Origin of the sequence: Novosphingobium sp. (genome assembly GCF_041915465.1) — a bacterium.
Lineage (GTDB): Bacteria > Pseudomonadota > Alphaproteobacteria > Sphingomonadales > Sphingomonadaceae > Novosphingobium.
Genome location: NZ_JAYSBK010000001.1, coordinates 1 through 111,631 on the forward strand (window position 1 = coordinate 1; position 111,631 = coordinate 111,631).

103 protein-coding genes, 1 tRNA gene and 3 pseudogenes (1 of these 107 cut by a window edge) are annotated in these 111,631 nt (G+C 64.1%); 48 read left to right on the forward strand and 59 right to left on the reverse strand.

What is annotated here, in order from left to right; all coding sequences use genetic code 11:
* A partial coding sequence (locus ACE3SN_RS00005; protein ID WP_374526788.1) for an aldehyde dehydrogenase family protein occupies positions 1-176 on the reverse strand: 176 nt, incomplete at its 3' end.
* Positions 177-300: 124 nt separating this feature from the next.
* On the opposite strand from ACE3SN_RS00005, the pseudogene ACE3SN_RS00010 reads away from it, so the two are divergent.
* Positions 301-1,730: pseudogene (locus ACE3SN_RS00010) on the forward strand (NAD-dependent succinate-semialdehyde dehydrogenase).
* Positions 1,731-1,740: 10 nt separating this feature from the next.
* Here ACE3SN_RS00010 and acnA read toward each other — a convergent pair.
* Together acnA and ACE3SN_RS00020 are read right to left on the reverse strand one after the other, a co-directional pair.
* Complete coding sequence (gene acnA / locus ACE3SN_RS00015; protein ID WP_374526678.1) at positions 1,741-4,299, reverse strand: aconitate hydratase AcnA; 2,559 nt, start codon at positions 4,297-4,299, stop codon at positions 1,741-1,743.
* A gap of 12 nt (positions 4,300-4,311) precedes the next feature.
* Positions 4,312-5,274: a hydroxymethylglutaryl-CoA lyase gene (locus ACE3SN_RS00020; protein ID WP_374526679.1), complete on the reverse strand. Its 963-nt coding sequence runs from the start codon at positions 5,272-5,274 to the stop codon at positions 4,312-4,314.
* A 113-nt stretch (positions 5,275-5,387) separates the two neighbouring features.
* On the opposite strand from ACE3SN_RS00020, the gene ACE3SN_RS00025 reads away from it, so the two are divergent.
* Positions 5,388-6,104, forward strand: coding sequence for an IclR family transcriptional regulator (locus tag ACE3SN_RS00025; RefSeq protein ID WP_374526680.1), 717 nt, complete (start codon positions 5,388-5,390; stop codon positions 6,102-6,104).
* Between the two features lie 50 nt (positions 6,105-6,154).
* On the opposite strand, the gene ACE3SN_RS00030 is transcribed toward ACE3SN_RS00025, so the two are convergent.
* The 5 genes from ACE3SN_RS00030 to ACE3SN_RS00050 all read right to left on the reverse strand — a co-directional run bounded on the left by ACE3SN_RS00030 (position 6,155) and on the right by ACE3SN_RS00050 (position 13,009).
* Positions 6,155-7,387, reverse strand: a complete 1,233-nt coding sequence (locus ACE3SN_RS00030; RefSeq protein ID WP_374526681.1) for a CaiB/BaiF CoA transferase family protein — start codon at positions 7,385-7,387, stop codon at positions 6,155-6,157.
* A 2-nt stretch (positions 7,388-7,389) separates the two neighbouring features.
* Positions 7,390-8,586: an FAD-dependent monooxygenase gene (locus ACE3SN_RS00035; protein ID WP_374526682.1), complete on the reverse strand. Its 1,197-nt coding sequence runs from the start codon at positions 8,584-8,586 to the stop codon at positions 7,390-7,392.
* A gap of 47 nt (positions 8,587-8,633) precedes the next feature.
* The gene (locus ACE3SN_RS00040; protein WP_374526683.1) at positions 8,634-9,575 is read right to left on the reverse strand and encodes a cupin domain-containing protein; all 942 of its coding nucleotides are present in this window, start codon (positions 9,573-9,575) and stop codon (positions 8,634-8,636) included.
* A 7-nt stretch (positions 9,576-9,582) separates the two neighbouring features.
* Complete coding sequence (locus ACE3SN_RS00045) at positions 9,583-10,473, reverse strand: fumarylacetoacetate hydrolase family protein (RefSeq protein WP_374526684.1); 891 nt, start codon at positions 10,471-10,473, stop codon at positions 9,583-9,585.
* Positions 10,474-10,687: 214 nt separating this feature from the next.
* On the reverse strand, positions 10,688-13,009 hold the full coding sequence (locus ACE3SN_RS00050) for a TonB-dependent receptor (protein ID WP_374526685.1): 2,322 nt from the start codon (positions 13,007-13,009) through the stop codon (positions 10,688-10,690).
* A 370-nt stretch (positions 13,010-13,379) separates the two neighbouring features.
* On the opposite strand from ACE3SN_RS00050, the gene ACE3SN_RS00055 reads away from it, so the two are divergent.
* Positions 13,380-14,855 (forward strand): carotenoid oxygenase family protein, encoded by a 1,476-nt coding sequence (locus tag ACE3SN_RS00055; protein WP_374526686.1) that lies wholly within the window; start codon positions 13,380-13,382, stop codon positions 14,853-14,855.
* 115 nt (positions 14,856-14,970) lie between these two features.
* On the opposite strand, the gene ACE3SN_RS00060 is transcribed toward ACE3SN_RS00055, so the two are convergent.
* The 3 genes from ACE3SN_RS00060 to ACE3SN_RS00070 all read right to left on the reverse strand — a co-directional run bounded on the left by ACE3SN_RS00060 (position 14,971) and on the right by ACE3SN_RS00070 (position 17,665).
* A complete protein-coding gene (locus ACE3SN_RS00060) occupies positions 14,971-15,603 on the reverse strand; it encodes a TetR/AcrR family transcriptional regulator (RefSeq protein WP_374526687.1) in 633 nt (210 codons plus the stop codon).
* A 12-nt stretch (positions 15,604-15,615) separates the two neighbouring features.
* A complete protein-coding gene (locus ACE3SN_RS00065; RefSeq protein WP_374526688.1) occupies positions 15,616-16,071 on the reverse strand; it encodes a flavin reductase family protein in 456 nt (151 codons plus the stop codon).
* A gap of 145 nt (positions 16,072-16,216) precedes the next feature.
* On the reverse strand, positions 16,217-17,665 hold the full coding sequence (locus tag ACE3SN_RS00070) for a 4-hydroxyphenylacetate 3-hydroxylase N-terminal domain-containing protein (RefSeq protein ID WP_374526689.1): 1,449 nt from the start codon (positions 17,663-17,665) through the stop codon (positions 16,217-16,219).
* A gap of 178 nt (positions 17,666-17,843) precedes the next feature.
* Here ACE3SN_RS00070 and ACE3SN_RS00075 point away from each other — a divergent pair, with 178 nt between their 5' ends.
* The 8 genes from ACE3SN_RS00075 (at position 17,844) to ACE3SN_RS00110 (ending at position 27,203) form a co-directional block, all read left to right on the forward strand.
* Positions 17,844-19,406, forward strand: coding sequence for an FAD-binding oxidoreductase (locus ACE3SN_RS00075; RefSeq protein WP_374526690.1), 1,563 nt, complete (start codon positions 17,844-17,846; stop codon positions 19,404-19,406).
* 132 nt (positions 19,407-19,538) lie between these two features.
* Positions 19,539-20,816: a nitrate/nitrite transporter gene (locus ACE3SN_RS00080; protein WP_374526691.1), complete on the forward strand. Its 1,278-nt coding sequence runs from the start codon at positions 19,539-19,541 to the stop codon at positions 20,814-20,816.
* Positions 20,817-21,551: a TSUP family transporter gene (locus ACE3SN_RS00085; RefSeq protein ID WP_374526692.1), complete on the forward strand. Its 735-nt coding sequence runs from the start codon at positions 20,817-20,819 to the stop codon at positions 21,549-21,551.
* A 40-nt stretch (positions 21,552-21,591) separates the two neighbouring features.
* Entirely contained in the window at positions 21,592-23,160 is a 1,569-nt protein-coding gene (locus ACE3SN_RS00090; protein ID WP_374526693.1) for an FAD-binding oxidoreductase, read from the forward strand.
* Positions 23,157-23,561, forward strand: a complete 405-nt coding sequence (locus tag ACE3SN_RS00095; protein ID WP_374526694.1) for a cytochrome c — start codon at positions 23,157-23,159, stop codon at positions 23,559-23,561. Before ACE3SN_RS00090 ends, ACE3SN_RS00095 begins: the two co-directional genes overlap by 4 nt.
* Positions 23,561-24,040: a hypothetical protein gene (locus ACE3SN_RS00100; RefSeq protein WP_374526695.1), complete on the forward strand. Its 480-nt coding sequence runs from the start codon at positions 23,561-23,563 to the stop codon at positions 24,038-24,040. The genes ACE3SN_RS00095 and ACE3SN_RS00100 overlap by 1 nt, the downstream gene beginning before the upstream one ends.
* 41 nt (positions 24,041-24,081) lie before the next feature.
* Positions 24,082-25,704, forward strand: a complete 1,623-nt coding sequence (locus ACE3SN_RS00105) for a GMC family oxidoreductase (RefSeq protein WP_374526696.1) — start codon at positions 24,082-24,084, stop codon at positions 25,702-25,704.
* Positions 25,704-27,203 carry an aldehyde dehydrogenase gene (locus tag ACE3SN_RS00110; protein ID WP_374526697.1) on the forward strand — a complete coding sequence of 500 codons (1,500 nt, stop codon included), beginning with the start codon at positions 25,704-25,706 and terminating at the stop codon, positions 27,201-27,203. Before ACE3SN_RS00105 ends, ACE3SN_RS00110 begins: the two co-directional genes overlap by 1 nt.
* Positions 27,204-27,249: 46 nt before the next feature.
* On the opposite strand, the gene ACE3SN_RS00115 is transcribed toward ACE3SN_RS00110, so the two are convergent.
* Positions 27,250-28,329 (reverse strand): YeiH family protein, encoded by a 1,080-nt coding sequence (locus ACE3SN_RS00115; RefSeq protein WP_374526698.1) that lies wholly within the window; start codon positions 28,327-28,329, stop codon positions 27,250-27,252.
* Positions 28,330-28,445: 116 nt separating this feature from the next.
* On the opposite strand from ACE3SN_RS00115, the gene ACE3SN_RS00120 reads away from it, so the two are divergent.
* Positions 28,446-29,672, forward strand: coding sequence for an MFS transporter (locus ACE3SN_RS00120; protein WP_374526699.1), 1,227 nt, complete (start codon positions 28,446-28,448; stop codon positions 29,670-29,672).
* Positions 29,673-29,902: 230 nt separating this feature from the next.
* On the opposite strand, the gene ACE3SN_RS00125 is transcribed toward ACE3SN_RS00120, so the two are convergent.
* Positions 29,903-32,245, reverse strand: a complete 2,343-nt coding sequence (locus tag ACE3SN_RS00125; protein ID WP_374526700.1) for a TonB-dependent receptor — start codon at positions 32,243-32,245, stop codon at positions 29,903-29,905.
* A 223-nt stretch (positions 32,246-32,468) separates the two neighbouring features.
* Between ACE3SN_RS00125 and ACE3SN_RS00130 the strand changes: the two genes are divergently transcribed.
* The 8 genes from ACE3SN_RS00130 (at position 32,469) to ACE3SN_RS00165 (ending at position 41,726) form a co-directional block, all read left to right on the forward strand.
* On the forward strand, positions 32,469-34,436 hold the full coding sequence (locus tag ACE3SN_RS00130; protein WP_374526701.1) for an alpha-glucosidase: 1,968 nt from the start codon (positions 32,469-32,471) through the stop codon (positions 34,434-34,436).
* Positions 34,433-35,446, forward strand: coding sequence for a LacI family DNA-binding transcriptional regulator (locus ACE3SN_RS00135; protein WP_374526702.1), 1,014 nt, complete (start codon positions 34,433-34,435; stop codon positions 35,444-35,446). Before ACE3SN_RS00130 ends, ACE3SN_RS00135 begins: the two co-directional genes overlap by 4 nt.
* Positions 35,443-36,357 carry an aldo/keto reductase family oxidoreductase gene (locus ACE3SN_RS00140; protein ID WP_374526703.1) on the forward strand — a complete coding sequence of 305 codons (915 nt, stop codon included), beginning with the start codon at positions 35,443-35,445 and terminating at the stop codon, positions 36,355-36,357. Before ACE3SN_RS00135 ends, ACE3SN_RS00140 begins: the two co-directional genes overlap by 4 nt.
* A gap of 123 nt (positions 36,358-36,480) precedes the next feature.
* Entirely contained in the window at positions 36,481-37,569 is a 1,089-nt protein-coding gene (locus ACE3SN_RS00145; RefSeq protein WP_374526704.1) for an LLM class flavin-dependent oxidoreductase, read from the forward strand.
* Positions 37,569-39,074 carry a glycerol-3-phosphate dehydrogenase gene (gene glpD / locus ACE3SN_RS00150; protein WP_374526705.1) on the forward strand — a complete coding sequence of 502 codons (1,506 nt, stop codon included), beginning with the start codon at positions 37,569-37,571 and terminating at the stop codon, positions 39,072-39,074. Before ACE3SN_RS00145 ends, glpD begins: the two co-directional genes overlap by 1 nt.
* Positions 39,071-39,649, forward strand: a complete 579-nt coding sequence (locus ACE3SN_RS00155; RefSeq protein WP_374526706.1) for an NADPH-dependent FMN reductase — start codon at positions 39,071-39,073, stop codon at positions 39,647-39,649. The genes glpD and ACE3SN_RS00155 overlap by 4 nt, the downstream gene beginning before the upstream one ends.
* Entirely contained in the window at positions 39,646-40,236 is a 591-nt protein-coding gene (locus ACE3SN_RS00160) for a 3,4-dihydroxy-2-butanone-4-phosphate synthase (RefSeq protein WP_374526707.1), read from the forward strand. Before ACE3SN_RS00155 ends, ACE3SN_RS00160 begins: the two co-directional genes overlap by 4 nt.
* Positions 40,237-40,256: 20 nt before the next feature.
* Positions 40,257-41,726 (forward strand): glycerol kinase, encoded by a 1,470-nt coding sequence (locus ACE3SN_RS00165; RefSeq protein WP_374526708.1) that lies wholly within the window; start codon positions 40,257-40,259, stop codon positions 41,724-41,726.
* A 316-nt stretch (positions 41,727-42,042) separates the two neighbouring features.
* Here ACE3SN_RS00165 and ACE3SN_RS00170 read toward each other — a convergent pair whose 3' ends face one another.
* From ACE3SN_RS00170 to ACE3SN_RS00180, 3 genes are all read right to left on the reverse strand, one after another.
* Positions 42,043-42,867, reverse strand: a complete 825-nt coding sequence (locus ACE3SN_RS00170; RefSeq protein WP_374526709.1) for a 2-keto-4-pentenoate hydratase — start codon at positions 42,865-42,867, stop codon at positions 42,043-42,045.
* Complete coding sequence (locus tag ACE3SN_RS00175) at positions 42,827-43,606, reverse strand: HpcH/HpaI aldolase/citrate lyase family protein (protein ID WP_374526710.1); 780 nt, start codon at positions 43,604-43,606, stop codon at positions 42,827-42,829. Before ACE3SN_RS00175 ends, ACE3SN_RS00170 begins: the two co-directional genes overlap by 41 nt.
* 83 nt (positions 43,607-43,689) lie before the next feature.
* Complete coding sequence (locus ACE3SN_RS00180) at positions 43,690-44,331, reverse strand: TetR/AcrR family transcriptional regulator (RefSeq protein ID WP_374526711.1); 642 nt, start codon at positions 44,329-44,331, stop codon at positions 43,690-43,692.
* 190 nt (positions 44,332-44,521) lie between these two features.
* On the opposite strand from ACE3SN_RS00180, the gene ACE3SN_RS00185 reads away from it, so the two are divergent.
* Genes ACE3SN_RS00185 through ACE3SN_RS00200 form a run of 4 tightly spaced genes read left to right on the forward strand, consistent with a single transcriptional unit; the run spans position 44,522 to position 48,277 of the window.
* Positions 44,522-45,994, forward strand: coding sequence for an aldehyde dehydrogenase (locus tag ACE3SN_RS00185; RefSeq protein ID WP_374526712.1), 1,473 nt, complete (start codon positions 44,522-44,524; stop codon positions 45,992-45,994).
* A 1-nt stretch (position 45,995) separates the two neighbouring features.
* On the forward strand, positions 45,996-46,898 hold the full coding sequence (locus ACE3SN_RS00190) for a VOC family protein (RefSeq protein ID WP_374526713.1): 903 nt from the start codon (positions 45,996-45,998) through the stop codon (positions 46,896-46,898).
* Positions 46,899-46,923: 25 nt separating this feature from the next.
* A complete protein-coding gene (locus tag ACE3SN_RS00195) occupies positions 46,924-47,412 on the forward strand; it encodes a flavin reductase family protein (protein ID WP_374526714.1) in 489 nt (162 codons plus the stop codon).
* A 22-nt stretch (positions 47,413-47,434) separates the two neighbouring features.
* Positions 47,435-48,277: a fumarylacetoacetate hydrolase family protein gene (locus tag ACE3SN_RS00200; protein WP_374526715.1), complete on the forward strand. Its 843-nt coding sequence runs from the start codon at positions 47,435-47,437 to the stop codon at positions 48,275-48,277.
* 85 nt (positions 48,278-48,362) lie between these two features.
* On the opposite strand, the gene ACE3SN_RS00205 is transcribed toward ACE3SN_RS00200, so the two are convergent.
* Together ACE3SN_RS00205 and ACE3SN_RS00210 are read right to left on the reverse strand one after the other, a co-directional pair.
* Complete coding sequence (locus tag ACE3SN_RS00205; RefSeq protein ID WP_374526716.1) at positions 48,363-49,817, reverse strand: 4-hydroxyphenylacetate 3-hydroxylase N-terminal domain-containing protein; 1,455 nt, start codon at positions 49,815-49,817, stop codon at positions 48,363-48,365.
* A gap of 528 nt (positions 49,818-50,345) precedes the next feature.
* Positions 50,346-51,554 carry an NnrS family protein gene (locus ACE3SN_RS00210; protein ID WP_374526717.1) on the reverse strand — a complete coding sequence of 403 codons (1,209 nt, stop codon included), beginning with the start codon at positions 51,552-51,554 and terminating at the stop codon, positions 50,346-50,348.
* Between the two features lie 82 nt (positions 51,555-51,636).
* On the opposite strand from ACE3SN_RS00210, the gene ACE3SN_RS00215 reads away from it, so the two are divergent.
* Positions 51,637-52,842, forward strand: a complete 1,206-nt coding sequence (locus tag ACE3SN_RS00215) for an alginate export family protein (RefSeq protein ID WP_374526718.1) — start codon at positions 51,637-51,639, stop codon at positions 52,840-52,842.
* On the opposite strand, the gene ACE3SN_RS00220 is transcribed toward ACE3SN_RS00215, so the two are convergent.
* Complete coding sequence (locus ACE3SN_RS00220; RefSeq protein ID WP_374526719.1) at positions 52,843-53,538, reverse strand: helix-turn-helix domain-containing protein; 696 nt, start codon at positions 53,536-53,538, stop codon at positions 52,843-52,845. It lies immediately after the preceding gene.
* A gap of 214 nt (positions 53,539-53,752) precedes the next feature.
* Between ACE3SN_RS00220 and ACE3SN_RS00225 the strand changes: the two genes are divergently transcribed.
* The 9 genes from ACE3SN_RS00225 to ACE3SN_RS00265 are packed head-to-tail and all read left to right on the forward strand — an operon-like array spanning position 53,753 to position 66,625.
* The gene (locus ACE3SN_RS00225) at positions 53,753-56,491 is read left to right on the forward strand and encodes a nitrate/nitrite transporter (protein WP_374526720.1); all 2,739 of its coding nucleotides are present in this window, start codon (positions 53,753-53,755) and stop codon (positions 56,489-56,491) included.
* Positions 56,488-60,225, forward strand: coding sequence for a nitrate reductase subunit alpha (locus tag ACE3SN_RS00230; protein WP_374526721.1), 3,738 nt, complete (start codon positions 56,488-56,490; stop codon positions 60,223-60,225). Before ACE3SN_RS00225 ends, ACE3SN_RS00230 begins: the two co-directional genes overlap by 4 nt.
* Positions 60,222-61,748 carry a nitrate reductase subunit beta gene (gene narH / locus ACE3SN_RS00235; protein WP_374526722.1) on the forward strand — a complete coding sequence of 509 codons (1,527 nt, stop codon included), beginning with the start codon at positions 60,222-60,224 and terminating at the stop codon, positions 61,746-61,748. Before ACE3SN_RS00230 ends, narH begins: the two co-directional genes overlap by 4 nt.
* Positions 61,748-62,443, forward strand: coding sequence for a nitrate reductase molybdenum cofactor assembly chaperone (narJ, locus tag ACE3SN_RS00240; RefSeq protein ID WP_374526723.1), 696 nt, complete (start codon positions 61,748-61,750; stop codon positions 62,441-62,443). Before narH ends, narJ begins: the two co-directional genes overlap by 1 nt.
* Positions 62,436-63,131 carry a respiratory nitrate reductase subunit gamma gene (gene narI / locus ACE3SN_RS00245; RefSeq protein ID WP_374526724.1) on the forward strand — a complete coding sequence of 232 codons (696 nt, stop codon included), beginning with the start codon at positions 62,436-62,438 and terminating at the stop codon, positions 63,129-63,131. Before narJ ends, narI begins: the two co-directional genes overlap by 8 nt.
* Positions 63,128-63,928: a peptidylprolyl isomerase gene (locus tag ACE3SN_RS00250; protein ID WP_374526725.1), complete on the forward strand. Its 801-nt coding sequence runs from the start codon at positions 63,128-63,130 to the stop codon at positions 63,926-63,928. Before narI ends, ACE3SN_RS00250 begins: the two co-directional genes overlap by 4 nt.
* Position 63,929: 1 nt before the next feature.
* Complete coding sequence (moaA, locus tag ACE3SN_RS00255) at positions 63,930-64,916, forward strand: GTP 3',8-cyclase MoaA (protein ID WP_374526726.1); 987 nt, start codon at positions 63,930-63,932, stop codon at positions 64,914-64,916.
* Positions 64,917-64,961: 45 nt separating this feature from the next.
* A complete protein-coding gene (locus ACE3SN_RS00260) occupies positions 64,962-65,456 on the forward strand; it encodes a molybdenum cofactor synthesis domain-containing protein (protein WP_374526789.1) in 495 nt (164 codons plus the stop codon).
* Positions 65,453-66,625: a molybdopterin molybdotransferase MoeA gene (locus tag ACE3SN_RS00265; RefSeq protein ID WP_374526727.1), complete on the forward strand. Its 1,173-nt coding sequence runs from the start codon at positions 65,453-65,455 to the stop codon at positions 66,623-66,625. Before ACE3SN_RS00260 ends, ACE3SN_RS00265 begins: the two co-directional genes overlap by 4 nt.
* Positions 66,626-67,177: 552 nt before the next feature.
* Here the strand turns inward: ACE3SN_RS00265 and ACE3SN_RS00270 are convergent.
* The 4 genes from ACE3SN_RS00270 to ACE3SN_RS00285 form a co-directional block, all read right to left on the reverse strand.
* Complete coding sequence (locus ACE3SN_RS00270) at positions 67,178-67,840, reverse strand: hypothetical protein (RefSeq protein WP_374526728.1); 663 nt, start codon at positions 67,838-67,840, stop codon at positions 67,178-67,180.
* A complete protein-coding gene (locus ACE3SN_RS00275; RefSeq protein ID WP_374526729.1) occupies positions 67,785-68,714 on the reverse strand; it encodes a DNA-processing protein DprA in 930 nt (309 codons plus the stop codon). The genes ACE3SN_RS00270 and ACE3SN_RS00275 overlap by 56 nt, the downstream gene beginning before the upstream one ends.
* 229 nt (positions 68,715-68,943) lie before the next feature.
* Entirely contained in the window at positions 68,944-70,734 is a 1,791-nt protein-coding gene (locus ACE3SN_RS00280; protein WP_374526730.1) for a DUF262 domain-containing protein, read from the reverse strand.
* Positions 70,735-70,896: 162 nt separating this feature from the next.
* Positions 70,897-71,520, reverse strand: coding sequence for a hypothetical protein (locus ACE3SN_RS00285; protein ID WP_374526731.1), 624 nt, complete (start codon positions 71,518-71,520; stop codon positions 70,897-70,899).
* A gap of 162 nt (positions 71,521-71,682) precedes the next feature.
* Here ACE3SN_RS00285 and ACE3SN_RS00290 point away from each other — a divergent pair.
* Positions 71,683-72,129, forward strand: a pseudogene (locus ACE3SN_RS00290) (recombinase family protein); the annotation flags it as partial.
* 59 nt (positions 72,130-72,188) lie between these two features.
* Here the strand turns inward: ACE3SN_RS00290 and ACE3SN_RS00295 are convergent.
* The 8 genes from ACE3SN_RS00295 to ACE3SN_RS00330 form a co-directional block, all read right to left on the reverse strand.
* Positions 72,189-75,131 carry a phage tail length tape measure family protein gene (locus ACE3SN_RS00295; RefSeq protein ID WP_374526732.1) on the reverse strand — a complete coding sequence of 981 codons (2,943 nt, stop codon included), beginning with the start codon at positions 75,129-75,131 and terminating at the stop codon, positions 72,189-72,191.
* On the reverse strand, positions 75,128-75,478 hold the full coding sequence (locus tag ACE3SN_RS00300; protein ID WP_374526733.1) for a hypothetical protein: 351 nt from the start codon (positions 75,476-75,478) through the stop codon (positions 75,128-75,130). The genes ACE3SN_RS00295 and ACE3SN_RS00300 overlap by 4 nt, the downstream gene beginning before the upstream one ends.
* Positions 75,479-75,585: 107 nt before the next feature.
* Positions 75,586-76,002 (reverse strand): hypothetical protein, encoded by a 417-nt coding sequence (locus ACE3SN_RS00305; RefSeq protein ID WP_374526734.1) that lies wholly within the window; start codon positions 76,000-76,002, stop codon positions 75,586-75,588.
* Positions 76,003-76,372: 370 nt separating this feature from the next.
* On the reverse strand, positions 76,373-77,056 hold the full coding sequence (locus ACE3SN_RS00310; protein WP_374526735.1) for an RES family NAD+ phosphorylase: 684 nt from the start codon (positions 77,054-77,056) through the stop codon (positions 76,373-76,375).
* Positions 77,053-77,439 carry an antitoxin Xre-like helix-turn-helix domain-containing protein gene (locus ACE3SN_RS00315; RefSeq protein ID WP_374526736.1) on the reverse strand — a complete coding sequence of 129 codons (387 nt, stop codon included), beginning with the start codon at positions 77,437-77,439 and terminating at the stop codon, positions 77,053-77,055. The genes ACE3SN_RS00310 and ACE3SN_RS00315 overlap by 4 nt, the downstream gene beginning before the upstream one ends.
* A 78-nt stretch (positions 77,440-77,517) precedes the next feature.
* Positions 77,518-77,979, reverse strand: coding sequence for a hypothetical protein (locus tag ACE3SN_RS00320; protein ID WP_374526737.1), 462 nt, complete (start codon positions 77,977-77,979; stop codon positions 77,518-77,520).
* A 12-nt stretch (positions 77,980-77,991) separates the two neighbouring features.
* Positions 77,992-78,411 (reverse strand): DUF3168 domain-containing protein, encoded by a 420-nt coding sequence (locus tag ACE3SN_RS00325; protein WP_374526738.1) that lies wholly within the window; start codon positions 78,409-78,411, stop codon positions 77,992-77,994.
* Complete coding sequence (locus tag ACE3SN_RS00330; RefSeq protein WP_374526739.1) at positions 78,408-78,959, reverse strand: hypothetical protein; 552 nt, start codon at positions 78,957-78,959, stop codon at positions 78,408-78,410. Before ACE3SN_RS00330 ends, ACE3SN_RS00325 begins: the two co-directional genes overlap by 4 nt.
* Positions 78,960-79,172: 213 nt before the next feature.
* On the opposite strand from ACE3SN_RS00330, the gene ACE3SN_RS00335 reads away from it, so the two are divergent.
* Entirely contained in the window at positions 79,173-79,595 is a 423-nt protein-coding gene (locus ACE3SN_RS00335) for a thermonuclease family protein (RefSeq protein WP_374526790.1), read from the forward strand.
* On the opposite strand, the gene ACE3SN_RS00340 is transcribed toward ACE3SN_RS00335, so the two are convergent.
* The 14 genes and pseudogenes from ACE3SN_RS00340 to ACE3SN_RS00405 all read right to left on the reverse strand — a co-directional run bounded on the left by ACE3SN_RS00340 (position 79,524) and on the right by ACE3SN_RS00405 (position 88,951).
* Entirely contained in the window at positions 79,524-79,937 is a 414-nt protein-coding gene (locus ACE3SN_RS00340) for a hypothetical protein (protein WP_374526793.1), read from the reverse strand. The two genes, ACE3SN_RS00335 and ACE3SN_RS00340, sit on opposite strands and share 72 nt — an antisense overlap.
* Positions 79,938-79,971: 34 nt before the next feature.
* A pseudogene (locus tag ACE3SN_RS00345) lies at positions 79,972-80,556 on the reverse strand (DNA cytosine methyltransferase); the annotation flags it as partial.
* On the reverse strand, positions 80,516-81,757 hold the full coding sequence (locus ACE3SN_RS00350) for a site-specific DNA-methyltransferase (protein WP_374526740.1): 1,242 nt from the start codon (positions 81,755-81,757) through the stop codon (positions 80,516-80,518). The gene ACE3SN_RS00350 and the pseudogene ACE3SN_RS00345, both read right to left, overlap by 41 nt.
* A gap of 35 nt (positions 81,758-81,792) precedes the next feature.
* Positions 81,793-82,158, reverse strand: a complete 366-nt coding sequence (locus ACE3SN_RS00355) for a hypothetical protein (protein WP_374526741.1) — start codon at positions 82,156-82,158, stop codon at positions 81,793-81,795.
* Positions 82,159-82,344: 186 nt separating this feature from the next.
* Positions 82,345-82,740 carry an HNH endonuclease gene (locus ACE3SN_RS00360; RefSeq protein ID WP_374526742.1) on the reverse strand — a complete coding sequence of 132 codons (396 nt, stop codon included), beginning with the start codon at positions 82,738-82,740 and terminating at the stop codon, positions 82,345-82,347.
* On the reverse strand, positions 82,737-83,333 hold the full coding sequence (locus ACE3SN_RS00365) for a hypothetical protein (protein WP_374526743.1): 597 nt from the start codon (positions 83,331-83,333) through the stop codon (positions 82,737-82,739). Before ACE3SN_RS00365 ends, ACE3SN_RS00360 begins: the two co-directional genes overlap by 4 nt.
* A complete protein-coding gene (locus ACE3SN_RS00370; RefSeq protein ID WP_374526744.1) occupies positions 83,317-83,505 on the reverse strand; it encodes a hypothetical protein in 189 nt (62 codons plus the stop codon). Before ACE3SN_RS00370 ends, ACE3SN_RS00365 begins: the two co-directional genes overlap by 17 nt.
* The gene (locus ACE3SN_RS00375; RefSeq protein ID WP_374526745.1) at positions 83,505-83,759 is read right to left on the reverse strand and encodes a DUF6378 domain-containing protein; all 255 of its coding nucleotides are present in this window, start codon (positions 83,757-83,759) and stop codon (positions 83,505-83,507) included. Before ACE3SN_RS00375 ends, ACE3SN_RS00370 begins: the two co-directional genes overlap by 1 nt.
* Entirely contained in the window at positions 83,756-84,295 is a 540-nt protein-coding gene (locus ACE3SN_RS00380; protein WP_374526746.1) for a crossover junction endodeoxyribonuclease RuvC, read from the reverse strand. The genes ACE3SN_RS00375 and ACE3SN_RS00380 overlap by 4 nt, the downstream gene beginning before the upstream one ends.
* Positions 84,296-84,410: 115 nt before the next feature.
* Positions 84,411-84,953 (reverse strand): hypothetical protein, encoded by a 543-nt coding sequence (locus ACE3SN_RS00385; RefSeq protein ID WP_374526747.1) that lies wholly within the window; start codon positions 84,951-84,953, stop codon positions 84,411-84,413.
* A gap of 193 nt (positions 84,954-85,146) precedes the next feature.
* Complete coding sequence (locus ACE3SN_RS00390) at positions 85,147-87,171, reverse strand: AAA family ATPase (RefSeq protein ID WP_374526748.1); 2,025 nt, start codon at positions 87,169-87,171, stop codon at positions 85,147-85,149.
* Between the two features lie 99 nt (positions 87,172-87,270).
* Positions 87,271-87,918: a hypothetical protein gene (locus ACE3SN_RS00395; protein ID WP_374526749.1), complete on the reverse strand. Its 648-nt coding sequence runs from the start codon at positions 87,916-87,918 to the stop codon at positions 87,271-87,273.
* Positions 87,919-87,959: 41 nt separating this feature from the next.
* Positions 87,960-88,742, reverse strand: coding sequence for a PD-(D/E)XK nuclease family protein (locus ACE3SN_RS00400; protein ID WP_374526750.1), 783 nt, complete (start codon positions 88,740-88,742; stop codon positions 87,960-87,962).
* Positions 88,739-88,951 carry a hypothetical protein gene (locus ACE3SN_RS00405; RefSeq protein ID WP_374526751.1) on the reverse strand — a complete coding sequence of 71 codons (213 nt, stop codon included), beginning with the start codon at positions 88,949-88,951 and terminating at the stop codon, positions 88,739-88,741. Before ACE3SN_RS00405 ends, ACE3SN_RS00400 begins: the two co-directional genes overlap by 4 nt.
* 97 nt (positions 88,952-89,048) lie before the next feature.
* Here ACE3SN_RS00405 and ACE3SN_RS00410 point away from each other — a divergent pair, with 97 nt between their 5' ends.
* From ACE3SN_RS00410 to ACE3SN_RS00425, 4 genes are all read left to right on the forward strand, one after another.
* Positions 89,049-89,774 carry a S24 family peptidase gene (locus ACE3SN_RS00410; protein ID WP_374526752.1) on the forward strand — a complete coding sequence of 242 codons (726 nt, stop codon included), beginning with the start codon at positions 89,049-89,051 and terminating at the stop codon, positions 89,772-89,774.
* Positions 89,775-90,138: 364 nt separating this feature from the next.
* Positions 90,139-90,600: a DUF2924 domain-containing protein gene (locus ACE3SN_RS00415; protein WP_374526753.1), complete on the forward strand. Its 462-nt coding sequence runs from the start codon at positions 90,139-90,141 to the stop codon at positions 90,598-90,600.
* Positions 90,597-91,922, forward strand: a complete 1,326-nt coding sequence (locus tag ACE3SN_RS00420; RefSeq protein WP_374526754.1) for a recombinase family protein — start codon at positions 90,597-90,599, stop codon at positions 91,920-91,922. The genes ACE3SN_RS00415 and ACE3SN_RS00420 overlap by 4 nt, the downstream gene beginning before the upstream one ends.
* Positions 91,919-92,305, forward strand: coding sequence for a hypothetical protein (locus tag ACE3SN_RS00425; RefSeq protein ID WP_374526755.1), 387 nt, complete (start codon positions 91,919-91,921; stop codon positions 92,303-92,305). Before ACE3SN_RS00420 ends, ACE3SN_RS00425 begins: the two co-directional genes overlap by 4 nt.
* A gap of 48 nt (positions 92,306-92,353) precedes the next feature.
* On the opposite strand, the gene ACE3SN_RS00430 is transcribed toward ACE3SN_RS00425, so the two are convergent.
* The 3 genes from ACE3SN_RS00430 to ACE3SN_RS00440 all read right to left on the reverse strand — a co-directional run bounded on the left by ACE3SN_RS00430 (position 92,354) and on the right by ACE3SN_RS00440 (position 96,485).
* The gene (locus ACE3SN_RS00430; protein ID WP_374526756.1) at positions 92,354-94,663 is read right to left on the reverse strand and encodes a hypothetical protein; all 2,310 of its coding nucleotides are present in this window, start codon (positions 94,661-94,663) and stop codon (positions 92,354-92,356) included.
* Positions 94,653-95,660: a hypothetical protein gene (locus ACE3SN_RS00435; RefSeq protein ID WP_374526757.1), complete on the reverse strand. Its 1,008-nt coding sequence runs from the start codon at positions 95,658-95,660 to the stop codon at positions 94,653-94,655. Before ACE3SN_RS00435 ends, ACE3SN_RS00430 begins: the two co-directional genes overlap by 11 nt.
* Before the next feature lie 734 nt (positions 95,661-96,394).
* Positions 96,395-96,485: transfer RNA gene (locus tag ACE3SN_RS00440), tRNA-Ser, on the reverse strand.
* A gap of 76 nt (positions 96,486-96,561) precedes the next feature.
* On the opposite strand from ACE3SN_RS00440, the gene ACE3SN_RS00445 reads away from it, so the two are divergent.
* The 3 genes from ACE3SN_RS00445 (at position 96,562) to ACE3SN_RS00455 (ending at position 98,405) form a co-directional block, all read left to right on the forward strand.
* The gene (locus tag ACE3SN_RS00445) at positions 96,562-96,966 is read left to right on the forward strand and encodes a metallopeptidase family protein (protein WP_374526791.1); all 405 of its coding nucleotides are present in this window, start codon (positions 96,562-96,564) and stop codon (positions 96,964-96,966) included.
* Between the two features lie 123 nt (positions 96,967-97,089).
* Positions 97,090-98,097, forward strand: a complete 1,008-nt coding sequence (locus ACE3SN_RS00450) for a peptidylprolyl isomerase (protein ID WP_374526792.1) — start codon at positions 97,090-97,092, stop codon at positions 98,095-98,097.
* Positions 98,094-98,405 carry a DUF1905 domain-containing protein gene (locus ACE3SN_RS00455; RefSeq protein WP_374526758.1) on the forward strand — a complete coding sequence of 104 codons (312 nt, stop codon included), beginning with the start codon at positions 98,094-98,096 and terminating at the stop codon, positions 98,403-98,405. The genes ACE3SN_RS00450 and ACE3SN_RS00455 overlap by 4 nt, the downstream gene beginning before the upstream one ends.
* Here ACE3SN_RS00455 and ACE3SN_RS00460 read toward each other — a convergent pair.
* From ACE3SN_RS00460 to ACE3SN_RS00470, 3 genes are all read right to left on the reverse strand, one after another.
* On the reverse strand, positions 98,402-98,764 hold the full coding sequence (locus ACE3SN_RS00460) for a VOC family protein (RefSeq protein ID WP_374526759.1): 363 nt from the start codon (positions 98,762-98,764) through the stop codon (positions 98,402-98,404). The genes ACE3SN_RS00455 and ACE3SN_RS00460 overlap by 4 nt on opposite strands.
* Complete coding sequence (locus ACE3SN_RS00465) at positions 98,764-100,854, reverse strand: bifunctional (p)ppGpp synthetase/guanosine-3',5'-bis(diphosphate) 3'-pyrophosphohydrolase (protein ID WP_374526760.1); 2,091 nt, start codon at positions 100,852-100,854, stop codon at positions 98,764-98,766. Before ACE3SN_RS00465 ends, ACE3SN_RS00460 begins: the two co-directional genes overlap by 1 nt.
* A gap of 108 nt (positions 100,855-100,962) precedes the next feature.
* Positions 100,963-101,469 (reverse strand): hypothetical protein, encoded by a 507-nt coding sequence (locus tag ACE3SN_RS00470; protein WP_374526761.1) that lies wholly within the window; start codon positions 101,467-101,469, stop codon positions 100,963-100,965.
* A gap of 241 nt (positions 101,470-101,710) precedes the next feature.
* On the opposite strand from ACE3SN_RS00470, the gene ACE3SN_RS00475 reads away from it, so the two are divergent.
* Complete coding sequence (locus ACE3SN_RS00475; protein WP_374526762.1) at positions 101,711-102,694, forward strand: VacJ family lipoprotein; 984 nt, start codon at positions 101,711-101,713, stop codon at positions 102,692-102,694.
* 4 nt (positions 102,695-102,698) lie between these two features.
* Here the strand turns inward: ACE3SN_RS00475 and hemF are convergent, their stop codons facing one another.
* Positions 102,699-103,556 carry an oxygen-dependent coproporphyrinogen oxidase gene (gene hemF, locus ACE3SN_RS00480; protein WP_374526763.1) on the reverse strand — a complete coding sequence of 286 codons (858 nt, stop codon included), beginning with the start codon at positions 103,554-103,556 and terminating at the stop codon, positions 102,699-102,701.
* 44 nt (positions 103,557-103,600) lie between these two features.
* Between hemF and pdeM the strand changes: the two genes are divergently transcribed.
* From pdeM to ACE3SN_RS00495, 3 genes are all read left to right on the forward strand, one after another.
* On the forward strand, positions 103,601-104,272 hold the full coding sequence (gene pdeM, locus ACE3SN_RS00485) for a ligase-associated DNA damage response endonuclease PdeM (protein WP_374526764.1): 672 nt from the start codon (positions 103,601-103,603) through the stop codon (positions 104,270-104,272).
* Positions 104,273-104,362: 90 nt separating this feature from the next.
* The gene (infC, locus tag ACE3SN_RS00490) at positions 104,363-104,884 is read left to right on the forward strand and encodes a translation initiation factor IF-3 (RefSeq protein ID WP_374526765.1); all 522 of its coding nucleotides are present in this window, start codon (positions 104,363-104,365) and stop codon (positions 104,882-104,884) included.
* Between the two features lie 27 nt (positions 104,885-104,911).
* On the forward strand, positions 104,912-106,318 hold the full coding sequence (locus ACE3SN_RS00495; RefSeq protein ID WP_374526766.1) for an SLC13 family permease: 1,407 nt from the start codon (positions 104,912-104,914) through the stop codon (positions 106,316-106,318).
* 21 nt (positions 106,319-106,339) lie between these two features.
* Here the strand turns inward: ACE3SN_RS00495 and ACE3SN_RS00500 are convergent, their stop codons facing one another.
* On the reverse strand, positions 106,340-106,873 hold the full coding sequence (locus ACE3SN_RS00500; protein ID WP_374526767.1) for a J domain-containing protein: 534 nt from the start codon (positions 106,871-106,873) through the stop codon (positions 106,340-106,342).
* A gap of 139 nt (positions 106,874-107,012) precedes the next feature.
* Here ACE3SN_RS00500 and ACE3SN_RS00505 point away from each other — a divergent pair, with 139 nt between their 5' ends.
* Positions 107,013-107,192: a hypothetical protein gene (locus ACE3SN_RS00505; protein WP_374526768.1), complete on the forward strand. Its 180-nt coding sequence runs from the start codon at positions 107,013-107,015 to the stop codon at positions 107,190-107,192.
* A gap of 25 nt (positions 107,193-107,217) precedes the next feature.
* On the opposite strand, the gene pal is transcribed toward ACE3SN_RS00505, so the two are convergent.
* From pal to ACE3SN_RS00535, 6 genes are all read right to left on the reverse strand, one after another.
* A complete protein-coding gene (gene pal, locus ACE3SN_RS00510) occupies positions 107,218-107,742 on the reverse strand; it encodes a peptidoglycan-associated lipoprotein Pal (protein ID WP_374526769.1) in 525 nt (174 codons plus the stop codon).
* Between the two features lie 73 nt (positions 107,743-107,815).
* Entirely contained in the window at positions 107,816-109,183 is a 1,368-nt protein-coding gene (tolB, locus tag ACE3SN_RS00515) for a Tol-Pal system beta propeller repeat protein TolB (protein ID WP_374526770.1), read from the reverse strand.
* A complete protein-coding gene (locus ACE3SN_RS00520) occupies positions 109,180-110,022 on the reverse strand; it encodes a hypothetical protein (RefSeq protein ID WP_374526771.1) in 843 nt (280 codons plus the stop codon). Before ACE3SN_RS00520 ends, tolB begins: the two co-directional genes overlap by 4 nt.
* A 9-nt stretch (positions 110,023-110,031) precedes the next feature.
* A complete protein-coding gene (locus ACE3SN_RS00525; protein WP_374526772.1) occupies positions 110,032-110,472 on the reverse strand; it encodes an ExbD/TolR family protein in 441 nt (146 codons plus the stop codon).
* 2 nt (positions 110,473-110,474) lie between these two features.
* Entirely contained in the window at positions 110,475-111,179 is a 705-nt protein-coding gene (tolQ, locus tag ACE3SN_RS00530; protein WP_374526773.1) for a protein TolQ, read from the reverse strand.
* On the reverse strand, positions 111,176-111,631 hold the 3' portion of the coding sequence (locus ACE3SN_RS00535) for a YbgC/FadM family acyl-CoA thioesterase (protein ID WP_374526774.1). It continues 6 nt past the right edge of the window; only the last 456 of its 462 coding nucleotides appear in the window; the start codon falls outside the window, past its right edge — the gene reads right to left on this strand; the stop codon is at positions 111,176-111,178. Before ACE3SN_RS00535 ends, tolQ begins: the two co-directional genes overlap by 4 nt.

A 111,631-nucleotide genomic window follows, 5' to 3' on the forward strand; every position in this document is an offset into this window, starting at 1 on the left:
AGCACGGCGCGGCGCGCGTTCGGGCCCTGCGCAGCCCACTCCGGAAAAGCGGCGGCGGCGCGGGCGGCGATCGCCGGAATGTCGCCAGCCTTCATCGCGGCGGCGCTCGAGGCAGGCTCACCGGTGATTGGGTTGGTGCGGGTAAATGTTTGCCCGTCCTGCGGCTGGCTGCCCATGTCCACTCGATCTCTCCCTTGTAAAATCCGGTGCGGCGCAACGCCGCGTTCGTTATCGGTCGTTTTGCAAATAATAGAATAGTGTGCTATCTGCCAGAACAAATTTGCATGACAAGAGGATCGAATGGCCAGTTATCCCGAACTTTGCATGATGATCGACGGCGAGGCGGTGGCCGGAGGCGGGCGGCGCACCTTTCCGGTGACGAATCCGGCCACCGGCGCTGTGATCGGGGCGCTTCCGCTTGCCGAAATCGGCGATCTGGACCGGGCTTTGGCGGCGGCGGAGCGCGGTTTCGCACACTGGCGCAAGGCGAGCGCGCAGACCCGTGCGGCGGTGCTCGAAGGGGCGGCTCGATTGCTCGAGGAACGCCGGGAAGAGATCGCGCGGATTGCAACGCTCGAACAGGGCAAGACGCTGGCCGAAACCCGCATCGAAGTGATGATGAACGTGAACCTGTTCCGCTTCTATGCCGGAGAGGTTCAGCGGCTCTATGGCCGGGTGCTGGTGCGCCCCGAAGGCCAGCGCGCCACCGTGGTGCACGAACCGGTCGGCCCGGTTGCCGCCTTTGCGCCGTGGAACTTTCCGCTTGGCAATCCGGGCCGCAAGCTGGCCGCGCCGATCGCGGCGGGTTGCTCGGTCATCCTCAAGGCGGCCGAGGAAACCCCGGCGTCGGCGCTGGCCGTGCTGCAATGCTTTTACGATGCCGGCCTGCCCGGCGACGTGGCGCAGGCCGTGTTCGGCGATCCCGCACAGGTTTCAAGCTACCTCCTGGCTTCACCAATCATCCGCAAGCTCAGCTTCACCGGCTCGACCGAGGTCGGCAAGGCGCTGATGAAGCTGGCCGCCGACGACCTCAAGCGCACGACGATGGAACTGGGCGGCCACGGCCCGTGCTGGTGTTCGACGATGTCGATGTGGATCGCGTGCTCGATGCGGTCGTGCCGCACAAGTTCCGCAATGCCGGGCAGGTCTGCGTCGCGCCAACCCGCTTCATCGTGCAGGCGGGCGTCTATGAGCAGCTCGCTGCCGGCTTCGCCCAGCGTGCCGCGGCCTTGCGGGTCGGCGACGGGCTGGCAGCGGAAACCCAGATGGGGCCGATGGCCAATGCCCGCCGCCCCGAAGCGATGGAGCGCCTGATCGGCGATGCCGTGCAGGCGGGCGCGACCCTGCGCTGCGGGGGCAAGCGGATCGGCAACCAGGGCTTCTTCTTTGCCCCGACCGTGTTGACCGACACGCCGCTTTCCGCCGCGATCATGAACGAGGAACCGTTCGGCCCGGTGGCCCTGATCAACAGCTATGCGAGCGACGACGACATGGTACGCGAAGCTAACCGCCTGCCATACGGCCTGGCCGCCTATTGCTGGACCAACGATGCCCGGCGTCAGAAGCTGATTCCGCCGCGCATCGAGGCCGGGATGCTGGCGCTCAACACCACGACGATCGGCGGTGCCGACGCACCCTTCGGCGGGGTCAAATGGTCAGGTCATGGGCACGAAGACGGTCCCGAAGGGCTGGCCGCATGCTTTGTCACCAAGACAATCCACGAAGGCTGAGCAAAGCCGCTCACCCCGGGCGTGCAAACCGCTGGCGCAGCGCGGCAAACAGACCGCCGCTGCGCAGCAGGGCCAGCTGCCCGGCGGTGTGCACGTCGGCACGGGCGTCATAGCGATCGACACGGCCATGGGCGGCGCGGTGGATTTCGATCGTCAGGCTCCGGTCTTGCGGCGAAAGCCCGCCCACCCCGCGTACCGTGATCCGATCTTCGGCGACGGGCGGCACGCAAGTGCCATCGACCAGGATTGGCAGAACACCGAGAGCGACCAGGTTGGCGCGGTGGATCCGCTCGAAGCTACGGGCAATCACCGCGCGCACGCCCAGCAGCGCCGTGCCCTTGGCGGCCCAGTCGCGCGCCGAGCCTGTGCCATAGTTCTCGCCCGCGAAGATCACGACCGGCACGTCCTTGGCGGCAAATTCCGCTGCGGCGTCGAATACCGAAGTCACCTTGCCCTGCGGGTCCACCGCCAGGTTGCCGGGGCGGCCAACCAGCCGGTTTTCGAGCCGGGCATTGTCGAAGGTTCCACGCAGCATGACATCGTGGTTTGCCCGGCGGTCGCCATAGCCGCCAAGCCGGTCCTCCGCCTCGCCCGCGGTGCACAGATGGATTGCGGCCGGCGAACCCGGGCGGATCGCACCGATCGGGGAGATGTGATCGGTGGTGAAGTTGTCGCCCAGCACGAGGAGCGCCCGCGCCTCCGCGATGTCGCTGTCATGCGCGCAGGCGGGCCGCGCGAAGAACTGTGGCTGGCGAATGAAGGTCGAGGCGGGATCCCAGGCAAAGCGGGACTGTGCCTGCGCAGGCAGCTTGCGCCAGGCGGCGGTATGATCCGCAGCCTCCACGCCTTGGGCTGAGGCGGACGATGCCGCCTGCGCCATGGCCTCGGCAATTTCGGCTTCGCTCGGCCAGAGCTGGCTCAGGGTAACCGGGTCGCCAGCGGGCGTGAAGCCGATCGGTTCGCTGTCGAGATTTGTCTGCAGGTTGCCCGCCAGTGCCGCCGCAACCACCAGCGGCGGCGAGGCCAGGTAATTGGCCTGGACTGCCGCATGGATGCGGTTCTCGAAGTTGCGGTTGCCCGAAAGCACGGCGACGAGGAGCTTGGCGGGATTGCCGCCCGCCTCCACCAGTTCCGGTTTCAGCGCGCCCGAATTGCCGACGCAAGTGGTGCAGCCAAAGCCGACCACGTTGAAGCCGAGTTGGTCGAGAAAGGGTTGCAAGCCTGCTTGCTGAAGCAGCGCGGCGATCCGGCGCGAACCGGGGGCCAGCGATGTCTTGACCCAGGCCGGAACTTGCAGGCCCAGTTGCACGGCCTTGCGCGCAAGCAGGCCGGCGGCGATCATCAGTTCGGGGTTGGCGGTATTGGTGCAACTGGTGATCGCGGCAATCGCGATCGCGCCGTCGCCCGGTTCCCCTGGCGCGGGCCGAGCCATCGCCGGGAAAGCCGCGCGCAGGCTTTCGGGCACAGCCGACAGCGGGTGAAGCTGCTGGGGGCGGGCCGGGCCGGCCATCACCGCCTCGACGCCATCGAGCGCGAATTCGAGCGAGCGCGAATAGACCCGCGGCTCTGTATCGCCACGCCACAGTCCCGTGGCCTTGGCATAGCCGCGATAGGCCGCGATATCTTCCGCAGAGCGCCCCATTGCGGCAAGGTAGTCCAGCGTCGTCTCGTCGACCGGGAAGAGCCCGGCGGTCGCGCCGTATTCCGGGCACATATTGGCGATTGCGGCGCGGTCGGGCAGGGTCAGTTCGTCAAGCCCCGGACCGGTGAATTCGGCGATCACATCGACCAAGCCGGCCTTGCGCAAGGCGGCGGTCATGGCCAGGGCAATGTCGGTGGCGGTTACCCCCGGGCGCCGCCTTCCGGTGATCCGGACTTCGGCGACGCGGGGCAGCATGATCGGCACCGCCGAGCCGAGCGCGGCCAGCTCGGCCTCGATCCCGCCGACCCCCCATCCCAGTACGCCCAGCGCATTGACCATAGTGGTGTGGCTGTCGGTGCCGATCACGGTCTCGGCCATGACGGTGCCCGAACCTTCCGGCGCGGCAATCGTCCCGCGCGTCAGCCGCTCAAGGTTGACCTGGTGGCAAATGCCTTCGCCGGGCGGGACTATGCGCAGCCGCGCGAAGGCGTGCTCGGCCCATTTGAAGAACCGGTAGCGCTCGTCGTTGCGGTCATATTCCAACGCCAGGTTGCGCGTAGCGGCATCGGCGGTTCCGCTGAAGTCGACACGCAGCGAGTGGTCGATCACCAGATCGATCGGGATCGCCGCATCGACCGCTTCGGGGTGGTGACCCTGGTCGGCGGCGAAATCCCGCAGCGCCGCCAGATCAGCCAGCGCCGCGACGCCGGCGGTATCCTGCATCAGAATCCGGCCCGGACGAAAGGGCAGCTCGGCATCGGCATGGCCGTGTTCCAGCCATGCCTCGAACCGCGCGATCAGCGCATCGGGCTCCGGCTCGTGCGCCAGGATGTTTTCGAGCAGGATCACGAGCGAGCGCGGCAAGCGCTTCAGTGCTTTGTGCCGCCGACTGCCGAGCCGGGCAAGCGGGGTCCGGGTTGCGTCCATGGGCATTGCCGGTCAGCTGGCGGACAGCGTGCGGCGCATTGCCTTGAGGCTCCCGCCGGTCTTGACCTTGCCGGGCAGCGGGTGCCCGACGATGCGTTCGGCCAGGCGGGCGCATTCGGCCAGGGCTTCGAGGTCGACCCCGGTTTCGATCCCCATCTCCTCGCACATCAGCACGAAATCTTCGGTGCAGATATTGCCTGCCGCTCCGGCATGGGCCGCGAAGGGGCAGCCGCCGAGCCCGGCGACCGCGGCATCGAAGTGCGTGACGCCCATCTGCAGCCCGGCATAGGCATTGGCCAGCCCCAGCCCGCGCGTATCGTGAAGGTGCAGCGACAGTTCGACATCGGGGTTCGCATCGCGGACCATCCCCACCACCCGCCGGATGCTTTCGGGATTGGCCCAGGCCATCGTATCGCCCAGCCCGATCAGCGAGAGGTCCTCACCGGCCTCGCGGGCGATCTGGCGCATTTCGGCGACAAGTTCGACCACCCGGCTGGGGGCAATGTCGCCTTCGAAGTTGCAACCGAAAGCGGCTGTGACGAAGCCGGTCCGCACCGCGATGCCGTGCGACTGGTACATGCGCAGCAGTTCCGGCTGGGCGGCCAGCTGCTGCTCGCGCGTGCGGTTCTGGTTGCGCTTGAGGAATGCGTCCGAGGCGTAAAGCGTTAGCTTGCCTTCAAGATATAGCCGCCCGGTCGCGATCGCGCGCAGCAGGCCCTGCTGGTTTAGCCACAGCCCGGCATAGCGCACCCCGGGGCGCAGGGTCATGCCCGCAACCACGGCTTCGGCGTCGGCCATCCCGGGAACCTTCTGCGGGTTCACGAAGGAGGTGACCTGAATATAGTCGAGCCCGGTATCGGACAGCGCATCGACCAGCGCGATCTTGTCCGCGGTCGGGATCGCGCCGCGCTCGATCTGGAAGCCTTCACGCGGGCCTTCTTCCTTGATCGTTACTCGGGCGGGCAGGTCGCTCATTTCGGCTCTTCCTTGTTGGACATTTGCTGCACTTGATAAATTGAATTGACAACCTGAAGCGGCGTTCTGCTAAATAGAACGAAGTTTGGGCGATTGCAGGGGCCGATATAAGTATGAATTCCAAAGCTGGCGTTGCCGCCGTCGACCGCGCGTTCGATATCCTGCACGCCTTCACAAGCGCCCGTCCGGTCCTGTCGCTGGCCGAAATTTCGCGCATTACCGGGCTCTACAAGAGCACGATCCTGCGGCTCATGGGCTCGCTCGAAAAGTACGGCTTCGTCTGGCAGCGCAGCGATGGCAACTACCAGCTTGGCGCGGGGCTGCTCAGCCTCAGCGGGGTATTCCAGGATTCCTTCGACCTGCGCCAGTTCGTCATGCCGGTGCTGGAAGAACTGGTCGTTCAGACCAGCGAGGGCGCATCGTTCTTTATCCGCGATGGCCAGGATCAGGTCTGCCTGTTCCGCGTCGAGGGGCGTCACGTGGTGCGCGATCACAGCATCCAGCAGGGTGACCGGCGGCCGCTCAACGCGAGCGCGGCCTCGACCATCCTGCATTCCTACGGTGAAGTGCTGCCGGGGCCGCTGCGGCCCGAGGATGCCTGCATCGTTTCGATCGGCACGGTCAATCCGGAGATGGCGGCGATCGGGGTTCCGGTCTTCGGCGCGGGTCACAAGGTCGTTGGCGCGATCACGCTGTCCGGTCCGTCGGCGCGGTTCGTGCCCGACTATGTCGAGCGCCTGCGTGAAGTGGCGGTGGCAGGCTGCGTCAAGCTTTCGATCAGCCTTGGCGATGCGCCCGACAATTTCCGCCTGGTGCGCCAGTCCACCTGACGGCGGCACGCATGTGGGCGTGAGCGCGGGCCCGGCGCGGGCCGGGGCGATCAAATCGCCCCCTTGGCCTTGAGCGCCTCGAGGCTCGCGGCATCCTTCCCAAGCGCGCCGAAGATTTCGGCATTGTCGGCCCCCAGCAGTGGCGGCGCGGTGCGGGCATCGGGCTGACTGTCGCCAAAGCTGAAGCCGGCGCGCACGACCTTGACCGTTTCGAGCCCCGGCTGGCCGACGGGCAGTTCCTGGATCAGGCCCCGCGCACTGATCTGCGGATGGGCCAGTACTTCGGGCACCGAGAGGATGCGCCCGGCCGGAACGCCGTGGGCATTGAGCAGTTCTTCCCATTCGATCGCCGGGCGGGCGAGCAGGGCGGCATTGATTTCCGCATTGATCGCAGCGCGGTTGGCCTTGCGGGCCTCGCGCTCGGCAAAGCGCGGGTCGGACATCAGTTCGGGGCGGCCGAGCAGTTCGCAGAGCTTTTCGAACTGCTCCTGCTTGTTCGCCGCGATGTTGATCTGCCCATCGGCGCAAGTGAACGCGCCGGACGGCGCCGCCGTGGTGTTCTGGTTGCCGATCGGCTTTGCCTCGACCCCGGCGATGAGATAGTTCGACACGGCCCAGCCCATCGCCGAAATCGTCGCGTCGAGCATCGAGAGGTCGATAAAGGCCCCCTCGCCGGTCTTGGCCCGCCCCAGCAGGGCGCTGACAATCGCAAAGGCCGCGCCCATCCCGCCAAGCGTATCGCATAGCGGATAGCCGACCCTGAGCGGCGCCGACTGGGCATCGCCAGTGATGCTCATCACCCCTGACATGCCCTGCACAATTTGATCGTAGGCGGGGTTGGCACTGAGCGGTCCGGCCTGCCCGAAGCCCGAGATCGCGCAGTAGACAATCGCCGGATTGATCGCGCGCACCGCTTCGTAACCGAAGCCCAGACGGTCCATCACGCCGGGCCGGAAATTCTCGATCAGCACGTCGGCGGTCGCCACCAGTTCGGCAAACAGTGCTTTGCCATCGGGGTGCTTGAGGTCGATCGTCACCGACTTCTTGCCCGCGTTCTGCGCCAGGAACGAGGTTCCCATCATCGCCTTGTTGAGTTCGCTCGAAGCGCCGAGCTTGCGCGCGAGATCGCCTTCGCGCGGATTCTCGACCTTGATCACCTCGGCCCCGAGCAGGGCCATCTGGTAAGCGGCATAGGGGCCGGACAGCACATTGGTCAGGTCCAGCACGCGGATGCCGGCCAGCTGCTGCGCGGGCTTCGGCCCGGTCCCCTGATTGCCGCCCATGATCAGATCTCGGTCGTCAGCACATCGTAGCGATAGAGCCAGTCATAGCGATCGTGGATCGGATCGCGGCTCCATTCGCTTTCCATGTACTTTACCGCGCCTTCCTCGGTCGCCAGCGCGGATTCGTGAAAGCGGGCGGTGTTTTCCTTGGCTCCGCGGACCATCTTGCTGGTCCGTTCGACGCGCGCATCTTCGTACTTCTTGAGCGCTTCGACCGGATCGGAATACTTGTCGAGGCAGCGGCCAAGGATGACCCCGTCCTCGATCGACATGACCGCGCCCTGGGCCAGGAAGGGCAGAGTGGCATGGGCCGCATCGCCAAGCAGCGAGGCTTGGCCGAGCGACCACTGCTGGCGCGGCGGGCGTTCCATGAAAGCCCACTTGAGCACCTTGGGCGCGGCGCGGATCAAGGTCTGCACGTCTTCGTGCCAGCCTGCGAAATCGCGCGCGCATTCCTCGATGTCGCCTTCGACGTTCCAGGATTCGACCTTCCAGTCATCGCGTTCGATCGTGCCGATCATGTTCATCAGCTTGCCGCCGCGCAGCGGGTAATTGACGAGATGACCGCCCGGACCGATCCAGGTCCAGCCGACCATGCCGTGCATGCGTTCGGGCAGACGCTCCATGGGGATGACGGCGCGCCAGGCAATCATCCCGGTAAAGTTGGTTTCATCGTCACCGAACAGCGACTTGCGCACCACCGACTTGACCCCGTCCGCGCCGATCAGGATGTCGCCTTCAACGCTGGTGCCATTATCGAAATGCAGCACTGCGCCGCCATCGGTCACCGCGGCATCGCTGACCTTCGCGCCGAGCTTGATCGCGTCGGGATTGATCGCCTTGACCGCATCGACCAGCGTCTGCAGCAGGTCCGGGCGATAGACCGTGAGATAGGGATAGCCGTATTTCTCGATCGCGATGTTGCCGAGGTCGAACATCGGCCAGGCGCGCCCGGTGTTCCAAAGGCGAAACTCCTTGCGGCGCGGTGCGCAGGATGCGGCCTTGAGCGTTTCGAACACGCCGAGCGCGTCGAGCGCGCGCGATCCGTTCGGGCTGATCTGGACGCCCGCGCCGACTTCGCCAAGTTCGATGGCCTGTTCATAGACCGAGACGTCGTAGCCGCGGCGCAGGAGCGACAAGGTCGCGGCCATCCCGCCAATGCCGCCCCCGGCGATGATGATCTTAGGCGATTTGCTCATGTTACGCTCCAAACCAGAATTTCATGCGACCGCGCGGCACTGCGCGATCAGGACTTTTGCTGTCTCAACCAGCCGAAGGCTTCGAGAACGGGGGCATCGGAAACCTCGAGGATTACCGCGCTCTCGTCGGCAAGGTGGCGGAAGGGACGCCAGGCTGGCACGGCAATCGTGTCGCCAAAGCCCCACGTATGGCTTTCGCCATCGATCTCGCTGCACCCGCTGCCGCGCACGACCGCGAAGATGCTGTTGGCTGTGGTGCGCTGCAGTTCCGTCGCCGCGCCGGCCGGAATCCGGTGCATGCTGAGGGCGATCGAGGATAGCTGCGCCGGTCCGAGCTTGACTGATACCGCCTGGTTGGCGCCTGTTCGGGCCTGCTGAGCATCAAGCTGCGCGCAGGTGTCTTCCCAGCGGAAGGCGATCGGCGCGGTCTCGACGCTGGACGGGTTGGCCTCGATCCCGTCGGGATGCGGTTCGTAGAACATCGGCTCGAGCAGGTGGACCAGCGGCACGTCGAGGAAGTCCATCCAGTAACAGTCTTCCGTGCCGCCATTGGCGTGCGAGTGCCAGGCCATGCTGGGGGTCAGCAGGACGTCGCCCGGCCGCATTTCGACCTGGGTTCCATCGACGACGGTATAGGTCCCGCGGCCTTCAAGGATCAGGCGCAGCGCATTCGGCGTATGGCGGTGCGAGCGCGCCACTTCGCCGGGGCGGATCATCTGGTAGGCGGCAACGATCGTGCGCACCGTGGAATAGATGTTGCCTTCCACCGGGTTGAACATCGTCAGGTTGCGACGTTCGGCCTGGGTCGTGTCGACCAGCTGCCCGGCCCGGTCGAGGATCGGCTTGACCTGCGCATAGTGCCACACATGCGGCAGGAAATTGCGGCGCGGTTCGGGCCACAGCGCGGGGAAGCGGCGATGCCAGCCACCTTCCATGTTGAGGTTCGCGAAATCCGCGTAGAGCTGTTCAAGGCTGTCCTGATCGGCCATCGCGCCCTCAGTTTTGCTTGATGATCGGGGGGACATAGGGCTGGGCGAAAACCTCGGTCGCGCCCTGGTTGCCCTGGACGACCGGCACGCGCATTTCCCCGATGCCGTCGATGGTGATCCGGATCGTGTCGCCGGCAACGACCGGGCCAACGCCTTCGGGCGTGCCGGTGGCGATGATATCGCCCGGATAGAGCGTCATCACCGCCGAGGCGGTTTCGATCATTCCGGGAATATCGAGCACCAGGTCGCGCGTGTTGGCGGACTGGCGCAGTTCGTCGTTGACCCACAGCTTCATGTCGAGCGCGGTGGGATCGGTCAGTTCGTCGGCAGTCACGATCCAGGGGCCGGTCGGGCAGAACGTGTCGTAGGCCTTGCGGAACACCCGTTCCTCGCGGCCGCGCACCACCATGTCGAGCAGGCAGACGTAGCCGAACACCGCCTCGCGCCAGTTCTCGCGCGAGAGGCCGCGCACCTGCTTGCCGATGACGATGCCCAGCTCGCTTTCGTGGTGCACTTCGCGGCCCGGCACCTGCGGCAGTTCGACCGCGTCGCCGGGACCCGATACCGACGAGCTGGGCTTGAGGAAGAAGCCCTGGTTGGTCGCGCGGTAGTTGGCCTGCATTTCGCGGCCATGGGCGTGGTAGTTCACCGGGTAGGCGATGACCTTGTTGGGCCAGGGCACCGGCGCTTCAAGTCTGGCCTGGGCCAGCGCGATCTTCGGGGCGCTCGCCAGTCCGGCTTCGATCCGCGGACGCAGCGCCGCAAAGTCGCGGATCAGGCGCAGCGGGCCAACAGCCGGCCACTCTTCGGGGTCGACGCCGCAAATCGCGGTGACGTCGGCAATTTCATCGCCAAGACAGACGCCAATCCTGCCACCATTGAAGCGTGCGAGCCGCATAACCTTGCCTTTGTTCTGTTGATCGGAACAGTGTTCTCTTTTTAACAGAGAGGTTCACCGCGATCAATGTGATTCGAATGGAATTTTCTGGATCGTCGGGTTGCCGGGGCATGGGGCGCACGGCGGTTGCGGCGCGCGGTGTCCAGCTTGCTTGAAGTAGACCGAAACCGGCGGAGGAGGGCGGGATCGCGCGGACCCCGCCCCTTTCCCTCGCTTAGAAGCCGACCCGGACGCGCAGGCCGTAGGTGCGCGGCGCGCCGATGTCGCGACCGACGTAGTTGGCGATGAAGGGATACTGCTGGCCACCGGTGTAGACCGCAGTATCGCCGATGTTGCGAATGAACGCCTGAATGGTCAGGCCGTCATCAGCCGACTTGTAGGTGATGCTTGCATTGTAGACCTGATAGGCGCCGGTGCGGTCGTTGGGCACGAAGGCCGCTTCGATCCAGCGCGAGGACGAGAAGGTCATGTCCCCGCCAACGTCGATGCTGGCGCCGTTCGCCAGTTCAAAGCTGTGGGTATAGCTTACCGAACCGGACCAGGTCGGCGTGCGCGCCATCTGGAAGCCGTTGCAGTTCACCAGCCACAACCCGGTCGCCGCCGTGCCGCCGGGGATCGCCGAGACCGGGCAGCCCGTGGTGGTTGCCGGGCTCGCCGCCTTGTAGGTCTTGTACTGGAATTCCTGGTACTTGGCGTCGGTATATTCGCCCGAAACAGTCAGCGTGTCGCTGCGGGTCGGACGCAGCGTCACGTCGACCGAGACGCCCTTGCTGCGGGCCGAACCGGCGTTGAGCAGTGCCTGGACCTGCGCGCCGCTGCGGTCGAGGGTCGAGAAGTTCTCCTGGTGGTTCTTGTAATCGATCCAGAAGAATTCCGCGTTGAGCTGCAACACGTTGCCGAAGAAGCGGTTCTTCGAACCGATCGTGTAGGCGGTCAGGTCTTCGGGCAGGTAGGGCGGCAGGTTGGCGTTGACCTGGCCACCCGACTTGAAGCCGCTCGCGACGTTGGCGAACAGGAGGTTCTGCGGGCCGAGGTCGAATTCGAAGCCGACCTTGTAGTTGACCTTGTTGGCCGTGTAATCGCCGCTGACGTGGGGCAGGATGCAGCTGCCCAAGGGGCCAGTGCCGGTGCCCGAAGTGCAGCCCAGCGATCCCTTGATCGCATAGCGATCGGCTTCGACCGACTTCGTTTCATGGGTGTAGCGCAGCCCGCCCGTGAGGCGCAGCGCATCGGTGACCGAGTAGGTCAGCTGACCGAACGCCGCCACGCCCTTGTTGTTGAGCTTGGCGAGGAAGTTCGTGTCGGACACGAAGCCGAGACGAACCGAGTTGTTGCTGTTCTGGTCTTCATTGAAGAAGTAACCGCCCAGCACCCAGGTCAGCTTGTCGCTCTGATTGGCCAGGCGCAGTTCGAGAGACTGGGTGTCCGAGGTCGAAGGTGCGCCGGTGAAGTAGTCGACGGTTTCAAAGTTGAGCGTGGGGATCGACTTGGTCGAATTGACCACGCGCTGGTAAGCCGGGATGAAAGTCAGCGTGGCCGGGCCAAGATCCCAGTCGACATGCGCATAGACGCCCCAGACGTCCAGGTCCTGGCGCACGGTCTGGGTGTCGATGTGATAGACCCCCGGAGGCGCGACCAGTGCCGAGATGTAGGTGTTGAGGCTGTCGTTGATCGAGGTCCAGGGATCTGACGGCACGATCGGGGTCGCGCCCTTCAGGACGGCGGCGGTCGGCTGGTAGACCACCTGCCCGTGGCCGCGGCCACCCAGGTGCTGGTAATTGCCGGCAAGGCGGACAGTCAGGTTGTCGGTCGGTTCCGCCTTGAATTGGACGCGGACCGAGATGTGCTTGTCATCGTCGGTGCCGTCCGAGATGTAGCCCGAACGGCTGACACCCTGGAACGAAACGCGCAGGGCGGAGTGCTCGCCGGTCGCCAGGTTGATCGCGCCTTCGGCCGAGTAGCCGTCGTAGTTCTGGACCGTCCCCATCAGGTAGCCGGACGTTTCGCCCAGCTTGGGCTGCACCGGAATAATGTTCAGCGCGCCGCCGGTGGCGTTGCGGCCATAGAGCGTCCCCTGCGGGCCCTTGAGCACTTCGATGCGCTCAAGGTCGAAGAAGGTGTTGGCGACGTACTGGGTGCGCGAGGCGAAGACGCCGTCATAGTTCTGCGCAACCGCGGCGTTGCTGTAGGACGTGGTCGAAAAGTCGCCCGCGCCGCGGATGTAGATCTGCAGCGCGCTGCCGCCCTGGGTGATCTGCACGCCCGGCGATACCCGCGCGATGTCGGTGGCCTGGGTCACGCCGGAGGAAACCAGCTTGTCGGCTGACAGGACTTCCAGCGAGACGGCCGCCTTCTGCGAGCTTTCCTGGCGGAACTGCGCGGTAACGACGATTTCGTCGCCTTCTTCGGCAGCGCCATCCGTGCTGGCGGCAGCTTCGGCGCCGTCAACGCCGGTTGCGGCGTGCGCGACGCCGGGCAGCAGGGCGCAAGCCGCCGTGCCAATCATGAACGAAGTGAAGCAATTGCGAAGACGCATCTAACCCTCCCCATAAAATCCGATTCGGCCCGCTGTCCACGCCGGAAAACTTGGCAGAACAGCGACCGTTCTTTCTAATAGAACATCGTTCTTATATTTGAACGAGTGTTTTGTGTCAACCGCCGTCGCGAATGCGTCGCAAGTGCCTCGCGGAGATCGCGAATTTTGCCCTGATTTACGTGAGTTCGAAGCCGCGAGGACCCGGCGGGGCCGTGATTACCGGGCGCGGCGTGAAGCCAGTTCCGATTGCTCCCGACGTCCGGGGGCTGGACTCTCTGCGTTTCTTCAGATAGAACGATATTCTGTTTTACTGCCAGGCCTCGCCATCCAGAGCAATTGGGGGCAGTGCTGGCGCAAGGGAGACAAGAGGATGACGACATTTCCTGAAGTGCCCGCCTTCACCGGCTTCAACACCCCTTCACGGGTCGAAGCCGACGTGCAGGACCTTAACGTGGTTGGCACGATTCCGCCGGAAATGGACGGCACCTTCTTCCGCGTGCAGCCCGAGCATCAGTTCCCCCCCAAGCTGGGCGATGACATCGCTTTCAACGGCGACGGGATGATTTCGATGTTCCGGTTCAAGAACGGCAAGGTCGACTACAAGCAGCGCTGGGCACACACCGACAAGTGGAAGCTTGAAAACGCTGCGGGCCGCGCATTGTTCGGTGCCTATCGCAACCCGCTGACCGATGACGAGGAAGTGAAGGGCAAGATTCGCGGTACGGCCAATACCAATGCCTTCGTCCACGGCGGCAAGCTTTATGCGTTGAAGGAAGATTCGCCGGCGCTGGTGATGGATCCGATCACGCTCGAGACTCAGGGCTACACCGATTTCGACGGCAAGATGACCGGCGAGACCTTTTCGGCCCATCCCAAGACCGACCCGGTGACCGGCAACCTGTGCAGCTTCGGCTATGCCTCGAAGGGCATCCTAACCCGCGACATGACTTATTACGAGATCAGCCCGGAAGGCGAGCTGCTCTACGATGTGTGGTTCGAAGTGCCCTATTACGCGATGATGCACGACTTCGCGATCACGGCCGACTATGCGCTGTTCTCGGTCATGCCGATGACGAGCAGCTGGGAACGGCTTGAAGCCGGCAAGCCGCATTTCGGGTTCGACACCTCGCTGCCCAGCTATCTTGCCGTGATGCCGCGCAAGCCCGGGACGACCGCGGCCGACATCCGCTGGTACAAGGGCGACACCTGCTTTGCCGGCCATGTGATGAACGCCTGGCAGGAAGGCACCAAGATCTTCCTCGATATGCCGGTGGCCAAGAACAACATGATGCCGTTCTTCCCCGACATCAACGATGCGCCCTTCGATCCGGTAGCCGGCAGCACGTTCCTGACCCGCTGGACGGTCGACCTCAGCCAGAACGAGGAAACCTACCAGACCCAGCGCCTGTCGGACATGATCGGCGAGTTCCCGCGCCTTGACGACCGCATGACCGGCAAGAAGTACCGCTATGGCTGGATGGTCGTGATCGACCCGAGCCAGCCGGTCGAACTCAAGGGCGGCAGTGCCGGCGGCTGGGTGATGAACACGCTCGGCATGGTCGATCTGGAAACCGGTACCGAGCAGAAGTGGTGGTGCGGCCCGACCTCGAGCATCCAGGAGCCGTGCTTCGTCCCGCGTTCGCCCGATGCGGCGGAAGGCGATGGCTGGATCGTGATGGTCTGCAATCGGCTCGAAACGCGCAGCAGCGATCTGCTGGTTTTCGATGCGACGCAGATCGCCAAGGGCCCGATCGCCACGATCAACATTCCGGTTCGCCTGCGCTTCGGCCTGCATGGCAACTGGGCGGACGCTGCGAGCCTTCGCTCGCTCGAACTGGCCGCCTGAGGCCGGGCGGCATTGCCCGCGGTTTCCGATTGGGGCGGCGGCCGGATCTTCCGGTTGCCGCCCGTTTCGTATGATTGCCGCGCACGGCGCGCGGCGTCTGAGCAGGATTAGCGATTCACGCTTCGGTCGCGATGCCCCGGGCGACCTGCCGCGCGAGGATACGGGCGGCCTCGGCCCAATCGAGCCTGGCAATGTCAAAGCCCATCACGCCGGCCAGTCGGGCGGCATGGGCCTGGGGATAGATGTAGACACCCAGCACCACGTTCATCGCGAGAAAGAAGCGCGTCTCGTCAAGGCGCGGCAGGGCGCGCCGCATCAGTGCGATCAGGCGCTGGCGAACCGGTTCGACCATTTCGCGCGTAATGCCCCGCGCCTCGTCGGACGGATCGAGCAGTGCCAGGCAATAGACCCGATGGCTCTTTTCGTGGGTCTGGCGGCCGATCGCCGAGCCGAAGAACGCCTCGGTGACCGCCTCGACGGTGATCTCCCCGCTCGCCTCGATGGCATCGAAGCCTTCGTGCTGGGCCAAATGGATCGATTTGAAATGGCGGTCAAACACCTCTTCGAAGAGGTGCTGCTTGCTGTCCCAATTGCGGCTCAGCGAAGCGATGCTGGTACCGGCCTGGGCGGCAATCGCGCGGATGGTACAGCCGTCATAGCCCTTGGCGATGAACTGGTCCTCGGCCGCGGCGATGAAGCGCTCGCGGCTTGACCGGTCAGGTTCCTCGGCCTTCTTCGGACGACCCAAGGGGAGAACTCCTCAACAGTGCAGCGCGGTTCCGCCGTATCGCCCGTCAAGGTAGATCAGCGGGTCGATTTCGTCACCCAGGTTAACCTCTTCCACCAGCCCCTGGACCACCATGTGGCTACCGAACTGGTCCGCATGGCCGACCGTGCAGACCACCGTGGCAAGGGCGCCGTTCAGCCTGGGAATCCCGTCCTTTGCCATGTCCCACGAGAGCACGGAGAAGCGCTCGGTCACCGGCGCCGCAACGAAGGCCTGGCACTGCTCGCTTTGCTGCCGATCGAGAATATTGACTGCAAACCGGCCTTGTTTGAGCAAGGGTTCGCACAGCGAGGCATTGCGATTGATCGCCAGCAGCATCGACGGCGGATCCATGCTCAGCGACATGAAGGCCGTCATCGCGATGCCAAAGGGCATGCCATCGGCACCCTTGGTCGTGACCAGCGCGACACCGCTCGCCAGGCGCCGCATTGCTCCACGGAACCGCTGTTCAATTGCGCTGTCATCCATGACGATGCCCTTTCACTATCGGGCCGATCCAGCCGGGGAAGGGAGAGGACTTCCCCGGCTGGAGGTTAGCCGACGCGGCGCGCCGGCTGGCTTGGCCCGGTAATGCTCAACCCGGAATGATGCCGGACTTCTGCATGAATTCCTGCACCTGGTTCCATTCGCCATCGCGCTGCGCGATCATGTGATCGCCGATGCGGGCACGGCCCTGACTGGTGAGGTAGAACATTTCGTAGAGCTCGACGCGGCTGCCCAGCGCCGAACCGGCGAAGTCCCACGCCATGCGCATGATCCGCGCGCGCTCCTCGGCCGCCATGCCGTTCGAACCGGGCAGGTACTTGCGCAGCAGGTCGCCGATTTCCGGATTTTCGAACAACGCCAGCGAAGGCGTGCACAGCAGGTTGTGCGAACCGATCGTCCGGATGATCTCGTTCACGCGCGACATCCAGCCGGGCATCACGCAGCGCAGGATCGACAGGTCGCGGTGCGGGAAGAACGCCCCCGCGCCCCAATCGTGCGCATTGGCCTCGGCCGCCGCGATGATCGAGCGCGTCATCGACAGGTAGCTGTAGATTTCGCCCAGCTGCACCGCCACGTCCGGCGCGTGCAGGCTGTTGGTGACCTTGGCGATGTTGCTGCACAGGTCATAGGCGAATTCGAGCTTCACCATCGCGCGGATCGCGGTCTGCTGCAGCGTGTTGCCAGGCGAAACGCCGGCGTTCAGGTTGTTGTAGACCTTGAGGTCGCCTTCGCAGAACAGGCGTTCATAGGGCACTTCGACATCGTCGAAGATCACGAACGAATCCTGCTCGTCGAAGCGCGAGGAGAACGGCGCGTCGGCGACGCTGGCATTGACGCCATAATGATCGCGGCAGATCTGGATCACACCCTTGGTCTTGACCGGGATCGAAAAGATCAGCGCGTATTCCTCGGCACCCGAGGGGATCGGCGCGGACGAATAGACATAGAGTTCGTCGGCGATCGGGCCGAGCGTCGCGAGCACCTTGCCGCCGCGGACGATCACGCCGTTTTCGTTGCGGCCGACCACGCGCAGGGTGAGGTCCGAATTCATCCCGGCCAGCGGCGGCGCGCCCTTGTCGATGTTGGCGTGCACAATCGTATGGGTCATCGCGAGGTCGCCGTCGATCACCTCGCGGTGAAACTTCTTGAGCCGTTCATAGCCTTCCGGCTTGCCCTGGGCCCAGATGTCGGCGCGGGCGGTGTGGCCCGACAGCACGACGTTCACATAGTCGGGCGTGCGGCCCAGCATGCCGTTCGAATAGCGGGCGAGCCGTTCAAGCCCGCGATGGCGAATCGCCAGGTCTTCGGCGTTCTTCGGCAGCATCAGGCTGACGTTCATCTTCTCGCCGCTGCGTTCGGGATCGTCGATCAGGCACTCGTCGGCATATTCGTGCTGCCAGTCAAAATAGCCTGCCATGCCGTCGACCGAACCGGCCAGAACCGGACTTTCCGTAACGGAAACCTTGCCTTCGCCAAGCCAGATCTGGCGTTCGTCCTTCAGGCCCTCTTTGTACTGCGCTCCGGTCCGTGCGGTCATGGTGATTTCTCCCAAATGAAAACGCGTGTATTCACGATGAGTCGCCAATGCCAAATTGAAGACCATTCTGTCAATCGGAACTTTGTTCCATTATATGCCGGTCCGAATCGAAGGCCAGTCATGGCCAGTCAGAAGGGCGGCGCCCGTCAAACGGCGTCCGGATAAGAGGGAGCCTGATATGCAAGTGGAGACCGCACGGATCGCGCCGGTCCAACCCGACCCGGATAAGCTTGAGCGGGCGCGGCTGCGCCTTGCCGCCGAGCTTGGTCCCGAAGCCTTCAGGCAGAACCAGACTGGCCTGGCCGAATTCCGGGACCCGTTCGAAGGCCCCGGCGCCACGCGGCATCAGCCCTCGTTTGTGGTCCAGCCAGGCAGCGTGTCGGAAGTGCAGGCCGCCGTGCGAATCGCGGCAGAGGCCGGGGTGCATATCTGGACCAGTTCGATGGGGCGCAATTTCGGCTATGGCGGATCGGCCCCCGCGGTGAACGGTGGGGTGGTGCTCAATCTGCGCCGCATGAACCGCGTGCTCGATATCGATGTGCCGAACGCCTGCGTGCGAATCGAACCCGGGGTGACCTTCCAGCAGCTTTATGACGAACTGCAGGCTCAGGATGCACCGCTGATGATGTCGGTTCCCGATCTTGGCTGGGGCAGCATGACCGGCAACGCGCTTGAGCACGGGTATGGCTACAATGTCATGGGCGATCACGGCTCGGCCGTGTGCGGGCTCGAAGTTGTCCTGGCCGATGGCCAGCTGGTCCGCACCGGACAAGGCGCCATCACCGGCAGTCCGCTGTGGAGCTGTCATCGCCGGGGCTTCGGCCCATCGATCGACGAACTGTTCAAGCAGTCGAACCTCGGGATCGTCACCCAGCTCGGGGTCTGGCTGATGCCGCGTCCCGAAATGTTCGCGACCGGGACGATCCAGTGCGAAGGCGATGAAGACATCGTGCCGCTGCTCGAAATGCTGCGCGGCCTGCTGCTGGATGGCGTGCTCCAGGGCATCCCGATGATTGTCAGCAATCCCGCCTCGCATGGCGGCGGCGATGAAGGACGCGGCGGCTTTACCGCCGACAAGCTGCGCCAGGTCCTGCGCCCCGGGCGCTGGAACGTGCGGATCGGGCTGTATGGCCATGCGGCGATGGTTGCCGCGCGCCGCAAGATCCTGGAACAGCGCGTCGGCGCGATCCCCGGCGCGGTGCTGGAACTGCGCGAATATCCGGGCGACGCCACGCGCGAAATGGTCGAGCCGCGCGACCTGATCGCCGCCGGCATCCCCAACATGGTCTTGCAGGACCGGCTCAAGGGCGTGTTCGGCGATACGCTGGGACATATGGATTTCTCGCCCGTGCTGCCCGCCACCGGCGAGGCCGCGCTGCGCGCCGAAGCCGCCGTTCGCGACAAGCTGCAGCAGTATGGGCTGATCGGCCCGTTCGGCCTCCTGCTGACCGGGCGCAGCATGGTCAGCGCCAGCATGGTGCTGTTCGACGCGTCCGACGCGGCACATGTCGGTGCGGCCAAGCAAGCCGTGAGCGAGCTTTATGACACGGCGGCAAGCTGGGGCTGCACGGCCTATCGGGCGCATGTGTCACTGGTCGATCAGGTTGCAGCCAAGCAGGACTTCAACGATCACGCTCTTGCCTCTGTCTATGCCCGGCTCAAGGATGCGCTGGATCCGGCAGGCCTGCTCTCGCCGGGTAACCACGGCATCTGGCCGGGAGGCGGCATGGCCCGAAACTGAAGGCAGGATTTGACTTGCGAACGGGTTTCATTAAAATAAGAATGCTGTTCTGTTAAACAGAACAAAACAACATGAAGAAGCGTCGCCCCCGCCAGGCTCATCTGCAGCGGGGGCCGGGAGAAAGTGAAAATCATGGCTACCGGAAGTCGAATCGGGATCGAGCAGGTCCGCCGTTATGCGCGGATGAACCTTGTCGTTGGCTTCCTGGTCTGGGGCATCGCGCTGGCGGGAATCTCCATGATGATGCCGGTGATGTACAATTCCGTGGCCAAGGACATGAACTGGACCGTTGCGGAAACGACCAGCTTCATGGCGATCAAGTCGGGCGTTTCGGCGGTCGGCGGGCTGTTTGCCGGCGCGCTGATCGTGCGCTTCGGCATGCGCCGGGTGTTTCTGCCCTCGATGGTGACGATCGGCCTGTCCACGGCGCTGCTCTATTTCGTGCGCTCGCTGCCGACCTATTACCTGCTTGCCGCAACTTCGGGCTTCGCTTCGATCCTCGCGCTGGTGGCAATTCAGGTGACGATGGCGCGCTGGTATGCCGCCAGCCTTGGCCGAATGACCGGCATTGCAATGCTTGGCGGTGCAGTTGCCGGCTTTATCGTGCCGATGGCGACCACGGTTGGGGTCGCCCGGTTCGGCTGGCACGTCACCGCCGGCATCGCCGGCCTGTTCGTGCTGTTCGTGGTAACCGTCGCGATTTCATTCCTGATCCATGAATCGCCCGAAACCTATGGCTACACCGCGCTGGAGCTTGATCCTCCGGCCGCTGCCACCGGGGCCCAGGCGGAGCGTCCGGCCATCGGTCCGGGGCCGGAATTCAAGGACATTCTGCGCAGTTCAGGCTTCTGGCTGCTGATCATGGCCGCCGCGATGTCGGGCGTGATCAGCAACAGCATCAACGAATACATCCCGCTGTTCATCGAACGGCACACCGACCTGGGCGCCTATGTCGCCGCGCTTGGCTTTACGATCGTGATTGTCATTTCGGGGGTCGGCAAGATCCTGTTCGGCTGGGTGTTCGACCGCTTGTCGACCCGTGGGGTGGCGCTGTGCTGGGCGCTGTGCGGCGTCGCCGCGCTGCTGACCTTCCCCCTGTCGGGGCCGATCACGTTCGTCCTGTTCACCGTCACGCGCGGGCTTTCGCATGGCGGCGTGGTGGTTCAGGCACCGATCCTCGCGCGCCACATTTATGGCACTCGCACGCTACCCCAGGTGATTTCATTGCTGGGTGCCGCGTTCCACCTTGGTGCATCGGCGGGCATCGCGGCGATCGGGTTCGGCGTCGACGCGACGGGCGGCTTTGCCATTCCCTTCACTGTCGTCACCGTCATCGCCTTTGTTGCGGCCGCGCTCGCGCTCAAGTTCGTGCCGACCTATTGGCCGGGCCACACCCCGCGGGCCAGCTAAGTGCATGATACGGCCCATCTCCTCATCCTGGCCGGCGCGAGCTTCGTCGAGGCGTTCATCAGTGCGTGCTTTTCGGTAGGGGGCGGCTATGTGCTGTTTGGCGCCACCACCTGGATTTTGCCGCTGCCCAGCGCGATCGCGCTTCAATCGGTCTTCTCCATGGGGTCGCTGCTCTCGCGCACCCATGCCTTCTGGGCGGAGATCGAATGGCCGATAGTGCGCACCTTCACCGCCGGATCGCTGATCGGCGTGACGATCGGGATGTGGGCGTTCAGCCACATTTCGACCGGAGCCCTGGCCGTGCTGCTGGCCGCCTTGCTATGGCTGCTGGCCTGGGCTCCGCCGCTGCGCGCTCCGCTTTCGGTCGGCAAATCATTCTTTGCGGTCGGCATTCTCCATGCGGGTCTGGGGGCCTTGTTCGGGCTCGGCGCGATCCTCCAGCCGGCGCTCCTGCGCACTGCGCTGGCACGCACCGCAATCGTCGGCACTTTCGCGGCCTGCATCATCGTGCTCGAAGTGCTGCGGACCGGCGGCTATGCCGCGAATGGGTTTTCCTATCTGCGCTATTGGCCGGAAATCGCCGTCGCGACGGTCACCGGCCTCGCTGGGACCTATTCCGGCAAGCGCGTCCCTCCCCCGATTTCCGAGCCCGCCTTCCGCTTGGCGATGCGGATCTTCGTGACGCTGCTGGGCGCCGACATTCTTTATCGCGGAGTGGCGCCGTGGCTCGTCTGATATTCGTCCGTCCCATTTTCCCCCAGAAACAGGAGCAAGCATGACTGCCCTGCTGCCACATGGCCTGAGCGATGCCGCCTTCAACCAGGCGCTGACCGCGCTGCGGGCTGCCGTTGGATCGCAATGGGTCCTCAATGCCGACGCCGATCGCCAAGCCTACCTCGATCCCTATGCGCTGGGCGACGGGCTTGACCACGATTGCGCCGCCATCGTCGCCCCGGCCAGCGTCGAAGAGGTCCAGGCGGTGGTGCGCATCGCCAACCAGTTCAAGGTGCCGCTCTGGCCGGTCGGCCGCGGCAAGAACCTGGGCTACGGCGCCGCATCGCCGGCCGAGAAGGGCGACGTGATCCTCGATCTCAGCCGCATGAACCGGATTCTAGACGTCGATGTGAAGCAGGCCAATAGCCTGCTCGAGCCGGGCGTGGGCTATTTCGACCTGTTCCGCCACCTCCAGGAAAAGAAGCTGCCGCTGTGGATGTCGGTCCCCGGCAACAGCTGGGGCAGCGTGGTTGGCAACGCGCTCGATCGCGGGATCGGCTACACCCCGTACGGCGACCATTGCGAGCAGATCTGCGGGATGGAAGTGGTGCTGCCCGATGGCTCGCTGGTGCGCACCGGCATGGGCGCGATGGACGGCTCGGCAACCTGGCAGAACTACAAGTACGGCTATGGGCCGAGCTGGGACCAGATGTTCATGCAGTCGAACCTTGGCATCGTTACCAAGGCTGGCGTGTGGCTGCAGCCCGAACCCGAAATGACCGCGAAGGTTGAATTGGCGCTGCCCAATTTCGACGATGCGGGCTGGGCGCTGGACATTCTGTGCGATCTGCGTCGGCGCGACGTGATCCAGCATAACATCGTGTTCGGATCCCCGGTGCGCGCCGCCTCTGTCATGTCGCAGCGGGCTGACTGGTATCAGGGGAAAGGCGCCCTGCCGGATTCGGTCAGCGAAGCAATGATGAAGAAGCTCAAGCTCGGCTGGTGGAACGCCAAGATCAACCTGTTCGGGCATGAAGGAACGGTCAACGCGCAGGTCGAGCTGATCCGCAAGCTGTTTGAACCCAGGCTGGGCAAGCCGCTCGAATTCGAACTGTGGAAGCAGGGCGACCCTCCCGAAAAGTCGGCCCAGGGGGTGCCTTCCACGCTCGGCCTGCAATGCGTCAACTGGTACGGCGGACGCGGCGGGCACCTTTCGTTTGCGCCGGTGCTGCCGCAGGATGGCAAGCTCGCGCTTGAATACGCGCGGAAGATCAAGGCCTACTACGAGCAGGTCGGGCAGGACTATTACGCCAGCTTCACGATCGGGCGCCGCCACATCAACAACGTCAGCCTGATCCTCTATAGCCGCGACGATCCCGAAGGCGTCGCCCGGGCCGACAAGCTCTATCGCCACCTGCTGGGCGAAGCGGCCAGCCAGGGCTTCGCCGAATATCGCGGACATATTTCCTACATGGACGCGGTTGCGGCGACGTTCGATTACGGCGGCGGCGCGCTGCGGCGGCTGAACGACACGGTCAAGACCGCGCTCGATCCCAACAACATCATTGCCCCCGGCCGCAACGGCATCGGCTCGCGCGCCGCGGCTCCGCACAGCGAGGCTCAGCCATGATTGCGCTCCGTTCCCCGGCGCTTGCCGCCGTCCTTGGCCTGGCCGCCATGCTGGCTGGTTGCGACAAGGCCCCGCCGCCCGCCCCGGGCGAGGCCGCGCCCAAGCCGATTCCGGCCATGGAAACCGCGATGTTCGGCGTCGGTTCGGCCAATGAAGGCAAGGCCTTGTTCGGCCGCGAATGCGCCTTCTGCCATGTCGGCAAGACCACCGGCGCATTCATGCTGGGCCGCCGCCTCGGAAAGGAAAACGCCGATCTGACCAAGCGCAGCGACCTTCAGGCCGATTACGTGAAGGCCGTCGTCCGCAACGGACTGGTCAACATGCCGGCCTTCTCCAAGGTCGAGGTTTCCGATCCCGAGCTCGACAAGATCGCCGCCTACCTCGCCGGGAAGAAGGACTGATGGCTGACCGCCGCACCTTTCTGAAGGCGGCTTCGGCAGCGGGAAGCGCCGCGCTGCTGCCCGCCGCCGCTGCGGCCAGCGCCCGCCCTGCGCCGGAAACAAGGCCCGCCTTCATTGTCGATGCGCGCCTGCCGCGTGCAGAGGCGCTGCGTCTGCGTGCAACCGCGCTGGGGCATCGCGTGCTTGATCCGCGGGGCGAGATGATCGCGCTGCTGCTGCAGCACGAAGCCGCCTTGATCGGCCCAGGCCGGCATCTGGTCGGGCTGACCGGATATGCCGATTTCGCCCTCGCCCAAGACCTCCTGCGCGCCAGCGGCCATCCGATCCGCCATGCCGTGGCGCTGGGCGGTCGCGACGGCCAGCGCGATATCATCCGCGGGAGCGCGCGCGATGGCGCGGTCATCGCGGCGCTTCTCGCCAGGATGCCAACCGAGCCCGGGCGCGAAGCCCAGGCCACCAGCTTCATCTGGATCGCCTGAGCCATGCTCCCGCTACCCTTGACCCACCGGAGTTTCCCAACGTGAGCAGCCTCGAGTTCGACTTCATCATCGTGGGCGCTGGGTCCGCCGGGTCGGTCATGGCCAATCGGCTGAGCCGCGATCCCGCCAACCGCGTGCTGCTGCTCGAGGCCGGGGGCGAGGCGGATCATCCCTTCGTCAAGATGCCGCTTGGCTTCCTTCAGGCGCTGCGCCGCCCGGAACTGGCCTGGCAATTCCTGTCCGAGCCGGAACCGGGCGTTGACGGCAAGCGCTTTCCCCTGCCGCGCGGCAAGATGCTGGGCGGTTCCTCCTCGATCAACGGCATGGTCCATTTTCGCGGCCATCCCTCTGATTTCGACGATTGGGCGGCATTGGGCTGCACCGGCTGGGACTATCGCAGCGTCCTGCCCTACTTCAAACGCTCGGAAGACCACTGGAGCGGGGGCAATGAATGGCACGGCAGCGGCGGGCCGATCACCGTCCAGCAGGTCGACACTCGCCGCCTGATGGCTGATGAGCTGCGTGCCTCGGCGGCGCTGGCCGGCTATCCTTACAACCCCGATTATGACGGCGCCTCCAACGAAGGTTGCGCCGATGTGCAGATCGCGATCCGCAAGGGCGAACGCTGCGGTTCCGCCGCGGCTTATCTGAACCCCGTGCGCCGCCGCCGCAATCTCCGGATCATCAAGCACGCGCTGGTCAACCGGGTAACTTTCGAGGGCAAGCGCGCCACCGGGGTCGAATTCGAACAGGACGGCCAGCCGCGCAAGGCACGTGCCGCGCGCGAAGTGATCCTGGCTGGCGGGGCTTATGGTTCGCCCCAGTTGCTGATGCTGTCGGGAATTGGCCCGGCCGAGGAATTGGCCCGGCACGGCATCGCGGTGGTCCACGCTTCGCCCGGCGTCGGCCGCAACCTGCAAGAGCATGTCCGCCTCGCCCATCAATACCGCGCCAGCGCCCCGCACAGCTTTGCCGACGAATTGCGCTTTGACCGCGCCACCGTGTCGTTCCTGCAGTGGTTCTTCCTGCGCAGCGGCAAGTTCGCCAACCAGATCGCCGCCGGCTGCATTCTCGCGCGGTCCGAGCCCGGGCTCGACCGGCCCGACCTGCAGATCATGTCGAGCCCCGTGCGGGTCGATGCGAACATCTGGTTTCCGGGCATTCGCAAGGCCCCGGGCGATTGCTTCTTCAATTCGATCTGCCTGCTGCGCCCCGAAAGCCGCGGTAGCGTAACCCTGCAGGATGCAAGCCCGCGCTCCGCCCCCCGGATCGCGCTTGGTCTGCTCAGTCACGAAAACGACTGGGCCACGCTCAAGAAGGGGCTGGCGATCTCGCGCCGGATCTTCAGCGATGGTCCGATCGCGCAATACGTGGTCGAAGAGACATTGCCCGGAACCGCGATCAACGACGATGCCGCGCTCGATGCGATGAAGGCGGAGCTTGCCGGAGTGGTCCACCATCCCGTCGGCACCTGCGCGATGGGCAGCGGCCCCGATGCCGTGCTTGACCCGCAACTGCGGGTGCGCGGGGTGGAGGGCCTGCGCGTCGCGGATGCTTCGATCATGCCGCTGCTGGTCGGCGCGAATACCAACGCGGCGGCGGTGATGATCGGCGAAAAGGCCTCGGACCTGATCCTGGGCAATACCATTGCGGAGACTGTCTGATGACCGAACTTGCCTGCGCTGCGGCCATTGTCGAACGAGCCAAGGCAGCGATTGCCCGACTTGGTCGCCACTTCATCGATGGGGAATGGGTCTCCGGGTCGGGCGCGCCGATCACGGTCGAAAATCCCGCCGATGGGCGCGCTATCGGGGCGATTGCTGCGGGCACGGCGGCAGACATCGACCGTGCGGTTGCGGCTGCCCGCCGTGCGTTTGAGGACCCGGCCTGGCAACATATGGCCGCCGCCGAACGCGAACGCCTGCTGCTGCGTCTGGCCGATCTGGTCGAGGCCAATGCCGACGAACTCGCCGCCATCGAGACGCTCGACAATGGCATGCCGTTCGGTCCGTCGCGAATGATGGCGGCCGGCTCCGCGATCAGCGCGATCCGTTACAACGCCGGCTGGCCCCGGCGCCTGACAGGCGAAACCGTGCCGGTTTCGGTGCCCGGACAGTGGCACGGCTATACCGTTCGCGATCCGCTTGGCGTGGCTGCGCTGATCGTGCCGTGGAACGCGCCGCTGGCGATCACTGCGAACAAGCTATCGGCGGCGCTGGCCGCCGGTTGCACTGTCGTGCTCAAGCCGGCCGAGCTGGCGCCGATGACCGGCCTGCGCCTGGCCGAGCTGGTCGCCGAAGCAGGCTTTCCCAAGGGCGTGGCCAATGTCGTTACCGGGCTGGGCAGCGAAGCGGGCGCGGCGCTGGTCAACCATCCAGGGATCGACAAGATTTCCTTCACCGGATCGACCGCGACCGGCAAGGGAATCCTGCGAGCGAGCGCCGATGGGCTGAAGCGCGTCTCGCTTGAACTCGGCGGGAAGTCTGCCTCGATCGTGTTCCCCGATGCCGATCTTGCCCGGGCAATCCCGGGCGTTGCGATGGGCATCTTCGGAAACAGCGGTCAGGTCTGCGCGGCAGGCTCGCGGCTGTTCCTGCACGCCGACGTGTTCGACCGCTTTCTCGATGGCCTGGCCGAATTTGCCGGCAAGCTGAAGGTTGGTCCGGGCCTCAACGCCGGGACAGCGCTCGGTCCGCTGATTTCCGCCGCGCAGAAAGACCGGGTGATGGGCTATATCGAATCCGGCCGAAGCGAGGGCGCAAATGCCGTGATCGGCGGCGATGCACCTGGCGGCGCGGGGCACTTCGTCAATCCTACGGTGTTCGTCGACGCCCGCCCCGACATGCGAATCGTGCGCGAGGAGATCTTTGGTCCGGTGCTGAGCGTGATGCGCCTTTCGGACGAAAGTTCCGACGATCTGGCGCGGATGGCCAATGCCAGCGAGTATGGCCTGTCGGCCTATGTCTGGACCTCCAGCCTGCCCCGCGCCCAGGGGCTGGCCCGGCGGCTTCGTTCGGGTTCGGTCAAGGTCAACGGTTCGGGCATGGAGTTTGCCCTGCCGTTCGGTGGCTACAGGCAGTCCGGCATCGGACGCGAGAACGGCCGCAGCGGGGTTGAGGCGTTTACCGAAACCAAGGCGGTGATGATCGGCTGGCAGGACTGACGGCAAGTGTTGCGGGCCGTGCGGCCGGACAGGGCGCGCGAGCCCGTCACAGCAGCGTCAGTGCAAAGGCAAGCGAAACGACAAAGCTGACCGTCGTCGCGACGAGCACCGGCACCGCCGCACGCAGACCGGTTTCCATCAGCAGATCCAGGCGGCTGCGCATGGCCGTTGCAATCACGGCGACGAGGAGCAGCCCCTTGGAGGCCGGAAGAGCCAGGTTCGCGATGCCGTGGGCTGCATCGACGAAGGAATTGAACAAGACCGTGACAAAGAAGGCAGGGATGAACCACGGCAACGACAGGCGCCGCCACAGCGGACGGTCCGCATCGCCCGGTGCCTGACCGATCACCAGCCCGGTAATCACGACGACCGGGGCCAGCAGGGCCACGCGCGACAGCTTGACGATTGTCGCATAGCTGCCCGCCGCCTCGGAGAAGGCATAGCCCCCGCCAATCGCCTGGGCGACATCATGGATCGACGCTCCGATTAGGAAGCCGGCTTGGCGGTCGGACAGGTGCAGGTAACTGGCAAGAATCGGATAGAGCGACATTGCGAGCGCGCTCGCTAGCGAAACGCCGACCAGCGATATCGCGAACTGGGCCTGGTTCACCCGTTCCTTGCCAATGATGCCGTAAAGGGCCATCGCCGCGCTTGCGCCGCAAATCGCGGTCGCGCCGCCGCTCAGGATCCCGACATAGGCCGATTGCCCGGCCAGCCGCGCGCCGGCGATCCCGGCGAAGAAGGTCAGCAGCATGACCACTGCCAGTGCCGCAAAGGGTTCGATACCAAGCGATCCGATCTGGGCGAAGGTTACCTGGAAGCCAAGCAAGACCACGCCAAGGCGCAAACACGTTCGCGAGGCGAAGTCGAGGCCTGAATGGCTGCGCGGATCGCGTGCCACGAAGCTCAGCGAAAGGCCGATCAGCAGCCCCAGCAGAATGATCGGAAAGTGGTAATGTTCCGATAGCCAGGCTGCCGCAGCAGCGGCGATGCCGCAAATCGCCAGACCGTGCAGCAGCGTGCCGCCATCGCGCGCTTGCGCCGCGGCATGGTCGGCCAGATGGATTTCGCCATACAGGTCACCGGCAGTTGGCAGCATTTGCCAATCGATCGCTTGACGCCGCACGCCCTGCTCTCCCCAATTTATGTCCTACGGTGTCACAATGCCCTTTCCTTACGCGTGGTGTCCGCTAATCTGCAAGCTTGAAGCTTGATAAAAAGCCTGGGAACCGGGAGATGACGATGGCCGATACTGGCGGAAAAGGGATTGCGCGCGGCACCGCGATCGCGCTCGTGGCGCTGTTGTTTGTGGGCAATGCACTGAACTATGTCGACCGTCAGGTGCTGGCGTTGCTCAAGCCCACGCTCGAGGCCGAGTTTGGCTGGAGCGATGCCGATTACGCGCATCTGGGCTCGTCCTTCCAGATTGCCGCCGCAGGGGCCCTGCTGTTCGTCGGCTGGTTCGTCGACCGGCTGGGCGTGCGCATCGCCTATGCGGCTGCCGTGACCGTGTGGAGCGCGGCGGGCATGGCCCATGCCCTGGCCCAGACGGTGCAGCAGTTCGTCACCGCCCGGATCATCCTGGCGGCGGGCGAATCGGTCAGCACCCCGGCCGGGCTCAAGGCTGCGGCAACCTATCTGCCCGTGGCGCAGCGCAGTATCGCGATTGGCCTGATCAATACCGCACCGAACATCGGGGCGATCATCACCCCATTGCTGATCCCGCCGTTTGCCGTCGCATTCGGCTGGAAGGCAGCCTTCGTGGTCACGGGGGCGCTGGGCTTTCTCTGGCTGGGGGCGTGGTGGCTGGGAACCCGCAACCTCGATTCCGCTACCGATCTGCCCGAACGCGCGCCGGTTGCCTGGGGCGAACTGCTGGCCGACCGTCGCAGTTGGGCCGTGATCGGGGCGAAATTCTGCACCGATGCGGTGTGGTGGTTCGTGCTGTTCTGGATGCCTGACTTCTTCAATCGGCAGTTCGGCCTGTCTCAGGCGAATCTCGGCTGGCCGATCGCGATCATCTTTACCCTCGCGGCCATGGGCGCCTTGACCTCGGGCGGGCTCTATCCCCTGCTGCTGGCGCGCGGGATGACCGTCAATTCGGCCCGCAAGTCATCCATGCTGTTCTATGCGCTGGTGGTGCTGGCCATGCCGTTGGCGCTCAAGACCGACAATGCCTGGCTGGCGGCGCTGCTGATCGGTTTGGGCCTGTTTGCCCACCAGGGCTTCTCCACCAATGTGTTCGGCATGACGGCCGACATCATTCCGGCGACCCGGGTGGCCAGCGTGATCGCAATCGGCGCGATAGCGGGCAATCTTTCGGGCACGACGATCATCGAATTCGCCGGCTGGTCGCTGGAGAACGGGTTTGGCTATGTCCCGCTGTTCGCGATTTGCGGTAGCGCCTATCTGGTGGCCCTGGGCTTCATCCATCTGCTGCTGCCGCGGCTTGCCCTGGCAAGCGACTGAGGTGATCCCTGGCCGCGCGGGGGGGCCTTCGGCCTGACGAAGGCCTGCTTTCAGGACTGCGGCCTGCCTGCGCGCCAGATGTGAAGCGCGGTCTGTTGCCCCGGCGCCCTGCCCTGGTGCGACCTGCCGGCATGAGGCGTCAGGCACCCGCAAAAGATGAGGCCCCGGACATTGTCCGGGGCCTCTTTTGTCTGATCGGGCACTGGTCGGGCCAGCGCCCGTCAGAACGATCAGTCGAACCGGGCGCGCAGGCTGACGCCGAAGTAGCGATCCGCATCGCGCGGGATCTGCAGCCGCTGGCCGTTGCTGACGTTCAGCAGGGCATAGGACTGGTCGGTAATGTTCCGCACGTGGAAGGTCAGGCGATAGCGGTCATCCGGATCGGAGAAGCCGACCGAGGCGTTCCACAGGCCATAGGCCGCGATCGGACCCTGTTCGCCGAGATCGGAGAACTGGCTGCTGACATGGCGGAAATCGGTGTCGAGGTAGAACTTCACACTGCCCATTTCACGTTCGTAGCTGGCACCGAGCGTATAGGTGAACTCGGGGGCAAGCGGGAGCCGCGTGCCGTTGCGGGCATCGGGCGCGTTGGTCGACGGATTGGGGTTGAACTTCTTCACCTTGGCATCGGCGTAGGCGCCGCTCGCCCGCAGGGTCAGGCCGTCGAACGGCTTGGCCAGCAGGTCGATTTCGAAGCCTTGGCTCTTGACGGTGCCGGCATTGGTCAGGTTGCTGACCACGGCGCCGTTGAGCAGCACGAAGTTGTTGGCCTGGAAGCCATCGTACTCGACCGTGAACGCCGCCAGGTTGAGCTGGACGTGGTTGTCGAGGAACTGCGACTTCAGGCCCACTTCGAACGCGTTCGAGGTTTCCTCGTCGACCGGCACCGCGTTGGTCGGAGCGGTGTGGTTGAAGAAGACGTTGAACGCCGGCCCCTTGTAGCCGCGGGTGTAGCTGCCATAGAGCATCACGTCCTTCGACGGGGTGAACTGCAGCACGGCGCGGCCTGAAAGGTTGCCGTTGCTGCTAGCGCCTGCCGAAGTGTTGGTGCCGTTACCGCCCGAGGCAATGGTGCCGCCGGCCGGGCTGCCGGAAATGCCGGGGCCAGTCGCCGGCGTGCCGTTCGTGGCATTCACGCCCGGAGCGCGGGTGTGGGTGTAATCGAGATCGTCCCAGGTATAGCGCAGCCCGCCGGTCAGCGAGAGCATGTCGCTGAAGCGATAGGTGGCCTGGCCAAACAGCGCGTAATTGCGCGAGTTCACGTCGCTGTACGAGGTCGCGGTCGGGAAGATCGTGTTGACCGTATCGCTCAGATTGCAGGGCTGGCCACCGGTAGCCGGGTCGACCGGCAGGGTGGAGGTGCTGCAAGTCACGTCGCGGCGCGTGAAGTCCTGCTGGTTGTCCGAACGCCAGATAAAGCCGCCGACCTGATAGAAGAACGCCTTCGAAGGGTCAGAGGCCAGGCGGACTTCGAGCGAAACCTGCTTGGTGCGGACGACGCCGTTGTCGTGCAGCTGGGCCGTGCCGACGAGGGCGCGCGGCAGGAAGTCACCCTCCCGGATTTCCTGGTTCCACCAGTTGCGATAGCCGGCCACGATGCTCAGCGTGTGGTCGGTCAGCACGTCGAAATCGCCCGACGCGGTCAGGCTCCACTGGCGGTCCTTGGTCTGGGTGACGAGGTTGTGGTTGACATAGCGCTGGTCCAGCCCCTGGGCGACGCCGCCCGGCAGGCCCAGTTCGGCGTCGAGCACCGCACCGCGGCTGACCGTGGTCACGTCCGCGCAGCAATCATCGTTCGCCTTGAAGTAATCGGCGATCAGGCGGATCTTCGAGCCATCGCCGTCATAATCGACGATGCCGCGCACGCCGTAGTGTTCATAGCCGTTGATCTTCTCGTTCCGGCCGCCATAGACGTTGGTGATGTTGCCGTCATAGGTGCCGTAGAACCCGGTCACACGGGCGCTGAGATCCTTGCCCAGCGGGCCCGAAACCGAGGCGCGCAGGCGATATTCCTTACCTTCGTACCATTCTGCGCGCGCTTCGCCCTGAAGGGTGTCGGTGCCGCCCTTGGAGACGATGTTGACCAGGCCGGCAGACGCGTTCTTGCCGAACAGCGTGCCCTGCGGGCCGCGCAGCACCTCGATCCGCTCGGCATCGACGAGGTCCATGAAGGCCTGGCCCGACCGGCTCAGCACCACACCGTCGACGACCGTCGAAACGCTGGGCTCGGCCGCGACCGAGAAGGTGATCGTGCCGACGCCGCGCATCACGATCGCGCTGTTCGCGCTGGTCGTGCCCTTGCGGAAGGTCACCGAGGGAACCAGCTGGCTCAGCCCTTCGAGGCTGGTTGTGCCGGTCGCCTCGAGGCGATCCGAGCCAAGCGCGGTGATCGCGATGGGCACGTCCTGGACGTTCTGCGAAACCTTTTGCGCGGTCACGACGATTTCGCCGATCCCTTCGGAATCCGAGGCTTCGTCCTGGCTCTGTGCAAATGCGGGCGCACTGATGGCAAGCACGCTGGCACTTGCCGCCAAGGCAAGCCGGCGCGCGGCTGGGATGCAGTTCACCTTCATAGATCTCTCCCCTTATTTGTCGTCATCGCGCGGCAAGAAAGGTTCGGGTCAATCCCGTGCCCGGCCGCAAATGCCGCTTGATCTGATACGCCCCGACCGATATGTCAAGCGGTGTCACAAACAGTGGTGCAGCTGTGGCACTTGCGCTACACCAGCACCCGGACGAGAGGCGGCAACAGGCGTGGAACTGCGGATTCAGGCGCAGAATGATGGTTTTTCCCTCATGCTCGGGGATGAAATCGTGCTGCGCCACTCCGTTGACTGTCCTGCGGTGGTCATTGCCCGCGGCGCGCCCGATATCGCGATGTACCGCGGCAATTTCCGCATCACCGACCAGCCCCATGGCCAGACCGCGCCGACGGGCTGGCGCAGCCGGCCCGGCGGCATCGACCTGCTGGATGGACAGCACGTGGTGGCGGGCATCGATATCGACCCGGCGGCAATTACCGTGCGTTCAGTCGATCCGGCCTGCGACCGCCTGCTCGTGCGCTTTGCCGCCACGCCGGGCGAACAGGTGTGGGGCGGCGGCGAGCAGATGAGCTACCTTGCCCTGAACGGCAGGCGCTTTCCGATGTGGACGAGCGAGCCTGGCGTCGGGCGCGACAAGACCACCGAGCTGACCCGCCGCATGGACGAAGAGGGCATGGCCGGCGGCGATTACTGGAACACCAATTATCCGCAGCCGACCTTCATCACCTCGCGCTGGCTGGCGGTGCATCTTGATGCAAGCTGTTACAGCGTGCTCGACTTCACCGACCCGCACTGCCACGCGGTCGAAGTCTGGAGCCATGCCGCCCGCTTCGAATTCTTTGCCGAAGCCGGCCCGCGCGAACTGGTTGCACAGCTGTCCAGCCGGTTCGGGCGGCAGGAGGAATTGCCCGACTGGGCGATTTCCGGGGCCATCGTCGGCCTGAAATCGGGCGCGTCCAGCTTTGCGCGGCTGGAGCGCTTCCTTGCCGCTGGGGCCGCCGTTTCGGGCCTGTGGTGCGAGGATTGGGCCGGTATCCGCGAGACGAGCTTCGGGCGGCGGCTGTTCTGGGACTGGCTCAGCGGCGCGCGCAGCGAGCAGCGCTATCCCGGCCTGGCCGAGCAGATTGCCGATCTCAATGCGCGCGGCATCCGTTTCCTGGCCTATGCCAATCCCTATCTTGCGGTGGATGGCGACCTGTTCCCCGAAGCCCTGGCCGGCGGTCACTTCTGCCTGCGCCGCGATCGCGACGAGGTGTACCTGGTCGATTTCGGTGAATTTGAATGCGGCGTGGTCGATTTCACCCGCGCGGAGACGCAGGCCTGGTTTGCCGAGCGCATCCTTGGCCGCGAACTGCTGGACCTGGGCATTTCGGGGTGGATGGCCGACTTTGGCGAATACCTGCCTACCGATGTCCGCCTGGCCGACGGGTCTGACCCGCTCGAGGCACATAACCGCTGGCCGGTGCTGTGGGCGCAGGTCAACGCGCGTGCCCTCGCCAGCCGCGGGAAAAGCGGCGATGCGGTATTTTTCATGCGCGCGGGCTTTTCGGGGGTACAGGCGCATTGCCCGCTGCTGTGGGCGGGCGACCAGTCGGTCGACTTTACCCGGCACGACGGGATCGGCACGGTCATCACCGCCGCCCTTTCCGCCGGGCTGGTCGGCATTGCCTACAGTCATTCCGATTGCGGCGGCTACACTTCGCTCCACGGCAATGTCCGCACGCGCGAATTGATGGAGCGCTGGTGCGAACTGGCGGCGTTCGCGCCCGTCATGCGCAGCCACGAAGGCAATCGCCCCGACGACAACCTGCAATACGATTCAGACGACGCGCTGCTGGCCTGCTTTGCCCGGTGGAGCCGGATTCATGCCCACCTTGCCCCATATGTCCGCCACCTGTGCGGCGAGGCGCGGACCCGGGGATTGCCGCTGCAGCGTCCGCTTTTCCTCCACTATCCCGATGATCGCTCCACCTTTACGATTCAGGATCAATACCTCTACGGTGCGGATCTGCTGGTGGCGCCAGTCATCGTTGAGGGGGCACGTCAACGCCAGGTCATCCTTCCGGGCGATGGCGAGTGGCGGCATTGCTGGTCGGGCGAGGCGTTCGCCGCCGGCATTCACGAAATTCCCGCTCCGATCGGCCAACCGCCGGTGTTCTACCGGTCGGACAGTCCATTTGCCGGGCTGTTTGCCGAACTAGCGGAGGTTCTTGCGCGATGAGCGAGCGGGCAAACATCAGGGACGTTGCAGCCAAGGCCGGGGTGGCGGTCAAGACCGTCAGCCGCGTGCTGAATGGCCACCCCTATGTAAAGGCGGAAACGCGTTCGCGCGTGGAAGAAGCCATGCGCGAACTCGACTTCCGGCCGAGCATCGCCGCGCGCATCCTGTCCGGCGCGAAGTCCAATCAGATCGCGCTGATCTATGACAATCACAGCCCCTACTACATGTTCCAGATCCAGACCGGATGCTGGGACTTTTGCCGGGCGCACGGCATTCGCCTGCTGGCCCAGCCAGTCGACGTGACCGATCCGCAGGTTGGCGAACAAGTGCGCGGGCTGGTTTCGGAAACCCATGTCGACGGGATCATCCTGTCCTCGCCGGTAACCGACTGCGATCCCGTGCTTCGCGCGCTCGAGGCGATGGACGTGCCGTTCGTGCGGATTTCGCCCGGCACCAACCATGCCCTGACCAGTTCGGTCTTCATGGACGATGCCCAGGCGGCGGATGACATGACCACGCACCTGATCAACGCCGGCCATCGCCGCATCGGCTTCATCAAGGGGCATCCCAACCACATGGCCTCGGACGACCGCCTGTTCGGCTATCGCCGCGCGCTCGACCGGGCGGGCTTGCCTTATGATCCGGTGCTGGTCTGCGACGGCGAATTCGATTTCGATTCCGGGGTGCGGGGCGGGCGCGCACTGCTGGATCTGCCCAACCGGCCGACCGCGATCTTCGCCTCCAACGACGACATGGCCGCAGGCGTGCTGGCCGTCGCGCACGACCGCGGCATCCCGGTGCCCGCGCAGCTCTCGGTCGCCGGGTTCGATGACACCACGCTGGCCCGCACCGTCTGGCCGCCGCTGACCACGGTTCACCAGCCGATGGCCGAGCTCGCCCGCACGGCCACGGAAATTCTGATTGCCGGCGGGGACATCACCCATCGGCGTTTGCCCCACACCCTTATCGAACGCGCATCGGTTGCGCCTCCAGCCAGGATATCTTCATGAGCGAATTGCCTTTGCCCCCTGCCACTCGCACTTTGGGCGACAGCGGGATTGCCGTTTCCCCGATTGCCTGGGGGATGTGGCGGCTGGCCGAAAACGGACGAACCGCCGGCGATGCGGCAAAGCTGGTCCATGCGGCGCTCGATGCCGGGATCAACTTTCTCGACACGGCCGATATCTATGGCTTCGATGGCACGGCCGGCTTTGGCGATGCCGAGCAGCTGCTGGGCGAGGTCCTGGCGGCCGAACCGGCCCTGCGCCAGCGGATGGTGCTGGCCACCAAGGGCGGCATCATGCCGCCGCTGCCCTATGACCAGAGCGCGCAATATCTGCAAAGCGCCATCGACAAATCGCTGAGCCGCCTGAAGGTCGACAGCGTCGACCTGTGGCAAGTGCACCGCCCGGATATCCTAGCGCATCCGCAGGAGGTTGCGCGGGTGCTCGACGATGCGGTGGCCGCGGGCAAGATCCGCACCCTGGGCGTTTCCAATTTCACCATGCCGCAGATTGCCGCGCTCAATCAGTTCCTCGGGCACAAGCTGGTTGCAACCCAGCCCGAGATCAGCCCGCTGCGGATCGACTGCTTCGAGAACGGCGAGCTGGACCAGGCGATGATGCTGGGCCTGACCCCGCTGGCCTGGTCGCCGCTCGGCGGGGGCCGGTTGACCAGCCCAGAGACGGCACGGGACGAGGCGGTTGCGGCCGAACTTGACCGGTTTGCCGTCCAGCACGGCATTTCGCGCAGCGTGGCCGCCTATTCCTGGCTGATGGCCCATCCGGCGGGAATCATCCCGATCATCGGATCGCAGCAGGCCGAGCGCATTGCCGAAGGCGCGGCGGCCGCGCAGGTGCGGTGGAACCGGCAGGACTGGTATGCCGTGCTGGTCGCGGCACGGGGCGTGCCGCTGCCGTAAGGCTGGCATGGGGCAATCGCCGCCCGGCCGGGGCGGCGAAGAGAATTGGTTACAACGGCGGACGGCGCGGCAGGTGGCGTTCGCGGCGGGGAAGCCGCGCCAGTGCGGCAAGGAGTGGAGAGAATGGTCCAGCAACAATGCGAAATCGCCTGGTTTTCGGCGCTCTGCGACGACGACTATGAATTCCTCGGTGTTCCCGACAAGTATCTGCAATCGAGCTGGGAGCATTGCCGCAACATCGTGCTGCGCGCCGAGGAAGGCGGGTTCGACAATATCCTGCTGCCGTCGGGCTATCAGCTTGGCCTCGACACCACGGCCTTTGCCGCCGCGGTGGCAACCCAGGTGCGCCGCATCAAGCTGCTCTGGGCGACCCGCATGGGCGAGGACTGGCCGCCGCAGCTGGCGCGCCGGATCGCCACGCTCGATCGCATCCTCGGCCCGAACGCGGATGGAACCGGCGGACGGCTGAACGTGAACATCATTTCGTCCGACATGCCGGGCGAGACCATCGCCTCCGGACCGCGCTATGCCCGCGCGACCGAGATCATGAAGATCGTGCGCACGCTGTTGAACGGCGAACACCTCGATTTTCAGGGCGAGTTCTACCAGCTCAAGCTGGATCCGGCGCGGATCACGACGCTGTCCGGCAAGTGCCCGGCATTCTACTTTGGCGGCCTGTCCCATGAAGCGCGCGAATGCGCCGCCGAGGCGAGCGACGTCTACCTGATGTGGCCCGACACCATGGACAAGGTACGCGACACCATCGCCGACATGAAGGCCCGCGCGGCCCGCTTTGGCCGCACCCTGAAATTCGGCTACCGGGTCCACGTGATCGTGCGCGAGACCGAGGACGAGGCGCGGCATTATGCCGACCGCCTGCTGTCCAAGCTTGACGAGGATGCCGGCAAGGCGATCCGCGAGAAGTCGCTCGATGCCAAGAACTATGGCGTGCAGCGCCAGCAGGAACTGCGCGGCGCAGCCGATGGCGACGGATTCGTCGAAGACAACCTGTGGACCGGGATCGGCCGGGCCCGTTCGGGCTGCGGCGCGGCCATCGTCGGAACGCCCGATCAGGTGCTGGCCAAGCTGCGCGCCTATCAGGCCGAAGGGATCGAGGCCTTCATCCTGTCGGGCTATCCCCACATGCAGGAAGCCGACATGTTCTCGCGCTATGTGCTGCCGCATATCCAGCACGGCCCCCTGAGCATCTGATGAGCCGCGCCGTGGCCAGCAACGATCCGGTATTCGATGTCGCCGTCATCGGCGGCGGCGTGAATGGCTGCGGGATCGCCCGCGACGCGACCGGGCGCGGCGCGAAGGTACTGCTGCTGGAAGCGCGCGACCTGGCCAGCGGCACCTCGTCGAATTCCAGCAAGCTGATCCACGGCGGGCTGCGCTATCTTGAGCACTACGAATTCGGCCTGGTGCGCGAGGCCCTGGGCGAACGCGAGAAACTGTGGGCCATCGCGCCGCATATCGTCTGGCCGATGCGGTTCGTGCTGCCCTGGGTCAGGGGCCTGCGCCCGCGCTGGCTGCTGCGCCTTGGCCTGTTCCTGTACGATCATATCGGCAAGCGGAAGCTGTTACCGCCAACCGAGACGGTTCGGCTCGATCGCCACCCCGCCGGCCAGCCGCTGAAACCCGAGTTCGTCCACGGTTTCATCTATTCGGATTGTTGGGTGGACGATGCCCGGCTGGTGGTCTTGAACGCCCGCGATGCCGCGGCGCACGGCGCAAGCGTGCATACCCGCTGCCCGGTGAGCCGGCTGGAACGCCGCGAAGGGCTGTGGCGGATCGAAACGCCGCATGGCGCCTTTACCGCCCGTGCGATCATCAACGCTGCCGGACCATCCGTGCTTGCCGTGCTGGATCGCAGCGGCGAGACGCCCAGGCAGGCCATCCGGCTGGTGCGCGGATCGCACATCGTGGTGCGCAAGCTGTTCGATCATCCACACCCCTATTTCTTCCAGCTGCCCGATGGCCGCATTTTCTTTGCGATCCCCTACGAGCACGACTTTACCCTGATCGGCACGACCGACCGCGATCATCAGGCCGGTCTAGATGCGATCGCGGCCAGCGACGAAGAGATCGCCTATCTGTGCGAAGGGGCGAGCCGCTTCTTCCGCAAGCCGGTTACCCCGGCGGATGTCGTCTGGTCCTATGCCGGGGTCCGGCCGCTGGTGGACGATGGCTCGGGCAAGCCGGAAGCGGCCACGCGCGGCTATCGCTTCGACCTCAGCCCCGCCGAAGAGGGCGCGCCGATCCTGTCGGTATTCGGCGGCAAGATCACGACCTATCGCACGCTGGCCCAGGAAGCGGTCGATCACATGGCCGCGCGGGTGCCCGCGCTTGAGGGCGCGCACTGGACCGACCGCGAGCCTCTGCCCGGCGGCAACTTCGGCGTAGACGAGGCCGACCGGCTGATCGAACGGCTGCGGGCCGCCTATCCGTTTCTCGAGCCGCACTGGGCCGACCGGCTGATCCGCTCGTACGGGACCGAGGCCGCCGTCATGCTCGGCGAGGCCAAGCGGCTCGAGGATTGCGGCACGCATTTTGGCCATGGCCTTACGGAACGCGAAGTACGGTACCTGATGGCCCACGAATGGGCGCGGGAAGCCGACGACGTGCTGTGGCGCCGCACCAAGCTGGGCCTGCGCCTGTCGGCGGAGCAGCAGGCGGGCTTGCGCGCGTTTATGGAAGGAGAAGCCCAGCAATGACCCCGCGGATTGTCGCCATTGGCGGAACCGTTGCCGCCGGAAGCACCACCGAACTGGCGCTGCGCACCGCGATGGCCAGCGCGGCGGCGCTGGGCGCGGACGTGCAGTTGTTCGGCGGGGCCTATCTGGCCGAATTGCCGCACTATCGCAGCAGCGCCCACAGCGGCGACGATGGCCGCGAGATGGTGGAGGCCGTGCGTGCCGCCGATGGGATCCTGCTGGCCGCGCCCGGTTACCACGGAACCATTTCCGGTCTGGTCAAGAACGCGCTCGATTACCTTGAGGATCTGGCCAAGGATAGCCGCCCCTATCTTGATGGGCGGGCCGTGGGGCTGGTGGCCACCGCCTATGGCGATCAGGCCACGATGAGCACGATGCAGACGCTGCGCAGCATCGTCCATGCCCTGCGCGGCTGGCCGACCCCGATGGGGGCAACCATCCGCACCTATCCCGGGCTGTTTTCGGTCGATGGCGAATGTCTCGATGACCGCGCGCGGATGCAGCTTGACCTAGTTGGGCAGCAGGTGGTGCGCGGCGCAACGAGACTGTCGGCCAGCCCGCAGGTCCGCGCATGAACAGCGTGGCGGCCGCGGTCGAGGCGCTGCGCGAAGGTCAGGTCATCATCATTACCGGCGATCGCTTTCGCCGCGGGGACATGGATTTCGCGGTTAGCGCGCTTCATGCCAGCGCCGAAGTCATCAACTTCATGGCCACCCATGGCCGCAGCCTGGTATGCCTGGCCATGACCGAGAACCGGGCGATCCGGCTAGGCATCGGACTGATGAATCCGGGGTCTGAACGCCAATCGGGCCGGCCACTGGGCCGCTCCATCGAGGCGCGCACGGGGGTTACCACGGGGATTTCGGCGGCGGATCGGGCGGCAACGGTCCGCGCGGCGATCGCGCCGAATGCCAGCGCGGACGATATCGTTTCACCCGGCCATGTCTTCCCCTTGATCACTGCCCGAGGCGGCGTGTCCGAACGCCCCGCGGCCGCAGAAGCCGCGATCGAGCTGTGCCACCGTGCCGGGGTCGGAGATGCCGCGGTGATCTGTTCGATCATGCGCGACGACGGCGAAATGGCCCGCATCGAGGATATCGAGAGCTTGGTCGACCGCTTTGGCCTGGCCGTGGTCGATATCGACGACATCCTGAGCAGTTGAACCGCAACGGACCGCAACGCATGAGCGAAGACCGCTTCATCCTGGTGCTTGACGAAGGCACGACATCGACCCGCGCTATCCTCTATTCGGCTGCCGGTCGGCAGGTTGCCGTCGCGCAGGAGGAATTGACCCAGCATTATCCCGCCGCAGGGCTGGTCGAACACGATGCCGCAGAAATTTGGGACCGCACCCTGCGCTGCGCACGGGCGATGGTCGACCGGGCGGGCGGCGCGCAGCGGATCGCCGGGATAGGCGTCACCAACCAGCGCGAAACCGTCGTTGCCTGGGACCGGGCCACCGGCCAGCCGCTGTGCCGGGCAATCGTCTGGCAGGATCGCCGCGGCGAGCAGCGCTGCGCTGAACTGCGCGAGGCCGGCCACGAAGCGGCGGTCCAGGCGACGACGGGCCTGCTGCTTGATCCTTATTTTTCAGCGACGAAGATGGCCTGGGTTCTTGCCAACGTAGACGATGCGGCTGCGTTGGGGCCACGCCTGGCGCTCGGCACGGTCGAAAGCTGGCTGGTCTGGAACCTTACCGGCGGGCTGCACGTCAGCGATGTCACCAATGCGAGCCGCACCTCGCTGTTCCCGCTGACGGGACGCTCCTGGGATGACGGGCTGTGCGACCTGTTCGGCGTGCCGCGCGCTGCCCTGCCCGAAATCGTGCCCAATTCCGGGCCAATCGGGGTGACCCGCCTCGACCTGTTTGGCGCGGCGATCCCGATCACCGGCATGGCCGGGGATCAGCAGGCGGCAACACTCGGGCAGGGCTGCTTTAGCCCCGGCCAGACGAAGGCGACGCTGGGAACTGGCGCGTTCGTTCTGGCCAACATGGGCGCGCAGCCACCGCGTTCGGAGCATCGTTTGCTTGGCACGGTGCTGTGCGAGGTGGACGGTGCGCGGCTTTATGCCCTCGAAGGGGCTGTGTTCGTGGCCGGAAGCCTGGTGAAGTGGCTGCGCGACAGCATCGGAATGCTTGGCAGTGCCACGGAAAGCGAAGCACTGGCGCGCTCTGTTCCGGATAGCGGCGGCGTGACGGTGGTTCCAGCCCTGTCTGGACTTGGCGCGCCATACTGGCGACCCGACGCGCGCGGCAGCATTACCGGCCTCTCCTTTGCGACCACGCGCGCGCATATCGTGCGAGCCGCCCTCGAATCGGTCGCCAACATGTTTCACGATCTGGCCGGAGCCTTTAGCGCCGATGGCGCGCACTGGTCGGTGTTGAGGCTCGACGGCGGGATGAGCGCGAATGACTGGATTGCCCAGGACATCGCGAACATGCTGGCAATCCCTTGCGAGCGTCCTGATGATGTCGAAACGACGGCGCGTGGCGCGATGATTCTGGCGGCAATCGGTGCCGGACTGCGCGACGGCTTGTCCGGGGCGCGGGACATGCTGGCAACCTCACAGGTGTTCACCCCCGGGATCGACGATCCCGACCGCGCGCTGCGCATCGCCAACTGGCAAGCCGCGCTGCGCGAACAGGGATGATCCCGCAGCGGCGATGCGGCGGCACCTGTTGGCAGAGGCGAGCGCGGGACCTGCGTGGCGGAGCTGTCATTCCAACACGAACTGGTCTCCAATTGGCGCACTTATCATGGCCGGGACGACCCTCAAACGGCGAGCAACTGCCACTCCGCCAGGGCGGCGGAGCGGCTGAGCTTGTAAGTCTGACGATCGACGAGACGGCGTTCCTGGTCGAAAGCGAAACGGGTTGGTTGGTCTGAGGACACGCGGCCTCGCCCCGCCCCGCCCTACTCTCGCCGCCTCACCCGTCAATCAAGTGCATTTGCTCTGACCAGACCCTTCAGACAAATGCAGTCCTTACATCGCCTAGCCCGGAGTCGAAGCGCGCGATCACTTCGTCGCCGGCCTTGACCGGCATTGCCTTCACGAATGATCCTGTAAGAATCGTTTCTCCGGCTTCGAAGGTAACCCCGAACTCACCCAGCTTGTTCGCCAGCCAGGCGACTGCGGCGACCGGATTGCCGAGCACGGCCGAGGCGTAGCCTTCCTGCTCGACCTTGCCGTTGATCAGCATCTGGCCGTGGATCTTGCGGACATCCAGATCTTCGAGCTTGCACGGATTGGCACCAAGTACCGCCGCACCGCAGGCTGCCAGATCGGCGACGGTTTCGACCACTGTCATGCCGGGGGCCGGACCGACCCGGAAATCGACAATCTCGATCGCGGGAAGGACGAAGTCGGTGGCGCGCAGGACATCGACCGGCAAGATGCCGGGACCTTTCAGGGCGCTCTTCATCACAAAGGCGATCTCGATTTCGATCAGCGGCCTGAAAAAGTGATCGAACGCGATCGGCGTGTCCTCCGGCATGAAGAGGTCGTCGGTCATCGCGCTGAAATCGGGTTCGGTTGCTCCGGACATCGCCTTCATGGCTTTCGATGTCAGGCCGACCTTGTATCCGCGAACCGTGCGACCCTGCTCTAGTGAACGGGCAAGGAATGCCTGCTGGATCGCGTAGGCATCGTCCATCTCGATGCCCGGATAGGTCTGCGTCAAAAGCGGCAAGGCCTTGCGGTTGCGGTACGTTTCGATGAGGTCGGCGACAATCTGGTTACGGGTCTGGGGATCAAGCATTGGTTGAGCTTTCGGCAATCGCGCGGCGCGCATCGGAGAGGTTGGTCTGGGCGGCGGCGGCAAGAGCCTGGCTGTCGGTCATCACCGAGATCATCTGGAAGCCTTGCCGGGCGCGTAGCGGGGCAAGCCTGGCGGTCGAGAGGACGGCTGTGGCAACTCCATTGGTACGCGCGGCAGCGTTGATCCGCACCAGCGCCTCATCGAACTTGGGGTCGCCGTCGTTGTCGCCGGGGCGCAGTCCAAGCGAGAACGAGAGATCGAACGGCCCGACAAACAGGGCATCGACGCCTGGGACGGCTGCTATCTCCTCGACGGCAGTCAGCGCCTCGACAGTTTCGATCATCGGGATCACACAAACCCGCTCATTGGCGCTGGACACGTAGCCAGCCCCATCACGCGCCATGACCCGGATCGGACCCAGGCTGCGCCTGCCCAGCGGGGGATATAAGCACGCTTCGACCAATCGGCGCGCCTCGTCGGCATTCTGGATCATCGGGGCAACGATCCCCATCGCGCCGGCATCAAGCATACGTCCGACAATTCCCGGCTCGTTCCATGGCACCCGCACCAGTGGGGCGATCCCGGCAAGGTCGATCGCCCGGATCATTTCGACCGCCACCGAATAGTCCATGCAGCCGTGCTGCATATCCACTAGCACCCAGTCGAAGCCGCCCTTGGCCAGAATCTCTGCGCTGAGGCTACTGGGGATATTGCACCAGGCGCCCAGCGTTACATCGCCGTTCTTCCAGCGAGATTTGAGGGAATCAAACATAGAAACTCTCCAAGGCGGTTGGCCATCCCGGATGGTGACTATGTGCAAAAATGACTGCAGTCAATTATTAAGCGCGTGAGGTTTCAGGCGCAATCGAGGAGCTGCTCCAGCTGTCGCCGCAATTTGGCAAAGAAGGCCTCGCGCGTTGTTAATCCGCCAAGCCAGTTAAGTAGCCCCAAGTAATAGAGTGCGAAGAAGGACTGCGCCACAAGGTCGGGCTCGAAGCGCTCGGCGACCACTCCGTCCTTTTGCGCCGTGATCACCAGTCGCGCAAAGCCCTCGAAGATCGCGCTCATCAGCTTGGACAACTCAGCGGCGCGATCCTGACGATCTGGCATCAGGATTTCCTTTAGCAGGAGCTTAGCCAGAGTAAGATCGCCTTCGTGGTAGGCAACCATGCGCTCGAAGACCTGCATGACTTGGTCAACCAGGGGCATCCCGAGCGGCAGATCGCTGAAGGCCTGCTGGGCAGTCGCCAGCATCTCCTCGTGGAAGACCATGACCAGAAGATCTTCCTTGGACCGTGCGTAAAGGAACAGCGTACCTGTGCCGATATCGGCGGCCTCGGCAATCTGCAGTGTGGTCGTTTCGGCGAAGCCATGTTCGGCGAAAAGCCGCCGCGCGGCTGCTACGATGCGGTTGCGCTTTTCAAGCTTGTTGCGCTCGCGCCGACCAATCCCGCTGGCGGGCGCAGTTTTGACAGAGCGTGTTGCCTTGGTTGCCATCGGCTTTCCTTCCGGTTCGGCTGCCCTGATGTCAACGTTTTCGTCAACCGCTTTGCCTGGCGCTAGATGTTTCGCTTGACGGCACGCCACCCGGCTTTAAACTGACTACAGTCAGAATTGAAGATATTCACTGATTCAGTGGTTGAGCGGGCCAAGGTCAACGGTCCGTGATCCGGAATGGGAGAGTGGCATGGCAGGAAGAACGGCAACAGTTGCGGGCGTAGAAGTCTCGCTTGATCACTGGATCGGTGGCAAGCGGGTTTCCTCCTCGGAACGCTTCAGCAATGCCTCGCCGATTGATGGCAGCGATCTCGGCGCGGTAGCAGCTGGTGGGCAGCAGGAAGCCGACATGGCGGTCGAGGCGGCGCGCAAGGCCTTTCCCGCCTGGGCCGCGCTCGGTGCGGAAGGGCGCTTGCCGGTCCTGCGCAAGTTTGCCGATGGCATTCTGACCCGCGCCAAGGACATTGCTGCAGTTGAGACTGCCGACAATGGCTCGCTCCTAATGGGCAACCTGCACCGCATGGTGCCGCGCTCGGCCCAGAATATCTCGTTCTTCGCGGAATGGGCGCTGGGGCTCAACGACCACGTCATCGAACACGAAGAGGTAATCAACAACGTCCGCTACGATCCTTCGGGGGTGGCTGCGTTAATTACCCCATGGAATGCCCCGTTGATGCTGACTACGTGGAAAGTCGGCCCGGCCTTGGCGGCAGGCAACACCATCGTGATCAAGCCGCCGGAATGGGCCCCGCTGACCTGTTCGCTGCTGGCAGATATTGCCCATGAGGCCGGTGTGCCCGCCGGGGTTCTCAACGTAGTCCAGGGGATCGGCGAGGATGCCGGTGATGCCCTGGTGAACAACTCGGACCTTGCTCGGATCAGCTTTACCGGATCGACCGATGCGGCGAAGATCATCGGTCAGGCGGCGGCGCGCTCGATCACCCCGATGAGCTCGGAACTCGGCGGCAAATCGCCGTTCATCGTCTGCGCAGACGCCGATCTCGATGCGGCTGCACAGACGGTTGCGGGGCAATATATCAACGCCGGACAGGTCTGCTTGGCCGGGACGCGCATCCTTGTTGAAGCGTCGATCGAGAGCGAATTTCTCGAGAAGGTCCGCGCTGCCGTTAGTCACATGGCCGTGGGCGATCCGCGCGAACCGACGACACGGGTCGGTCCGCTGATCCATCCCGAACACTTTGCCCGGGTCGCGGGCTTCGTTGAACGTGCGAAGAGCGCCGGTGCGAAAGTTCTCTGGGGCGGGGCAAAATCGGATTTCGGCGCGCTCTACTTCCAGCCGACCATGTTTGCCGGGGTGAAGCTGAGCGACGAAATCTCGCAGAAGGAAGTGTTCGGCCCGGTTCTCACTTGGCAGACCTTTGGCTCCGACGAGGAAGCCATCGCGATCGCAAATGGCACCGAATATGGCCTGGCCGGCACGCTGTTTTGCGGCAACGAGGACCGCGCGATGCGGATCGCCGCGCAGGTGGTGGCGGGTACGCTGTGGGTCAATTGCTTCTTCGTGCGCGATCTTGCTGCGCCGTTCGGCGGCAGCCGCATCTCCGGCATCGGCCGGGAGGGAGGCACGCACAGTTTCGATTTCTATTGCGACATCAAAAACATCGCCGTGCGCAAGGGTTCGTTCGGACCGACAGGAGGATAACATGTCTCAGATAACCGAACTGGGTTACGTCACCATCGGGGTGAGCGACCTCAAAGCCTGGGAGAATTTCGCCGGGCAGGTGCTTGGGCTGGAAGTTGTTCCAGGCGAAAGCGAGGCAGTTCGCTACTTGCGCATGGATTACTGGCACCACCGGATCAAGCTGGTTCAGGACAGTAGCGACGATGTGCTCGTTGCGGGGTTGCGGGTCGCGGGCGTGCTCGAATTCCGGGCGATGGCCAAGACGCTGTCCGACGCGGGTATAGCGGTTCGGATCGGCAGCAAAGCCGAAGCGGAAGCCAACCACGTTCTCGAAATCATGTTCCTCGAGGACCCTAACGGCTATCCGATCGAAATCTTCCATGGTCCGCTGGTGCAATTCAATCTGCCGTATCATCCTGGTCGGCGGATGCATGGCGGTTACAAGACACTGGGTGGCGGCTTCGCCCACATGATGCAGTCGCGCCGCGCGGAATTCGACGACATCCATGCCTTCTACACATTGCTGGGGATGCGCGGCGGGATCGAATACAAGATGCCGATACCGATGCTGCCTGAACCGATTGAACTGATGTTCCTGCATTGCAACGAGCGGCAACATACCTTCGCCTTCGGTGGTCCCGCCGAAAAGCGCTGCAACCACCTGATGTTCGAAACTGAAAAAATCGAAGATGTTGGGCTGGCCTATGATCTGGTCAAGCAAGCCGGGATCCCGGTGATTATCGAGCCGGGCGCCCATGCCAACGATCACAACTTCTCGTTCTACTTCAAGAACCCGTCGGGCTTTATGAACGAGATTGGCTGGGGGGGGCGCAAGCCGCCGGGGCAGTCGGAATACTACGCCGGAGACGTGTTCGGGCACATGCCGGTTTTGAATACGATGAAGGACTTCATGGTTCCGGCCTGAGTGCTTGCAAACCAGGCTGCGTATCATGAACCACGCCAATGACACCTTAAGCTACCGCAAGGCCTTGGGACGGTTTCCGACCGGGGTTGCATTTGTCGCCACTCAGGCTCCCGATGGCAGTGACATCGGGATCCTGATCAACTCGTTCACATCGGTCTCGCTCGATCCACGGCTAGTGCTTTGGAGCCTGGACCAGCGCTCCAGTGTGCGCGCGATCTTCGTCGGGGCGTCGAACTTCGCGATCAGCATTCTGACCGGTGCGCAGAGGCAACTTCTAGCGGAGCTGAGCCGACCACGCGAAACCCGGTTTCAGGGTGTCGCAATCCGCCGCGGCATCGGTGGTGCACCCGTGCTGGTTGATGCCGCAGCAGGGTTCGAATGCACATGCGAAAGGGTGATTTCGGCAGGCGATCATGATCTGATCATGGGGCGGGTCGAAAACTTCGAATTGTGTGATCTTCCACCGCTGGCCTTCCTGGCCGGCCAATATGGCCACGTCGAAATAGCGGCCTGATCTATGCTGTAGAGGATGAAAAATGTCGGTACTTGAAGGACCACGTGAGGAATGGCGCCGGATCCTGCTTGAAGGGACGCCGCAATGGGTACGCCCGGAAGGCGACAATCTGCGGCTGGGGGACGGACGGACGGTGCCTGAGCAGGATGCTGTGTATTTGCCTCCGTGCGACCCCTCCAAGATCATCTGCATCCACCTCAACTACGATTCGCGCCGGGTGGAATTCCGGGCACCCGATCTTGTCACACCGACCTATTTCCAAAAGCCATTGACCACGCTGAATTCGCACCGCGGCAAACTCTCGCGTCCGGCTGACTGCCAGTATCTCAACTATGAAGGCGAGGTGGGGGTGATCGTTGGGAGGCCGATGCGCAATGTCGCTCCGGCTGACGTGTGGCACCACATTGCCGGTTTCGCGCCGGTCAACGACGTCGGCGCCCAGGATTTTCGTGATACCGACGCCGGATCCATGCTGCGAGTAAAGGGGCAGGACGGGTTCTGCCCGATCGGTCCTGGCATCGTGCGCGGGGTGGATATCCGCGATTCTACACTGCGGACTTACATCAACGGTGAAGTCGTGCAGAGCGGTGAGATCGGGGAAATGACGTTTGATATTCCCTACATCCTAGCCGATTTGTGCCGTCACATCACCCTGCTGCCGGGAGACCTGATCCTTTCGGGCACTCCGGCAAACAGCCGCCCGATGAACATCGGTGATGTGGTCGAAGTTGAGGTGAGCGGCGTCGGTCGCCTGACCAACACTGTCCAGGAGATCCCTGCCCCGCTGCATCAGGTTGGACATGGCCCTACCAACAGCGAACCGGTGCGCCGCGTGGCGCTTGGCGGGGACTTCTACAAGGATTGAAAGCCGCCAAACTTGGTTCAGCAAAAAAAGAGCCCCGGAACCATCGCAGGTTCCGGGGCTCTTTGCCGCGTATCTTAAGGCGGTGTCAGCCCTTGGGCATGCCCAGCCTGTTCCAAAGCGCGGGCACCTCCTCCCATTGCTGGCCCATCTGAGCAAACATGTGATCGAGCGCCATGTTGCGCGGCGCGCTGGCTAGATAGAACCGCTCGTAGAGTTCGGTGCGACCACCAAGTGCGGAGCCCGCGAAGTCCCATGCGGTGCGGAACAACTTGGCGCGTTCGATTGCACTCATCCCATTCGCGCCGGGCATGAATTCACGGATCAGCGGGCCAAGCCGGTCGTTTTCGAAGGCGGCGAGCGACGGCGTTGCCAGAAGGTTGTGCGAGCCCAGAAGCTTGATCAGTTCGTTGGCGCGGACCATCCAGGTCGGCATGCTGGCCCGGACCGCGCGAAGTGGTTCATCGTGGCACAGGACCACGTCATTCGGCCATTCGGTAGCACCCGCCTCTGCCGCGGCGATCGCGGCGCGCGTCAGGCTGGCATAGGTCTTGAGCTCGCCCAGCATGGTGGCGACATCGGGGCGGCTTTCGCAGTTGGTGGCACGGGCCATGCGCACGCACAGTTCGTAGGCGAACTCGAGTTTTACCGCGGCCCGGATGGAGGTCTGCTGCATGATATTGGCAGCCCAACCATGCATCATCAGGCCATTGTAGACCTCAAGGCTTCCGTCGATGAAGACGCGTTCATTGGGGATTTCGACATCGTCGAAGATCATGAACGCATCCTGCTCGTCGAAGCGGCTTGAAAACGGCCGATCGTTGGGATCGCCATCAACTCCGTAATGGTCTCGGCACAGCGTAATCAGCCCCTTGGTGCCCATCGGGATCGAGAACGACAGCAGCATGGCCGGATCTGTGTCAGGCGACTGCGGCTGACCGGGATAGACATAAAGCTCGTCCGCGAAGGGCCCAAGCGTGGCGAGGATCTTGGCCCCCCGCACGATGATGCTGTCCTTGGTTCGCCGCACGACCTTCAAGGTCAGATCGCCATTGATGCCTTTGGTGTCGGGGATCGACTTGTCGATCTGCGGGTTGATGATCGTATGGGTGAGCGAGAGATCCTTTTCGACCACCTCGCGATGGAAATTCTCGATATTCCGGGCATAGCGCTCGTCGCTTCCAGCGACGAAGATGTCGCGGCGGGCCGTGAAACCAGCCAGTGTCACGTTGACATAGTCGGGGGTGCGACCAAGCATGCCGTGGGAATAGCGCGCAAAGCGTTCGAACGCGCGGTGCCGCACAGCAAGCGCTTCTTTCGAACGCGGCAGGATCAGGCTCGCGTTCATTTGCTCGCCGGTAACGGGATCGCGCGCCAGGCAGTCGTCGGCGTATTCATGTTGCCAATCGAAATAGCCCGCCATGCCGCCCAGCGAACCTGCCATTGCGGGATCACTTGCGACGTCGATGCGCCTAGCCCCAAGCCAGACTTCGCGATCGTCCTTGATACCCGCCAGATACTGCGCACTTGTTCGTGCTGTCATCGTCCCTCTCCTGCTGCTCGGCCAATGGCCGGTCAAATGTGCAGGCAAAGGATCACAAAATATGATGAAAGTCAATTCTGATTGCAGTCATAAAAACGCAATGGACTTGTGGACGCTGGGAGGAAGTCACAATCGAACCGTCGGCCTCCCTTCTTGGCAATTCACGGCCACGAGGAAATCGTCACGGTTGCTCTGGCTTCGTACAATGCGGCATTGAAGGGTCTGGGCTGTGGGGGCCGGCACCGGCCGGGCCGATTGCGGTCCGACGAAGAGAGCGCGAGATGCAGCGCTTCAAATCCCAGGGGCAGGCCCAGCGCTGCGTTTCCACCCACTCAGCGATCTACAACACCTTCGCCGTCCAGCGTCATTCTCGTCTCCCGCAAGACCCAGCGCACCTTTCGGGTGACAGCATTTGCCGAATGGAGCGCAGCATCGGTCTAGAGGGGCTGAAATTCACTTGGCGGGCGCCAACTGGCGCGACGGGAGTTAAATGGACAATGCCGCACGGAGAGGCGAGCGAGTCCGAATCTAGCCCGGCCGGCCATCCTTGCGCGGCCTGAGATAGATCAGGGCATTGCGTAGCAGCCAGGGGAGCAGGCCCGCCACGAACACCAGCGCCGCTGCGATCAGCAGAGCGGACTGATCGGCCCGCAGCGCCGCCCCGATGCGCAATATCACGGCAAGCTGCACCGTGCCAAAAGCCAACCAGGGCAATGGCGCCATCGTTAGTGAGCGTCCGGAATGACCATGCGTGACACGCGTGACCATGCCAACGAGCAGGCTGCCCGCAAAGCCCAGCGCAAGCGCGTGGACCGGGGCCAGGCCAAGCGTCAGTTCCGTCTCGGCCAGCGCCGCCAGGGCGAAGCCGATGGGCGCCCAGACGAAGCCCCAGATCAGTACCTTGAGCAGCCCCGGTGCAGCCCCGCGCGGCCACCATTTCCACGCCATCAGGCCAGTCACTGCGGCCAACCCCAGATTGGCAAGCGCAGAAAGGGGAGCGGACAAGGCAAGACCGGCGAGGCAGCGCCCGGCCAGCAAGATCCATAGCGCGGCGAGCAGCCAGTCGGGCCGCCAACGCTGGTAGCCTTCCACCACATTGCCGGCGAAGAACGGCACCATTCGGTGCGCGACGGTCAGGAATACCGGCAACACGAAACCGCTCAGGCCAAGCACGTTGCTCCAACGCAGCGGGCGCGGATCGCCGCCGAACATGAAAGTTAGCGCCAGCCCTAGCGCAAGTAACCCCACCGCCAGCGCGATCAGGGCCGAAAGGGCATGCCAGCATGGGGACTGGCCGCTGCGGAGGTGGGCCACAAACACCCGTAGCAAGACGATCAGCGCCAGTCCCCAGGACAGGGCAAACAGGCCGAAGCCTGTCCTTACCAGCCCGTCCAGGCCGCCCCAGAGACCCACAATCGCCAGCCCCATACCCAGCGCCAGCCCGACCGCCACCGAACCGAACTGGCGGGCGGCGATATCCCGCTGGCCCATCCAGCGGGGAAAGACCGTCAGCAGGAAGCCGAAGATAAAGGCCGGATAGACCAGCAGCAGCATCGCCGGGGCGTGTAGCAGGGTGGCTGGCAAGGCCGCGGCGGGCAGTTCCGGCCAGCCAAAGTTTAGGCTGACCAGGCGCACCAGCCACCACAGCGCAATCGCTCCCAGGCCAAGGCTCCCGGTCAGGAAGGGAAGGCGGTGCGGCGCGGCAAACAGCAATGCAGGCAGCAGGCTGGGTCTCATGCCAAAGTTCTCCGTGATCGCGTCTGCGATGTTATTGATGATAATCAATTACGAAGAGAGATAAACGACTATCTCAAACAATATGTATCAACTGAAAGCCAGTTTCGCGCTGATCTTGCCTGCTCTGCTGGCCAGCAACACAGCCTATGCCGAGGCGCAGCCGGTCACGCCCTATGCCGATCTGCGCTACCGGCTTGAACTGGTCGACCAGGATAGTCTTGCCGAGAAGGCGACCGCATCGACCTTGCGTATAAGAGCCGGGGTAAAGACTGGCGAATGGCATGGTTTGAGCGCACTGGTTGAAGGCGAGGCGATCGCGGTGCTGGGCAAGGCCAGCTACAACGACACGGTCAATGGCAAGCTGGCCTATCCGGTGGTAGCCGATCCTTCGGACGTGCTGCTCAATCAGGCCTGGCTGAACTGGAAACCGGTGGCCGGGCTCGAAGCGACAGTTGGCCGACAGGCCATCAACATCGACAACCAGCGCTGGATCGGCTCGGTCGCATGGCGCCAGAACGACCAGACGCTGGATGCCGTCCGGGTCACGGCCAGGCCGGTCAAGGGCGCCAGTATCGACTATGTCCATGCCTGGCGGGTCAACCGGGTCTTCGGCTCGGATTCGGCGCAAGGCATCTGGCGCGACACCGGGATCCACGCGGTTCGCGCGGCCTACACAATCAAGAACATCGGCACGCTCTCGGCCTATGGCTTCTGGCTGGATATTCCCTCCAGTCCGGCCAGCAGCTCGCGAACCCTGGGCGTGCGGATTGCTGGCGAGCTGCCGGTCGGAGGGAAGACGGCCTTCCTCTATGCGGCCGAATATGCTCGCCAGCATCAATACGGGAGCAACCCGCACCGATTTGAGCTCGATTATTGGCTTTTCGAGCCCGGGATTAAGACCGGGCCGGTAACGGTCAAGGTCGGTTATGAGCGGCTGGAAGGCAACGGCACGGTCGCCTTGCAGACCCCGCTCGCCACGCTTCACGCGTTCAACGGATGGGCGGACAAGTTCCTGACGACGCCCGCCAATGGCCTGCGCGATTTCTATCTCGATGCCAGCTACAAGGTGCCTAGCAAGGGGCCGCTGGCCGGGCTGGTGCTGCGCGCGGCGTGGCACGATTACAATTCGACCACGGGCGGCATCGCCTATGGCCGGGAATGGGATGCGCTGGTCAGCTTTCCGCTCGGCAAGCACTTCACCCTGACGGCTAAGGCAGCCCGCTATGAGGCAGATGCCTTTGCTACCGATACGACCAAGCTGTGGCTGCAGATCGAGGCGAAATTCTGATCAGACCCAATCGTCGCGGACCGGATCGGGGCGCGCAAATGCTTCCAATGCGGCGCGATCGGTGATGGTCACCTGCGCGCCGTTGACTGCAATCCCGTGTCCGCCAAGGACGCCGAAGGCGCGGGAGAGATTCTCTGGCGTCATGCCCAGAAGCGAAGCCAGCAGGCGCTTTTCAGCTTTCAACTGGACTTTGCCCGATCCGCCTTGGCGCTCATCCTGCCGCAGGATCAGGTTTCCCAGCCGCTCGGCCGACTGGCGCAGCTTCATGTCGGTCAAGGCGCGCACCATGTCGCGATAGGCGTGGGCCAACTCGCGCATCGTGGCCTGCATCAGGGCGAGATCATCCTTCACCACTTCGCGGACCAGCGCCGCGGGTACCAGCAGGATCCGCGACGGGGCCAGGGTGCGCGCCGACATCAGATAGGGCTGGTCGGTAACGACCGCGGCCAGGATGAAGCTGGTCACCGGTTCGACGATCCGCATGGTCGTGTCGCGACCGGCACTGTGGGAATAGAGCTCGACCAGCCCATCGACCAGCACGTGCAGGAAGTCAGGCCGCTGGCCCAGTTCGAACAGGGTCAGCTGCGGCGGGAAGACCTGCAGGAAGGAGCCCGAGAAGATTCGCTCGCGCTGGCTGTCCTGCATTTCCCGGAACAGGGGGAGATTCGCGATTTCAGGTCGTTCGCCGGGACGCACGCAGCAGGGTTCCTTGTTGAAGCGCTTCCCACCTAGCAGTCAAATTGATGTGCATCAATCGGGTGCTTGATCTGCATCTGGCGATTTTCCGCTACAGATCAGGCCATTCTTCGATAGGCGCATCGAACGGGCGTTTCTTGATCCGGATCAAGCTTTTCGGCCTAGGGTCGGTCAAGTCGGATGGCATTCAACCCCAGTCAGGGATCACGCCGCCATGCCACTTCAGCAATCGGTCAGCACCGGAGAGCAGAGCCGGGCGCTCGGGCTCAGCACCTTTGCGTTCACCGTCTGCTTCGCCGTCTGGACCATTTTCGCGATCATCGGGATCGAGATAAAGGCCGAGCTTGGCCTGAACGATACCGAGTTCGGCCTGCTGGTCGGAACGCCAATCCTGACCGGCTCGCTGGTCCGCCTGTTCCTGGGGGTCTGGACCGACCAGTATGGCGGGCGGATCGTCTTTCCACTGACGATGCTGGCCTCGGCCGCATCGACGCTGCTGCTGTCCCACGCCGATACCTATTCGCTCATGCTGCTGGCCGCGCTTGGCCTGGGGCTGGCGGGCGGCGGCTTTGCGGTTGGCGTGGCCTATGTTTCGAAGTGGTATCCGCAGGAAAAGCAGGGCTCGGCGCTCGGTTTCTTCGGCATGGGCAATGTCGGCGCGGCGGTGACCAAGTTCGTGGCTCCGTGGATCATGGTCGCGCTGGGCTGGCAGGCCGTGGCGCAGATCTGGGCCGTGGTGCTGGCGATTACGGCGGTATTGTTCTTCCTGCTGGCCAAGGATGACCCGGAACTGGCCGCGCGCAAGCTCAGCGGCGAGCCGCCCAAGGGCCTGAAGGAGCAGCTCGAACCGCTCCGGAACGAGCAGGTCTGGCGCTTTTCGCTCTATTACTTCTTCGTCTTCGGCGCCTTCGTCGCGCTGGCGCTGTGGCTGCCCAGATACCTCATCGGGGTTTACGGGGTGGACGTGAAGGTGGCCGGGATGCTGGCCGCGACTTTCAGCCTCTCGGCATCGGTGTTTCGGGCCTACGGTGGCGTATTGTCCGACCGCTATGGCGCACGCCGGATCATGTACGCCACCTTCGGCGTTTCGATGGTCCTGCTGTTCATGCTGTCCTATCCCGCCACGGACTATGTCGTGCATGGGGTCAGGGGCGACATCCACTTTTCGACCTCGATGAGCCTGGTGCCGTTCGTGATCGCGATCTTCGTGCTCGGCTTCTTCATGTCGCTGGGCAAGGCGGCGGTATTCAAGCACATCCCGGTCTATTACCCTGATCATGTCGGTTCGGTCGGCGGGCTGGTCGGCCTGGTCGGCGGGCTGGGCGGGTTCGTGCTGCCGATCGTGTTCGGGTTGGTCAGTGACCTCACCGGCATCTGGACGAGCTGCTTTGCGGTGCTGTTCGCGCTCGTCGCGGTGGCGCTGGGCTGGATGCACCTGGCAATCCGTCAGATGGAGCAAAAGGCCAGCGGGATCGACGCCCGGTCGCTGCCGCAGTTTCCCGAAATGGTCGGCCTGCACGACGCCCAGCGCCATGCGCCGGCAGCCGATGGCAAGGTGCTGGCCGACTGGCGGCCCGAAGATCCGCAGTTCTGGGAAGAAACCGGCCAGCGGATCGCCAATCGCAATCTCCTGATTTCCATCCCCGCGCTGCTTTTGGCCTTCGCGGTGTGGATGGTCTGGTCCGTGGTCGTGGCGAAGCTCCCCCTTATCGGCTTCGACTACACCACGGACCAGTTGTTCTGGCTGGCTGCGCTGCCCGGCCTGTCGGGCGCGACGCTGCGGATCTTCTACAGCTTCATGGTCCCGATCTTTGGCGGGCGGCTATGGACCACGCTGTCCACCGCGTCGCTCCTGATCCCGGCCTTCGGGATCGGCTATGCCGTGCAAAATCCGGATACGCCCTATTTCATCTTCCTGGTCCTGGCGCTGCTGTGCGGCCTTGGCGGCGGTAACTTCGCCTCGTCGATGGCCAATATCGGGTTCTTCTTTCCCAAGGCGCGCAAGGGCAATGCGCTGGCGCTCAATGGCGGACTGGGTAACCTCGGCGTGTCGGTGATGCAGTTCGCCGTGCCGATGGTCATTACCGGCAGCGTCTTCGGCCTGCTGGGCGGCGAGCCGCAGCTGACCAAGACCGGCACGCAGCTGTGGCTGCAGAACGCGGGGTTCATCTGGGTGCCGTTCATCATCGCCTCCAGCCTGCTGGCGTGGTTCGGGATGAACGATATCGCCTCGGCCAAGGCCAGCTTTGCCGAGCAGGCGGTGATCTTCCAGCGCAAGCACAACTGGCTGATGTGCTGGCTCTACACCGGCACTTTCGGCTCGTTCATCGGCTTTTCGGCCAGCCTGCCACTGCTCGCCAAGAAGGAATTTCCAGAAGTCGAAGTGCTTAAGTACGTCTGGATCGCGCCGCTGGTCGGCGCAATCAGCCGGGCTTCGACCGGCTGGCTGGCTGATCGCTGGGGCGGCGCCCGGGTGACGCTGTGGGTGTTCGTGGCGATGATCGCCGGCACGGTGGGCGTGGCCCACTTCCTCGAAGCGGGCAACTTCGACGGCTTCCTTGCGATGTTTGTCTTCATGTTCTTCGTCACCGGGGTCGGCAATGCCTCGACCTTCCAGATGATCCCGAACATCATGCGCCAGGAAGTGCCACGGCTCGAGCCAGGACTGACCCCCGCCGAGGCGGGCCGACAGGCCGAGAAGGAATCCGCGGCGATCGTCGGCTTCACCTCGGCAATCGCGGCCTACGGCGCGTTCTACATCCCCAAGGCCTTCGGTTCCTCGATCACGCTGACCGGATCGGCTCAGCCTGCCTTGTTCGGCTTCCTGCTGTTCTACGTCACCTGCGCCGCGCTGACCTGGTGGGCCTACACCCGCAAGGGCGGCCTGCTGCACGATGTCGAGCGCGGCCGCACCCCTCCCTCTGCCCCCGTCTCCCAAGGAGCCCCCGCATGAGCCATCTGCTCGACCGCCTGACTTTCTTCCGCCAGAAGAAGGAGCAATTCTCCGCCGGCCACGGGGTCACCACCGCCGAAGCGCGCGACTGGGAAGACGGCTACCGGAAGCGCTGGCAGCATGACAAGATCGTGCGCTCCACCCACGGGGTGAACTGCACCGGATCGTGCAGCTGGAAGATCTACGTCAAGGGCGGGATCATCACCTGGGAAACCCAGCAGACCGACTATCCGCGCACCCGCCCGGAATTGCCCAACCACGAGCCGCGCGGCTGCCCGCGCGGGGCGAGCTACTCCTGGTACATCTATTCGGCCCAGCGGCTGAAGTATCCGCTGATCCGCAAGCGGCTGGTCAAGCTTTGGCGCGAGGCGCGCGCCAGCCTGCCCCCGGTCGCGGCCTGGGCTTCGATCCAGGCCGATCCGGTCAAGCGCAAGAGCTATACCGCGATCCGCGGCCACGGGGGCTTTGTGCGCTCCACCTGGGACGAGGTGAACGAGATCATCGCCGCCGCCAACGCCTATACCGCCAAGACCTGGGGGCCGGACCGCGTGATCGGCTTTTCGCCGATCCCGGCGATGTCGATGGTCTCTTACGCGGCGGGTTCGCGCTATCTCTCGCTGCTCGGCGGGATTTGCATGAGCTTTTACGACTGGTACTGCGACCTGCCGCCCGCCAGTCCGATGACCTGGGGCGAGCAGACCGACGTTCCCGAAAGCGCGGACTGGTACAACGCGGGCTTCCTGATGATGTGGGGCAGCAACGTGCCGCAGACCCGCACGCCCGATGCCCACTTCATGACCGAGGCGCGCTATCGCGGGGCGAAGGTGGCCGTGGTCAGCCCCGACTATGCCGAGGCAACCAAGTTCGCCGACCTGTGGCTCAACCCCAAGCAGGGCACCGACGCGGCGCTGGCCATGGCGATGGGCCACGTGATCCTGCGCGAGTTTCACCTCGACCGGCAGGTGCCGTACTTCGAGGACTATTGCCGCCGCTATTCGGACATGCCGATGCTGGTCCGACTGGTCGAACAGGACGGGCGGCTGGTGCCCGAACGCCTGCTGCGCGCCAGCGATTTCGCGGGCGACCTGGGCGAAGCCAATCACCCCGAATGGAAGGCCGTCGCGATTGACGAGGCGCGCGATGAAGTGGTCGCGCCCACCGGCTCGGCCGGCTTCCGCTGGGGCGACAAGGGCAAGTGGAACCTTGAGGAACGGGACGGCCAGGGCGCCGAGGTCAAGCTGCGGATGACCGCGATCCTCGACAAGGATCACGACGAGGTGGTCGATGTCGCCTTCCCCTATTTCGGCAACCGCGAGCACGACCACTTCCAGGGCACCGACCATCCCGACGTGCTGCTGAAGCGGGTGCCGGTGCGCCAGTTCGAACTGAAGGACGGCCGCGCCTATGTCGCCACGGTGTTCGACCTGCTCTGCGCCAACTATGGCCTCGACCGGGGGCTGGGCGGCGAACACGTCGCGCGCGACTATGCCGATGGCGCGCCCTACACCCCGGCCTGGGGTGAGAAGATCACCGGTGTGCCTGCCGATGCGATCATCACCGCTGCGCGCGAATTCGCCGCAAACGCCGAAAAGACCAATGGCAAGTCGATGGTGATCCTGGGGGCCGGGCTGAACCACTGGTACCACATGGACATGAACTACCGGGGGATCATCAATCTCCTGGTGATGTGCGGCTGCATCGGACAGTCGGGCGGCGGCTGGTCGCACTATGTCGGCCAGGAAAAGCTGCGCCCGCAGACCGGCTGGACCGCGCTGGCCTTCGCGCTCGACTGGAACCGTCCGCCCCGGCAGATGAACTCCACCAGCTTCTTCTATGCGCACACCGACCAGTGGCGTTACGAGACGCTGGACGTGGGTGAGATCCTTTCGCCCACTGCGCCAAAGGGCGACTGGGACGCCAGTCTGATCGACTATAACGTTCGGGCCGAACGGATGGGCTGGCTGCCTTCCGCGCCGCAGCTCAAAACCAACCCGCTGGAAGTGGGCAAGGCGGCCAAGGCCAGCGGCATGGAGCCGAAGGACTATGTCGCGCAGGGCCTGAAATCAGGCGATCTAGAACTGTCGTGCCTTGATCCAGACGATGAAGCCAACTGGCCCCGCAACATGTTCGTCTGGCGCTCCAACCTGCTCGGCTCATCGGGCAAGGGCCACGAATATTTCCTCAAGCACCTGCTCGGCACGGCGCACGGCGTGCAGGGCAAGGACCTGGGCGAAATGGGCCACCAGAAGCCCAAGGAGGTGAAGTGGCACGAGGAGGCGCCGAAGGGTAAGCTGGACCTGCTGGTCACGCTCGACTTCCGGATGTCGACCACCTGCGTCTATTCCGACATCGTTCTGCCGACTGCCTCATGGTATGAAAAGGACGATCTCAACACCTCTGACATGCACCCCTTCATCCACCCGCTGAGCGCGGCCGTGGACCCGGTGTGGGAATCGAAGAGCGACTGGGAGATCTACAAGGGGATCGCGAAAACCTTCTCCGAAGTGGCGCCTGAAGTGCTGGGCGTGGAGCAGGATCTGGTGCTGGTCCCAATCCAGCACGACAGCCCGAACGAGATTGCCCAGCCCTTTGACGTGGCTGACTGGGGTCAGGGCCAGGTCGAGCCGATTCCCGGCAAGACCATGGCCAATGTCGCCTTGGTCGAACGGGACTACCCGAACCTCTACAACCGCTTCACCGCGCTCGGGCCGCTGATGGACAAGCTTGGCAACGGCGGCAAGGGCATCGGCTGGAACACCGCACACGAGGTGGAGAACCTGCGCAAGCTCAACGGCACGCAAGGCGGCGACAGTCCGGCCAAGGGCATGGCAAAGATCGAGACTGCGATCGATGCCGCCGAAGTGCTGCTGATGCTGGCGCCCGAAACCAACGGCGAAGTGGCGGTGAAGGCGTGGGATGCGCTCTCGCAGTTCACCGGGATCGACCACACCCATCTGGCGCGGCCCAAGGAAGAGGAAAAAATCCGCTTCCGCGATATCCAGGCGCAGCCGAGGAAGATCATCTCCTCACCCACCTGGTCGGGGCTGGAAAGCGAGCACGTGTGCTACAACGCGGGCTATACCAACGTCCACGAACTGATTCCGTGGCGCACGCTGACCGGGCGGCAGCAGCTCTATCAGGATCACAAGTGGATGCGCGCCTTTGGCGAGGCGCTGTGCGTCTATCGCCCGCCGATCGACACCAAGGCGGTCAAGCCGATGCTCGACAAGGCGGAAGGCCGCCCGCACTTGGTGCTGAACTTCATCACCCCGCACCAGAAGTGGGGCATCCATTCCACCTATACCGACAACCAGCTGATGCTGACCCTGTCGCGCGGCGGACCGATTGTGTGGATGAGCGAGGTGGATGCCGCGAAGGCGGGGCTGGTCGACAATGACTGGGTCGAAACCTTCAATTCCAACGGCGCGCTGGTGGCCCGCGTGGTTGTCTCGCAGCGGATGAAGGAAGGCACCCTGTTCATGTACCATGCGCAGGAGAAGATCGTGAACATGCCCGGCTCGCCGCTCACCGGCCAGCGCGGGGGCATCCACAATTCGGTGACCCGCGCGATCCTGAAGCCCACCCACATGATCGGCGGTTACGTCCAGCAGGCCTACGGCTTCAATTATTACGGCACCGTGGGTTCCAACCGCGACGAATACGTCATCGTCCGCAAGCTCGAAAAGGTCGACTGGCTCGAAGAGGCACTGCCTGAAGGGGAGAACGCAGCATGAAGGTCCGCGCGCAAATCGGCAAAGTGCTGAACCTCGACAAGTGCATCGGCTGCCACACCTGCTCGGTCACCTGCAAGAACGTGTGGACCAGCCGCGAAGGCATGGAATACGCCTGGTTCAACAACGTCGAGACCAAGCCCGGCATCGGTTATCCCAAGGACTGGGAGAACCAGGAACGCTGGAACGGCGGCTGGGTGCGCACGCCCACCGGTTCGATCCGTCCGAGGATGGGTGGCAAGTGGCGGCTGCTGGCGAAGATCTTCGCCAACCCCGACCTGCCCGAAATCGACGACTACTACGAGCCGTTCACCTTCGATTACGGCCACCTGCAATCGGCGGGCGAAAGCAAGGCCTTCCCCACCGCGCGCCCGCGCAGCCTGATCTCGGGCGAGCGCATGGAAAAGATCGAGGGCGGCCCGAACTGGGAGGAAATCCTGGGCGGTGAATTCTCCAAGCGGTCGCAGGACTACAACTTCGAAGGCGTCCAGAAGGAGATCTACGGCCAGTTCGAGAACACCTTCATGATGTATCTCCCCCGGCTGTGCGAACATTGCCTCAACCCCACCTGCGTCGCGGCCTGTCCTTCGGGCTCGATCTACAAGCGCGAAGAGGACGGCATCGTCCTGATCGACCAGGAAAAGTGCCGCGGCTGGCGGATGTGCGTCTCGGGCTGCCCGTACAAGAAGATCTATTTCAACTGGAAGACCGGCAAGAGCGAGAAGTGCATCTTCTGCTATCCGAGGATCGAGGCTGGCCAGCCGACCGTGTGCAGCGAAACCTGCGTCGGGCGGATCCGCTACCTCGGCGTCATGCTCTATGACGCGGACCGGATCGAAGAAGCCGCCAGCGCTGAAAACGTCGAAGACCTCTACCAGGCGCAACTCGACATCTTCCTTGATCCCAACGATCCGGAAGTGATTGCGCAAGCCCGCAAGGACGGCGTGCCGGAAGCCTGGCTTGAAGCCGCGCGCCATTCGCCGGTGTGGAAGATGGCGATGGAATGGAAGGTCGCCTTTCCGCTCCACCCCGAATACCGCACGCTGCCGATGGTCTGGTACGTGCCGCCGCTTTCGCCGATCAACGCGGCGGCCAGCGCGGGCAAGATTTCCGCCCGCAACGGGATGCCCGACGTGCGCAGCTTGCGCATTCCGGTGAAGTACCTCGCCAACCTGCTGACGGCGGGCAAGGAAGCCCCGGTGGTCGATGCGCTGGAACGGATGCTGGCGATGCGCGGCTATATGCGCGCCAAGACCGTTGAAGGCGTGGTGGCCGAGGAAATGGCCCGCGAGGTCGGCCTGACCCCGGCCCAGATCGAGGAAATGTACCACGTGATGGCAATCGCCAATTACGAGGACCGCTTCGTCATCCCCACCGGCCACCGCGAGGACGCCGAAGACATGTATGACGAACGCGGCGGCTGCGGCTTCTCGTTCGGCAACGGCTGCTCGGGCGGAACCAGCGACAAGAACCTGTTCGGCGCCCCTGCCCGCAAAAAACTCCAGACTCCATCGGAGGTGTTCTGATGCGCCTGACCCTTCGCGTCCTTTCCGCCCTGCTGCGCTATCCCGATGCGACAGTGCAGGACATGGCCCCCGAACTGGCGGGGCTGCTCGCCGCCGATGGCCTGCTCAGCACGGAGCAGCGCGCCGCTCTGCAACCGCTGCTCGATGGCCTCGCCTCGGCCGACCTGCTTGACGCGCAGGAGCGTTATGTCGCGCTGTTCGACCGGGGGCGGGCGGTATCGCTGCACCTGTTCGAACACGTCCACGGCGAAAGCCGCGACCGGGGCCAGGCAATGGTCGACCTGCGTGACCGCTACGAAGCGCAGGGCCTCGAAATCGCGGCGAAGGAACTGCCCGATTACCTGCCGCTGTTCCTCGAATACCTCTCGGTCCTGCCGCCCGCGCAGGCGGCGGAGGAACTGGCCCAGCCGGGCGTGATCCTCTCCGCCCTGGCCGAGCGGCTGGAGGAAAAGGCCACGCCCTATGCCGCGCCGATGCGCATCCTGGCTGACCTTGCCGGGGCCGGCGGCGAAGCCTTCGAGATCGCGCCGGCCGACGATCCCGACGATCTGGCCGCGCTCGATGCCGCCTGGGAGGAAGAGCAGGTCCGCTTTGACGGCCCCGTCGCCCCCGGCGCTGCCGACTGCCCGCAGGTTGCCGGAATGGTCGAACGCATGCTTGCCCAGGAACCTGTCAGGAGCCAGATCCATGGCTGATTTCATCCATCACCTGCTGTTCGGAATCTATCCCTACATCGCGCTGGCAGTCCTCGCCGTCGGCTCGGTCATCCGCTATGATCGCGAACCCTATTCGTGGCGCGCCGGATCGAGCCAGCTCTTGCGGCGCAAGCAGCTTATCGTGGGATCGGTGCTGTTTCACCTTGGCGTGCTGATGATCTTTGCGGGCCATGTCGTGGGTCTGCTCACCCCGATTGCCGTGTTCGATGCGCTGGGCGTCTCGCACAGCGCCAAGCAGCTGCTGGCAATCGTCGCGGGCGGTTTTGCCGGGTTGTTGGGGATCACGGGCGCGACCATGCTGATCCACCGCCGCTTCTTCGATCCGCGCGTGCGCGCTGCATCCAGCTTTGCCGACAACATGATCATCCTGCTGCTGTGGGCGCAGCTGGCCCTGGGGCTGGGCACGATCCCGCTGTCGCTCCAGCACCTCGACGGGCATGAAATGGTCAAGTTCATGACCTGGGCGCAAGGCATATTCACCTTCCGCTCGGGCGCGGCCGACCAGATCCGCGATGCGGCGCTGGTGTTCAAGCTGCACCTCTTCATGGGCCTGACGATCCTGCTGCTGTTCCCCTTCACCCGGCTGGTCCACATGCTGAGCGCGCCGGTGCGCTATGTCTGGCGGCCCGGCTATCAGGTCGTCCGTTCAAGGAAGCTCGCGTCATGAGCCCGGAACCCGTCATCGTCGGCGGACGGGAAATCCCCGCCGCCGCCATCGCCGCCGAAGCCCAGCACCACCCCGCCCCCGATGCCGAGGCGGCCTGGCAAGCCGCCGCACAGGCGCTGGCCGTGCGCCAGTTGCTGCTGGACGAAGCCGAGCGGCTGGGGATCGCCCCCGGCCCGCGCGAAGACGCCGAGGGTCGCCCGCTGACCGAGGAAGACGCGCGGATCGACGCTCTGCTCGAACGCGAAGTGCGCACGCCCGAGGCTGACGAGGCCGCCTGCCGCCGCTTTTACGAGGCCAACCGCGAACGATTTGCCTCACCCGTACTGGTCGAGGCGGCGCACATCCTGATCGAGGCCGACCCGGCGGACCAGTTCGCCATGGGGCTGGCGACCGGCGATGCCCGCACCCTGATCCGCCAGCTGCAGGCCGATCCCGATCGCTTTGCGGAATTGGCCCGCACCCGCTCTGCCTGCCCCTCGCGCGAACAGGGCGGCAATCTCGGGCAGGTCGGGCCGGGGCAGATGGTGAAGCCATTCGAGCAGGCGCTGTTCGCCCTGCCCGAACGCACGCTGTGCCTCGATCCGGTCAGGACCCGGTTCGGCGTCCACGTGATCCGTTCCGGCCGCCGCGCCGAAGGGCGGCAGCTGCCGTTCGAGGCGGTGCAGGAAGCCATCGCGGGCTATCTCGAGGAAGCCAGCTATCGCCGCGCCGTGGCCCAGTACATCGCGATCCTGGCCGGTCAGGCCGGGGTCAGCGGGGTGGCCATTGCCGGAGCCGAAGGGGCCATGGTGCAATAGGATGAACCCGGTGCTTCAGGACGGACACGGACGGCGCTTCGAATACCTGCGCCTGTCGCTGACCGACGTCTGCAATTTCCGCTGCAGCTATTGCCTGCCCGAAGGCTACCGCAAGGTGGCGGGCCTGCCCGCGAACCTCACCGTGGCGGAAATTCGCCGACTGGTGGGCGCCTTCGCCCGGCTGGGCCTGTGGAAGGTCCGCCTGACCGGCGGTGAGCCCAGCCTGCGCGCCGAACTGCTGGAGATTGCCGCCGCCGTCGCCGCCACGCCCGGAATCCGCAAGCTGGCGATGACCACCAACGGCTACCGCTTGCCCGAGCGTGCGGCAGACTATGCCAAGGCGGGCATTTCCACGCTGAACGTCAGTGTCGATTCGCTCGATCCGGCGCGCTTCGCAGCAATTACCGGGCATGACCGACTGCCCGAAGTGCTGGACGGGATCGCAGCGGCGCGGCTGGCGGGGATCAAGACGATCAAGCTCAACAGCGTGCTGATGCGCGGGATCAACGACGATGAACTGGAGCGTTTCATCGCCTTCGTCCAGCAGCACGATCTGGCCCTGCGCTTCATCGAGGTGATGCGCACCAACGACAATCCGGCCTTTTTCGAGCAGCACCATCTGGCCGGCGCCGAAATCGCCAATCGGCTTGAAGCGCTGGGCTGGCAGCGCCTGCCGCGCGAGGCGGGGGCAGGGCCGGCGGTGGTCTATGCCCAGCCCGGCCAGGCGGGACAGATCGGCATCATCGCGCCCTATTCGAAGGACTTCTGCGCCAGCTGCAACCGGCTGAGGGTCTCAGGGCGGGGCAAGCTGCACCTCTGCCTGTTCGGCGATCATGGGATCGACCTGCGGCCGCTGCTGCAGTCGGACGGGCAACAGGACAACCTGATCGCGCGGATCACCGCACTGACTGCCACCAAGGCCCCGGCGCACCGCCTGCACCAGGGCGACAGCGGGGCGACCCCGCACCTTGCCTCGATCGGAGGATGACTCTTGCCCGGAATTGACCCGTCGCTGCCGTTTCATCCGCTGGGCATGGCGGTGCTGACCATTTCCGATACCCGCACACTGGAAACCGACACTTCGGGCGCGCTGCTGGCAGAGCGGCTGAGCGCCGCTGGCCATACTCTGCGCAGCCGCGCTATCGTGATGGACGACATCGCCGCCATTCAGGCGCAGCTCCGCTCCTGGCTGGCAGACCCGAAAATCGAGATCATCCTGACCACCGGCGGCACAGGGTTTTCTCCGCGCGACAACACGCCAGAAGCCGTCAAACCCCTGCTGCGGCGCGAGATGGACGGCTTCTCCATCGCCTTCCACCAGAAGAGCCTGCAAAGCGTCGGCGTTGCTTCGATGCAGTCGCGCGCCTTTGCCGGACAGGCGGGCGAGGCCTTCATCTTTTGCGTGCCGGGATCGACCGGGGCCTGCCGCGATGCCTGGGACGGACTGCTCGAACTGGAATTCGACAGTCGCCACAAGCCCTGCTCGATTGCAGGCGCCCTGCCCCGCCTGCGCGAGGTCTGTGCATGATCGGCTTCGACGCGGCGCTGGCCCTGCTCGAGGCGAACGTTCGCCCGCTTTCCGCCGAACCCGTGCCCCTGGCCGAAGCGCATGGCCGGGTGCTGGCCGAAGACGTGCGTGCTGCCCTGCCCTCACCGCGCAGTGCGGTATCGGCGATGGATGGCTATGCCCTGCGCAATGCCGATGCCGCAGTCGGCGCGCGGCTGCGGATCGTGGGCGAAAGCTTTGCCGGCGGCACGCCGCCGCCCGGCATCGCACCGGGCGAGTGCGTGCGGATCTTTACTGGCGCGCCCATGCCAAAGGGGGCGGACCGGGTGGTCATGCAGGCGAACTGCGTGGGCGATGGCAAGGCGATGACCATCACCGCCGAGTTCGGCCCCGGCTGGCACGTGCGACCAGCCGCCAGCGACTTTGCGGCCGGTGACCTGCTGCTCCGCGCAGGAACCCGCCTTGGACCCGGCGCAATCGTCGCCCTCGCCGGAGCGGACCGCGCCGAGGCGATGGTCCACAAGCGCCCCCGCTTGGCAATCATTGCCACCGGCGACGAGTTGGCCCCGCCCGGCACGGCCCGCGACCATCCGGACCGGATTCCCGAATCCGTCTCGTTCGGCGTGGCCGCGCTGGCGGAGCAATACGGCGCAAACATCGTGGCGCGGCTGAGCGGCGCCGACGATCTTGGCACTCTGCGGCAGCTGGCTGACAAGGCCCTGGCCCAGGCCAACGTGGTGGTGGTGACCGGCGGCGCCTCGGTCGGCGAACGCGATTTCGCGAAGGCCATGTTCGCCGAACAAGACCTCGAACTGCTGTTCGCGAAAGTGGTGATCAAGCCGGGCAAGCCTGTCTGGATCGGCCGCGCGCAGGGGCGCTGGATTGTCGGCCTGCCCGGCAATCCGACTTCGGCGCTGGTCACCGCGCGGCTGTTTCTCGCCCCGCTGCTGGCCCTGCTGCAGGGACGCGCGCTGGCAGAGGTGCAGACGTGGTTGCCGCTGCCGCTGGGCGATGGCTTTCCCGATTCGGGAGATCGGACGACCTTCGTGCGCGCCCGCTTGTCGGGCGGCATGCTGATCCCGGTAGGCAATCAAGATTCGGGCGCCCAAGCGCCCCTTGCCGCAGCAGGCTGGCTGGTCCGGTGCGAGCGTGATTCGGCGCTAGCCGGTCGACTGGCGCTGACCTTCTAGGTGTAGTTCGACATCTAACGCGAATAGCCGGCTGCAACTGTGCCACGGGAGCTAGCCATACTCGATCCAATGGCTCTCAGTGTGACCGCGCGCGGCCGCGGGGCCATGCAGCCCTTTGCTAGCGTTAGCCCCGCATTGCCTGCGCCACCTCACTCTTTCGGCTGGACCATTGTACGATTGCCGCCAAGAGTGCGGTCCGCGACCTGCCGCTCGATCCAGGCGCTGTGGGGAGCGGCACCGGCCGGGCCGATTGCGGTCCGACGAAGAGAGCGCGAGATGCAGCGCTTCAAATCCCAGGGGCAAGCGGCATCCCGCGCAGGAAGGTCGAAACGGTACCAACCGAATGTTCTCCGCTCCGGGACATAGGCGGATCCGGCATGGGGACGCTCTCTCGGTCCCGTTCCCTGGTGCCGTTCTCGATTTTGGAATCGCAGATTTGCGCGCCTTCGCGCGGGCCTGGTTCGAGCGGGGAGAAAAGTTTGTCTCGAAAGACTGGCGGTGGGTGAGAATCTGCAAACAAACTGGCTCAGATTGGACTTGTTGTCATAGCTCCTAAAGATCCAGATCATCGAAGTCGCAGGATCTATCGATCACTCGCCGGGCGGCAAAAATTCCAACGACCGAAACGCCTGGGAAACGCGCCTCAAGGAGCAGTTTGCATGCCCTGAAACTACACCCCGTGGTGATAACATCATCAAGCAGGAAAATCGTGGTCGGTGCCGGGTTGCAGGCATTTTCGTCGATCTGCAACATCGCCATCAGTTGTGGCGGCCGGAGGCGATTATCGCTTTCATGTAAGGGTTCGCGATCAGCAGCGGCAACGATCAACTCGCGAACATCAGCCTGCGGTGAAATCTGTCGCGCGATTGTAACCATGCGGTCATCATAATCGGGATGGGCCCTGAGTTTGGATGGAGGGATCGGAACGAAGGTGACGCCCGGCAGAGCTTCTGGACGAATTGCCCCTCGTATGGCGGTTGCCACCCGCCGCATGTCCCTGACCTTGTGTGGCCACTGAGCTGTTCCGCGGACGCTGGGCTTCTTCTTGATGTTCGATATGATCTGATTGGTCGAACTGTGACTATAACCGGCACGAGCGGTATACTCACCGAAGAAATAACATTGGTCGTCTTCAGTCAGATGGTAATGATCGGCGCGCTCAAGCTCGCCGATCCGCCGAACATTCGGGGACCAGCTCGCGTCGAACGTCGTCATAGTTGTATACCCTAATCGCACCCTGCTCTTCAAATCGGCGCGGCCATGTCAAATCTGGACGCTCGAAGCAGCTGTTCATGATGAACAGCTTCCTCTTTTGTCGCAACGCCTCCCGGGCCTGCACCAGCGTGCCAGACGTCTCTCCTGCTTCGACGATGACAGTTGCCTTTGTCAGAGCCGACATGAGTTTGTTGCGTTCAGGGAAGAAGAACCGGTTCGTCCGGTAATTTTGCGCATCATAGCGCTCCACCGGAACCTGGCTGATCAGCAGATGCTCGCGCGCGATCCGGTCTTGAAGGTCCGCATTGGCCTTGGGGTAAACCTGCCCCAACGGCGTGCCAATCACAGCAATGGTTCGACCACCAGCCTCAATCGCTGATTGATGCGCGACGGTGTCGATGCCTTCAGCCAGCCCCGATACTACGGTGAACCCATCTTTCACCAGATGTCGGGCCAACGCAGCGGCGCGCGCACGCCCCAAATCCGTCGGCTTTCGCGTTCCAACGATCGCGACTGCTGGAGTCGAAACGAGATCCCAGTCACCTTGGAAATAGAGTAGCTCCACCGGGTCGATCGCATCGCGAATGCGGCGCGGATATTCCCACTCACCGTGGATACGCACGCCAAACCGCTGATGGGTTCTATCCCGGAGCTTTTCCAGAACACGCTTCGCAACAGATCGAGCTTCGCTCTCTGGAACAAAATCGGATGGACGGGCGCCCGGCTGACGGCGAAGCATTTCCGCAATCGACTTGAAACTGGCGTTATGCTCGCACCAGAGCGATTCATACGCGCCAATTTCCAGGGCAGCATCAATGGGCGCTATAATCGCGCTGTCGCCCCGCTCGGCGCTCCAAAGTGTGGCTTGCTGCATCCCATTACACTCCAGCGCGATCCTAGATCGCCAGTGACGTCAAAATCAACCAAATCCTCCATCGGCCGGCCACGGCCATATAGAACACAAAGGGAACATTCAAGTCCAAGTCGAAGCCAAGCGGCACCTCATATAGTTCTCATAACCCCAGGAAACCGCCATATCGGTTCAGCTACGCCGAACTCTCCAGCAATTCCGCCACGATATGTCCCGCCCTGAAAGGCATGGGTCATGCCAGTTCAGCAATTTCTGCTTCGCCCAAAGGCACGTCCCAAACGTTGCAGGCCAGGTTCGTCAGCCAGGTTGCACGCTGCGCGATGTCCGAACGGGTCCAAGTCTCAAACGGCGTCATGTGCGCAACAGCTCGGTCGATCGCGGTGTTACCGATTTCGGGCTTCTTACCAAGGACGCGGGTGAGTAGGAACTGGGACTGCGGATAGATCGTCCGCTTGTAGGAAAATGGTCGCCGCCCCAGTGACGTGTTGATCGACTTTTCCGCGAGCGCGAGATTCCCAATCGACCAGAGCAGCTCCTGGCTGTCAGCATCCGAGCCAAATTCAGCGCGGACGTCATCGTCCGGCGACTGCGGCAAAATGTGTTCGATATGAACATTGTTGCCGTCACAGTAGCGTGAAAGCCAGAGGCTGGTCTGCGCCGAAGCGCCGTACGCCGCCCGATCGACGTGTTGGGTCAGTTTTCCAAGGACGTATCGAAGTTGGTATTGGCGAAGGAACTGCCCGTTCAACGCTTCGAATTCACGACGGAAGCGAGGTGCCAATTCACGCCTGCGTTGACGCAATGTACGTTCAGCGAAGGCCTCGTAGTCCGCCAATGTCGTGATACGGGCCAGTTCTGGTGCCCACTCTGGGAACATCACCTCGAACTCTCGGTTTGTCTGTCGGGTCACGAGATAGGTGAACAGCAACGCCTCGGTGTCAGAGCAGAGGCGAGAGAATACGTCCGGAGGGAGATCCCGGCCTGCCATTAGCAAGATGAGATGCTGACGCGCCGCGCCTCCAGCAAGCAATGCAATGGACTCTACAGCTGGATCAGCTTCCCCATTTCGTCCCTTACCCTTGAAGAAATTGAGGTATGCATCAAGGGCGTCCTGAAGGCGATCGACGAACGCAATCGGGTCGGCCGAAAATCCGACTTGGGCTTCGTTCTTTACGAACCAGTCGTAGAGCTCATCTTCACGCAGCTTTTGAACGCCGTAGGTGGCGAGGACAAAATAGCGCAGAAAACGAAGCGGCTTTTCGCCCGCGTTGTGCAGCTTGTCGGTGAGCAGCTTCCAACGATCCTTAAGTCGGTCAAAACGGGCAGGATCGGTCCTCATGAAGAGCAGATTCTTCAACAGGTCCATGGCATCGAGCCCGATGCCGCGGTCATTGATGGTTTCGAAGATCTTCAGTGCACGGGCGACGCTGTCCGTATGGATCCGGATCAATTTCACCTTGTGGATGAGGTAGGCGTAAAAGGCCCTTACTGCCTGCGTATCCGAACCGAACTGCTCGGCCAAGAACCGGGTGGTGGCCTTGTAGGCGGTCGCGATGTTGACCATCGATCTCGTGCCTGATGCCTGGGGCGCAGTACCCGCCATCAGTTTTTGGAATACATCGCCCGCATCATCATACTGCGGGTCGAGACGTGCACGGAAGCTGTCGTTACCTTTCAGGTCTGTGACCGTATCGGCAATCAGCTTCCTGACACCCTCCGTAGCCGTATCGCCGAGCTCGTGCAGCCGATCGCGGATTGCGCACAGAATGACGAATAGGGTCGTCGTGCGTTGTTGGCCATCGATCAGATCAAATGCACCGTCTTGGGTTTGACTTGGGCACACAACGATAGATCCGATGAAATATTCAGCGTCGCCTCCCTCGGTCTGCTCGATTCGAATATCTTGCAGGAGCTGATCGACCTGCGCTTCTCCCCACACATACTCGCGCTGGTAATTGGGAACGACGTAGAAATCCCGGAAAATACCAAAAACAGTGGCATCCTTTGATTCGATCGAATCCATGACATCTCCGAGTAATTTCACGGCGATCGCACAATCGCCCCACATGCAATAGACGCCAGACTGTTAATCTTCCATGGGCCACCATAATTCAAAGGCCAGTTTCGTCGCCTCATGTCCGCGTCCATGGTGAGGCCGTGGCCAAAATGCAGGTGCACACACTGGTCAGCCCTGATTGATGCGGCCGTAATGCCCCCTACTGTACGCAATCAGGCCCAACCTCCTCAGACCTGCAACATCGCGTTTCGCGGTCCGCTTGCTTACGAGCCAATGCGTGGAGATTTCATCGACGGTGCCGGGTGCTCCGCTCGCGACTCGCGCCAGAAGCCACTCTTGCCGACGATTGAGAGTCGGACGATCCGTGTCACCCTTGGTGACATCGTTGTCCCCCAGGGTGACACCATCAAGTTCAACCGCATTTGATGTATTTGCACGCATTCCAGTATCCAGCATGTCCCTTGGCTTGCCCTCGCTTGAACCGGAAAACCGCCGAGTATCTTGCTTCACACCCATGTCAGACTGCACGAGAAGCTCCAGAACCAGCGCCCGGACCGCTACAGATTTCACGCAAAGTCTCATTAGAAAATAACCTCTTGGACCGGATGCGCCACTGAGCCAGTTCTTCACGCTGCGCTCGCTGGCACCGGTCCAGCGCATGATGGTCTTCACCGTTCGGTGGGTATCATCGTGTTCCCGCCGCAAGGCGTCCGCGATCAGTTCCGCATAGTCCTTCGCTGACTTCGCCAGCCCGTTCCACGGGTGCAACTTTCTGCCCTCTTTCGGCAACATCCTCCGCTCCTTCCGACGCTACATTCACGTGCGAGCGGAACGGTAGGCAGAGGTGCCCTTCGAGCTGCAGTTGGTGGACGCCCTGGACTGCTGCAGCGGCTGAACCGGAAAGGGCGAGGCTTGAGGAACCGGCAGGACGAGGACGATCCACCCGACAAGGACATGCAGGTCGCCACCGTGCGGGCTGCCGAATATGTCCGCATGTCTACCGACCACCAGAAATACTCGACCGAGAACCAGGCCGATGCGATCCGCCACTATGCGTCCTCGCGGGGAATCGAAATTGTCAGAACCTATGCCGACGACGGCAAGAGTGGCCTGTCGATCGACGGGCGCGCTTCGCTGCAGCGCCTTATTGCCGACGTCGAATCCGGCGCTGCCGATTTCGAGATGATCCTGGTCTATGACGTCAGCCGCTGGGGCCGCTTCCAGGACGCCGACGAGAGCGCCTATTACGAGTACATCTGCCGGCGGTCCGGAATCCAGATCGCCTATTGCGCCGAACAGTTCGAGAATGACGGCTCACCGATGAGCACCATGTTCAAGGGCTTCAAGCGGGCCATGGCCGGCGAATACAGCCGAGAGCTCTCGGTCAAGGTTTTTGCCGGCCATGCGCCGACTGAAGAGTGATCTCGGCGGCCTTGACGCATCACGTGGTCTCGCCGTCATCATGCGGTATCCGCCGCCGCGCCGAAGACAGCTGCCAGCTTCTCCTGGATTTGCGCGCCGGTCAGGCCCTTGAGGTCGATCTTGCCGATGTTGATGACGAAGCTGTCGAGCCGGGCCTGCACCTCGTCCAGCGACAGGCCGAGGGGGCCGGCAGCGGCCGAGATGGCATCGTAGAACCCGGTGAAGATCAGCGAGAACTGACGTTCCAGTTCGGCACTCGCCTCGGAATATTGCGTGCTGTAGCGGGTGCTGGTCGTGATCCCGAGGAACTTCTTCTTTTTCTGGATGTCGGTGTAATACTGCCCCTGGAACCCGCCGGACATGATGTTGCCGAGCGACTGGGCGCCGCCATAAATGCCCTGGCCGACGACGCTGGTCTTGGTGCCGAACAGCGAGCCGATCAGCTTGCCGATCGCGCCCACGACCCCGCCCAGAATGCCGCCGATCACCGGAATCTTGTCGAGGACCGAGCCCACCTTTTGCATGGCCCCACCCAGGATGGCGGCGGCGCCGGTCGGCTTGAACCCGGTCTGCACGCCGGCAGCGAGGTCCTCGGCGCCATTGGTGCGGATGATGAGGTTGGTGAGACCGCCGATATTGGCCTCGATGCTGCGCAGTGACGCCAGCATGGCGGCCGAATAGCGCATGGTCAGCGTGTCAACTTCGCGCAGGTGGTCAATGGCCTTGGCGATGCTCTCGGACTTGGCTTCCGCGTCGCCGAACACTGTACCGGTGCCCACGTTGGCGGGTTCAGGTTTCGGACCACCACCGCCAAAGGCGCCGCCGATCGCGACACCGAGCGAAGCGATTACCCCGGCCGTGACCGCGCCGGCTGCAATGTTGAGCGGGAACGGCAGCGAACGGATGGCGTTCACGACCGCTTCCACCGCCTTGATGCCGGTGGTGATGATCGAGTTGCCCTGTTCGACACCGGCACGCGCCGTATCGGAAGCGGCCATGGCGGTGTCCGAGGCGACCTTGGCGGTCGTCTGCGCGCCGATCAGCCCGATTTTCACCGCGGCGTTCTTGATCGCGACGGCCAGTTCATAGGCCCGGAAGGCCTTCTCGGCCGCTTCCAGCGCCTGGAAGCCCTTCGAGCCCGCCTTGAAGAAGCCCTTCGCCGCACTGGCGAGATTGCCGTAGTGGTTGATCTCGACGGCGGCCTGCGCGGTGCGCGCTGCGGCATACTGGAACGAGGCGCGGCCGTATTCGCGCTCGGCCTCGGCAATGCGGCGGGTGGCCGCCTCCTGGTCTGCGGCATAGCGGGCAAACTCGGCCGCCACCGCCCCGATCGCTCCGCCGACACTGCCGAAGGCTTCGGCCATGCCTTGTGCAGCCGTCTGCGTCCGGTCCGCCATTTCCTGGAGCGTATCGAGATACTGCTCCTGCTCCTTGAGCCCAAAATCATGCTCGATCAGCTGGGTGCGCGCCGCGCGATAGCGTTCCCAGGCCTCGACCCCGCGCTCGAGCACGATCTGCTCGCGTTCGGCTTCAAGGTTGGCCAGTGCCTGCGCGCGGGCCGACTGGCCCAGCAGCGACACCTGCAGTTCGAGCGGCGCGACGGTCTGGCGCAGGAACTCCGAGGTTGCGAAGGCGCGGGTCGCCTGTTCCCAGGCTTCGCCCGCTTCGAGAATGGCGATGCGTGCGGCGTCGGTCGGGGCCTTGAGCGCCGCCATCGCGACTTCCATCCGCTTGATCTCGATCGGGGTCTTGCCGATCTTCGCCGTTTCCAGCGCAAGATTGGCGGCGAACTCCTGCGCCGCCTGCAGAGCGCGTTCGGCTTCGCTCTCCTCGCGGCGGCTACGGCCGGTATTGCCACGGCCCGCCCGGTCCGAACGGTCGGCCCGGATCCCGGCAGCGTCGGCAGCCAGGCGGTCACGGGCAGCCTGCAGGGTGTTCTCGCGCCACTGGGCCGAGAACGCATCCATCATGCTCATGGCGTCGCCGAACGCCGAGGTGAACTCGTCGCGCACCGTCGCGCCCATGCGGGCGGTCGAGCCGGCAAAGCTGTTTTCCATGCGCGGCAGGGCGACCGTCTCGATCTGGCTAATGGTGGCGAGGCCCACCCGGTCGAGCACCGGATTGACCCAGCTTGCCAGCCAGTTGAGCACGGCGATGGCCTTGTTGGCGAGATACTCGATCCCGCTGATGGCAAGATTGGCGGCGCCAACCGCTGCCTCGCCGATCACGCCAGGCAGCGCCTGCCAGACGGTGCGGATCGCGCCGAACCCGCCGACCCAGCCGGCATAGATCACTGCAATGCTAATCTTGCTGACCTCGAGCACCTTCTGGAACGCCCAGACGGCCCAGTCCTTGAGGGTGGAGAAGACTGGGCCGAGGTTCAGCCCATCGCTGATCGTGCGCCACAGTCCGCGCATGACGTCGCCGGCCGTGATCCCGACCGGGCCCAGCTTCTCCATCTCCTTGGCGGTGAGACCAAGGCTCTGGGCATAGCGGTCGAGTTCGCCCGACTGCTTGACGCTCGACTGGAACAGCTTGAACGCCCCGAAGGCGATCCCGGCCGCCGCGGCTGCTGCGAGCAGGTACGGGTTGGTGAGCGCGGCGGCGGCCGCACTGGCGGCAAGCCCCACCAGAGCTCGCGCCATGCCGCCGATGCCGACACCGGCCTGCATCGCGATCTGCCCGATCTGCGAGCCTTGCTGCATAAACACGGTCATCGGCTTCTGGCCCGAGGCGAGGCTCACCACCATGTCGTTGACCTGGTAGATCAGGTTCTGAACATGGTGGCCGGCAAGCCGCGCGGATCCACCCATGCGGTTCATGCCCCCGGCACCGACCCGTTCCAGCGCCCGGTCCGCCCGACCGGCGGTCGCCACGATGTCGTTCATCGTGCCGCCGACGGCGCGCTTCATGTCCGCCATCTCCTTCTGGAGACGTGCGATGTTGGTGATCATCTCGATCTCGAGGGTGCCAGCTTTCATGAGGCATCCTCCTTTGGTCGGATCAGGGAGCGGAAGGCCTGGGTGACCTTGCGGGAAACGGTGGCGCGGTTCTGGTCGTCAGCGATCGCGATCCAGGGCGCCGGGCAATCGGGTTCTCTGGCATTCTGGCTTTCGGCGACGAACTCGACCGACAGGCGGCGGAGCAGCCGGCAGACCCAGGGCGCGAGCTCCACGCCCATGCATGATTGCCATTGCGCGATCGTGCCCCAAGACAGCGGCACCGGCCCCATGGCGCCGGGTTCGGATGCGCCTATGTCCATCAGGGTATCGATGATCCAGGGCGCCCGGATCGGCGGCATGTCGGGGACGATGCCATCCGCTGTCATGCGCTGCAGGCGGGTCTGCGGATCAGGTTCGCCGGTGGCCTTGCCGGCAGACGACTGGCTAGGCTTCGGCGCGGTGCCGAGCCAGGCCAGTTGCCGGACGTAGAGGCTCAGCTCGCGGCCGAGCTCGTCGTAAAATTTGCCCAGTCATTGATGTGGGCCGCGACCTGGGCGGCGATGAAGCCGATCGAGGGATCCTCGTAGGCCTTGCGGAACAGGGCAGCGCCTTCGAGCCCTTCGGCCGGCGGATACGTGAAATGGTTGAAGCTGACTGTGCAGGCAGCGAGGAACTCGGCCTGTTCGGCGAGCTTTTCCTCGGCGCTCTGGTCCATACGTCCGCGCTTCTTGATCTTGTCGACCAGCAGGTTCTGCTGGCGGGCCTGCGCGCGCTGGTAGATCCGGGTGCCCGGGCCATAGACGGTGATCGAGAGCCGGTTGCCGTCTGCATCATGCAGCGGCGCGTCATCGCCGCCCACCAGTTCCACGGTGGAGGTCTCGGTGGCGGCAAGCTTGGTAATGTCGAACATGGAAGCTATCCCTTGGCTGATGATAGGTGATGAAGAACAGGGGCCGGAACCCGCGGAGGCTGGATCGCCGGCGGATTGGCCGGCCGTGCACCGGGCCGCGCAGGTGGCCTGGCGATTTCGGGACATTGCCTATGCGCATGTCGATCGGCCGAACCCGGACGCTGTAGCCTCGGCACGCGAAGAACTGCTCAGCGCGTTGGCGGCGACAGTGCCGTCACCGCGATGTGCGGATTGTCATTTCTGGAAAGCCGTGCCGGATCAGGATGGCCACGAGCTCGGGCTATGCCGCCGAAATCCACCCTCCTACGAGGGTTGGTCGATGACCCGGGGGCATGACTGGTGCGGGGAGTTCCGGCTTCAGCCCTGACCGTCAGTCAAAGCTCTTTTTCTCATAGATCGTCGCAATAGTCTGGCCGTCCCAGACATAGCAGAGATGTCGTTCCTGCCGACAATTCGACAGGAGCCGGGGCCGGAAGACGGCAACGCATTCTCCGCCCTCATGCCGGACGCTGAGGTATGCGATACCGTTCGAACCACCCTCTCGCAGTCTGGCCGCGAGTTCCTGTGACATGGCGTAGCTGGTGGGGTGATAGTAAACCGGGTGGCTCTCCCGCATTCCGCGAATGTCGTGGAGTTCGGCTTCGAGATCCACGGCGTAGACCCGCATGTCGAGCTCCTGCGCCGGTTCATCAGTCGCAGCAAGGAACCGGACGCGATGGTGACGCGTCTCCGCGACCGCAGTATCGATAATCAGACTGGCGTAGAACACCCCGTAACTGCCGTCAGTGAAACGATCACCCTCAGGATTGAGGTGCGTAAAGGCCGCCATGATGGGCGTGGTCCCGGGTCCGGAAACACGGTCTTCGGGCGGGACGAGGGTGATGTCGCCAACCTCGTCCCGCAGCCGATCGTTGGTCATTGCCTCGATCTGGAACACGGCCTCGAGATCAGCTGGATCCGCCACGGCGTCGAACAGTCCAACCGGCGGGAACCGGCTCGGGACAATCCGATAGCAGGGCCGCCAGCCAAGCTGGACAGTCGGAATTTCAGTCATCCGCGCTGTGCGTCGATGTACTGGCGCACCACGTAGAGGTCAGCGACGTTGCCCGAGGTCATGCGATCGACGGCAGGCCTGCCGCCGAAGATGCTCGCCTTGTTCGGCTTACGGACCCATTCATTGGCCGTTTTCGGCAGCAGGATCTGCAACCCTTTGTAGATGCCCATGACGTAGGAAATGCGCTCCAGGGCATCCTTGGGAATTGCAGCGACAGCACCGCGCTTCCAGGACTGAAAGGTCGACCGGCTGTCCAGTCCCAGGATCCGCATTTGCTCCTGTTCCTTCAGCCCCCAGGCATCGGCAATCCTGAAGAAGGTCCGCAGAGCGGGCCCCGTCAGGTCCTTGCGATCGATCTGTTTGGCGGTCGTAGCGGCCTGCATGGCGCATGCCTCCTTTCACAGCGCCAATATGTTTATTTTCTGATCAGGAGTCAATCTAAGATCAGAAACTGAACATCGTCACGGCGCCAGCACCTCGACGACGCCCACACCGGCCGAATTGGTGGTCAGCTCCAGCGTCACGCTGGCGGTGGTGATCTGATCGACCGAGCCCACGTTGACCTTGAAGCTCATGACCTGCGCCTGGAAGTAGTACTTGTCCCCGTTCTGGGTGGTGACGCAGAAGCTGTGGTCGCTGTCCGAGGTCGATGCGGATTTCAGGAGGATCTGGCCGGCATCATCCGTGTCGAGGCCCACCTGGATGGTCATCGTGCCCTGGTTGAAGCTGCCCTTCTTCTTGACGACACCGCGGCTGCCAACCGGGTTGAAGGTGACGAGGTTGTACTCCCGACCGAATTCGCCGAGGTCCGACACCTCGCCGACCAGCGTCATTGTCAGCGCATTGTAGCCGGTGGAATCGAAGGTCGCAGGAATGGCGGCCGACACCTTCAGGGTGGTGCCGGCGGAAGTCCGAACGGTCATGGCAATGGGTCCTTATGAAGGTGAGGCTAGCCGTGCCTCGTTGAATGAGACGCGGAAATCCTGCGTCTGCATGTGGATGCCGGTCGCCTCGTCGAGGAAATCAGGCCCGGCGGATTCGGTGTGAACGGTGACGTCGGTGAGCCCGTCGATTGCGGGCATCCGGTCGGCTGCGGCTGCCCGGACGGCACGGATGATGGTCTTGGCGGCCGGATAGCTGGCGGCCAGCACCGTGACCTGCACCCGCTCGGTCACTCGGCGTTTCGGGCCCGGAGCGGGAATATTCCGGTCGACACTGCTGACACCCATCAGCGCAATGGCCGGGAGCGATGTGCCTTGCGGTAGGGTGCTGGCCACGATCTGGGCCGCGGGCACGAGAGCCGTCAGCCCGACGTCAGTCACCAGAAGCGTACGGACCGCGATAACCCCGTTCATTCGTCATCGACCTCGAGGGTCGGCGCCTTCAGGTTCCCGATCTGAACCCGGTGGGCGATGTACGCGCCCATGGCGTTGACGGCTTCCTGAGCCTTCTGGTCGAGCGCGGGCCGCAGGAACGGCTTGGCTGCATGGCCCGGGTGCATGACCACGGGGCCGACGAAGTTCTCGCCGATCTTGAGGCTGCCGCGCTTCACCATCTTGTTGATCGTGCCGATACTGACCTTGCGCGGGCCGCGGCGGGTATTGCGCACCGGGCGGTCCTCTTCGGCTACGCTGATCAGGTGTGGAGCAACGCCATATTCGATGAACAGGCCGAGATAGGAGCCGGACCCGCGCAGCTTGACGTAGGAGCTGAGCCGGCTGCCGGCCGTCCGGGTTCCGATTCCGATCGCCTTCTTGAGCTGGCCGGTGCGGACCGGGACATTGGCCTTGGCCTGCTGCTGGATAGGCCTGGGCGTAGGCGGCCAGCGCCGCGCGATCGACCTCGGACAGCAGGCCGATCCGGTGCAGCCAGACGGCGACCCGGTTCCACTCTTCGAGCGCATCAGCGGTCAGATGGGGCGGCGGGGCCGGCAGCGCCGGGATGGTCTTGGCCTCTTTGCGATTGATCGGGCGCTTGCCTCGATTGCCTTCGATCAGCTTGAGATGGGTGGGCTTCGGCTTGGTGCCGGGTTTCATGGCGCATGTCCTTCAACTATGCGTCGTGATCAGTTCGCTCCCACCTTCCGACACCAAGGGCCACGACGATTTTTGGAATTCTGCTCTTTGCTGCTGCCGCCGCTACCGCGCCTTCAGGCCAGACATTCACCTGCACGCCGACCCGGGTATGGGACGGCGACGGTCCGATATGGTGTGCCGAGGGACCGCGTATCCGCCTGTCCGGTATTGCCGCCCGTGAAATGGACGGCAGTTGCAGGCCGAACCATCCTTGCCCGCAAGCATCGGCCGAGGACGCTCGCGATGCCCTTGTGCGGCTGGTTGGCAGACCGGTCGGTGTGTCCCGCGAAGGGCATATTCTTGTTACTGGTCCGGCCATGACCTGCAGATCGCAAGGCAGTGGCGGCGGCGCGCGAACGGCGGCCTGGTGCAATTCCCCCAAGTCTGGCGATTTATCCTGCGCAATGGTCAGGGGTGGCTGGGCTCTGCGATGGGATCGGTATTGGCGGAACCAGCGCTGCTGATTTGGCTGGCGAGCTGAGACGCGAGAGTTCGCAGCGCATGCGCCGCAACCAGGGGGACCACGCCGTTTCCACAGAGCCGAAGCCGGTCCACCCGGTGGGCCAGCCCATCAGCGCCTCGACGAACAGCGGGTTCAAGGTCCGGCGCGTGCCCGAGGTATCTGATCCAGCTGGCGGCATCGTCAGGACCTGGCGGCCAAGCAGGCCGTTCACCGGTACATTGGCAAGACTGGTCGATCCATCCTTGTAGTCCCGGGCCGTCGGCGTCATCCACATACGGCTGGCATTGGTCAGATCGGCAGTCTTGCGGTTGCCCGCACTGGGCTTGTTCCCATCGCTCGCCATCGGTGTCGGCCAGATTGTCGTCGTGCACGGCGAGGATGAACAGGCGCTCGCGCCGGTGGGGAGCGCCGACTTCCGACGCCGTAAACAGTCCTGCCGCAATGATGTAACCCATGTCGACCAGTTCTCGGGCGACTTCGGGAAATCCGAGGCGCAAATGATTGGCGACATTTTCGAGGAACACGATCGGGGGATCGCACTCCCGGATGATCCGGGCGACATGCGGCCAGAGATGGCGCGGATCAGCTTCGCCGAGACGCCTTCCTGCAACCGAGAACGGCTGGCACGGATAGCCCGCAGTGAGGATATCCACGACGCCACGCCATGTCTGGCCGTCGAAGGTGGTAAGGTCGTCCCAGACAGGTGCCGGATCCAGGGCTTTGTTTTCCATCCGCGCCACGAGAGCGGCCGCCGCATAGGCTTCCCGCTCGACGTAACCCACAGTGCGATATCCAGGACAGGCGATGTGAAGGCCGAGGTCGAGCCCACCGGCACCTGCGCACAGGGAGAGGCCGTGCAGGCATGCGTCATCGCGCCCCGGATCGTATCCGGGGGGAGATAGAGCCATGTCATGCACGTTGTTACCGCGGTTGCTCGCTGACGTCGGCGAAGGTTCGCCCATCGGCTTCGAGGGTGGCCACCTGGCCGGTGAAATCCTGCCAACGCTTGATGGTCACATCGACATAGGCCGGGTTGAGCTCGATCGCATGGACCGAACGGCCGGTCATTTCGCCGGCAATGATCGTGGTGCCCGAGCCTGAAAACGGCTCGTAGACCGCCTGGCCCGGGCTGGAGTTGTTCTCGATCGGGCGCTTCATGCACTCGACCGGCTTCTGGGTGCCGTGACCCGTCTCGTTCTTCTTCGGCTTGGCGATATGCCAAACGGTCGTCTGCTTGCGATCGCCGGCCCAGTGACCTCTCGCGCCCTTCTTCACGGCATACCAGCAGGGCTCGTGTTCCCAGTGATAGTCGCCGCGCGAGAGCACGAGCTGGCCCTTGTCCCAGATGATCTGGGAGCGCAGCTGGAAGCCGCTGACGGTGAGGCTGTCACCGACCACGCCGGCGAACAGACCCGCGTGCCAGACATAGGCAACGTCACCGGGGAACAGGGCCCAGGCTTCGCGCCAGTCCGCTTTGTCGTCGTTCAGCACCTTGCCCTTGGCCGTGCCTGCGGCAGCAACGCCAGCCTTCTCGCGCCAGGCTGGATCATACTCCACGCCATAGGGCGGGTCGGTGACCATCAGGTGGGGCGTGATGCCGTTCAGTGCCTTCGCGACGGTGTCGGCATCAGTGCTGTCGCCGCAGACCAGTCGGTGTTTCCCGAGCAACCAAACATCGCCGGGCTTGGCGACGGGCTCGATCGGGGCTTCAGGGATCTCGTCCGGATCTGTCAGTCCCTCGGTCTTCTCGGCTAGCAGCTTCGACAGCTCGTCGTCTGAAAACCCCGTCAGCACCAGGTCGAAGTCGAAACCCTGTAGGTCGCCAAGTTCGACCGCGAGCAGTTCGAGGTCCCAGCCGGCATTTAGCGCCAGCTTGTTGTCCGCGATTACGTAAGCCTTCTTCTGGGCTTCGCTCCAGCCCTTGGCGACCATCGTCGGGATCTGCGTGAGGCCCAGCTTGCGCGCCGCGAGCAGGCGGCCGTGGCCGGCGATCAGGCCGCCGTCCTCGTCGACGAGCACCGGGTTGGTCCAACCCCATTCGCGGATCGAGGCCGCGATCTGCGCGACCTGTTCGTCCGAGTGGGTCCGGGAATTGCGCGCGTAGGGCGTGATCTTGTCTATCGGCCAGAACTCGCTGCTCTGGGCCGGCCATTCCTGAGACATGGCGCTCCTTTGGGTGAGCGCCGTTGTCGGCGCTGTCAGTCGGCCTGTTCGGCCTCGATTGCGAAGTGGGTCACGAAGCCGGTCAGGTAGGGCAGGCCCATGGGGATGCCGGTTTCGCGTGCGGTGCTGCGGCTGATGGTCCAGCCCATCCAGCGGGTGATGGCGGCGTCGATTGCCGGTTCGAGATCAAGGCCGGCGTGGATCCCGTTATGCACGTCATCCGCGAAGTGGCGGCCGTGGCGGCTGTCGAGAAAGTCCCGCACCCCTTCGGCGGTGGCGCCGGTGGCTGTGGCGATCGCCGGGAAGGCGATGCCCCAAGCCGCGTCCGCATCCGTGAACCCGGCGGTCGATCCGCAGAAGCCCCAGGCCTCATTGCGGGTCGGAAGGGTCGAGTTGGTCATCGTGCATCTCCGTGGTTGGCGGAGACGACTAACGCTCTGTTCGCGGACACTTTCCAGTCAAATAGACGGTTTTCCGTCACTTTTCCGGCTTCCACCCCCGGTCGCTAACTCGCGGGCGTGAAAAGTTTGGGCCAGGCGCGGTTTCCGCCCCGCAGGCCCCAGACTTTCGACCCGCCCCCGGGGGGATCAGCCGATCGGCCAGCCATCCGGGCCGGTGCCAACGGTCCGGCGCAGCCCGAACTGCTCGGCTGTGCGAGCCTGGTGGCAGTCAGCGCAGAGGCAGCGGATGTTGCTGTCATCGTCGCTGCCGCCCTTGGTGAGCGGAACGATGTGGTCGGGCACCGTCGCTTCACGAACGTTGCCTCTGGCAGCGCAATCCCGGCAGAGTGGTTCGGCCTGCAGGCGCCGCAATCGCTGAGTGACAGCCCTGCGTCCGCGCAGTCGTTCGGCCATTGGCAGGCCCCTGAAAAGAACAACGCCCGGAAGCTGGTGAGCTCCGGGCGCAGTTCCCAATCCTCTATTTCGGAAGAATGCCCAAGGCTGTCCCAGAAAACAAGGAAAACGGCCACTTTCCGGCGTCATGTCAGCACTTTGCGGTGCGCGTCCCGCGTTATGCCGAACAGGTCCGCGAGCGCATCCAGCACGACCGCGAGGTTCGTCAGGTCGGCCTGCGGCCAGCCTCCCGCATCCTCGTCGAGACAGACAAGGCGGTAGGCAAGCACGCTCGGTGCCTTGCCCGGTGCGTTCAGCCGATCCCGATCGCACTGGTCGAGGACGTCGAGCACGGCGCCGTAGTGTCGCCGCACCTTCTCGACGAGCTCGCGGCTGGGAGGCGTACCGGCACCACCCAATACGCCATCGCTCGCGAGGATGCCCGTTACCGAAGCCGGGAATGGCATCGGCCAGCCCAGAACCGCATGGTGGCGGTGATGGATCTCGGCGTATTTCTGGCCGGCCGCGTATTGCTCCGTGGTGATCACTTCCCCAAAGGCCAGGCGGCCTAGCGCCGTGCCCAGGCGTTCATCCCGAGCCTGACGGGCCGTCACCCCGTAATGGCGCTGCCGGGCCTCCAGCACAGTGGCCATGGTCTCACGCTGAGTCTCTGCAGCACCGGGTTGCACCAGTTTGCCGGAAGGGTGGCGGCGGCCCGCCTTGCGCTTACGACCGCGAGCCATGGGCGCCTCCATAGAGCCGTTCGCCAATTGCCCGGATCGCTTCGCGTTCCGAATGGCTGAGGCGGTGATCGCTGACCGAAACAGCGAGGATCCCGGCCTTCCAGCCATCGCGCTTCAGCTCTTCGCCGTCACGCTGCCGGGCATGGCCGTAGATTTTCGAGATCATGTTCATCAGCCGATCTCCCGCAGGAGGGCGGCGTAGCCGATAACATCGACGACGCTGTCGGCATGGCGGGGATCGTAGGTCAGCCGGGTGAGCTTGAGGTCGATCATGCACAGCGCGACCTGCGCCGGCGTCACCGGTGTCCCGAGCGTGATCGACCAGCGATCCGCAATCGCTCGGAACTGTTCGGCCGGATCGCCGTAATCGTCCCGGCGCTCTTCCAGTACCTTGGCGGTGTGGCCGAGAATGGACCAGCTGGTCATCGTACACCTCCGCGGGTCTCGATGGCCCAAAGCAGGATGGCGATCGCATCGGCCTCGTTGTCATCGACCGGGGCAAAGCCACGCAGGCGCACTGCGTCGATCACGGCGGCTTTGTCGGCATTTCCCTTGCCGGCAATGAACCGCTTGATCGTGCCCACCGGTACGCCCTGGTAGGCAACCAGGTGCTCTTCGCACCAAGAGGTCAGCACGCCGAGCAGCCCGCCGTAGACGTGGGCCGCGTCGGTGCCGACGTGGCGGCGAACTTCCTCGAAATGGATGGCCTCGATCGGCCCGACATCGATGTCGAGCTGTTCGAGCCAGCGGCGGAAGCGCAGGAACCTCATCCCGCCGCCATCGAAGCGGGTGTGCTTGAACGACATGCAGCCGCTCGAGATGAAGTCGTCACCCGTCCGAAGCGCCCAGCCTGTGCTGGTGCCGAGATCGAGGGCGAGCATGGCGCCGCGCATGATCGTGACCGGTCTTGCCGCCGGCGGGGTTGCACTGCGCACTGGCGCAGGCAGAGTCAGGATATCCATGATGATTCTCCAATGGGGATGGATCGTGGTGCGGACGGCGGCGGTTTTGTGCTTGGCGGTACGGACCACCGTCGTCCGGTCTGGGGTGAAGGGTTTCAGGACACCGGCGCCTCCATCAGAACGGAATGTCCGAGAGCTCGTCATCGAGCTGCTCGAGCGTGGTGCGGCTGGGACGGACGCTGACGACCTGCGCACCGGGAAAGGCGTCCTTGGCTGCGGCAAGGATCGGGTGGCAGCGGATGACGTTGGCGATCTCGTCGAGCGCCCAGACCTGGGCTTCGCGGCCGTGGCGCTGGGCTCGGCCAGTATCGCGCAGGTCCCGCACCAGGATGACGAGCCCTTGCTCAGTCTCGAATTCCCACTGGTCGACCGGCAGCGGTTCGCCCATGGCCTCGCGCGCCAGCTGGTCGAGCTTGTCATAGGCCCGCAGCATCGCCTCGCCGTGCTGGCGGACGAGCTTGAGGTTGAACTCCCACACCGCGGCGTTGAACAGCTTGTGCTGGGCGTGGAACCGTTCGGCCCACTCGATCGGCACCAGCATGGGCAAACGCCCGATGCCCCAGCGTTCGTCCATTTCTCGACCGCGCTGGTCGACGCAGTTGATGATGACCTGCATGTCGCTGATCTGGCCATGCCGGGTCGGTGGCGCGCCCTTCATGCGCCCCTCCTTTCACTGTTGAGAATTGAGGCTGACGACGCGCTTGGGCGTTGTCGGAAGCCCTTAGGGGGTATGGGGGGGAAGCGACTGCGCGTTCCGACGGCTTCCGAAAGGGCTTCCGCCGCCTTCCGACCGGCTTCCGACTGACGCAAAACCGTGCTTCCGACGGCTTCCGACAATGTGATTTTGGCGCTCATCGGTCGGGCTCCAGGTACTTCACGACCCGCAGCCCAGTGGCCTTGCCGTGGAACTTGCCGGCCTCGGTGACGAGGTAACCATGCTGCTGCCACTTGGTGATTGAAGTCTCGGCCTCCCGCTTGGAGACGCCGTATTGGTCGGAGATCAGGTCGACGGCGAACCGGCCCTTGCGCCGGGCATGGGGGAATGCGGACCAGGGAGAGCCCGCCCGCCAGGCCTCGTCGATCGCCTGGAATATCTCGCGGATCTGGTGCCAGCTGAGGCGCTTTTCCTCGACCGGCGTCGCCCCGGTTCCAAGGACTGGGACCAGCGTCGACTGTTCGGCCCCGAGCCCGGTGGTGAGATCGACGACCTTCATCGTGAAATGCAGGTCGTCGAGCTCTTCGCCGTCCTTCTGCTTCTCGACCGACAGGACCGTGGTGGCCTCGTCCTTGGCAACCCGGATCGAGGTATCGCACCCGCCAAGCAGCACGGTGGATCCGCGCATGCCGCGGTCGAGATCCTTGCCGGCATGGTGGATGCCGATCACCGTGCCATTGCAGTGCTGCTGGATGGCAGCGCAGCCGTCGATGAACATCGACATGGCTTCCTGGCTGTTCTCGTCCTCGCCGGGGATCGAGCGCGACACCGTATCGATGACGACCAGGCCAATGTCGAAATCCACCGCTGCGCGGACCTGGTCGATCGTGCGCTTCAACTTCTCGATACTGGCAGGATCGAGCATGTGCACGGCGACCGGGAGCAGCCGGAACGGTGCATCCACGCCAGTAAGACCATGCTCCCGGCGCCAGCCCTTGATGCGCTGGCCGATCCCGAATTTGCCTTCACCGGCGATGTAGAGGACGCCGGTCTTGCGGGTGGGTTTGCCGTGCCAGTCGAGGCCGTAGGCAACCCGCAGCACCATATCGAGGGCGATGAAGGTCTTGTGCTCGCCGGGCCGGCCATAGAGCAGGACCAGGCCATTTGCCGGGACCAGTCCGTCGATCCGCCAACTGGGCGGCGGCATGGTGTCGATCTCGTCGAGACTGAGGGTCTCGAACACGTCCGGGCTGGTTGCAGCGTCCGTCTCGAAGATGGCTTTGACAGCCTCGAGGCCGGACGTGGCCGCCATGTCGTTGAAGTCGGTGCCGAGGCTGGCGGCCGGGAACGTGGGGAACAGCGCAGGGCAGCCAAGGATGCGGGCCGCAGCGGTCGCAGCCTCCCGGCCGACATTCTTCGCCTTGCCCCGGTCATCATCGCCAGCAACGATCCAGGACGCGCCGGGATGAGCAGCGGCCAGCCGGTCCGCGACCTTGACGAGATTGCCTGCATTGAAGGCCACCACGACGGTCTGGCCAGTCGCTTCATGGAGCGTGGCGCCGGTGGCGAAGCCTTCGCAGACGAGGACCGGACCGGTGGCATCGGGGAGCCTGGGGCCGATGACGAACAGTCCACCCGCAGTCGGGAGGTCAGAGCAGAACAGCTTGTGCCCTTCGGCATCGATCGTCTGCAGCGACTGGATCTTGCCGTCTGGCCCATGGAGGGGGACGAGAACGTGCGCGCCATCGAGCCGCGTGCCGTTGGGCCCGATGCCCTTGGCTGCGAGATAGGGATGGCTGGTGTAGGTAGGGTCGGCAGCGATCCAGCGCTCGCGCGCCTGGCGCATGGCCGCATCGCGCCGCGCAGCCTGCTCGGCCTCGAAGCGCGCCTGGCGGGTCTTGAGCTCGGCCACGCGGTCCGCCGACATGACCGGGAAGGTTCCGCCGGTGAGCTGCGCAGCCGCCGCGCGGATATCGAGGCCGGCCTGGTGCTGCAGGAAATCGAAGATGTCGCCGTGTGCCCCGCAGCCGTAGCAGTGGTACCGCTGGTCCTGCGGGTAGACCGTGAATGACGGCGTGCGCTCCTCATGGAACGGGCAAAGGCCAACGAGCTGGTGGCCGCGGCGCTTCAGGGCAACATGCTGGCCGACCGTCTCGGTCAGCGGATACTGGTCCTTGATGGCCTCGATATCGATGCCGCCTGTTTCGATGCGACGCGCCATCGCGGCCATTCTCACTTTCCGGGATGTGGATAAGGCGTGGGATAATTCGGGTGCGAGCGGTGGATACCGGGCCGCAGCAGCAGCCCGGCTTTCACGCGATCAGAACAGCGGTGCCCCAGCCGGTGCCGGGGCCGATGCCGCAGGCGGTGCCACCGGCGGCGGCATGTGGGCAGCAGGTGCAGCAGCAACGGGCGCGGGAGCTGGAGCCTGCGTCACCGGAGGTACCGCCTGCTGACCGCCGTCACCAAGAGCGGCGGGCCGATCCGTCCAGCCGATAATCTCGAACTGCGGCTGGTAGTTGGTGCCGTGCTTGTTGCTGACCGGGGTGACGCCAACGCAGCGGACGACCGGAAGCTGGCCGGTTGCCATCTCGGGCGCCGCCATCCAGGCATCGTAAAGCGCGTTCATGGACTTGATGACGATGCTGGCGGTCGAAGTGAATTCTCGCAGGCCGAGCAGGTTCTTCTCGGAATAGAGGTCGAGCTGGAAACCCCGCTTGAAGTCCTGGCCGGGGTTGGGCGCGGACTCCGAGAAGGACGGGTCTATGACCTTTTCCGGCGCCACGTTGGTGTTGAACTTGAACCAACCGGTCTTCAGGCTGGTCATGTCGAACACCGCGGTCATGTCGGTGACCTCGAACAGCTGCTCGTCCTTGCCGTCCTTCTTGGTGTACCAGCGGCCGGCCTTGGCATTGAAGCCGACGTAGACCTTGAACTCCCCGTCAGGGGCGACGTTCATGAAACCCATTGTCCTGTTTCCTTGTTGCTTGGGGGTGCCGCATGTCAGGCCTACGGCGCGGCCTTGAAGGTGTGACGCCAGATCTCATCGGCCGCCCGGCGGGCAGCAGGGTCGTTCCAGTAAAAACTGTCCAGGTCCGGCGAGAGTGACCGGGTGAGCATCGCGCCGTCGTCTGACAGCGACAGGAAGCGCTCGATCGACTGGGCAATGCTGACGACCCGATCGAGATGCGTCCGCGGATCCTCGAGCCGGTAGACGCCCATCTTCTGGGGGGTGACATAGGCGAAGCGGATCTCGGCATTGCCGTGGGCGGCATGGTAGATCGCACCCTGCCGGGCATGGGGATCGGAAATCTTCGAGGACAGCCGTGCCTGGGTCTTCAGGTCCACGATGATGCCGTGCTCGGGAAACCAGAAGTCGAGCCAGCCGATGAATGGCACCGGCACGCCTGGCAGCTCAACCTCGATCCGGTGCTGGCGGGTCTCGCCGGCTGCCTCGGGCACGCCGTATTGGCGTAGTTCGGCCAGGGCGATCGCAACAGCCGGCGCGATGTTGGCACGCTCCTTCTCGACCGCGGGATCGGCCGAGAGCGCGGTCAGCTGGTTGAACCGGACAATGGCCGCGTCCTGGCAGGCCTCAACCGGAGCTGAAGGATCGAACAGCCCCATCTCGACGCCGGCTTCGATCGCGGTACCGCGGTGGGCGGCTGGTCCAACCATGGACTTGCGGCCCATCAGCTTCTGCATCGCCCACATAGCGGGCTGCGCCACGAACAGGTTGATCGATGAGGCCGAGAGATGGTCGATACCATGACGGTCGAATGCGCTGGTCACTGGCCGCCCTTCCGCCGGCGCGGACGCGGCTGGTAGGTGACCATGAAATTGCGGATCCGCGCCTCGGTGTCTGGCCAGAGGCGGCGCCCCGCCTTGATCTGGCGAAGCAGCTTCCAGTCATTGACCGACAGGCGGCCAAAGGCGCTCTCGCTGAGCTTGTGGATCCGGAGGAATGCGTCGATTTCAGAGAGGATCGGGTGCGGTATCATGCCTCCGATTATTACGGGACATATCCTGCATTTCAATCTGCATCCTGTGGATGCAATGCATATTGCGGGAAATGTCCCGCAATGCTAATCCCGGCCCATGACAGAGAAACCGCTTTTCGATGTCGCGCACCTGCGCCGCGTCCTGGAAGAAGCCACGGGCCCGGGATCGAAGTGGAACGCGCGCTCGCTCTCGCTGGCAGCCTCGGCGGGAAAGAGCCCGCACCTCGTGCGCGATATCGTCCGCGGCAAGAGCTCCAATCCCCAGCTCGAGACAATCCTTGGCCTGGCGAAAGCCCTCGGTATGGACATCGCCCAGCTGATCCCTTCGACCGCAACACTGATGCCGCGCGTCGGCATGACCGGGGGCGTCGAGCGCCTCGAGGTGGTGGGTGCGGTTGCGGCCGGCGTCTGGCGTGAACAGACCGACTGGGCGGAGGAAGACCGCTATTCCATTGAGGTTGGGCCCAATCCCGTAGCCGGCGGCGAGCGGTTCGCTCTGCGGATGGAGGGTCACTCGATGGACAAGATCATCCCGCCGGGCTCCGACCTTGAATGCCTACGGGTGTCCTACGGCGTGGTCGAGCCCCAGCCGGGCGACATCGTCATTGTCCAGCGTGATCGGCATGACCTGCACGAACTCACCTGCAAGCGCCTCGACCATGACGGGACCAACTTCATCCTGCGCGCGGAATCGACCCGCGCCGAGTTCCAGGAGCCGATCGTGATCGGCCGCCCGGACGAGGATCACTTTGGCGATGACGGCATCAACATCATCGGCATTGTCCTGCGCTCGCACCAGAACCTCTACCAGCGCCGGCGCTGACCTCGCGTGCATTTTGCGGGAAGCAGATACCCCGCGAGCGGTTGACGAGGGATATATCCCACAATAGCTTTCGCTGAACTGATTGCGGGAACGATCCGCATGGGCGGCATCCCGCAATCCCGGTCCTTCATGCGGAAGCCTTTATGCAACCCTCTGTTTCCGGCCCGAATGCGGCCTTGCCCCACCAGATGCCGGCCGATTCCCGGCTCTCCGAGTTGGGGCGCATCCTCGCTGCCGGCGTGCTGCGCATGCGCGGACAGTCCAGTCCTTTATCTGCCGCTGGCGGAGATAGTTCACTTGGCTCACCGGCGCCCAAGAGCGTCAGTCGTCCCCGGGCACGAGCCCGGATACGGAAGGATGATTGATGCGAGACGATGACAATGCACAGGTGCTGGCAAGGCTGGCAGCGCTCAAGGAAATGTCGGTCAGGGAACTGAAGGCCGACTGGGCAAAGCTGTTCGGCACCGAGGCGCCCAACAACAGCCGGCCATTTCTGGAACAGCGCCTGGCCTACCGGATCCAGGAGCTGACCTTCGGCGGCCTCTCGAAGCCGGCACGCCAGCTGCTCGATGCCCTGGCCGACGAGGTCGAGGGCAAGAAGGTCCGGAAATCTGTGATCAGCGATCCGCGCAACCCGGTGATCGGCACGCGCCTCGTCCGCGAATGGAACGGGGTCGAGCACGTCATCACCGTGCTGCGCGACGGGTTCGACTGGCAGGGCCGGCGCTACAAGACCCTGTCGGCCATTGCTCGCAAGATCACCGGTACGCAGTGGAACGGCTACCGCTTCTTCGGCCTGCGGCCGACCCGGGGGACCGCAGCATGAGGGACGGCACTGCACCGGTGCGCCGCCTGCGCTGCGCCATCTACACCCGCAAGAGCTCCGAAGAGGGGCTCGATATGGAGTTCAACAGCCTCGACGCCCAGCGCGAGTCCTGCGAAGCCTATATCGCCAGCCAGCGCGCCGAGGGCTGGGTCTGCATGCGCGAGCGCTACGACGACGGCGGGTATTCCGGCGGGTCGCTCGAACGCCCCGGCCTAAAGGCCCTGCTGGAGGATGTGGAGGCCGGGCTGGTCGACGTCATCGTCGTCTACAAGATCGACCGGCTGTCGCGCTCGCTGATGGACTTTGCCAAGCTGGTTGAGGCCTTCGACCGCAACGATGTGACCTTCGTGTCCGTGACGCAGGCGTTCAACACAACGACCTCGATGGGCCGGCTGACGCTAAACATCCTGCTGTCGTTCGCCCAGTTCGAGCGCGAGGTCACCGGCGAACGGATCCGCGACAAGTTCGCCGCCAGCCGCGCCAAGGGCATGTGGATGGGCGGCTTCGTGCCGTGGGGTTACGATGTCGTCGACCGCAAGCTGGTCATCAACGAGGCCGAAGCCGAGCAGGTCCGCAATGTGTTCGAGCGGTTTGTTCGGCTGGGATCGGCGACCCTGCTGACCCGCGAACTGGTCGCCAAGGGCGTCCTGACCAAGCGCGGCAAGCCGATCGACAAGGGATTCCTCTACAAGCTCCTGCGCAACCGGCTCTACCTCGGCGAGGCCGTCCACAAGGGCACCAGCTATCCCGGCGAGCATCAGGCCATCATCGACCAGCGGCTCTGGGATGCGGTGCACGCGATCCTGAAGGAAAGCCCGCGCCAGCGGGCGGCGAACACCCGGGCGCAAGTGCCGGCCTTGCTCAAAGGCCTGATCTTCACCGACCGGGGCATCGCCATGACGCCCACGTTCACCCGCAAGGGGCAGAGGCTCTACCGGTACTACACGTCGATGGACGCGATCCGGAACCGGGCTTGCGAAGGTCGCGAGGCATTTGTCCGCCTGAATGCGGGGGTGGTCGAGGGCGCGGTCATCCAGCAGATCCGCAAACTGGTGCGCACGCCGGAAATCGCCGCGAAGGTCGCGGTGGTCCTGCAGGACTGCGATTCCGTGTCGAACGATAATGACGTGGTCACCGCGCTGTCGGACTTCGACAGCCTCTGGGCCTCGCTTTTTCCGGCCGAGCAGGCCCGCATTGCCCGCCTGCTGATCGACCGGGTCATTGTCAGCCAGCAGGGGCTGACCGTTGACATGCGCACCGACGGGCTGAGTTCGGTGGTGCGCGAAATGCTTGCCCCGCGCCCGAAGGAGAAGGCTGCATGAGCAGCGCGCCTGCGACGCTGACGGTGTTCATTCCGCTCACCATCCGCAAACGCAATGGCCGGCCTAAGATCATGCCGCCGGCCGACCTTGCCCCGGAGTACGATGACAAGGGCGTGGATCCGCACATCCTGCGCTCAATCGCCAAGGCATGGAGTTGGCGGCGCAAGCTGGACAGCGGCCAGGTGGCGACCATTCAGGATATCGCGACCGCCGAGGACGTGACACCCGTTTACGTCGGTCGAGTGTTGAAGCTGGCCTATCTGGCACCCGCTGTGCTGGAGCGGCTGCTCATCGAGCGCAGGTCACCGGCCGTGTCGGTGAAGGATTTGGGGTTGGCTGTCGATTTGCCTTGGCTCGAGCAGGAGAAAGCGGTGTTTGGGTGACGACTGATTGCCGCCAGCCGCCGATTTCGACGACGGCCCAATCGATTATTAGTCTGCATCCGCGGGGTCCGGCGCTTTGAGATCAAAGATCGGCCTATCCAACCACTCCAACGATTGACGTACACGCACACACAGCTTGCCGGTCATCCCCTCACTGAGTTCAAATGTTAGTTCCGCGAAGCGACCGGATGGATCCGTTTGAGCGTAGCACATCGAGCGGAGAGAATTAGCAGAGAACAACAGTGCTTCGCCTGGTCGGAAATCTGCCCCAAACACGTCAACCCCTTCGACCGTTGCTATGTAGGATGCCCCCTGTTCATCCACGGGCCGTTTTTGAATGTCGAGCCTAGGTCGTTCCGCCGCCGGAGCGTAAAGGAAGCGACGCAGGGCGCGACCCTCTGCGTTGCGGGAAACCACCAGAACGGGCTCGGGGCCCACCTGAGGAATCAACAACTCTATGTCGCGCCAGAAGGCTTCGTCTTCCGGCCGAGCCGAGACATTCGCTTCTGTGCGGTGTCGAAGACAGAATTCGTTCCAAGCGTAACGGCCTGCCCATTCGCGCGCACCCGAAACAAGCACTTCTTTCAAGTTCCAGCTTGCAGCCTCCATTGGTGGCTCCGTGAGCTGTGCCTTCCCGATCCCTTGGAAAACCATGTCGCGCCACTCGGCGGCCTCGTCGTCGGTTGCCTTTCCAACAGCCACATTCCGGAAGAACGGCACTTCAGCCGGTGCCGTGAGCAGCGCTTCTTCGATCGCTGCTCGAAAACCCTCAAGTTTCTTTTGATCGGGCGAACGAGATTGCAGCCGGTGTAGGCGTTCGCTCTCAATTGTTGTCGAGGCTGCGGTCAATATCTCGCGAAACCGGGTCTTGGCCCGGTCAACGTCGAGGTCGGGCGTCAGAACAGGAGCAACCTTGTCAATTGAGGGCGTTGGTTCCTCCAATGTCGTCCGAAATCGCTCGAGTTGATGCAGAATTGCACGTAGTGCCGCGTCTCCACCGGGCAGCACCTCCTCTTCTCGCGCAAGCGCGGCAATACGGTCCAGTACTCCGTCGTCGCCGTCCTCAGGTACAAAAGCCAAAAGTGTCGCCAGATCGGACTGCAACAAACTGTCTCGCCCATGAAGTGTCGAGGGAGTAAATACCCGTCCGGGAACAACTCGGCGCTCGGTCATGTTATCGAGAATTGCCACAAGGTGGTCGACATTGGCGGAATATGATCCGTCGCGCTGGCATGCATCTGATATTTCGAGGCGGAGCAGGTCGAGGAACAGCGACCTGAAGCCTATTGCGCGCTCATCGATGTAGCGATGATCCTGATCGCTGGTTTCACGGCGCTGCAACGATCGTGCGGTGCGCGCTCCTATATCGGATGACTGCTTCTCGTGCATGGTCCAGAACAATAGCAGCGCCGCAGTCACCAGTATGACATCGTCCTGCGCTCCGCGGATCACACTGGCGAATAGCTCGTCCGGCCCCGGAGGGGGCATATAATCATAGCCTAAGGGTTCTGCGGTTGCGCTCGCGGCAGCCCAACCGAGGTCCAAAATATCCGGAAAGAGCAATCGTCTATGCCGGAGCTCTGCCCTCACGTTCAGGCTATGGGAAAATGAGTCTCGCCAACGCACCAGCGCCTCGCGAAACAGCGCAGCACCTACTTCATCCTCATTCCATACAGCGGTGGCGAGGCAATAGGCCGTGTTCGTCAGATGTTGCCAAAGGAACGGCCAGCTCGCCTGGAATGCAGCCCAACGCTGGACATCGTCCTGATCGCCCCGCTCGCGCCACCCGTAAATGGAAGGCACGTGATGAAGTAAACTTTCCCACGCGCCAACGATCTCGGGCATCAAGTTCTCATAAGCCTTCGCATCAGAGCCGGCGAGCACGAGGCGGGGGGCAGCAGCCTGCCCCTCTCGCGTCTCAACCGTCGTGCGTTTCGTCAGCCAAGCCTGAAGCCGACTCACGAGTATAGGGCCGAGATCGAGAATTGAACGCACTACATTGGGAGAAAGGTCTGGATCGCCCGGTCTTGGCAGCAACCGTCCGGGCGTATACGCGAGAGAACGTATGAAGTGGTTGTCATCGACTAACTTATCAGCAGCTCGCTCGAACAATCGTCTATATTGACGTATCCATTCTTTATGCGGTGCTTGCCAAGCGTTGCCAGCGATCTCGGCAAAGTTGAAAGGCGCACCGTCCGGATCGCGCGATGCGCCAACGGCTATAAGAAACCGATGATACTGTGTCATTTCACGGAATGCCCCGTCGAAAGCGACGGGAGCGAGACGCTCAATTTGGGCAACCACTTTGTCGCCCAGCTCCTCAAGTATCTCTTCCGGCCTCGTCAGTTCATCTCTCATCGTCGATGCTCCTGAAACGGAAGGCGCACCGCAGTACGAACTTCTCTACCATGTTTAGCGGCACACCACCGCGACGTCGGCACCAAGCAACGTCACCCTGAAGTGGTCGGTCAAGACTGGGGGTGAACCAGATCAGCGCCCCCTGAGACCCCGGCCTTCGCCTAGTATCAGCTGTCTCTTGTTTGGAAGTCCGCTCACATCGCGCAGACCACTTCCGAAGAGCCCAGCGCACCCAGATGACCTTTACGTCATGCAGTACCATGGTGCGTTTGAATGCAGTTTGTATCTCAACAGTACGGGGATCACCAAAATCAAAGCCAAATGCAGCTTTAGGCTTTCGGTCATCACTGTCGTTGTCCCGGAGAAGGTCCTTAGCTGCATTCGCGTAGAGTTGTTCACGCAGCCGCTGCGTTAGATCTCGCGGTAGGATTACATTGGCTGTGTAACGTTCGCGGAGCGTCTCTCGAGCGGACTGCTGCACAAACCGGAACGTGGTGGCGATGAAATAGGCAACTGCTGCGAGGTTCGCCAGCAGCCAGGCGAGGTGAAGACTGAGTAGTCCGAGCTTGAATATCTGCAAATCGGTCCCAAGGCCCATTTTATGCAAAATAAAGTGAAGTGGCCAAAGAAGCTGGGCGCTCAGAACTGCAGTTAGTGCCACGCAACTTGCGACAAGCTCGAATGAAAATGACTCATGATAATATACCTGAACGTCTGTAGATGATCCATCCCGCTGAGCAATTAATGTTACCAATGCCAGTGATAAAGAAATTACTCCGAGCAGGCCAACCTGCGCTCCGAGTAGATAGCTCGAAACGTTTAGTATTACGGCCTTTATGTCAGTAGCGGGCGGCTGGCTCGACGCAGTCCAGCTAGGCAGCCAATGCGGCACAAGCCATGCAATTAGCGCTTCGACAGCCAGGAAGCCCGCGTTCACCAAAAGATAGGCAACGATGAAGCGCCCGAAGGTGCCAGAGCCCAAAAAGCACCGCAACATGCGGTGAGCAACACCATAGCGGACGCGACGCGCTATAGGGTTTCCGCGGATCTGCTCGCGAACCTCGCGCCTAGCCCAACGGTTGAGGCTCCCAGTCCATCCGCCACGACGCCAATCGATCACTCGCAGCCATCCGCTAGGTTACGGAGCGCGGTGAGACTCCGCTCGAGCCATACCAAGGTAGAAATGACTAGGTACTCCCTTTCCCCTGCGCCAGATCGCAGCTGCTAGCTGATTCTTTTCCTGCGCGAAAACGCATCAAGCGGCGACCGAGGCGGATAAGTCTATGGCCATGAAATGTATCATTCTAGAAAATTCAACTGAACTCTTCATGGGACAATCGGGCTCGTCAGAGCACTTCCAGAACCCAGTCTATGCTCAAGCAGAAAAACCAGCCCTTGAGCTTGGGCAGCAGGCGATCACAAGTCGCCATACTCCTGGCATTCTGTTTGGGTCAGATTTCCCCATACCACGAGTTCTCTCAAGGCATTCGCTCAGCCGAAATGAGCTTGGATCAACGAGTATTCATTTAGGTGAAAATGTGAGAATTGCGTGACTTTCCCGCCCATACCACGTGATCATGAGGTTTGGGTAAAGAGAGACAAAAGCCGGTCAGAGACCGATTCTGGCCTCCGTCGCAGTCTCCAAGGTTCGGTCGCCACCGGCAAAACGGCGCGGAAGCTGGGGATTTTCTGGCCCTAGAAGGCCCATCTCATTGGTTCGCGATGAGATGATGGCGGAGCGGGAGGGATTCGAACCCTCGATACGCTTTTGACGTATACTCACTTTCCAGGCGAGCGCCTTCGACCACTCGGCCACCGCTCCGCATGCACTGGAATGCGCGGCACTAGCGGCAAGGCAGGGGTTTCGCAAGGGCGGGGCCGTGCCTATCTTGAAGGGCATGATGCGCACCTTTGGCCTTGCTCCCGATGCCGCCGAGATCGAGGCGCTGGCCCGCGCCGCATTGGCGCGGTTGCCGGATGTGTTTGCGGCGCACCTCGATGGGGTGCGGCTGGTGGTGGAAGACTTTGCCGATGTGGAAACGCTGGCCATGCTGGAGATCGAGGACCCGTTCGAGCTCACCGGGATCTACGAAGGCGTGCCGGTGGGCGAAAAGCACATGGCCCCCAGCGGGACCATGCCCGACCGGATCCGCCTGTTCCGCTCGCCCATCCTCGATGAATGGATCGCGCGCGGGGACGATACACTGGAGCATCTGGTCGCCCATGTGGTGATTCACGAGGTCGGGCATCACTTCGGCCTGTCGGACGCCGACATCGAAGCGCTTGAGAACCAGTCGGATTGACCCACCCCCAACCCCTCCCGCATGCGGGAGGGGAGCAAGACTTGGCCCGCGTCAGCGGGGCTAGTCGCAGCGGGGTGGGCGTGGCAGACTGAGCCAATGAAGACTTTGATTCCGTTGACCGCGCTGGCGGCCTTGTCGCTGATTCCAAACAGTTCTCCGGCGCTTGCGCAGGCCTCGGCGGCGCAGGCCGCTGGGCGAACCAAACCTTCACCGCTCGCCCCGTCCGAGATCGTGGCCGCTGCGCCAAAGGCTGACTGGACGGCGATTCCGGCATCAGACCTGCTGGTGATGGACCTTGCCCCCGACGCCAAGGGGCGCCCGCGCCGCGTAGTAATCCAGCTGCTGCCGCCGCCGTTCAGCCAAGGCTGGATCGGCAATATTCGCAAGCTGGCGGGCGCACACTGGTGGGATGGGCTGAGCATCAACCGCGTGCAGGACAATTACGTCGTGCAGTGGGGCGACGGGAATGCGGAGGACAAGGCCAAGGCCAAGCCGCTGCCGGAGGGTTTAGCGGTGATGCCGGAGAGTGAGTATACGACCGATGACCTTACGGTTGTGGTGCCCTTTGGCAAAGAACCGATCTTCGAGGGTCGCAAGCATGCGCTGAGAAATTTTGGCAATAATAGAGATGCTTACGCTGCCACAGTGGGTTTCTTAGACGGCTGGCCGATTGCATACGGAGGAGGGGGACGATTGGTCGGGTCCACGTTTGAAACCAACGCTTGGCCCATCCACTGCTACGGCATGGTCGGCGTCGGGCGCGATTTGCCGCCCAATACCGGCACCGGGGCCGAGCTTTACGTCGTGATTGGCCATGCCCCGCGCCATCTCGATCGCAATATCGCGCTGGTCGGGCGCGTGATCGAGGGGATCGAGCACCTTTCCAGCTTGCCGCGCGGGACGTTGCCGCTGGGCTTCTACGCGTCGCCTGAAGAGCGCACCGGCATCCAGTCGATCCGGCTGGGGAGCGAGGTGGCGGACCTGCCGCTCTACGAATACCTCTCCACCGAAAGCGAGAGCTTTGCCAAATACGCCGACGCCCGGGCCAACCGGCGCGATGACTTCTTCATCCGGCCCGCCGGGGGCGCGGACATCTGCAATATCCCGGTGCCGGTGCGCCGCGCGCAGTGACCGAACACCTGATCCACACCGGCACCCTGTGGCGCTGGACCGGCGGCAATGGCGGGGCGTGGCACTTCATGAGCATCGACGGCGCGGCGGGCGAGGCATTGTCCGGCACGGCGCTGATGCGGCGGCTGGAAAAGACCATCGGCGGGTTCGGCTCGATCAAGGTGCGCGCGCGGATCGGCGAGAGCAGCTTTGCGACTTCGGTGTTCCCCTCGAAAAGCGAGGGGTGGATCCTGCCGGTCAAGGCTAGTGTGCGCCGCGCCGAAGACCTGGCCGAAGGCGACAGCGTGACGGTCGCCCTCGAATTCTAGGCTTGGATCAGTTCGATCCGGTTGCCGAAGGGATCATCGACATAACCGCGCGCGGTGCCAGGCAGGGCATCGTCGGGTGTCACCGGATGGCCCGCCGCGCCAAGCAAGACGCCAAGCGCCGCCAGATCATCGACCAACAGCGCTGGGTGGGCCTTGCGGGCAGGACGAAAGTCCGCCTCGATGCCAAGGTGCAGTTTGACTGCCGCGCTTTCGAACCAGCACCCGCCTCGCGCGGCCAGCACCGGGGGCTTGGCCACTTCGGGCAGGCCAAGCAGACCGGTGTAGAAGGCCCGCGCCGCATCTTCCCCGCCCGCCGGCATGGCCAGCTGGACGTGATCGAGCGCAACGAGGCCAGGCATCAGATCCGCTCGGCCTCGGCCACGGCGTCGCTGGCGCGCAGGGACGAGACGATGCGGGTGAGGTGGGCGAGGTCCGACACTTCGAGATCGATCTCGTAAGTGCCGAACAGTTCGTCGCGGCCGGTGTTGGCCAGTTGGACGATATTCGCGCGATTGCCCGCGAAGATGCCGGTCGCCTCGGCCAGAGTGCCGGGGCGGTTGTAGAGCACCATGCGCAGGCGGCCGATGGCGCCGGTGGTTCGTTCGCCCCACGACAGGTCGAGCCAGTCGGCATCGACGCCGCTGGCCAGCGTCATGCAGCCGATCGAGTGCACTTCCACGCCCTTGTCCGGCACGCGGATGCCGACGATGCGGTCGCCCGGCACCGGGTGGCAGCAATCGGCGAGGTGGAAGGCGATTCCCGGCGTAAGGCCCCGGATCGAGATCGCGCGCTCCTGCTTGGGCCAGTGATCCGGTTCGGCAAGGCCGGCGGTGCTGCCGGGCACCAGGGCCTCCATCACTTGCCGGTCGTCGATCTTGGCGGTGCCGATTGCCACCATCAGGTCCTGTTCGCTGCCCAGTTCGAGCCGGCGGCAGGCTTCCTTGATCGCCTTCTTGCCGATCTTGGAAGGTAGGCGTTCGGCAATTTCCTCGAACAGCTTGCGTCCGATCGCGGCCACTTCGGCGCGCTCCTTGGCGCGGACCGCGCGGCGGATCGCGGCGCGGGCCTTGCCGGTAACGACGAAGCCCAGCCACGAAAGCTGGGGCGAGGCCTTGCGGCTCTTGATGATCTCGACCACGTCGCCGTTGTTCAGCGGAGTGCGCAGTGGCATGTGCCGCCCGTTGATCTTCGCGCCGACCGCGAAGTTGCCAAGATCGGAGTGGACCGAATAGGCGAAGTCGACCGGGGTCGAACCCTTGGGCAGCTGGTGCAGCGCGCCCTTGGGCGTGAAGGCGAAGATCCGGTCCTGATAGATTGCCAGCTTGGTATGTTCGAGCAGTTCTTCGGCATCGTGGCTGGCATCGACGATCTCGATCAGGTCGCGCAGCCAGCCGACCTGCCCGTCGGGCCGCTCGCCATGCTTGTAGGCCCAGTGCGCGGCAAGGCCGAATTCGTTGGTGCGGTGCATATCCTGGGTGCGGATCTGCACCTCCATGCGCATCGAATTCTCGAAGATCAGCGAGGTGTGCAAACTGCGGTAGCCGTTCGACTTCGGAGTCGAGAGATAGTCCTTGAAGCGCCCCGGGATCATCTGCCAGGTCGTGTGCAGCACCCCCAGCGCCTTGTAGCAGTCCTCGACACTGTCGGTCAGCACGCGAAAGGCCATTATGTCGGTGATCTGTTCGAAGGTGACGTGACGTTCGGCCATCTTCTTCCAGATCGAATAGGGGTGCTTCTCGCGCCCCGAAACCTCGACCCGCAGCCCCGCTTCGGCCAGCGCCTGCTTGATCGAGAGGGCGATCGCATCGACCTGCCCGCCCTCGCTCGAACGGATCTGCGCCAGCCGCCCGGTGATCGTGGCATAGCCTTCGGGCTCAAGCTGCTCGAAGGCGAGCATCTGCATCTCGCGCATGTATTCGTACATGCCCACGCGCTCTGCCAGCGGGGCGTAGATATCCATCGTCTCGCGCGAAATGCGGCGGCGCTTGTCCTCGCTCTTGATGAAGTGCAGCGTGCGCATGTTGTGCAGCCGGTCGGCCAGCTTGACGAGGAGGACGCGCAGATCCTCGCTCATCGCCAAGAGGAACTTGCGCAGGTTTTCCGCCGCGCGTTCCTTTTCGGTCATCGCCTCGATCTTGGAAAGCTTGGTCACCCCTTCGACCAGCCGCGCGACATCGCGGCCGAACAGGCGCTCGATCTCTTCGGTGGTGGCCAGCGTATCCTCCACGGTATCGTGGAGCAGCGCGGTGATGATGGTTTCCTGATCGAGCTTGAGCTCGGTCATCAGGCCCGCAACTTCGACCGGGTGGCTGAAGTAGGGATCGCCCGATGCGCGCGTCTGGGTGCCGTGCTTCTGCACGGTATAGACATAGGCGCGGTTGAGCATCGCCTCGTCCGCTTCGGGATCATACGCGAGAACGCGTTCGACAAGTTCGTACTGGCGCAGCATCTCCCGCCTAAATGGGCGCAAGCGCGGGGCTAGGGCAAGGGGCAAGGTCAGGGGCGGACGCGCTTTTTTGCATCCACCCCCGACCTATGGCCAGACTTTGCCGCCGTTCTACTTGCGAATGATGCGTGCCTTGGCGAGCTGATCGTGTCCCTGCTTGACGTAGCTGCCGTCCGCGCCGGTCGGCGTGATGATCGAGGCAACGGCATATTTGGGGCCAAGCTTGATCACCACGACCCGCAGTTCGAGCTCAAGCCCGTCGTCGCGCGTGAAGGAGCCGATGTAGATATCGGCGCGCTGGCCATCGACCATGCCTGTCTCGGTGCGGTCATAGGGCGGCGAGCCGAGCACCTGGAACAGGGCCTGAGCCAGATCGACCGAAGTGAACGGGTTCTTCGGGTCGTTGTCGACGACCGAAAAGGTCATCGCCACCTGCTTGTCGCCGTTGATCAGCAGCAGGTTATCGGAATCGTCGTAATTGGCGCTCCAGCCGGGCAGCAGTTCGACATTGAAGGCGGGCACACCCACCTTGGGGTTGCGGAAGGTTTCGGCCTGGGCGGGGGCTACGGCCGAAGCCAGGGCCACCGGGAAGAGCAGCAGGCGGGAGTCGAAGGTCATGTCGGGTCCTCTCTGAAACGGACTGTTTCGCAGCGGTGCGGGTCTTGGTGATCTGAGCCTGCGTAACTCCCGATCAATGCAGGTAAAAGTATGAATCCGACATAAATTACGACTGTATCACGCTGGCGCACCCCGTTTCACGGTCGGTTCATCGCGATTCTGCTGCACTTGGGGAAATACCGATTGCCTCGCGGTCCCGCCAATGGAAAGCAAGAGGCTGGCAAACAGGGAGTGAACGGGTTTGAGTACTGCGACGATTGCCGCCCTGTTGCTGTTAGCCGGTTCCGATCAGACACTTGCCGCAACCTCCCAGAGCCAGCCGGCGGCGCAGACGGTTGAGGCTCCCGCAGCCGCCGCAGCTGTGCCGGCCGAACCCGCTCCGGCGCCGGTTGCCCCCGCTGCGCCGGTTGTCACTGTCCCTGCCGAAGCTGCTGCAACCCCGCCGGTTGCGCCCCAGAATGACAGCGATCTGTCACCGGACGAGACGGCGATTGTCGTCACCGCGCGCCAGAAAGTGCCCGAAGACCCCGCCCAGCAGCTCAATCTGGCCAGCTACGAAGTGGTCGATGCGGCGGATCGGGCGATCGTCGGCCCGGTGGCGATGGGTTACAAGAAGGGCCTGCCCGAGCCGGTTCGAGACGGGCTGCACAATTTCCTGTCCAACCTGACCGAGCCGGTCAACTTCGTGAACTTCCTGCTCCAGGGCAAACCCGGCAAGGCGTTCGAGACGCTCGGGCGCTTTGCGATCAACACCACGGTTGGCGGCGCCGGGTTGTTCGACGTGGCCAAGGAAAAGCCCTTCAAGCTGCCCTATCGCCGCAACGGCTTTGCCAACACGCTGGGCTATTACGGGATCGGCCCTGGCCCATACATGTTCCTGCCGCTGATCGGACCGACGACGGTGCGCGATCTGGTGGGCTGGACGCTCGACAAGGCGTTCCTGCCTTCGATTGCCGGCGCGCCGTTCAGCAAGCCCGCCTATGCCATCGGCTCAGGCACGATCAAGTCGCTCGACGACCGGGTCGAATTCGACGGCAAGATCGAGGAATTCCGCGACACCGGCGATGCCTATACCGCCGAGCGTGTCTATTACTTGCAGCAGCGCCACGATGAGATCGAGGCCCTGCATGGACGCGGACCGCTGGCCGACAAGCCCAAGGCAAAGAAGGCGAAAGCGCCGCCGGCCGAGCCGGTCCAGACGCAGCCGCTACCGGCTACGAACTAGGGCGTCAGCTCCACGCCGCTTCGGGCGGCAGGCTCATCAGGATCGCATCGACATTGCCGCCGGTCTTGAGACCGAACAGCGTGCCGCGATCATAGACCAGGTTGAATTCGGCATAGCGTCCGCGCCATTCGAGCTGGCGCTGCTTGTCCTCTGGCGTGAAGTCGAGCCCCATGCGGCGGCGCACCAGCACCGGGAACACGGCCAGGAACGCCTCGCCGACGTCGCGGGTGAAGGCGAAGTTGGCTTCCCAGGCCGCGATGTCCGGGCAATCAAGGTGATCGTAGAAGATCCCGCCCACGCCGCGCGCCACGTTCCGGTGCGGGATGAAGAAGTATTCGTCGGCCCACGCTTTGAAGCGCGGATAATACGCCGGATCGTGGCGATCGCAGGCGTGCTTGAAGGCCGCGTGGAATTCCTCGGTATCCTCGGCATAGGGGATCGGCGGGTTAAGATCGCCGCCGCCGCCGAACCACGCCTTGGCGGTGGTGAGGAAGCGGGTGTTCATGTGCACGGCGGGCACGTGCGGGTTCGCCATGTGCGCGACCAGGCTGATCCCGGTGGCGGTAAAGCCGGGGTTCGACGCATCGGCGCCGTGGATCGTGCCGGCGAAATCGGGTGCGAACTTGCCGTGGACGGTCGAGACGTTGACGCCGACCTTTTCGAACACCCTGCCCTTCATGACCCCGCGCGTGCCGCCGCCGGGGTTGGCATTGCCTGCTTCCTCGCGCGCCCAAGAGGTGTATTCGAAGCGCGCCGGACTGCCGGCCTCGGCCTCGATCTTTTCGAACTCGGCGCAGATCCGGTCGCGCAGCGATTCGAACCAGAGCTTGGCGCGGGCGGTATAGGGGGTCCAGTCGGTCATGCGACGCCCTTGCCAAGCGAATCCGCTTCCGGCAAGGAAAAGCAATGGTTCCCTTTTCGTTCGCAGGACAAGAGTGGTGTATCGCTGCGGGCCGCGCGCTTTACTGGCCGGCCGAACGGGCGCTGCTGGTGGCCGACCTGCATCTTGAAAAGGCCAGCTTCTTTGCGCGTTTCGGGCAGATGCTGCCGCCCTATGACAGCCGCGAAACGCTGCAGCGGGTGGCAAACGCGATCCGCGCAACCGGCGCGCGCCGGGTGTTTTGCCTGGGCGACAATTTTCATGATGCCGATGGGGCCGAGCGACTGGAACCGCACGCCGCCGGGATGCTCGATGCACTGACCCGCATTGTCGACTGGGTCTGGGTGGCCGGAAACCACGATCAAGGGAGCGCGCCGTCGGGCACGGTGGTCGAGGAACTGGAGGTTGCCGGGCTGGTGCTGCGGCACGAGGCCCGACCGGGCGAGGCGCGGGCAGAGCTTTCGGGCCACTTCCATCCGCGTCTTCAGGTCACCGCGCGCGGGCGGCGGATCGTGCGGCCCTGCGCGGTGGTGAGCGAGCGCAAGCTGATCCTGCCGGCGTTTGGCGCGCTGACCGGGGGCATGGACGCCGCCGACCCGGCGATCATCGCGGCAATGCAGCCTGCCACTGCCGTCGATGCCGTGCTCGCGGCGCAGGGGCGGCTGGTGCAGTACCCGCTGTGGCGCGCTGCTGCATAGGCCCTTCCCCAAAGCCGCGATTCGCTTTAAGGACGCGCGCGATACCGTAAACTTCGAGGAGTCCCGACTATAGCACCCCCACCCCGGCGCATGATGACGCCCCCCGTCAAGAGCGGGCCGCGCTTCAACAACTATATCACCGTCGACAAGGTCCGCGTGATCGACGAGAACGGTGAGAATATCGGCGTCATGTATACCCGCGAAGCGATCGAGCAGGCTGCCGAAGTCGGCTTGGATCTCGTCGAAGTTTCGCCGAACGCCGATCCGCCGGTGTGCAAGTTCCTCGATGTCGGCAAGTTCCGCTACGAAGCGCAGAAGAAGGCCAACCTCGCCCGCAAGTCGCAGAAGACGCAGGAGATCAAGGAGATCAAGATGCGTCCGAATATCGACGATCACGACTATGACGTGAAGATGCGCGCGATGCACAAGTTTATCGGCGAAGGCGACAAGGTGAAGGTCACCCTGCGCTTCCGCGGCCGCGAACTTTCGCACCAGCAGCTGGGGATGAACCTCCTCAAGCGTGTGCAGGAAGATATTGCCGAAGTCGCCAAGGTCGAAGCCTATCCGCGCATGGAAGGCCGCCAGATGCTGATGGTGGTTTCGCCCAAGTAATCGTCTGTCAGGGGGCCTGCCAAGCTGATGACTGCCAATCGCATCGGCTTCTGGCTGGGCTTGCTCGGTTTTGCCTTCGCCCTGCTGACTTCTCCTCCCACCGGGATGCCGCACCCGGCCTGGCTCACCGCCGGGCTGGTGTGGTGGATGGCCAGCTGGTGGATGACCGAGGCGCTGCCGCTGTCGGCAACGGCGCTGCTGCCCTTCATCGTCCTGCCGATGATCGGAGTCGCCGACGTCAACGTGACGGCCTCGGCCTATTATTCGCCGGTGATGTTCCTGTTCCTCGGCGGCGCATTCCTGGCGCTGGCGATCGAGCGAACGGGGCTGCACCGGCGCCTTGCACTCGCGATCCTGTCACGCGCGGGGCATTCGAACTGGCAGTTGTTGCTGGCGGTGATGGCCGCCACCGCGCTGATCTCGATGTTCATTTCCAACACCTCGACCGCGCTGATCATGATGCCGATGGCGGTTGCCATGCTCGCCTCTGGCGGCGTGCGCGAGGGTGAGACGGGCGGCGTCGCGGGCGCCCTGCCGATGGGTATTGCCTTCGCTGCGACGCTGGGCGGCTATGGCACGATCGTCGGCACGCCGACCAATGCGATTGCGGTCGCGCTGCTGAACAAGAGCCTGGGCGTTGAGCTGAGCTTCATCGAATGGTCGATGTACGGCATCCCGGTGGTGCTGCTGTCCGTGCCGATCGCGGCACTGATCATTGGCTGGGTCCAGCGCATTTCCGAGGATGGCTTCGACCCGGCCGCGGCGCGCGCAGCGATCCACCTGCCCGCTACCTGGAGCGTTCCGGAACGTCGCCTGGTGCCGATTTTCGGGCTCACTGTCCTCGCCTGGGTTGCGATGCCGTTGCTGAAGCCGCTGTTTCCGGCGGGCGGACTCGACGATGGCACCGTGGCCGCGATTGCGGGGCTGATGCTGTTCATCCTGCCCGATGGCACCGGCCGGCCGCTGCTCAAATGGGAAGAGGCAAACCGCGCGCCCTGGGGCGTCATCCTGATGTTCGGCGGCGGCTTGTCATTGGCGATGGGAATGTCGGAAAGTGGTCTGGCCGACTGGTTCGGGCAGATGTTGCTGCCCTTGCGCGGGGTGCCGCTGCCGATCGTGGCTGTGGTGCTGGTCGCCTTCGTGGTGGTGGTTACCGAATTTGCCAGCAACATCGCGGCGGCCAGCGGGATAATGCCGGTGGTCGGCGCGCTGGTAGTGGCCTTGGGGGCCGATCCGATCCTGCTCGCCCTGCCCGCCGCGCTCGCGGCCAGCTGGGGCTTCATGCTGCCGGCCGGGACCGGGCCGAACGCGCTCGCCTGGTCGACCGGGCACATCTCGATGGCCCGCGTGGTCAAGGCCGGTCTGTTGCTCGATCTGGTCGGCGTGGTGCTGATGATCGCGGTGGTCTGGGGCGTCTCGGCGATCATCCACTGACGAGACCGACGGGCTGAACCCTCAGCCCTTCCACTCGCGCCGTTCTTCGGCGGCGCGCAGCACTTCATAGGCCAGTTGCAGTGCCTGGAACGCCTTGGCCGCTTCCTCGTCGCCGGGGCGCAGGTCTGGATGGACTTCCTTGGCCTTGGCGCGCCAGGCCTTCTTCACATCGTCGAATTCGGCGTCGGGTTCGAGGCCCAGCAAATCCAGCGCACGCAGTTCGTCGCGGCTGCGGCTGCCATCGCCGCTCATCGCCCAGCCATAGTGCGCCGATTCCTGGTAGCCCGAATGGGTCTGACGCTCGGCGCTTTCGCGCAGCGCGGCCTCTTCGGCATCGAGCCCGGCAAAATAGTCCCACCCGGCATTGTATTCGGCGGCGTGGCGCTGGCAGAACATCCAGCGGTCCGGGCTGTTTGGCGATTTGGGCGCCGGGCAGGTGCCCGGTTCGGTGCAGCCGTGCCGATCGCACAGGCGCACCTTCGCCGCTTCACGCGCGCCTTCATAGCCGCGCCAGCGGGGAAAGCCCCAGTCATTGGATCCACGTGAGCGGGTCATGGCTGTGCGATAGGCGCAAGCGCGGGGGTGGTGCAACCCCGCGCGTTCGGCCAGCCTTTATTCAGTTTCAATCGGCTATGCTGCATTGCAAAATAGGTTAACAGGCCCCATACCGTGCGCCAACAGGGGAAACCGGACGATGATGAGCAAGCAATTGGCACTGTCGATCGCCTTGTCGGTCATGGCGATGTGCGGCTACGTGCTGCTCGGTGGCGACTCGCTGAGCGCCTGGGGCGGAATTACCGCGCCCCGGCCGGAACTCTATGCCGTGAGCGGCTCGCTGCCGTCCCTCAGCCAGTTCCTGCCGGTGCTTCAGTAATCCCGGAACACCCGGGATTGCGCCCTCAGTCGATCGTAATCGTGACCGCGCGGCGGTTCTTGGCCCAGCTGGCTTCGTCCGAGCCGAGCGCGACCGGCTTGTCCTTGCCATAGGTCACCGTGGTCAGGCGCGTTGCGTCGATGCCCAGGCTGACCAGATAGTTCTTGGCCGCATTGGCGCGGCGTTCGCCCAGCGCCAGGTTGTATTCGCGGGTGCCGCGCTCGTCGCAGTGCCCTTCGATCGTGGCGCGCTTGCTGGGATACTTCGCCAGCCAGGCGGCCTGGGCCTGCAGCGCGGCCTGATCGACCGCGTCGATGTTCGACTTGTCGGTGTCGAAATAGATCACGTCCTGCCCCATCATCTGGGCAACGAAATCCGCCTGGCTGCCGGGTACCGGGCCCTGCATCGGACCTTCGGTGGTGGTTTCGGTCGAAACCTTGGTGCCCGGATCGGGCGGAAGCTGCTTGGGGGCCTTGGTCGCGCAGGCCGACAGCGCCACGCTGCCGACAAGGATCATGGCGATGGTCTTGACGCTGGGGGTGGTGCGCATGGTCATCTCCTTTGGTTAAGTCAGGGTCCGTCGAATCGGGTCTTGGAGTCAATCGGCAATATTGGGCCGAAAATCAGGGGCGCAGGGGCCCCCAGGCAGGGTCGCTGCCGTCGACCGGCGTATCGAGCTTGCGTTCGTTGCGGCCGGTCAGATCGACCTGCCAGATCGCGGTCTTGCCGCTGGTCCCGCGGGTCGTGCGGAAGAACTGGATGACCCGGCCATTGGGCGCCCAGGTCGGCGCCTCGTCCTGCCAACTGTCGGTCAGGTAACGCATTTCGCCGCCCGAAGGGTTCATCACCGCAATCCGGAAATTGCCGGCGATATGGGTGAAGGCGATCTGGTCGCCACGCGGGCTCCATTCCGGCGTTGCCGCGCGCCCGCCAAAAAAGCTGATCCGGTGCTGGTCGCTGCCATCAGCGTTCATCACATAGACCTGCTGGCTGCCCGAACGGTCGCTTTCGAACACGATCCGGCTGCCATCGGGCGAAAAACTGCCGCCGATGTCGATCCCGGGCGAATCGGTAAGCTTTACTGCCGTCCCGCCGGCGGCCGGCATCTTGTAGATGTCAGTATTGCCGCCGATCGCCATCGAATAGAGGATCCACTTGCCATCGGGCGACCAGCGCGGCGCGAACAGCGGATAGTTCGATTGCAGCAGCAGACGCTGGGTATTGGTTTCCAGGTTGTAGATGTAGATCCGCGGCGCGCCGTTGTAATAGCTCAGGTACAGGATCGACTTGTAGTCCGGCGAATAGCGCGGGGTCATCGCGGTCGACTGGCCGGTGGTCAGGTAACGGTGGTTGGCCCCGTCCGAATCCATGATTGCCAGGCGCTTGATCCGGTGGTCCTTGGGGCCGGTCTCGGCGATGTAGGCGATCTTGCTGTCGAAGAACGGGCTCTCGCCCGAGAGGCGCGAATAGACCATGTCGGCGCACTTGTGCGCGGCGCGGCGCCATTCGGCCGGCGCCACCGTCCAGCCCGCCTTGCCCAGCTGCTGGCCCAGCGCGACATCATAGAGATAGCAGCCCACCGTCACCTGCCCATCGGGCTCGGCGCGGACATAGCCCTGTACCAGCATGTCGGCCTTGCGGCCGGTCCAGGTCGGATAATTCGGAGCCTGGATCTCGCTCAGCGCCGGGCGGGGCAGGCTGCCCGGTCCGGTCGGCTTGAACAGGCCGTTGTTCTTGAGATCGGCGGTGATCACGTTTGCAAGCGCAAAGCCCAGTTGCCCGGTCGATCCGGCGCTGGTCTGGGTCGCGACATCGGCGTTGGTCGCAAAGGCCGGAATGGCGATGCCAAGGTCCTGCCAGTCGCTGTCGTCAGAGACCGTCACGTCGATCCCCGGGCCTTCGGTGGCCGGGGCTGCGGGAACGGCGGCGTCCTGCGCCAGCGCCGTTCCGGCCAGCAGCGCCGTCATCAGCACAGTTGCAACTAGTTTCATTGCGATAGCCTTCTGTCGAAAGTCGAGGTTACGGTCTGCCAGTAGGGATAGAGATCCGGTGGCAGGATAAACGGCTGGGCCAGCTTGACCGCGCGGATCGCCTGTTCGCCGTGGCGCTTCACCTGGGCAGCGTTGGCGGGGGTCTGTCCAGTCTGGCTGATAATCACCGGCTCACCGATCAAGCGGCCGTTCTGGTCGAGCCTGAAACGCACTACGGTGACCAGCTTCTCCACTTCGATACCCTGGGGCGACACCCAGTGCGGCTTCAGTTGGCGGAAGATGGCAGAACGCAGCGCGCTCTGCTGTTGCGGGCCGAACGCCGAGGCCGTGGGGGCCTGGGTCTGGTTCTTGCCCTGCGCACCGGGCGTACCCTTGCCAAAGGCCTGGTCGAAACTGCTCGCCCGGCTCTTGGCGGGTGGCTTCGGGCCCTTCACCGGAGTGGTCTGAGCCTTTGCCGGCTGCTGTTGCGGCTTGGGCAGCGGCTTGACCGGCGGCGCGGGCACCTTGGCTGCGGGCGCCGGTTTCGGAGGGGTGACGGCCTGCTTGGGCGGCGGTGTCTTGATCGGTTCGGGCTTGGCCGGTTCGACCTTGGCGAGCGGTTCGGGTTCCGGCGCGGGTTCGCCCAGTTCCGGCCCCTTGTCGGGTGCCGCCTCGGGCGCGGGATTGGGCGAAGTGGCGGTCAGACCCACCTCGTCGCTCAGCGTCACCGTCATCCGCTCGGGCGGGGGCGGCGGCGCGGCGGGCCGTGCCAGCGCCAGCCACGCGAACAGCGCCACGTGCGCGAACAGCGCCACGCCAAGGCCGATGCGTTCTTCGCTACGGAGGACGGTTGCAGCCATGCTTAAGGGCTAGGGCGCGCTAACTGAACCATTGGTGACCAGCGAGATCGAGTTGAACCCGGCATGGTTCAGCTCGCCCATCACGCCCATCACCCGGCCATAGTCGAGGCTGCGATCGGCGCGCAGGATGACTAGCGGCGGCTTGCCATCGGCACCCTTCGGGATCGCGGCAAGCGCATCGCCCAGCGCGGCGGGATCGACCTCGTTCTGGTCAATGTAGATCCGCCCGTCATTGGCGATCGACAGGTTGATCTGGCTCGGCTCCTGCGCCAGCGCGTTGGCGTTGCTGTCGGGCAGGTCGACCGGCACGCCCGCGCTCATCAGCGGGGCGGTGACCATGAAGATGATCAGCAGTACCAGCATCACGTCGACCAGCGGAGTGACGTTGATTTCAGCCATCGGCGCGCGGCCGCGGCGCTTCTTTCCCTTGCGGGCGATGCCCATCGCCATCGTTATTGCCCCTCCAGCTCGCGGCTGAGGCTGGCGTGAAAGCGGTCGGCAAAGCGCTGCAGGCGCGCTTCCATCTGGTCCACCCGGTAGGAGAAGCGGTTATAGGCGATTACCGCAGGGATCGCCGCGAACAGGCCGATCGCGGTGGCAAACAGCGCCTCGGAAATACCGGGGGCCACCACCGCGAGCGAGGAATTCTGCTGCTGCCCGATCTGGAAGAAGCTGTTCATGATCCCCCAGACCGTCCCGAACAGCCCGACGAACGGCGCGACCGAGCCGACCGTGGCGAGGAAGTTCAGCCGGTCGGACAGACGCTCGGCTTCCTGGGCAACGGCGGTGTCCATCACCGCGCTGAGGCGCTGGCGCGTGCCGTCGCGGTCAAGCCCCTTGCCACCGGTCGAACGGCGCCATTCGGCAAGGCCGGCAGCGGCGACCTTGGCCGAAGGGGTGTCGGCCTTGGTGTGTTCGGCCTGGAAGGCGTCGATGTCGCTCGCCTTCCAGAACTCGCGCTCATAGGCGTCGCAGCGCTTGGCCATGCGGGCATAGCGCAGGCTGAAGGACAAGATGATCGTCCAGACCCAGACGCTCGCCAGGATCAGCCCGGCCATCACGACCTGCACGACGATATCGGCATCGAGGAACAGCTTCACCGGATTGAGGTGGCGCGGCGCTTCGGCAGCGGCGGCGAGCAGGGCAAGGGTGGTCATTGGGGGCTTTCTATAACGATCTTGGCAAAGGCCTCGCGCCAGGCGGCGGGCATCCGGCGCGGACGGCCATCGGGGGAAACGAACCCGACACGGAAAGTGGCCTGCGACAGCAGCGCGCCATCGCTTTCGCGCCAGGCCTGCTGGTGCATCCGGCAGGAAGCTGCGCCCAGTTCGGTGCAGGTGGTGGCGATCTGGACGCCATCGTCCAGCCGCGCGGGCGAGATGTAGCGGATCGACAGGTCCGCCACGGCAAAGGCGCCCTCGCCCGCTTCGTTCACGGCGCGCTGGTCAATCCCCAGCAGCCGCACGAAATCCGACCGGGCGCGCTCGAACCAGCGCAGGTAATTGGCGTGATAGACCACGCCGGAAAGGTCCGTGTCCTCGAAGTAGGCGCGCACTGCAAAGCGGTGCGTCGAACCGTCGATCAGGCCGGAGGGAGGGGCGGGAAATGC

Bases quoted from the DNA above. Each gene is read 5' to 3' on its own strand.
- ACE3SN_RS00155 (WP_374526706.1), top strand. From the start codon at position 39,071: ATGACCCCGCGGATTGTCGCCATTGGCGGAACCGTTGCCGCCGGAAGC.
- ACE3SN_RS00160 (WP_374526707.1), top strand. From the start codon at position 39,646: ATGAACAGCGTGGCGGCCGCGGTCGAGGCGCTGCGCGAAGGTCAGGTC.
- ACE3SN_RS00315 (WP_374526736.1), bottom strand. From the start codon at position 77,439: ATGCAGGCCGCTACGACCGCCAAACAGATCGATCGCAAGGACCTGACG.
- ACE3SN_RS00320 (WP_374526737.1), bottom strand. From the start codon at position 77,979: ATGACCGTTCGGACTTCCGCCGGCACCACCCTGAAGGTGTCGGCCGCC.
- ACE3SN_RS00275 (WP_374526729.1), bottom strand. From the start codon at position 68,714: ATGCAGCAAGCCACACTTTGGAGCGCCGAGCGGGGCGACAGCGCGATT.
- ACE3SN_RS00050 (WP_374526685.1), bottom strand. From the start codon at position 13,009: ATGCGTCTTCGCAATTGCTTCACTTCGTTCATGATTGGCACGGCGGCT.
- ACE3SN_RS00445 (WP_374526791.1), top strand. From the start codon at position 96,562: ATGATGCGCACCTTTGGCCTTGCTCCCGATGCCGCCGAGATCGAGGCG.
- ACE3SN_RS00250 (WP_374526725.1), top strand. From the start codon at position 63,128: ATGAGCCCGGAACCCGTCATCGTCGGCGGACGGGAAATCCCCGCCGCC.
- narI (WP_374526724.1), top strand. From the start codon at position 62,436: ATGGCTGATTTCATCCATCACCTGCTGTTCGGAATCTATCCCTACATC.
- tolB (WP_374526770.1), bottom strand. From the start codon at position 109,183: ATGAAACTAGTTGCAACTGTGCTGATGACGGCGCTGCTGGCCGGAACG.
- ACE3SN_RS00140 (WP_374526703.1), top strand. From the start codon at position 35,443: ATGAGCGAATTGCCTTTGCCCCCTGCCACTCGCACTTTGGGCGACAGC.
- ACE3SN_RS00230 (WP_374526721.1), top strand. From the start codon at position 56,488: ATGAGCCATCTGCTCGACCGCCTGACTTTCTTCCGCCAGAAGAAGGAG.
- ACE3SN_RS00260 (WP_374526789.1), top strand. From the start codon at position 64,962: ATGGCGGTGCTGACCATTTCCGATACCCGCACACTGGAAACCGACACT.
- ACE3SN_RS00500 (WP_374526767.1), bottom strand. From the start codon at position 106,873: ATGACCCGCTCACGTGGATCCAATGACTGGGGCTTTCCCCGCTGGCGC.
- ACE3SN_RS00055 (WP_374526686.1), top strand. From the start codon at position 13,380: ATGACGACATTTCCTGAAGTGCCCGCCTTCACCGGCTTCAACACCCCT.
- ACE3SN_RS00375 (WP_374526745.1), bottom strand. From the start codon at position 83,759: ATGACCAGCTGGTCCATTCTCGGCCACACCGCCAAGGTACTGGAAGAG.
- ACE3SN_RS00310 (WP_374526735.1), bottom strand. From the start codon at position 77,056: ATGACTGAAATTCCGACTGTCCAGCTTGGCTGGCGGCCCTGCTATCGG.
- ACE3SN_RS00175 (WP_374526710.1), bottom strand. From the start codon at position 43,606: ATGTTTGATTCCCTCAAATCTCGCTGGAAGAACGGCGATGTAACGCTG.
- ACE3SN_RS00170 (WP_374526709.1), bottom strand. From the start codon at position 42,867: ATGCGCGCCGCGCGATTGCCGAAAGCTCAACCAATGCTTGATCCCCAG.
- acnA (WP_374526678.1), bottom strand. From the start codon at position 4,299: ATGGACGCAACCCGGACCCCGCTTGCCCGGCTCGGCAGTCGGCGGCAC.
- ACE3SN_RS00405 (WP_374526751.1), bottom strand. From the start codon at position 88,951: ATGATACCGCACCCGATCCTCTCTGAAATCGACGCATTCCTCCGGATC.
- ACE3SN_RS00125 (WP_374526700.1), bottom strand. From the start codon at position 32,245: ATGAAGGTGAACTGCATCCCAGCCGCGCGCCGGCTTGCCTTGGCGGCA.
- moaA (WP_374526726.1), top strand. From the start codon at position 63,930: ATGAACCCGGTGCTTCAGGACGGACACGGACGGCGCTTCGAATACCTG.
- ACE3SN_RS00305 (WP_374526734.1), bottom strand. From the start codon at position 76,002: ATGTTCGACATTACCAAGCTTGCCGCCACCGAGACCTCCACCGTGGAA.
- ACE3SN_RS00040 (WP_374526683.1), bottom strand. From the start codon at position 9,575: ATGGCCGATCAGGACAGCCTTGAACAGCTCTACGCGGATTTCGCGAAC.
- tolQ (WP_374526773.1), bottom strand. From the start codon at position 111,179: ATGACCACCCTTGCCCTGCTCGCCGCCGCTGCCGAAGCGCCGCGCCAC.
- ACE3SN_RS00415 (WP_374526753.1), top strand. From the start codon at position 90,139: ATGCGAGACGATGACAATGCACAGGTGCTGGCAAGGCTGGCAGCGCTC.
- pal (WP_374526769.1), bottom strand. From the start codon at position 107,742: ATGCGCACCACCCCCAGCGTCAAGACCATCGCCATGATCCTTGTCGGC.
- ACE3SN_RS00270 (WP_374526728.1), bottom strand. From the start codon at position 67,840: ATGACGACGTTCGACGCGAGCTGGTCCCCGAATGTTCGGCGGATCGGC.
- glpD (WP_374526705.1), top strand. From the start codon at position 37,569: ATGAGCCGCGCCGTGGCCAGCAACGATCCGGTATTCGATGTCGCCGTC.
- ACE3SN_RS00425 (WP_374526755.1), top strand. From the start codon at position 91,919: ATGAGCAGCGCGCCTGCGACGCTGACGGTGTTCATTCCGCTCACCATC.
- ACE3SN_RS00265 (WP_374526727.1), top strand. From the start codon at position 65,453: ATGATCGGCTTCGACGCGGCGCTGGCCCTGCTCGAGGCGAACGTTCGC.
- ACE3SN_RS00075 (WP_374526690.1), top strand. From the start codon at position 17,844: ATGCAAGTGGAGACCGCACGGATCGCGCCGGTCCAACCCGACCCGGAT.
- ACE3SN_RS00520 (WP_374526771.1), bottom strand. From the start codon at position 110,022: ATGGCTGCAACCGTCCTCCGTAGCGAAGAACGCATCGGCCTTGGCGTG.
- ACE3SN_RS00185 (WP_374526712.1), top strand. From the start codon at position 44,522: ATGGCAGGAAGAACGGCAACAGTTGCGGGCGTAGAAGTCTCGCTTGAT.
- ACE3SN_RS00435 (WP_374526757.1), bottom strand. From the start codon at position 95,660: ATGTTGCGGTGCTTTTTGGGCTCTGGCACCTTCGGGCGCTTCATCGTT.
- ACE3SN_RS00525 (WP_374526772.1), bottom strand. From the start codon at position 110,472: ATGGCGATGGGCATCGCCCGCAAGGGAAAGAAGCGCCGCGGCCGCGCG.
- ACE3SN_RS00285 (WP_374526731.1), bottom strand. From the start codon at position 71,520: ATGTTGCCGAAAGAGGGCAGAAAGTTGCACCCGTGGAACGGGCTGGCG.
- ACE3SN_RS00370 (WP_374526744.1), bottom strand. From the start codon at position 83,505: ATGAACATGATCTCGAAAATCTACGGCCATGCCCGGCAGCGTGACGGC.
- ACE3SN_RS00195 (WP_374526714.1), top strand. From the start codon at position 46,924: ATGAACCACGCCAATGACACCTTAAGCTACCGCAAGGCCTTGGGACGG.
- ACE3SN_RS00460 (WP_374526759.1), bottom strand. From the start codon at position 98,764: ATGCCTGGCCTCGTTGCGCTCGATCACGTCCAGCTGGCCATGCCGGCG.
- ACE3SN_RS00225 (WP_374526720.1), top strand. From the start codon at position 53,753: ATGCCACTTCAGCAATCGGTCAGCACCGGAGAGCAGAGCCGGGCGCTC.
- ACE3SN_RS00020 (WP_374526679.1), bottom strand. From the start codon at position 5,274: ATGAGCGACCTGCCCGCCCGAGTAACGATCAAGGAAGAAGGCCCGCGT.
- ACE3SN_RS00355 (WP_374526741.1), bottom strand. From the start codon at position 82,158: ATGACCAACTCGACCCTTCCGACCCGCAATGAGGCCTGGGGCTTCTGC.
- narH (WP_374526722.1), top strand. From the start codon at position 60,222: ATGAAGGTCCGCGCGCAAATCGGCAAAGTGCTGAACCTCGACAAGTGC.
- pdeM (WP_374526764.1), top strand. From the start codon at position 103,601: ATGGTTCCCTTTTCGTTCGCAGGACAAGAGTGGTGTATCGCTGCGGGC.
- ACE3SN_RS00280 (WP_374526730.1), bottom strand. From the start codon at position 70,734: ATGGATTCGATCGAATCAAAGGATGCCACTGTTTTTGGTATTTTCCGG.
- ACE3SN_RS00465 (WP_374526760.1), bottom strand. From the start codon at position 100,854: ATGCTGCGCCAGTACGAACTTGTCGAACGCGTTCTCGCGTATGATCCC.
- ACE3SN_RS00385 (WP_374526747.1), bottom strand. From the start codon at position 84,953: ATGAAGGGCGCGCCACCGACCCGGCATGGCCAGATCAGCGACATGCAG.
- ACE3SN_RS00080 (WP_374526691.1), top strand. From the start codon at position 19,539: ATGGCTACCGGAAGTCGAATCGGGATCGAGCAGGTCCGCCGTTATGCG.
- ACE3SN_RS00145 (WP_374526704.1), top strand. From the start codon at position 36,481: ATGGTCCAGCAACAATGCGAAATCGCCTGGTTTTCGGCGCTCTGCGAC.
- ACE3SN_RS00095 (WP_374526694.1), top strand. From the start codon at position 23,157: ATGATTGCGCTCCGTTCCCCGGCGCTTGCCGCCGTCCTTGGCCTGGCC.
- ACE3SN_RS00120 (WP_374526699.1), top strand. From the start codon at position 28,446: ATGGCCGATACTGGCGGAAAAGGGATTGCGCGCGGCACCGCGATCGCG.
- ACE3SN_RS00300 (WP_374526733.1), bottom strand. From the start codon at position 75,478: ATGACAGCGGATGGCATCGTCCCCGACATGCCGCCGATCCGGGCGCCC.
- ACE3SN_RS00090 (WP_374526693.1), top strand. From the start codon at position 21,592: ATGACTGCCCTGCTGCCACATGGCCTGAGCGATGCCGCCTTCAACCAG.
- ACE3SN_RS00505 (WP_374526768.1), top strand. From the start codon at position 107,013: ATGATGAGCAAGCAATTGGCACTGTCGATCGCCTTGTCGGTCATGGCG.
- ACE3SN_RS00410 (WP_374526752.1), top strand. From the start codon at position 89,049: ATGACAGAGAAACCGCTTTTCGATGTCGCGCACCTGCGCCGCGTCCTG.
- ACE3SN_RS00190 (WP_374526713.1), top strand. From the start codon at position 45,996: ATGTCTCAGATAACCGAACTGGGTTACGTCACCATCGGGGTGAGCGAC.
- ACE3SN_RS00070 (WP_374526689.1), bottom strand. From the start codon at position 17,665: ATGACCGCACGGACCGGAGCGCAGTACAAAGAGGGCCTGAAGGACGAA.
- ACE3SN_RS00295 (WP_374526732.1), bottom strand. From the start codon at position 75,131: ATGAAAGCTGGCACCCTCGAGATCGAGATGATCACCAACATCGCACGT.
- ACE3SN_RS00205 (WP_374526716.1), bottom strand. From the start codon at position 49,817: ATGACAGCACGAACAAGTGCGCAGTATCTGGCGGGTATCAAGGACGAT.
- ACE3SN_RS00065 (WP_374526688.1), bottom strand. From the start codon at position 16,071: ATGCGGCGCCTGGCGAGCGGTGTCGCGCTGGTCACGACCAAGGGTGCC.
- ACE3SN_RS00390 (WP_374526748.1), bottom strand. From the start codon at position 87,171: ATGGCGCGTCGCATCGAAACAGGCGGCATCGATATCGAGGCCATCAAG.
- ACE3SN_RS00360 (WP_374526742.1), bottom strand. From the start codon at position 82,740: ATGACGCCGGAAAGTGGCCGTTTTCCTTGTTTTCTGGGACAGCCTTGG.
- ACE3SN_RS00420 (WP_374526754.1), top strand. From the start codon at position 90,597: ATGAGGGACGGCACTGCACCGGTGCGCCGCCTGCGCTGCGCCATCTAC.
- ACE3SN_RS00430 (WP_374526756.1), bottom strand. From the start codon at position 94,663: ATGAGAGATGAACTGACGAGGCCGGAAGAGATACTTGAGGAGCTGGGC.
- ACE3SN_RS00045 (WP_374526684.1), bottom strand. From the start codon at position 10,473: ATGCGGCTCGCACGCTTCAATGGTGGCAGGATTGGCGTCTGTCTTGGC.
- ACE3SN_RS00395 (WP_374526749.1), bottom strand. From the start codon at position 87,918: ATGGGTTTCATGAACGTCGCCCCTGACGGGGAGTTCAAGGTCTACGTC.
- ACE3SN_RS00110 (WP_374526697.1), top strand. From the start codon at position 25,704: ATGACCGAACTTGCCTGCGCTGCGGCCATTGTCGAACGAGCCAAGGCA.
- ACE3SN_RS00340 (WP_374526793.1), bottom strand. From the start codon at position 79,937: ATGGCGAGCGATGGGAACAAGCCCAGTGCGGGCAACCGCAAGACTGCC.
- narJ (WP_374526723.1), top strand. From the start codon at position 61,748: ATGCGCCTGACCCTTCGCGTCCTTTCCGCCCTGCTGCGCTATCCCGAT.
- ACE3SN_RS00130 (WP_374526701.1), top strand. From the start codon at position 32,469: ATGCTCGGGGATGAAATCGTGCTGCGCCACTCCGTTGACTGTCCTGCG.
- infC (WP_374526765.1), top strand. From the start codon at position 104,363: ATGATGACGCCCCCCGTCAAGAGCGGGCCGCGCTTCAACAACTATATC.
- ACE3SN_RS00325 (WP_374526738.1), bottom strand. From the start codon at position 78,411: ATGAACGGGGTTATCGCGGTCCGTACGCTTCTGGTGACTGACGTCGGG.
- ACE3SN_RS00495 (WP_374526766.1), top strand. From the start codon at position 104,912: ATGACTGCCAATCGCATCGGCTTCTGGCTGGGCTTGCTCGGTTTTGCC.
- ACE3SN_RS00135 (WP_374526702.1), top strand. From the start codon at position 34,433: ATGAGCGAGCGGGCAAACATCAGGGACGTTGCAGCCAAGGCCGGGGTG.
- ACE3SN_RS00380 (WP_374526746.1), bottom strand. From the start codon at position 84,295: ATGGATATCCTGACTCTGCCTGCGCCAGTGCGCAGTGCAACCCCGCCG.
- ACE3SN_RS00035 (WP_374526682.1), bottom strand. From the start codon at position 8,586: ATGAGCAAATCGCCTAAGATCATCATCGCCGGGGGCGGCATTGGCGGG.
- hemF (WP_374526763.1), bottom strand. From the start codon at position 103,556: ATGACCGACTGGACCCCCTATACCGCCCGCGCCAAGCTCTGGTTCGAA.
- ACE3SN_RS00470 (WP_374526761.1), bottom strand. From the start codon at position 101,469: ATGACCTTCGACTCCCGCCTGCTGCTCTTCCCGGTGGCCCTGGCTTCG.
- ACE3SN_RS00330 (WP_374526739.1), bottom strand. From the start codon at position 78,959: ATGCGCTCGAAGAGTGGAACCGGGTCGCCGTCTGGCTGCACCGGATCG.
- ACE3SN_RS00350 (WP_374526740.1), bottom strand. From the start codon at position 81,757: ATGTCTCAGGAATGGCCGGCCCAGAGCAGCGAGTTCTGGCCGATAGAC.
- ACE3SN_RS00210 (WP_374526717.1), bottom strand. From the start codon at position 51,554: ATGAGACCCAGCCTGCTGCCTGCATTGCTGTTTGCCGCGCCGCACCGC.
- ACE3SN_RS00165 (WP_374526708.1), top strand. From the start codon at position 40,257: ATGAGCGAAGACCGCTTCATCCTGGTGCTTGACGAAGGCACGACATCG.
- ACE3SN_RS00030 (WP_374526681.1), bottom strand. From the start codon at position 7,387: ATGGGCGGCAATCAGGGGACCGGGCCGAAGCCCGCGCAGCAGCTGGCC.
- ACE3SN_RS00025 (WP_374526680.1), top strand. From the start codon at position 5,388: ATGAATTCCAAAGCTGGCGTTGCCGCCGTCGACCGCGCGTTCGATATC.
- ACE3SN_RS00365 (WP_374526743.1), bottom strand. From the start codon at position 83,333: ATGGCTCGCGGTCGTAAGCGCAAGGCGGGCCGCCGCCACCCTTCCGGC.
- ACE3SN_RS00100 (WP_374526695.1), top strand. From the start codon at position 23,561: ATGGCTGACCGCCGCACCTTTCTGAAGGCGGCTTCGGCAGCGGGAAGC.
- ACE3SN_RS00180 (WP_374526711.1), bottom strand. From the start codon at position 44,331: ATGGCAACCAAGGCAACACGCTCTGTCAAAACTGCGCCCGCCAGCGGG.
- ACE3SN_RS00215 (WP_374526718.1), top strand. From the start codon at position 51,637: ATGTATCAACTGAAAGCCAGTTTCGCGCTGATCTTGCCTGCTCTGCTG.
- ACE3SN_RS00200 (WP_374526715.1), top strand. From the start codon at position 47,435: ATGTCGGTACTTGAAGGACCACGTGAGGAATGGCGCCGGATCCTGCTT.